93 protein-coding genes, 2 tRNA genes and 3 pseudogenes (1 of these 98 only partly in view) are annotated in these 115343 nt (G+C 60.5%); 37 read left to right on the top strand and 61 right to left on the bottom strand.

What is annotated here, in order from left to right:
• Positions 1-96 precede the first annotated feature (96 nt).
• A complete protein-coding gene (locus tag QF092_RS17855) occupies positions 97-306 on the top strand; it encodes a hypothetical protein (protein WP_281466089.1) in 210 nt (69 codons plus the stop codon).
• A gap of 232 nt (positions 307-538) precedes the next feature.
• Positions 539-727, top strand: coding sequence for a hypothetical protein (locus QF092_RS17850; protein ID WP_281466087.1), 189 nt, complete (start codon positions 539-541; stop codon positions 725-727).
• A 168-nt stretch (positions 728-895) separates the two neighbouring features.
• Here QF092_RS17850 and QF092_RS17845 read toward each other — a convergent pair whose 3' ends face one another.
• The 7 genes from QF092_RS17845 to QF092_RS17815 all read right to left on the bottom strand — a co-directional run bounded on the left by QF092_RS17845 (position 896) and on the right by QF092_RS17815 (position 8373).
• A complete protein-coding gene (locus tag QF092_RS17845; RefSeq protein ID WP_281466085.1) occupies positions 896-1576 on the bottom strand; it encodes a hypothetical protein in 681 nt (226 codons plus the stop codon).
• 163 nt (positions 1577-1739) lie between these two features.
• The gene (locus QF092_RS17840) at positions 1740-2981 is read right to left on the bottom strand and encodes a ribulose-bisphosphate carboxylase large subunit family protein (RefSeq protein ID WP_337250647.1); all 1242 of its coding nucleotides are present in this window, start codon (positions 2979-2981) and stop codon (positions 1740-1742) included.
• Positions 2982-2992: 11 nt separating this feature from the next.
• Entirely contained in the window at positions 2993-3823 is an 831-nt protein-coding gene (locus tag QF092_RS17835; RefSeq protein WP_281466083.1) for a phosphogluconate dehydrogenase C-terminal domain-containing protein, read from the bottom strand.
• Between the two features lie 333 nt (positions 3824-4156).
• Positions 4157-4918 (bottom strand): sulfite exporter TauE/SafE family protein, encoded by a 762-nt coding sequence (locus tag QF092_RS17830; RefSeq protein WP_281466081.1) that lies wholly within the window; start codon positions 4916-4918, stop codon positions 4157-4159.
• Positions 4912-6279: an MmgE/PrpD family protein gene (locus QF092_RS17825; RefSeq protein WP_281466079.1), complete on the bottom strand. Its 1368-nt coding sequence runs from the start codon at positions 6277-6279 to the stop codon at positions 4912-4914. The genes QF092_RS17830 and QF092_RS17825 overlap by 7 nt, the downstream gene beginning before the upstream one ends.
• Before the next feature lie 16 nt (positions 6280-6295).
• On the bottom strand, positions 6296-7681 hold the full coding sequence (locus QF092_RS17820) for an MmgE/PrpD family protein (protein ID WP_281466077.1): 1386 nt from the start codon (positions 7679-7681) through the stop codon (positions 6296-6298).
• Positions 7678-8373 (bottom strand): FCD domain-containing protein, encoded by a 696-nt coding sequence (locus tag QF092_RS17815; RefSeq protein ID WP_281466076.1) that lies wholly within the window; start codon positions 8371-8373, stop codon positions 7678-7680. Before QF092_RS17815 ends, QF092_RS17820 begins: the two co-directional genes overlap by 4 nt.
• A gap of 113 nt (positions 8374-8486) precedes the next feature.
• On the opposite strand from QF092_RS17815, the gene QF092_RS17810 reads away from it, so the two are divergent.
• Positions 8487-9248: an SDR family NAD(P)-dependent oxidoreductase gene (locus QF092_RS17810; RefSeq protein WP_281466073.1), complete on the top strand. Its 762-nt coding sequence runs from the start codon at positions 8487-8489 to the stop codon at positions 9246-9248.
• Positions 9249-9258: 10 nt separating this feature from the next.
• Here QF092_RS17810 and QF092_RS17805 read toward each other — a convergent pair whose 3' ends face one another.
• Positions 9259-10596, bottom strand: coding sequence for an MmgE/PrpD family protein (locus QF092_RS17805; RefSeq protein WP_281466071.1), 1338 nt, complete (start codon positions 10594-10596; stop codon positions 9259-9261).
• Positions 10597-10808: 212 nt separating this feature from the next.
• Here QF092_RS17805 and QF092_RS17800 point away from each other — a divergent pair, with 212 nt between their 5' ends.
• From QF092_RS17800 to QF092_RS17765, 8 genes are all read left to right on the top strand, one after another.
• A complete protein-coding gene (locus QF092_RS17800) occupies positions 10809-11783 on the top strand; it encodes a Bug family tripartite tricarboxylate transporter substrate binding protein (RefSeq protein ID WP_281466070.1) in 975 nt (324 codons plus the stop codon).
• A 19-nt stretch (positions 11784-11802) separates the two neighbouring features.
• Entirely contained in the window at positions 11803-12342 is a 540-nt protein-coding gene (locus tag QF092_RS17795; RefSeq protein WP_281466067.1) for a tripartite tricarboxylate transporter TctB family protein, read from the top strand.
• 47 nt (positions 12343-12389) lie between these two features.
• Positions 12390-13898 carry a tripartite tricarboxylate transporter permease gene (locus QF092_RS17790; RefSeq protein WP_281466065.1) on the top strand — a complete coding sequence of 503 codons (1509 nt, stop codon included), beginning with the start codon at positions 12390-12392 and terminating at the stop codon, positions 13896-13898.
• Positions 13895-15409, top strand: coding sequence for an MmgE/PrpD family protein (locus tag QF092_RS17785; protein ID WP_281466063.1), 1515 nt, complete (start codon positions 13895-13897; stop codon positions 15407-15409). The genes QF092_RS17790 and QF092_RS17785 overlap by 4 nt, the downstream gene beginning before the upstream one ends.
• Positions 15406-16983 (top strand): rhodanese-like domain-containing protein, encoded by a 1578-nt coding sequence (locus tag QF092_RS17780; protein ID WP_281466061.1) that lies wholly within the window; start codon positions 15406-15408, stop codon positions 16981-16983. Before QF092_RS17785 ends, QF092_RS17780 begins: the two co-directional genes overlap by 4 nt.
• A 2-nt stretch (positions 16984-16985) precedes the next feature.
• Entirely contained in the window at positions 16986-18413 is a 1428-nt protein-coding gene (locus tag QF092_RS17775) for an MmgE/PrpD family protein (protein ID WP_281466058.1), read from the top strand.
• Positions 18414-18536: 123 nt separating this feature from the next.
• Complete coding sequence (locus QF092_RS17770) at positions 18537-18728, top strand: hypothetical protein (protein ID WP_281466056.1); 192 nt, start codon at positions 18537-18539, stop codon at positions 18726-18728.
• Between the two features lie 344 nt (positions 18729-19072).
• Positions 19073-19444, top strand: a complete 372-nt coding sequence (locus QF092_RS17765; protein WP_281466054.1) for a ribosome small subunit-dependent GTPase A — start codon at positions 19073-19075, stop codon at positions 19442-19444.
• A gap of 282 nt (positions 19445-19726) precedes the next feature.
• On the opposite strand, the gene QF092_RS17760 is transcribed toward QF092_RS17765, so the two are convergent.
• The 5 genes from QF092_RS17760 to QF092_RS17740 form a co-directional block, all read right to left on the bottom strand.
• A complete protein-coding gene (locus tag QF092_RS17760; protein WP_281466052.1) occupies positions 19727-21370 on the bottom strand; it encodes an ABC transporter substrate-binding protein in 1644 nt (547 codons plus the stop codon).
• 157 nt (positions 21371-21527) lie between these two features.
• Positions 21528-23567, bottom strand: coding sequence for an oxidoreductase (locus tag QF092_RS17755; RefSeq protein WP_281466050.1), 2040 nt, complete (start codon positions 23565-23567; stop codon positions 21528-21530).
• Positions 23560-25101, bottom strand: coding sequence for a trimethylamine methyltransferase family protein (locus QF092_RS17750; protein ID WP_281466048.1), 1542 nt, complete (start codon positions 25099-25101; stop codon positions 23560-23562). Before QF092_RS17750 ends, QF092_RS17755 begins: the two co-directional genes overlap by 8 nt.
• The gene (locus QF092_RS17745; protein WP_281466046.1) at positions 25101-26384 is read right to left on the bottom strand and encodes a M24 family metallopeptidase; all 1284 of its coding nucleotides are present in this window, start codon (positions 26382-26384) and stop codon (positions 25101-25103) included. Before QF092_RS17745 ends, QF092_RS17750 begins: the two co-directional genes overlap by 1 nt.
• Positions 26385-26494: 110 nt before the next feature.
• Positions 26495-27412: a LysR substrate-binding domain-containing protein gene (locus tag QF092_RS17740; protein ID WP_281466044.1), complete on the bottom strand. Its 918-nt coding sequence runs from the start codon at positions 27410-27412 to the stop codon at positions 26495-26497.
• A gap of 293 nt (positions 27413-27705) precedes the next feature.
• On the opposite strand from QF092_RS17740, the gene QF092_RS17735 reads away from it, so the two are divergent.
• The 3 genes and pseudogenes from QF092_RS17735 to QF092_RS17725 form a co-directional block, all read left to right on the top strand.
• Positions 27706-28278 carry a hypothetical protein gene (locus QF092_RS17735; protein ID WP_281466042.1) on the top strand — a complete coding sequence of 191 codons (573 nt, stop codon included), beginning with the start codon at positions 27706-27708 and terminating at the stop codon, positions 28276-28278.
• 124 nt (positions 28279-28402) lie between these two features.
• Positions 28403-28999 (top strand): hypothetical protein, encoded by a 597-nt coding sequence (locus QF092_RS17730; protein ID WP_281466039.1) that lies wholly within the window; start codon positions 28403-28405, stop codon positions 28997-28999.
• 225 nt (positions 29000-29224) lie between these two features.
• Positions 29225-29788: pseudogene (locus tag QF092_RS17725) on the top strand (DDE-type integrase/transposase/recombinase); the annotation flags it as partial.
• Between the two features lie 88 nt (positions 29789-29876).
• Here QF092_RS17725 and QF092_RS17720 read toward each other — a convergent pair.
• The 6 genes and pseudogenes from QF092_RS17720 to QF092_RS17695 form a co-directional block, all read right to left on the bottom strand.
• Positions 29877-30263 carry a hypothetical protein gene (locus QF092_RS17720; protein ID WP_281466037.1) on the bottom strand — a complete coding sequence of 129 codons (387 nt, stop codon included), beginning with the start codon at positions 30261-30263 and terminating at the stop codon, positions 29877-29879.
• A gap of 17 nt (positions 30264-30280) precedes the next feature.
• A complete protein-coding gene (locus QF092_RS17715; RefSeq protein ID WP_281466035.1) occupies positions 30281-33190 on the bottom strand; it encodes a glycosyltransferase in 2910 nt (969 codons plus the stop codon).
• Between the two features lie 179 nt (positions 33191-33369).
• Positions 33370-34139, bottom strand: a pseudogene (locus tag QF092_RS17710) (IS5 family transposase).
• A gap of 136 nt (positions 34140-34275) precedes the next feature.
• On the bottom strand, positions 34276-36213 hold the full coding sequence (locus QF092_RS17705) for an FkbM family methyltransferase (RefSeq protein ID WP_281466033.1): 1938 nt from the start codon (positions 36211-36213) through the stop codon (positions 34276-34278).
• A gap of 469 nt (positions 36214-36682) precedes the next feature.
• Positions 36683-37452: pseudogene (locus tag QF092_RS17700) on the bottom strand (IS5 family transposase).
• Positions 37453-38125: 673 nt separating this feature from the next.
• A complete protein-coding gene (locus QF092_RS17695; RefSeq protein ID WP_281466031.1) occupies positions 38126-38854 on the bottom strand; it encodes a DUF1194 domain-containing protein in 729 nt (242 codons plus the stop codon).
• A gap of 174 nt (positions 38855-39028) precedes the next feature.
• Between QF092_RS17695 and QF092_RS17690 the strand changes: the two genes are divergently transcribed.
• Together QF092_RS17690 and QF092_RS17685 are read left to right on the top strand one after the other, a co-directional pair.
• Positions 39029-40225 carry a ShlB/FhaC/HecB family hemolysin secretion/activation protein gene (locus QF092_RS17690; RefSeq protein WP_281466029.1) on the top strand — a complete coding sequence of 399 codons (1197 nt, stop codon included), beginning with the start codon at positions 39029-39031 and terminating at the stop codon, positions 40223-40225.
• A gap of 27 nt (positions 40226-40252) precedes the next feature.
• Positions 40253-41875: a winged helix-turn-helix domain-containing protein gene (locus QF092_RS17685; protein ID WP_281466027.1), complete on the top strand. Its 1623-nt coding sequence runs from the start codon at positions 40253-40255 to the stop codon at positions 41873-41875.
• Positions 41876-42827: 952 nt separating this feature from the next.
• On the opposite strand, the gene QF092_RS17680 is transcribed toward QF092_RS17685, so the two are convergent.
• From QF092_RS17680 to QF092_RS17605, 16 genes are all read right to left on the bottom strand, one after another.
• Entirely contained in the window at positions 42828-43547 is a 720-nt protein-coding gene (locus tag QF092_RS17680) for a DUF6538 domain-containing protein (RefSeq protein ID WP_420026549.1), read from the bottom strand.
• Positions 43548-43665: 118 nt separating this feature from the next.
• Positions 43666-43741, bottom strand: a tRNA-Phe gene (locus QF092_RS17675).
• A 195-nt stretch (positions 43742-43936) separates the two neighbouring features.
• Positions 43937-44110, bottom strand: a complete 174-nt coding sequence (locus tag QF092_RS17670) for a DNA gyrase inhibitor YacG (protein WP_281466023.1) — start codon at positions 44108-44110, stop codon at positions 43937-43939.
• Positions 44107-45150, bottom strand: a complete 1044-nt coding sequence (locus tag QF092_RS17665) for a ribonuclease E/G (protein ID WP_281466021.1) — start codon at positions 45148-45150, stop codon at positions 44107-44109. Before QF092_RS17665 ends, QF092_RS17670 begins: the two co-directional genes overlap by 4 nt.
• Positions 45147-45722 (bottom strand): Maf family protein, encoded by a 576-nt coding sequence (locus tag QF092_RS17660; protein WP_281466018.1) that lies wholly within the window; start codon positions 45720-45722, stop codon positions 45147-45149. Before QF092_RS17660 ends, QF092_RS17665 begins: the two co-directional genes overlap by 4 nt.
• A complete protein-coding gene (gene infA / locus QF092_RS17655; RefSeq protein WP_023664579.1) occupies positions 45719-45937 on the bottom strand; it encodes a translation initiation factor IF-1 in 219 nt (72 codons plus the stop codon). Before infA ends, QF092_RS17660 begins: the two co-directional genes overlap by 4 nt.
• Positions 45938-46122: 185 nt before the next feature.
• The gene (locus QF092_RS17650) at positions 46123-46992 is read right to left on the bottom strand and encodes a carbon-nitrogen hydrolase family protein (RefSeq protein ID WP_281466013.1); all 870 of its coding nucleotides are present in this window, start codon (positions 46990-46992) and stop codon (positions 46123-46125) included.
• Positions 46993-47092: 100 nt separating this feature from the next.
• Positions 47093-47350: a glycine zipper 2TM domain-containing protein gene (locus QF092_RS17645; protein WP_281466010.1), complete on the bottom strand. Its 258-nt coding sequence runs from the start codon at positions 47348-47350 to the stop codon at positions 47093-47095.
• Between the two features lie 147 nt (positions 47351-47497).
• Positions 47498-48103: a GNAT family N-acetyltransferase gene (locus QF092_RS17640; RefSeq protein WP_281466008.1), complete on the bottom strand. Its 606-nt coding sequence runs from the start codon at positions 48101-48103 to the stop codon at positions 47498-47500.
• Entirely contained in the window at positions 48100-48510 is a 411-nt protein-coding gene (locus tag QF092_RS17635; RefSeq protein WP_281466006.1) for a ketosteroid isomerase-related protein, read from the bottom strand. Before QF092_RS17635 ends, QF092_RS17640 begins: the two co-directional genes overlap by 4 nt.
• The gene (locus QF092_RS17630) at positions 48507-48911 is read right to left on the bottom strand and encodes an arsenate-mycothiol transferase ArsC (protein ID WP_281466005.1); all 405 of its coding nucleotides are present in this window, start codon (positions 48909-48911) and stop codon (positions 48507-48509) included. Before QF092_RS17630 ends, QF092_RS17635 begins: the two co-directional genes overlap by 4 nt.
• Positions 48912-48976: 65 nt before the next feature.
• Positions 48977-49453: a UPF0262 family protein gene (locus tag QF092_RS17625; RefSeq protein WP_281466003.1), complete on the bottom strand. Its 477-nt coding sequence runs from the start codon at positions 49451-49453 to the stop codon at positions 48977-48979.
• Positions 49450-50760: a histidinol dehydrogenase gene (gene hisD / locus QF092_RS17620; RefSeq protein WP_281466001.1), complete on the bottom strand. Its 1311-nt coding sequence runs from the start codon at positions 50758-50760 to the stop codon at positions 49450-49452. The genes QF092_RS17625 and hisD overlap by 4 nt, the downstream gene beginning before the upstream one ends.
• A gap of 366 nt (positions 50761-51126) precedes the next feature.
• The gene (locus QF092_RS17615; RefSeq protein WP_281465999.1) at positions 51127-51603 is read right to left on the bottom strand and encodes a DUF2948 family protein; all 477 of its coding nucleotides are present in this window, start codon (positions 51601-51603) and stop codon (positions 51127-51129) included.
• 3 nt (positions 51604-51606) lie between these two features.
• Positions 51607-52878: a UDP-N-acetylglucosamine 1-carboxyvinyltransferase gene (murA, locus tag QF092_RS17610; RefSeq protein ID WP_281465997.1), complete on the bottom strand. Its 1272-nt coding sequence runs from the start codon at positions 52876-52878 to the stop codon at positions 51607-51609.
• Between the two features lie 9 nt (positions 52879-52887).
• Positions 52888-53094 carry a hypothetical protein gene (locus QF092_RS17605; RefSeq protein WP_281470128.1) on the bottom strand — a complete coding sequence of 69 codons (207 nt, stop codon included), beginning with the start codon at positions 53092-53094 and terminating at the stop codon, positions 52888-52890.
• A 146-nt stretch (positions 53095-53240) separates the two neighbouring features.
• On the opposite strand from QF092_RS17605, the gene QF092_RS17600 reads away from it, so the two are divergent.
• The 3 genes from QF092_RS17600 (at position 53241) to QF092_RS17590 (ending at position 56181) form a co-directional block, all read left to right on the top strand.
• Positions 53241-53315: transfer RNA gene (locus QF092_RS17600), tRNA-Thr, on the top strand.
• A 92-nt stretch (positions 53316-53407) separates the two neighbouring features.
• On the top strand, positions 53408-54982 hold the full coding sequence (locus QF092_RS17595) for a tyrosine-type recombinase/integrase (protein ID WP_281465995.1): 1575 nt from the start codon (positions 53408-53410) through the stop codon (positions 54980-54982).
• Between the two features lie 824 nt (positions 54983-55806).
• Positions 55807-56181: an XRE family transcriptional regulator gene (locus QF092_RS17590; protein ID WP_281465994.1), complete on the top strand. Its 375-nt coding sequence runs from the start codon at positions 55807-55809 to the stop codon at positions 56179-56181.
• A gap of 1296 nt (positions 56182-57477) precedes the next feature.
• Here QF092_RS17590 and QF092_RS17585 read toward each other — a convergent pair.
• The 9 genes from QF092_RS17585 to QF092_RS17545 form a co-directional block, all read right to left on the bottom strand.
• Positions 57478-58254 carry an SDR family NAD(P)-dependent oxidoreductase gene (locus QF092_RS17585; protein ID WP_281465992.1) on the bottom strand — a complete coding sequence of 259 codons (777 nt, stop codon included), beginning with the start codon at positions 58252-58254 and terminating at the stop codon, positions 57478-57480.
• Positions 58255-58288: 34 nt separating this feature from the next.
• A complete protein-coding gene (locus QF092_RS17580; RefSeq protein WP_281465991.1) occupies positions 58289-60325 on the bottom strand; it encodes an oxidoreductase in 2037 nt (678 codons plus the stop codon).
• A 4-nt stretch (positions 60326-60329) separates the two neighbouring features.
• Positions 60330-61568, bottom strand: a complete 1239-nt coding sequence (locus tag QF092_RS17575; RefSeq protein WP_281465989.1) for a Tm-1-like ATP-binding domain-containing protein — start codon at positions 61566-61568, stop codon at positions 60330-60332.
• A 21-nt stretch (positions 61569-61589) separates the two neighbouring features.
• Positions 61590-64076: an FAD-dependent oxidoreductase gene (locus QF092_RS17570; protein WP_281465987.1), complete on the bottom strand. Its 2487-nt coding sequence runs from the start codon at positions 64074-64076 to the stop codon at positions 61590-61592.
• Positions 64073-65029 (bottom strand): phosphotransferase enzyme family protein, encoded by a 957-nt coding sequence (locus QF092_RS17565; protein ID WP_281465985.1) that lies wholly within the window; start codon positions 65027-65029, stop codon positions 64073-64075. The genes QF092_RS17570 and QF092_RS17565 overlap by 4 nt, the downstream gene beginning before the upstream one ends.
• Complete coding sequence (locus QF092_RS17560) at positions 65022-66320, bottom strand: aspartate aminotransferase family protein (RefSeq protein WP_281465983.1); 1299 nt, start codon at positions 66318-66320, stop codon at positions 65022-65024. The genes QF092_RS17565 and QF092_RS17560 overlap by 8 nt, the downstream gene beginning before the upstream one ends.
• A 40-nt stretch (positions 66321-66360) precedes the next feature.
• Entirely contained in the window at positions 66361-67845 is a 1485-nt protein-coding gene (locus QF092_RS17555) for a tripartite tricarboxylate transporter permease (protein ID WP_281465981.1), read from the bottom strand.
• Complete coding sequence (locus QF092_RS17550; protein WP_281465979.1) at positions 67842-68423, bottom strand: tripartite tricarboxylate transporter TctB family protein; 582 nt, start codon at positions 68421-68423, stop codon at positions 67842-67844. The genes QF092_RS17555 and QF092_RS17550 overlap by 4 nt, the downstream gene beginning before the upstream one ends.
• Positions 68424-68505: 82 nt before the next feature.
• On the bottom strand, positions 68506-69441 hold the full coding sequence (locus QF092_RS17545) for a tripartite tricarboxylate transporter substrate binding protein (RefSeq protein ID WP_281465977.1): 936 nt from the start codon (positions 69439-69441) through the stop codon (positions 68506-68508).
• Here QF092_RS17545 and QF092_RS17540 point away from each other — a divergent pair.
• Positions 69416-70333, top strand: a complete 918-nt coding sequence (locus QF092_RS17540; protein ID WP_281465976.1) for an IclR family transcriptional regulator — start codon at positions 69416-69418, stop codon at positions 70331-70333. The genes QF092_RS17545 and QF092_RS17540 overlap by 26 nt on opposite strands.
• Before the next feature lie 224 nt (positions 70334-70557).
• Here the strand turns inward: QF092_RS17540 and QF092_RS17535 are convergent, their stop codons facing one another.
• The 8 genes from QF092_RS17535 to QF092_RS17500 all read right to left on the bottom strand — a co-directional run bounded on the left by QF092_RS17535 (position 70558) and on the right by QF092_RS17500 (position 78840).
• A complete protein-coding gene (locus tag QF092_RS17535; protein ID WP_281465974.1) occupies positions 70558-71670 on the bottom strand; it encodes a Gfo/Idh/MocA family protein in 1113 nt (370 codons plus the stop codon).
• Positions 71661-72731: a sugar phosphate isomerase/epimerase family protein gene (locus tag QF092_RS17530; RefSeq protein WP_281465972.1), complete on the bottom strand. Its 1071-nt coding sequence runs from the start codon at positions 72729-72731 to the stop codon at positions 71661-71663. Before QF092_RS17530 ends, QF092_RS17535 begins: the two co-directional genes overlap by 10 nt.
• A complete protein-coding gene (locus QF092_RS17525; RefSeq protein ID WP_281465970.1) occupies positions 72728-73027 on the bottom strand; it encodes a putative quinol monooxygenase in 300 nt (99 codons plus the stop codon). The genes QF092_RS17530 and QF092_RS17525 overlap by 4 nt, the downstream gene beginning before the upstream one ends.
• A gap of 2 nt (positions 73028-73029) precedes the next feature.
• Positions 73030-73986, bottom strand: coding sequence for an ABC transporter permease (locus QF092_RS17520; protein WP_281465968.1), 957 nt, complete (start codon positions 73984-73986; stop codon positions 73030-73032).
• Positions 73979-75550, bottom strand: coding sequence for a sugar ABC transporter ATP-binding protein (locus tag QF092_RS17515; RefSeq protein WP_281465966.1), 1572 nt, complete (start codon positions 75548-75550; stop codon positions 73979-73981). The genes QF092_RS17520 and QF092_RS17515 overlap by 8 nt, the downstream gene beginning before the upstream one ends.
• Positions 75547-76713, bottom strand: a complete 1167-nt coding sequence (locus QF092_RS17510) for a levoglucosan dehydrogenase (RefSeq protein ID WP_281465964.1) — start codon at positions 76711-76713, stop codon at positions 75547-75549. Before QF092_RS17510 ends, QF092_RS17515 begins: the two co-directional genes overlap by 4 nt.
• Before the next feature lie 128 nt (positions 76714-76841).
• Positions 76842-77942: a substrate-binding domain-containing protein gene (locus QF092_RS17505; protein ID WP_281465962.1), complete on the bottom strand. Its 1101-nt coding sequence runs from the start codon at positions 77940-77942 to the stop codon at positions 76842-76844.
• Positions 77943-78018: 76 nt separating this feature from the next.
• The gene (locus QF092_RS17500; protein WP_281465960.1) at positions 78019-78840 is read right to left on the bottom strand and encodes a sugar phosphate isomerase/epimerase family protein; all 822 of its coding nucleotides are present in this window, start codon (positions 78838-78840) and stop codon (positions 78019-78021) included.
• Positions 78841-79007: 167 nt separating this feature from the next.
• On the opposite strand from QF092_RS17500, the gene QF092_RS17495 reads away from it, so the two are divergent.
• Together QF092_RS17495 and QF092_RS17490 are read left to right on the top strand one after the other, a co-directional pair.
• Positions 79008-80432, top strand: a complete 1425-nt coding sequence (locus QF092_RS17495; protein ID WP_281465958.1) for an ROK family protein — start codon at positions 79008-79010, stop codon at positions 80430-80432.
• Positions 80429-81439: a substrate-binding domain-containing protein gene (locus QF092_RS17490; RefSeq protein WP_281465956.1), complete on the top strand. Its 1011-nt coding sequence runs from the start codon at positions 80429-80431 to the stop codon at positions 81437-81439. The genes QF092_RS17495 and QF092_RS17490 overlap by 4 nt, the downstream gene beginning before the upstream one ends.
• A gap of 155 nt (positions 81440-81594) precedes the next feature.
• Here QF092_RS17490 and QF092_RS17485 read toward each other — a convergent pair whose 3' ends face one another.
• The 3 genes from QF092_RS17485 to QF092_RS17475 form a co-directional block, all read right to left on the bottom strand.
• Positions 81595-84228, bottom strand: a complete 2634-nt coding sequence (locus tag QF092_RS17485) for an AAA family ATPase (RefSeq protein ID WP_281465954.1) — start codon at positions 84226-84228, stop codon at positions 81595-81597.
• Positions 84225-85343, bottom strand: coding sequence for a metallophosphoesterase family protein (locus QF092_RS17480; protein WP_281465952.1), 1119 nt, complete (start codon positions 85341-85343; stop codon positions 84225-84227). The genes QF092_RS17485 and QF092_RS17480 overlap by 4 nt, the downstream gene beginning before the upstream one ends.
• Before the next feature lie 73 nt (positions 85344-85416).
• The gene (locus QF092_RS17475; RefSeq protein ID WP_281465951.1) at positions 85417-86226 is read right to left on the bottom strand and encodes a hypothetical protein; all 810 of its coding nucleotides are present in this window, start codon (positions 86224-86226) and stop codon (positions 85417-85419) included.
• Between the two features lie 18 nt (positions 86227-86244).
• Between QF092_RS17475 and QF092_RS17470 the strand changes: the two genes are divergently transcribed.
• The 6 genes from QF092_RS17470 to QF092_RS17445 all read left to right on the top strand — a co-directional run bounded on the left by QF092_RS17470 (position 86245) and on the right by QF092_RS17445 (position 98402).
• The gene (locus QF092_RS17470) at positions 86245-87240 is read left to right on the top strand and encodes a helix-turn-helix transcriptional regulator (protein ID WP_281465949.1); all 996 of its coding nucleotides are present in this window, start codon (positions 86245-86247) and stop codon (positions 87238-87240) included.
• A gap of 774 nt (positions 87241-88014) precedes the next feature.
• Positions 88015-90891, top strand: coding sequence for an AAA domain-containing protein (locus QF092_RS17465; RefSeq protein ID WP_281465947.1), 2877 nt, complete (start codon positions 88015-88017; stop codon positions 90889-90891).
• Positions 90863-92458, top strand: coding sequence for a coiled-coil domain-containing protein (locus tag QF092_RS17460; RefSeq protein WP_281465945.1), 1596 nt, complete (start codon positions 90863-90865; stop codon positions 92456-92458). Before QF092_RS17465 ends, QF092_RS17460 begins: the two co-directional genes overlap by 29 nt.
• 55 nt (positions 92459-92513) lie before the next feature.
• Entirely contained in the window at positions 92514-94529 is a 2016-nt protein-coding gene (locus tag QF092_RS17455) for an McrB family protein (protein WP_281465943.1), read from the top strand.
• Positions 94526-96022 (top strand): hypothetical protein, encoded by a 1497-nt coding sequence (locus tag QF092_RS17450; protein WP_281465941.1) that lies wholly within the window; start codon positions 94526-94528, stop codon positions 96020-96022. The genes QF092_RS17455 and QF092_RS17450 overlap by 4 nt, the downstream gene beginning before the upstream one ends.
• Before the next feature lie 271 nt (positions 96023-96293).
• The gene (locus tag QF092_RS17445) at positions 96294-98402 is read left to right on the top strand and encodes a hypothetical protein (RefSeq protein ID WP_281465939.1); all 2109 of its coding nucleotides are present in this window, start codon (positions 96294-96296) and stop codon (positions 98400-98402) included.
• A gap of 65 nt (positions 98403-98467) precedes the next feature.
• On the opposite strand, the gene QF092_RS17440 is transcribed toward QF092_RS17445, so the two are convergent.
• Entirely contained in the window at positions 98468-100276 is a 1809-nt protein-coding gene (locus QF092_RS17440) for a PDDEXK-like family protein (RefSeq protein ID WP_281465937.1), read from the bottom strand.
• A gap of 885 nt (positions 100277-101161) precedes the next feature.
• On the opposite strand from QF092_RS17440, the gene QF092_RS17435 reads away from it, so the two are divergent.
• Positions 101162-102049, top strand: a complete 888-nt coding sequence (locus QF092_RS17435; protein ID WP_281465935.1) for a metallophosphoesterase — start codon at positions 101162-101164, stop codon at positions 102047-102049.
• 42 nt (positions 102050-102091) lie between these two features.
• Here the strand turns inward: QF092_RS17435 and QF092_RS17430 are convergent, their stop codons facing one another.
• On the bottom strand, positions 102092-102925 hold the full coding sequence (locus QF092_RS17430) for a protein NO VEIN domain-containing protein (protein ID WP_281465933.1): 834 nt from the start codon (positions 102923-102925) through the stop codon (positions 102092-102094).
• 155 nt (positions 102926-103080) lie between these two features.
• Between QF092_RS17430 and QF092_RS20000 the strand changes: the two genes are divergently transcribed.
• The 6 genes from QF092_RS20000 (at position 103081) to QF092_RS17405 (ending at position 109455) form a co-directional block, all read left to right on the top strand.
• Positions 103081-103533, top strand: a complete 453-nt coding sequence (locus QF092_RS20000; RefSeq protein WP_420026480.1) for a helix-turn-helix domain-containing protein — start codon at positions 103081-103083, stop codon at positions 103531-103533.
• A gap of 2 nt (positions 103534-103535) precedes the next feature.
• Positions 103536-104840, top strand: coding sequence for a HipA domain-containing protein (locus QF092_RS17425; protein ID WP_281465931.1), 1305 nt, complete (start codon positions 103536-103538; stop codon positions 104838-104840).
• A gap of 225 nt (positions 104841-105065) precedes the next feature.
• A complete protein-coding gene (locus tag QF092_RS17420) occupies positions 105066-106016 on the top strand; it encodes a hypothetical protein (protein ID WP_281465929.1) in 951 nt (316 codons plus the stop codon).
• Positions 106017-106209: 193 nt separating this feature from the next.
• The gene (locus QF092_RS17415) at positions 106210-106698 is read left to right on the top strand and encodes a hypothetical protein (protein ID WP_281465927.1); all 489 of its coding nucleotides are present in this window, start codon (positions 106210-106212) and stop codon (positions 106696-106698) included.
• A gap of 321 nt (positions 106699-107019) precedes the next feature.
• The gene (locus QF092_RS17410; RefSeq protein WP_281465925.1) at positions 107020-107535 is read left to right on the top strand and encodes a hypothetical protein; all 516 of its coding nucleotides are present in this window, start codon (positions 107020-107022) and stop codon (positions 107533-107535) included.
• 213 nt (positions 107536-107748) lie between these two features.
• A complete protein-coding gene (locus tag QF092_RS17405) occupies positions 107749-109455 on the top strand; it encodes a DUF927 domain-containing protein (RefSeq protein ID WP_281465923.1) in 1707 nt (568 codons plus the stop codon).
• A gap of 95 nt (positions 109456-109550) precedes the next feature.
• Here QF092_RS17405 and QF092_RS17400 read toward each other — a convergent pair whose 3' ends face one another.
• Positions 109551-109793, bottom strand: coding sequence for a helix-turn-helix domain-containing protein (locus tag QF092_RS17400; protein ID WP_281465921.1), 243 nt, complete (start codon positions 109791-109793; stop codon positions 109551-109553).
• 301 nt (positions 109794-110094) lie between these two features.
• Here QF092_RS17400 and QF092_RS17395 point away from each other — a divergent pair, with 301 nt between their 5' ends.
• Both QF092_RS17395 and QF092_RS17390 read left to right on the top strand, forming a co-directional pair.
• Positions 110095-111864 (top strand): DUF262 domain-containing protein, encoded by a 1770-nt coding sequence (locus QF092_RS17395; RefSeq protein ID WP_281465919.1) that lies wholly within the window; start codon positions 110095-110097, stop codon positions 111862-111864.
• A gap of 68 nt (positions 111865-111932) precedes the next feature.
• A complete protein-coding gene (locus QF092_RS17390) occupies positions 111933-112271 on the top strand; it encodes a hypothetical protein (RefSeq protein ID WP_281465918.1) in 339 nt (112 codons plus the stop codon).
• Positions 112272-112535: 264 nt separating this feature from the next.
• Here the strand turns inward: QF092_RS17390 and QF092_RS17385 are convergent, their stop codons facing one another.
• The 3 genes in view from QF092_RS17385 to QF092_RS17375 are tightly spaced (at most 59 nt apart) and all read right to left on the bottom strand, a layout consistent with a single transcriptional unit that may run on beyond the window.
• Positions 112536-113474, bottom strand: coding sequence for a GIY-YIG nuclease family protein (locus tag QF092_RS17385; RefSeq protein ID WP_281465916.1), 939 nt, complete (start codon positions 113472-113474; stop codon positions 112536-112538).
• A 59-nt stretch (positions 113475-113533) separates the two neighbouring features.
• Entirely contained in the window at positions 113534-114286 is a 753-nt protein-coding gene (locus tag QF092_RS17380) for a hypothetical protein (protein ID WP_281465914.1), read from the bottom strand.
• Between the two features lie 22 nt (positions 114287-114308).
• A protein-coding gene (locus QF092_RS17375) for a restriction endonuclease subunit S (protein ID WP_281465912.1) crosses the window boundary here: on the bottom strand, positions 114309-115343 show its 3' portion. It continues 693 nt past the right edge of the window; only the last 1035 of its 1728 coding nucleotides appear in the window; its start codon lies off the right edge, out of view — the gene reads right to left on this strand; the stop codon is at positions 114309-114311.

Here is a 115343-nt window from a genome sequence, read left to right as displayed (position 1 = left end):
CTGGCCTTTGCCAGGCAGATCGGTCGGCACCGCCTGACAGACGGCACGACAATTTTTTCAACTTCGTTCAGATCGTGGACCATCATGCCGCACAACATGACGCCACCCCTCGCCTTGCCCGACCCGCCCGATGCCTGCCCCGCAGCCATCGACTTCACCGCAGATCGCGCGCGCCGCAGTCCAAGCTTACCGAAGCCACGCCCGGCCACCCGCAAGGCCCCGCCCGTCGAAGACCTTGCCCTAATGCTTGTGGTGGTCGGTTTCGTCATCTGGTCAATCGCCTTCGCCTATCGCATGGCAGGCTGATCGCCCCTTTCCTACCGGTTGTTTCCCTCCCAGTCGGCGGGGCCCCTTCTCGGCCCTCAATGACCCCAAACTGACCCGGCAACGCCCAGCGTCGCCGGGTTTTTTTAATTTTTCCAAATCCTTAGAGCCGACCTATCCTAAAGGATAAAAAATTTTGCGGATCGCCTCTCTCAGCCCTAAAACAACCCCGGATTGCAGCCGTTCTGGTCTTTGACAAGACAGAGGAGGTGCTATGTCCATCCCGCACATCAACCCCGCCCTTCCCATCCGCGCCCCGCGCACCACCCTGCGTCGCATCGACATCGATGATGAGGTGATCTCGCCGCGCCACCTCCAGCAGATCGAAAATGCAACCGTGGTCATGGCCACCGCGCTCATGAGCAGCGTCGTCTTCTACGCCGTCCTGCAATACATGACCTGATCACGCGCGCCCCGCGCCCAGCCTTGGCCATAGCCAAAGCAGCACCGCAAACCTTCGGGTGACCTTCGTGGTCCGGCATGAAAAGATGCCGGACCAGAAAAAGAAAAGGGCGCCAACCCATGCTCGGCCGCGCCCCCTCGTCCGCTCGTCCGCTCTAGGAACGGCCCGTCAGGCCCGCGCCCGCCGCCGCCCGAACCATCCCGCCACCACCATGGCCCCCATCAGCAAAACACCAGAGGCAGGAACGGGAACCGGCGTCGGAGGGGGGGCAGAGGCCCAGCGGAGATTGTCCATCCCAAACGCTTCAGTCCGTGGAAAACCTCGGAATGTGATCTCGGTGAACGCCGTGTCGGAAACAAACCCGAAAAACCGCGCCGTGCGGCCCTCCTCGGTGTTGGCTGTTCGGCCTAACCACTCGGATACTACGCCATCGACCAGCAACTCAGAACGCAATGTGCCACGGAATCCGTTGTTCACACCAGCGAACATCGCACCAAAGGCTCTAACTGCAGAGTTGAACGTAATCGTGAAAGTATTGCCACCGAGCAAACCCACATAAAGGTGCTCTCCGTCTAGGCCGTCCGAATTGAAAAGGCCGCCCGTGCGTACCACGTTGTAGCCAAGCCCGAGTGGACTGTTCAGGGATGTCGTAAATCCATCAAAACTGCGGGGCGTTGCCCCCCCAAGCGATGCACCTTTTGCCAGCTCGCCATCAAAGTTTTCTGATTGTTGCACCAACATCAAAGATGCCACTTCCGCATCAAACAGAGCTTCATCCGTAAACGTCGCCGCCGAAGCGCCCGACGCCAGCACAGCGCTGACAAGAATTGCCGCAAGGAAAGACTTCATGGTGGTGCACCGTGGCAAAGAGGGGGGAACCGGCAGCACTCGCAAACCCGCCCCGTACCTTCAGGCACAGACCGTCACCCAACGACGATTGACCCCATACTTTCGGCAAGTCAATCCCCGCAGGACCTAGGTCCAATGCCTTTCCGCACTCCGCCGCCCAGTTTCAACCATAGGTTCGCAGCGCCGCTGCCAGCGCCGCGCTGTCCCGCGCCGCCTGTTCCAAGGAAAGCCCCGCCATCGCCGCCTCCCACGCATCGCGCAGCGATTGCACCCCAGCCGCCGGTCCATCCCGATGGGCCATGATTCCCCCGCCCGCGGCAAAGATCAGGTCCGTCCGCTGCAAGGCCGCCCAAGTGCCAAAAGCCTGCAGCGCGGTCTGCCCTGACGCAAAGACAGGCATCGCGATGCCCGGATGCGGTTCGGCCAACGGCTGCAACAGGGATTGCGCCGAGGCGATCACGCTCTCATCTGTTTCGCAGAACTTGTTCGCAAGCCCGTTCACATGCATGTGGTCCGCCCCGGCAAGCCGCCACAGCTTGGACCACGCTGCATAGTCGAAACCAAGGCCGGGATGCCGCGACAGATACCCCCATCCGTTCCGGTGCAGATGGATCGGCAAGGACGCATGCCGCCGCAGCGCCAAAAGCCCCGTCAGCCCCACGGAATTCGCGCTGGCCATCACGCAAGTCCCGCCTTCGCGCAGCACCAGATCATGCCGCGCGCGCATCTCATCCACTTCGCCGGTTAGGTTGAAGGCATACATCACCTTCTTCCCGGTCCGCTCGGCATGATCGCGGATCACGGCCATCACTGCCCGCACGCGATCTTCAAAGGGGCAGACCGCGCCATCCGCCTGCAATTCGTCATCCTTGATGAAATCGATCCCCGCAGAACACAGCATATCGACCATCGCCGCCGTCTCTGCCGCCGACAACCCGATAGACGGTTTGATGATCGTCCCGATCAAGGGCCGCCCCACCACGCCTGACAGCGCCCGCGTCCCGTCAATCCCAAAGGCCGGTCGCGGGCAGCCCGCCACAAACTCGGCCGGAAAACGCAGATCAGTCAGCCGCAACCCCGCCACGGCATTCAACTCGAACAGATTGCCCGCCACGGTGGCAAGGATATTGGGCAGGCTGATGCCCGTATTGGCCACCGGCCAAGACAGCACCAACCGCGCCCGCCGCAACGGCCCCTCTGCCGCCCCCGGCAGCGATGGCCCCGGGCAAGGCCCCAGATCCTCCAACGCCTCCACCCGTGCGGCGGATCGTGCCTTCAGCTCCTCCGTCTCGCCCGGAACGGGGCGAAAGGTGCCCGAAGATTGCTCCCCCGCGATCACCGCCGCCGCCTTTTCCAAAGGCCAAGCCGTTTCCAGCAGATACTCCGCCTCGAACCGCGCCATCATGCCCCCAAGGTTCAGGTGATGCGCTCGATACTGGCCTTGATCTCGTCCCAGTCAAAGACCCGCTTCCAATCGTCCTTCATTAGAACCGGAATCCCGAACTGGATCGCCTTGTTGCAGGCGTCGGAAAAGACCCCCACCCGCTCTTCAAAGATCACCGCGCCAAGGATGTTCATATGCCCCAGCAGGAAATCCCGCGCGCAATCATGGCTAACGCCAGACCGCCGCACGCATTCATCCATCGCCTCACGCAGGATCGTCATAAGTGAGGCCGCCACCGTCTCGGAAAGCCCCGGTTCCAGCATGGCCATCTGCGCCACCGTCACCTCATGGCTGCGCATGACCGGGGCATAGATCGCCCGCGCAATCGCCTCACCCACCGCGTAGTGGTCGCGCGGCCCCTGCATCAGAGCGCAAACGATGGCCTGCTTGGCCGCGATCCCCCCGAAATGATCGGCCTTCGCCTCCGGCGTCACCTCGTCATTGTAGATCGGCGGATGGCAGGGATGGGTGACGAAATAGGTGATATCGGCCCGCTCTGGCAGATGCCCCGCATAAGGTGCCGCCGCATCAAGGATCACGACGATGGTGCCGGGACGTAGCTTCGGCACCACCTCTGCCGCGACGCGCCCGATATGCGTATCGGGCACCGCAAGGATCACCGCATCCGCATCCGCCACCGCCGCATCGGCGGGCAAACAGTCCGCCCCCCACGCCTCCTTCACCCGCTTCTGGCCTTCGGGGCTGACCTCCACATAGGCGACCTGATACTCAGTCTTCACCAGATTGGCAGACAGCCGCATGCCCATCTTTCCCCCGGCACCAAACAGGGCAAGCTTTGTCATTGAAGTGATCCTTTTCCAAACTGGTATGATCTCATAATAAGATCACCGCATCTGTCAAGCAAGCGCCCCCAAGGGCCACACGTCACCCGACGGCCCGCACCCTCCCGATCTAGCCTGTCGAACGCACCGCCCCTGCCCCCAGAACCGTAACCCTTGGCCCCTCACAGATTTCCTTGCCAAGATGCGCTGGGACTGTGCCCTAGTGATACAGCCCTCGGCGGGAACGGCTGCCCCCCTTCGCCCCCTCCTCCACCGGAACGTCGGCACCGACGGGTCCGACAACGATTGGACCGCGCGCCGATCGACCAAGGCGCTGCCGGATGATACGATCAATCAGATAAAGCCCAAAACCATGCCAAATCCCCCGACCAAGATCAGGCCCTCAATCAGCGCCGTATGAAGTCGCAGGCTGGTGCGGCGCACGATCCAAGCCGCGCAGGCCGTGCCGGGAATGGTGCAACATCCAAGAATAAGCGCCAGAATGAAATGCGCCATGGACAGCGCATCTAGCGCGCCGAAGACGACGGCCTTGAAAAGGTTCGTCACCACCGCGATCGCCGCATCCGTGGCCAGCAGCGCAGGCCCTGCAAAGCCAATCCCCATCAGCATCGGAACGATAAGCATCCCGGCCCCAACGATCAGCGATGCAAGAAAACCATAGGTCGCACCTATCCCATAGACGGCGATGGGGCCGGGCGTGATCTGCGCCCGATCGATCCAGCGGCGGATGGGAACCGACGCGATCAACACAAGACCTAGGATTGTCTGGATGATCTGTGAGTCGAGCCGCACGTAAAGCTCTGCCCCAATCCATGACATCGGCATTGCGACGGCGGACACTTTCAACACCGTGGGCAGATGCAGAGCGTGACGGTAGAACCAAACACGGCTGCCATTGTTCACAAGCATAAGCACCGAAATCATCGGGATCAGCGCCTTCGGCCCTACAATGGGCGCGATAAAGAGCGTGACAAGCAGCCCCGCACCATAACCCGACAGGCCGCCAAGCATGCCGGCAAAAAAGCACACGGCCATCCCGGCAAGGGCGACCATGGGCGGGATCTGGCCGGCAAGGAGCTGGGCCTCGGTTAGCACCTCAGCGCGTCCGTCGCGAAGGGGGCTTTTCCTTCCATCAGGGCATCTGACCACTGCGCCAACCTGTCGGCGGAGGCTGGGTCGCGGCCTGCGAAAACAAGGTTCGCCCGCGCCTTAATAAGTAATTCCTCGCGCGTCAGCGGCGCACGTGCGCCACCACGTAGGCAGGGAACACGCGACTCCGCCACCGATCCATCGGAAAGTTCGGCACGGATATGGCCGGTATAGTTTGCAGGATATTCGTTCTCCGGGTCGATGCGGAAATGCACCTTGGCCGCCAGGTCCAACGCCCGTGGATCGCGCACCGACGCCTCGGTGAACTGCGCCAGCCCCGCATCCCCCCAAATCCAGCCCGCCGCAAGGCAATAAGGCCCTGAAAACTTGGCCGCATAGGGCGTGGGCGGGTTGCGCTTTATGTCCAATGGTTCCCACAGGCGATGGACCGTGCCTTCGCCCACATCACAGGTGATGCGGACCACCTGTTCGGGTCGAATGCCACGGCGGGCAAGGTCGATGGCGCAATCGACATAAGGCTGGGTCATTGTCCCGCAGGCAAAGGGCTTGAAGGCCAAGCGTGCGGCTTCCCACCGGGTGCCAAGGTCATCCACCAATGGCGCAAACTCCGTCGCGCGGGGGGTCGAAAAGGCGTAGAAAAAGCCATGCGAACCTTCAAAGACCGTCTTCGGCCCGGTAAACCCCGCAGCACCCAGCGCGGCGGCGCGCAATCCCGCCTGTGCCGCCCATCCGGCATGCAGCCGCTTGGTAGAACTGCCATCCGCCAGATATTCGATGATGCCCGACGCGGTTGACCCCGCCACCCCCAGCGCGTTGCGTATTCCAATGCGGTCCAGCCGCAGCGCAGTCGCCACGGCAGCCGCAGCCGACATTGCGCCCAACACGGCAGTCGGGTGGAAACCTGCCTTATGGACCGCCTTATCGGCGACAAGACCAAGTCGGCACATCACCTCGATCCCGGCGATGATCCCACGGGCCACATCGGTGCTGCCAAGACCATAACGTTCCGCGGCCGCCAAAAGAGCGGGGACTATCACCACACCCGTATGCACGGGGCAGCCTTCGAAGGTGTTGTCGTAATCTTCGCCATGGCCGCAGGTCCCGTTGATCACGGCTGCGGCTTCTGGACTGCGGCCTTCGGCAAGGCCCCAGACCGTGGCGGTGCCCGGATCGGGAAAGGCCGCACGCACGGCTTGCCCGTAATCTGTTTCAAGCGCGGCCACGCTAAGACAGACAGTATCCAAGATCGTATCGGCAGCCGCCCTCCGGGCGTTGTCGGGTACTTGATCAAGCTCCAGCCCCGCCAACCAGTCGGCAAGACATTCAGAAACGGTTTTCTCTGTCATGGGTGTTCCCAAAGGTTCAGATGGCAAAGGCCGCTAGGCCGGAAAGATCGGGCTGGCGCGAAAGATCCGCCGCCCAGTCAATGAGTTGGGCAGCCCGATCCTCCGGCCAGCCACCGTGGCGGCAATTGGCAATGGCCTTGGCGCGGATGTCCCCTTCGCTCAGCGGTTCGCGCACACCGCCGCGCATGTGCGGCTGATCCAGCGCGATCCGGCGGCCATTTGTGGTTTCCACCCGAATATGGCCGGAATAATTGCGGGGATATTCGTTTTCCGGGTCGATCACGTAGCTGATCTTCGACGCAAGTTGCAGCACCTTGGGATCGGCGGCGCGGGCATCCGTGAATTGCGACAGACCGGCGTCGCCATCGAAGAACCCGACCGCCATGCAGAACGGCATAGAGAATTTCGCCGCATAGCCCGATGGCGGATTATGTTTCGCTGCCAGCGGTTCCCACAGGCGATGCACCAGACCCTCGCCTGTGGGACAGGTGATAGCGCTGATCTCGTCTGCCGTGATACCTGTCGCCGCAAGGCGGATCATGCAGTCGATATAGGGATGGATCATCGTCCCGCAGGCATATGGCTTAAAGGCGATGCGCTCCGCGTACCAATCGGCCCCCAAGCGGTGCGTCAGATGGGTAAAGTCCGGCGTGGCCGTCGGCGCGAAGGCATGAAAGAAACCATGCGGCCCGTCCAAAACCGTGCGCGGGGCAAAGAACTCGGTCCGCGCGAGTATCGCCGCACGAAGGCCCGATTGCGCTGCCCAGCCGGGATGCAGCCGTTTGGTCCAAGCCCCTTCGGACAGATATTCAAGGATGCCCGACGCCATGCTGCCCGCAAGTCCGAAGGCCCTTGCCTGCTGGCGCGCATCAAGGCCCAAGGTCACGCCCGCCGCTGCCGCCGCGCCCAGCGCACCGATCACTCCGACGGGGTGAAACCCCGCCTTGTGGATTGCTCCGGGGGCGATGTGGTTCAGACGGCAAACCGTTTCCAAACCTGCCACCACGCCAAGAAACGCCCGCTCGCCCGACAAGCCACAGCGCTGCGCCGCGGCCAGTGCCGCCGGGATTGTCATCGCGCCGACGCGGATCGGCGCACCTTCAAGCGTGTCGTCGAAATCTTCGCCATGAATGGCGATACCATTCGCCACCGCAGCCCCCGCAGCATCCAGCCCACGCGCATGCCCCAAGGCCGTGCAAGGCCCCTCACTGTCCCAACCTGAAACGATCTGCGCCATATAGGGCTCGTTGCGCGCAGCGATGCAAAGACCAGCGGCATCGATAAGATCGAGGCTTGCCACCTGCCGCAGTTGTTCCGGAAGCACCGACAGGCGCAGCCCGGAAAGCCAGTCGGAATAGATTTCGGCCAAGGCCCGTCCGGGCGGAGGCAGATTTGCCGTCATGTCCGCCCCTGCTGCGGATCGCCCGAGGCAAGGATGCGCGCCTTACCCGCTTGCACATGCGCAAAGCCCGCCTCAAAGGCGCCATGCGGATCGCGCGCGTCCAGCGCCGCCATGATTGCACGATGTTCGATGTTGGAACTCTCGAAACCACCGCCATGAACAAGGCCACGCGCCCGGAACAGTTGCAGCCGGGAAACGAGGCCGAAATAGGTTTCGGCAAGGATCCGATTGTCGGTGCCCGTGACGATGGCAGTGTGGAACGCGATATTCAGCGGGAAATAGGCATCCAGATCGCGCTTTTTGCCAGCCACGTCCATCTGCGCGATCAGCGCGTGCAATTCGCTGGCCTGATCCGATGTGATGCGTTCCGCCAAAAGGCGGCAGGCCGTTCCGAAAATGCCCGCGCGCACATCGTAGATCGCAACCGCATCATGGCGCGAAATGCGCTGAACAAAGACGCCGCGATTGGGAATCATCTCAACCAAACCGCGCGCATGAAGGGCCTGAAAGGCCTCTCGCACCGGGCCACGACTGACGCCAAGCTGGTCTGCCAAGGTCTTTTCGTTCAGCTTCTCGCCGGGCGCATAGGCACCGGACAGGATGATCTTCTCGATCTCGCCCTGCACAACCTTACTCAAAGACGAGGTGCGGAGAACGTCGAGTGCCTCCGAAGGTTCCAGCAAACCGCGCATGACCATACCTGTTCCTTCCTTTCGGATCACCACATTGCATATTGTCAACAATTGGCAAAGATGCGCAAGTGCAACCTGACGCGTCGGACACGCAGTAGGCGGGGAGGATCAAGATGTTGAACAGGACCGACATGCCCTTGCAGGGCAAGGTAGCCATGGTCACGGGCGCCTCGCGCAGGATCGGGCGCGCGGTTGCGCTGGGTCTCGCGCAGGCGGGCGCGGATGTCGTGGTGCATGCGCGCCAGTCGCGCGAAGAGGTCGAGGCCGTCGCCGCCGAGATCCGCGCCATGGGGCGCCGGGCAGAAGTGGCGCTTGGCGACGTGACTGTCGAGCGCGACGTTCTGGGGCTCTTCGATGCGGCGAAGACGGCCTTTGGCGGGGTGGATATCCTTGTCAACAACGCGGCAATCCGGGGCGAGAAACCCTTCATCGACATGACACTTGAGGAATGGCGGGCGACGAATTCCGTCATTCTCGACGGCGCCTTTCTTTGCAGCCGCGAAGCGCTGCGCAGCATGGTGGAACGGGGCGGTGGCACCATCATCAATCTGGGCGGTGTCTCAGCGCATGTCGGCGCAAAGAAGCGTGCGCATGTGGCGACAGGCAAAGCCGGGCTGGTGGGTCTGACAAAATCCATTGCAGTGGAATTTGCCGACCGCAACATCACCGCGAACTGCGTCGCACCCGGCAAGATCGGTGGCAAACGATCCGCCACGGCGGGGGAATCACCGGCCATGGGCGTGGGCGGTCCAATCGTCGGACGCGAGGGCGAAATTGCCGAGGCAGCCTTCGTCATCCTCTCCCTCTGCATGCCGGAGGCACGCTTCATGACCGGTCAGACCGTGCATGTAAGCGGCGGGATGTTCATGCCCTGACAGGCATGGCTTAACGCTGCGCGGACAGCAAACCGCGCAGCGCGCGCACATCCGGGATCGCCTCGATCGCAAGGATGGCGCGGATAAGCGCGTCGGTCCTCTCCGCCCCAAGATCGGCACTGATCAGGTCCGTGGCCTTGGCCACCACCTGATCGCGCGACATCGGGTTTGCAGGCGTTCCAAGGACTGCGCGGGTATGATGGCGCAGGGTGCGGCCACCCCTTGTGTCAATCTCGATGATGGCCTGACGAGGCGGGCGCGCCTCCGTCAACTCCTTGCTTGGAATGGCCTTTATCCGCTCGCGAAGCGCCAGAACAGCAGGCTCCCCCATTCGCGCGCGGTCATGCGCAGCCGCGAAGCCAAGGCCGCCGTCAATCAGACAGATCGCCAGAAGGTGCTGAAGACACACATCGGGCATGTCGCGGTCATCAACGATATGCAGCCGGTCATCCGGCATGATGGCCCGAAGTTCGGCCACATCCTGCGGGCCGATGCCATGCGTCTCGATCAAGGCCATAAGCGAATCGAGCGCCGCCTGTATGGGCGAACCGACGCACCATTTCTTGATCGCCGCCCCCATGATCTCAAACCGTTGCCCCAACCCGTCGCAAAGCGCGGCGGGGTTCGGCTGTTCCCCGAAGGCTGACAGAAAAGACGGGTTGCCGGTCATGACGCCTTCAACCGCTGTCCAGCCGGATTGCACCATCAGCGCCGCCATCGTGCCATTGCGCGCCCCGATCCCGCCGAAATCGAAGGCCTTCTCGATATGGTCAGCGTCACGGCGCCAATAGGGCACACCAGATGTCTGCTGCACCGCATAAGACAGCGCATGCATCGCGCCGCGCCTGTCCAAACCCGCCAATGCGGCAGCGGCCGCCGTCGCGCCGAAGGTGCCGCCGATGCTATGGGTAGAGAACCGGGCCGTATCGGCCGACCGCACCCCCATGCCCATCACCGCCCGCGCCCCGATATCATAGCCCAGCACGATCGCGCGCAAGAGATCCGTCCCGCTGCGCCCCCCTGCCTCGGCCATGGCAAGCGCGGCGGGGACGATGGCGCAGCCGGGATGAAAGCGCCCGCCGACATGGCTGTCATCGGTTTCATCGGCATGCGCGGCCATCGCATTGGCCAGCGCCGCCGTGACCACGCCGGTCACCTGACCGGTGGCAATGACAACCGCCTCCGGCGGCCCGCCAAGGCGTGGAACCAGTCGCGCCGCAGCAAGCCCCGCGGGCAGATGCGCCCCCGAAAGGATCGCGGCCAGCGTATCAAGAAGATGCAGCCGTGCCTTCTCCTCCACCTCGGGCGGCAAGGGGCGCGACAGCGCCGTGGCGATGTGGTCAGCCATGGTTTCAGTCGGAGAGCAAGACATCATCGCCTCTTTTGCAGATCGCAGATTGTCTACGATTGACATTTTGATAGTTCGATGCAGGATGAAGCGCAACAGTCGCCCAACCGGACGCGACCGCATCCCCGAAAAGGGCGGCAGGCGCGAATGAGCCCACAGGGGCCGTATCAGGGGCCGGATCAGGGGCGCTGTGCCATGGGAGGAGAGAAAAGATGCGTTTTGAATTTGGGCGAATCGCGGGTGCCGCGATCCTGTCCGCCGGGCTGGCATTCGGCGTGGCAGGACAGGTGGCCGCACAGGACTACCCGCATGATACGGTGACGCTGGTCACCCATTCCTCGGCAGGGGGCGGCACCGACGTCTTCCTGCGCGAGATGGTCGGGTTCCTTGGCAAGGCGATGGGCGCGAATTTCGTGGTCGAAAACGTGACCGGTGGTTCGGGCGCGAATGCGATGGCGAAACTTGCCACGTCGCCTGCGGATGGGTCGATCTTCTATGGAACGACACCCACCTACATCAACACCTCGCTGCTTTCGAACCCGGAATATGACTTCACCGACATGGAAGGTGTGGTGAACGTATTCATGGACCCGCAGATCGTCTTTGTAAAAGCCGACAGCCCATTCCAGTCGCTCACCGATCTGATCGAAGCGGCGAAGGCCGATCCGACGGCTGTGCCCTTTGGCGTCACGACCCCCGGTTCGCTTGATCGTCAGGTGATGGAGCAGTTCAAGCAGATCACCGGCGTCACTTCGCCCGTCATCACCCATGACGGCGGTGGGGAACTTCTGATCTCCGTTCTCAACGGCACCGTTGCTGTCGCGATCGGCGAGATTCAGGAACTTGGCCCGCAGATTGAGGCGGGCGAGATCAGGCTGCTTGCGTCTTACACCGAAGAGCGGCTCGGCAACCTGCCCGACCTGCCCACGGCGCGTGAACAGGGTATCGATCTCGTGGTGACCAAGTTCCGCGGCATCGCCGGTCCGAAGGGCATCCCGCAGGACATCAAGGATCTCTGGGCTGTCGGTATCGCCAAGGTCCTCGAAGATCCGGATTTCAAGGCATGGTATGAGGCGCAAAGCCTTGTGCCGACGCTGATGCCCGCCGCAGAATACGAACCCTTCCTGAATGCCTTCGCCGAACAGCAAAAGGCCTTCCTGATTCAGTACGGCATCCTGAAGCAGTGACCTTGGGAGGTTTGAAGTGATGCAATCGTCGGCGCCCCGTTTCCGTATCCCGCGCGATGTCTGGATCGGCCTTGCGGCCTTTGCCCTTGGCGCATGGTACTGGCGGGCCGCCGGCGATATTCCGATCAGCCCCCTGGATGGCGTGGTGAACGCCACCGTATTTCCACACATGCTCGGCATCGCCATGATGCTTTTCAGCGTGCTTCTCGTCCTGCGCGCCCTGCTGGTCGAAGTGATGTATCTACGCGCCGCCCGACGGGCGACCGCAGCGGCAGCGGATCGTCCCCCACAGGACGGCCAAGTGTTCACCCCGCGCCAGCATCTAAAAGCGGCAGGCATCGTCGCCATCGGCATCGCCTACCTCGTGATCCTACCGACCCTTGGCTATATCCCCAGCGTGATCCTGCTGATGCTCGCCGTTTCCGTCTACATCGGGGCGCGTGCCGGGGCCTACACAGCGGGTGTGGCGGTGGTGATCGCCGTGATCTTCTATCTTCTGTTCGTGCAGCTTCTTGGCATACCGCTGCCTGCCGGCTTCTGGCCGGGGCTGTTCGGCTAGACGACGTCTGGCCGCTTCTTCCCCCTTATTGACGAGGTCTGCACGACATGGACGGCATTTCCACCGCCTTCAACATCCTTACCGCCACACCCGCGATCTTCGCGGCAATCGGTGGCGTCGCCTGGGGCATCGTCGGTGGGGCGCTTCCGGGCATCTCGCCCTCGATCGCGCTGGCCCTCTTGCTTCCCTTCACCTATGGCATGGACCCTGTCACGGCCATCGTCCTCTTGGGGGCAACCTATGTGGGCGCGGAATACGGCGGCTCAATCCCTGCGATCCTTATCAACACGCCCGGTACAAACGCAGCCGCCGCAACGGTGGTTGACGGCTACTACATGCACCGCGAAGGGCGCGGGGGTGAGGCGTTGGGGATTTCCCTGCAATCAGGCGTCATCGGCGGCTTGATTGGCCTGATCTTCCTGATCGTCTTCACCGAACCGCTTTCGCGCGTGGCATTGGCCTTCAACTTCCCGGCCTATTTCGCCCTCGGCATCCTCGGCCTTTCGGTCATCGTGTCCTTGTCCAACGGCTCGCTGATCAAGGGGCTGATGGCGGCAACCCTCGGCCTGATGATCGCCACCATAGGCACCGATCCGCTGTCAGGCGTCACCCGCTTCACCTTCGGCGAACCCGAACTGCTGACTGGGATCGAATATGTCATCGTGATGGTCGGCGTCTTCGCCATGTCCGAACTGATGATGACCGCGAACACGCCCGACTGGGGCAAAACCGGAAACGTGCAGACCAAGATCAAGCTGCCTTCATTTGCCAAATGGCGCAAACTCTGGAAAGCGCAGGGGATCGGTAGCGGTGTCGGCATCTTTGAGGGCGTGATGCCGGGCGCGGGCGGGTCCATCGCGGCCTTCATGTCCTATAACGAAGCCAAACGCTGGTCCTCCGAGCCAGAGAAATTCGGCAAAGGGTCCGAGGAAGGCATTGCCGCCCCCGAAGCCGCAAACAACGCGGTCGCCTGCACGGCGCTGGTCCCGGTTCTTAGCTTCGGGATTCCCGGTTCGAATTCGGCAGCGATCCTGATGGGCGGGATGCTGATCCATGGGCTGACGCCGGGGCCCATGCTGTTTCAGAAAGAACCGGATTTCGTCTATGGCCTCTTCGGCGGGCTGGCCGTGGCCAATATCTCGCAGCTTCTTCTGGGGATCGTGATGATGACCCCGGCCTTGTGGCTAGTGAATCGGCCAAAGCCCTATCTGATGGCCGCGATCTTCGCGTTGGTCTTTTCGGGGATCTATTCGATCCACAACTCCACCTACGACCTCTACCTCGTGCTGCTGTTTGGGGTCATCGGCTATCTGCTGCGGGTCTTCGGTTTTCCGTTCCTGCCGCTCGTGCTTGGACTAGTGCTTGGCTATCTGATCGAGGCGAATTATCGGCGGTCCTTGGAACTGACGGTCGGGGATCACCGGATCTTCTGGGAAACGCCCATCTCGCTTTGGCTGCTCATCCTTGCCGCACTGTTTGTCACAGGATCGGCGGTGCGTGACATTCTTCTGGCGCGAAAGGCAGCAAAGGCGGTGGCAGAAGGGCCGCAAGCATGAGCCTTGTCTTCCCCGTTGCAGTTTGCCGCCCCGATGCCCGCCCCGCGCCCGAAGCGCAGCTGGCATGGAAACTGGCAGAACTGGCAGCGGCGGACGATAGGCCCATTGATCCGGCGGCAGCAGAACTTGCAGCCCTGCGGTTGATCGACAACGCAGCGGTCGCCATCGCCGCACTGAACCGCCCGCCGGTCGTCGCGGCCCGCGGCCAGGCGATCTGCCATCCGCGCGCCGGTGGCGCGCGCGTGATCGGCCTTGCCCCCGAACAGCGCGCGGATTGTGGCTGGGCGGCCATGGCGAATGCGACAGCCGTGCGCGAACTCGATTTTCACGACAGCTATTTCGCGCTGGACAGCAGCCATCCGGCGGATTGCATCATGCCGCTTCTGGCAGTGGCACAACAAACGAGGCTCGACGGCGCAGCGCTGGTCCGCGGCATCCTGACCTCATACGAGGTGCAGACAGCACTTGTCCGTGCCCTGCCCCTGCAACATCACCGCATCGACCATGTGGCGCATCTCGGCCCTGCGATTGCGGCGGGGCTTGGTTCCATGTTGGCCCTGCCCGTCCCGGTGATCTATGAAGCGGTCAATCTTGCCGCGCATCTGTCGCTCTCGACCCGGCAGGTGCGCAAGGGACGCATTTCGTCGTGGAAGGCCGCCGCACCCGGCCATATCGGCAAAACCGCCATCGAATCCGTGGATCGCGCAATGCGCGGCGAAACCGCACCCTCGCCCATCTATGAAGGTGACTACGGGATCTTGGCCGTTCTCCTTAAGGGAATGGGGGGCGAAGTGACGCTGCCCGCCCCCCAAGACCCGTGCCGGGCGATCCTCGACACGCTGCCCAAGGCGCATTCGGCAGGATATCACGGGCAGGCCATCATCGACCTTGCCTTCCGACTGCGCGACCGCCTCCCGGATCTGTCACAGGTGGACCGGATCACGCTGCATACAAAACGGATGACCCATATGGTGATGGGCTCCGGCTCTGGCGATCCTGACAAATGGGACCCCGCCGCCTCGCGCGAGACGCTCGACCATTCCGCCCCTTTCCAATTCGCGCGTGCTTTGGTGGACGGCCACTGGCACCACGATCACAGCTACGACCCGGCCCGCATCGCCGCCCCCGAATTCGTCGCCTTGTGGCGCAAGGTCGAAACCGTCGAAGACCCGGAATGGAACCAGCGTTTCGATACCGCCGCGCCACTCGACAAGGCGCATGGGGCGCGGGCGGTGGTTCGGCTTCTCAACGGCGACGTGCGAGAGGATGAATTGGCGGTGGCCGATTCCCATCCGCGCGGCGCAGCCCCTTGGGACCAGCAGGATTATATCGGCAAGTTCAACACCCTGACCGCCCCTTTCGTCTCGCAAGCACAAAGTTCGGCTTTTCTCGAACAGGCCAAGACACTCGCCACGCTTTCGGCCAAACAGCTTTTCGCCTTCGGCATCGTCGCAGACCTTGTGCCTTTGCAAGACAGCCCGGCGGGCTTGTTCGAACGGGGGATGCGGTGACATCGGCCCCCCATAGCAGCATAACGCCCAACGACGTGATGGATCGGCTGCGGGCAGGATCGCCCGAATGGGCCTTCATCGATCTGCGCGAGGCGGGCGAAGCCGCCGAAGGCCACCCCTTCGGCTCTGTTAACATCCCCTTCGGCCGCCTTGAACTGGACCTTCCCGTCATGCTGCCAAGGCGGGACGTCTCCGTCGTGCTGTTTGATGCAGGCGACGGCGTTGCCGAACGGGCTGCGCGGCACATGGCCAAGGCAGGCTGGCGCAACATCATGACAGTTGCCAATGGGGCGGTAGGCTGGGCGGCACAGGGCCTTCCCCTGTTCAAAGGGGAACACAGCTTTTCCAAGGCTTTCGGTGAATGGGTCCAGCATGAATATGCCGTGCCCGAAATCGGCCCGGATGATCTCTTCCAGCGGATGCAATCCGGCACGGCACCCTTGCTCATCGATGGCCGCCCCCTGTCAGAGCATCGCACCTTCACTCTGCCGCATTCGGTAAACTGCCCGAATGCCGAACTTGCGCTGCGCCTATCAGACGATCCGGGCCAGCCGATCGTCGTGCATTGCGCGGGACGGACAAGGTCGATCATCGGGGCGCAAACGCTGCGCGATTTTGGGCTGGCTGGGCAGGTGATGGCCCTGCGCGACGGCACGCAAGGCTGGGAACTCACTGGCCGCCAGCGTGAAATGGGCGCAAACCGCTCTCTCCCCCTGCCCGAGGGCCCCAACCGAGAGAGGGCCCGCGCCCGCGCACGTCACCTTATGGCTGGGTTCGGGCTGCCAACGGCACGGGCGGCAGATGTGCGCGAATGGGCCGCCGACGGGAACCGGACCACATATTTCTTCGATCCCCGGCCCGAAGACGAGGGGACAGCGCCTGCTGGATTCCGCCGCGCACCGGGCACCACGCTGATCCAGCAGACTGATCGTTTCATCGCGGTCAAAGGGGCAAGGGTGGCGCTGTGGGACCCTCTTCTGGTGCGGGCGGCTTTTGCCGCGCTGTGGCTGAACCGGATGGGCATCGAAGCGTATGTGATGACCGAGGATCCCCCCGCGCTCCCCACCGTGGCTCCCCTACAACTTCCGGACCTCCCGCCAACGATCACGACCCTTCCACCCGATGCGCTCCTCCTCGACCTGCGCTCGGCCGTGGCATTCCGCTCGGCGCATCCACGTGGCGCGCAACGTGCGCTCCGCGCGCGGATCGACCGGATACCGCTTTCGCACGCATCGCCCGTGGGATTGATCCCGGGCGACCCTCAAATGGCGCGACTGGTCGCCGGCGATCTGGCCCAAGCGGGTCATCCTGCCATGGGCTGCCTTCCCGACGATCCCGCCACATGGCAGGCCGCAGGGCTGACCATCGTGACGGATACCCCGGACGACCCCGCGCGCGACATCGACACCGTGCGCTTCTGCGCCGGTCGCCACCGCGGCAATCTGGATGATGCACGCGCCTATCTGGACTGGGAGACAGGTCTGCTCGATCGCCTTGCGGCATCTGGCTTGACCTTCTGGCCGACAACCAAAACCACCGATTTCACCCACAAACGCAAGACCGCAGGAGCCTGACAATGGCCGTCACAAATAACGATTTCGCCCGCATTCCCGAAGGGATGACGATCACCGAAGATGCGGCGCGGTTCATCGAGTCTGTGGCCTTTGAAAGTATCCCCGATGACGCCCTGCATATCGGGCGGCGCTGCATGCTGGATGCCGCAGGTCTTTATGCGGCAGGCAGCGAGGAACATTCCGTCCATATCCTGATCGAGGATGCGCGCGAGATGGGCGGGCGTGCCGATGCCCGCCTCTTGGGCGGCGCGGGCATGAAGGTTCCGGTCGGCATCGCGGCGCGCGTCCTTGGCACTGCAGGCCATGCGCATGATTGGGACGACACGCAGGTGTCGGTTGATCCGGCCCATGTCTATGGCCTTCTGACCCATCCCACCATCCCACCGCTCACCGCAGCACTCTGCATCGGCCAGATGATGGGGGGCGTCGATGGCCGCAAGGTGATGACGGCCTTCCAAACCGGGGTCGAGGTGGAAAGCAAGATTTCGGAATGGATGCTGCCCCAGCATTACCTCAGTGGAAAGCACTCTTCCGGCACCGTCGGCACCTTTGGCTCTTTCGCGGCGGCGGCATGGTTGCTTGGCCTGCGGGGCGCGGAACTGCGGCAAGGGTTCGGCATCGCGGCAAGCCTTGCCGCAGGTATCCGCTGCAACTTCGGGACAATGACAAAACCCCTGCATGTCGGCAGGGCCAGCGAGAACGGCGTCACCGCGGCCCTCTTGGCCAAGCGGGGCTTCGGGGCCGATCCGGCGGCCTTGGATGGTCCTTGGGGCTTCCTCGCCGTCATGGGCGGCGGGGTCAGCGCCGAAAAGATGGCGCAGGGCTTTGGCAAGACATGGTCAATCACCAATCCCGGCGTGTCGATCAAACCCTATCCCTGCGGTATCCTGACCCATCCGACGATGGACCTGATGCTGCGCCTTGTGACCGAGGCAGATGTGAAACCCGAAGAGATCGACCAGATCATCATCCATGCCGGGACCAACATCCTGAAGCCGATCCGCTATCCCATCGCTTCCAACCATCTGGAGGCGAAATTCTCGCTGCCCGCCGAAGTGTCCATGATCGCGCTGGTCCGGCAGGCGGGCAAACGCGAATTCTCGGACGAATTCGTAGGCTCCGACGCCATGCAGGCCATGCAGCGCCGTGTCCGGACCGAGTTTGACCCCGCAATCGAGGCGATGGGCTTTGACAAGGTGCGTTCGCGCATAACCATCCGCCGCAAGAACGGGACCGAAGTGTCCGGATGGGCCGACGAACGCTATCGCGGCGGCCCCGACAACCCGATGACCGATGCCGAGGTGGAGGCAAAGCTCCGCTCCTGCTGCGATGGCGTGATCGACGGGGCAGGTCAGGATCGGCTGATCGAAGCGATCTGGTCCATCACGAAGGACGAGGATGGCACGCGGATGGTATCGCTGCTGCCCTGATCTTCCCCTGCCAAGCGAAGCGCGCGCTGCATTGCAGCTATGCAGCCTTCGCACTTGCAGAAAAATGCGGCGAAGCCTAACAGAACCTTGTCCCACCGACAGGGTTCTGCACGGGTTTCCAATATGAACATTCTCCGCCAGATTGCCGACATCCTTGCCTTCCGCGCTCGCGCCTCGGCCCTTTCTCATCAGATCGAGCTTGGCGCTTTGACCGACACCGAACGCGACGCGGCACTCTCGGCCCTCCTGCTTTCCCCCGTCGTGAAGGCCGCAGAACCGGCGCACCGCCTGACCGCCACTCCCGTCGCCGCCTGACCCCAGCACGTCAGCCGCCCCCACGCGCCGACACGCTCATCCGCATCCCAGACGACAAGACCACCAAGGTCGACGATCTGCTGTCATGGCGCTGAATCGGGTAGCACCCCGAAACTGGCCAGAAGATCGGACTTGTGCAGGCCCTGCCCGCTCGGCCGCCTTCTTCACCGAATGCGGGAAGTCACCCCCATCGCCAAGGCGAACAAGGCCAAGGCGCCGAAGGTCGGCTCCCTTGGCCTTCAGCCCATGTCGGCGACCTCCTTCACCCCGACGCCATGCGCAGGACGGAAGGGCCACACGACTGTTTCCCACCATACGGAGCAAGTGCTTCCCCTGCCGGCCCGATGGAAACCCACCGCGCGCAAGCGGTGCAGCCCGTTCTTGAGACGCCTCTTCGCGCCAAGTCCCGCGAGGAGGTCCATGTATGGTTCCTCGACGAGATTTCCGTCGGCTCCATCACCGACCGCGCCAGCATGGTCGCGCTGGCCGCCCGCTGCCGCTTCACCGATTGCCGACACGAGACAGAGCCCGGCTGCGCTGTCCGGTCCGCCTTCGGAAACGACAGCCTCGCCCCTGCGCGGCTCGACCGCTGGCACAAACTCCAGGCCGAGAACGCCTTCAACTCCGCCAGCCTCGTGGAACGCTGCGAAAAGGATCGTACCTTCGGCAAGTTGGTGCAGAGCGCAATCCAAGCGAAATCAGACCGACGCCGATAGGCCCTGAAGCAACGGGCGGAAAACGGTCTTCATCGCAGTCACCGCGAACGGGAAACATTTGTTCATCCCCAAAGCCGTTTTTCGGAAACAGCATTCCACTTGATGCTCTGGCGGAAGGGGCATTCGTTGCCAGAACAATCGCCCGGAACGTCTAGGTATCGCAGCTGTTCCCGTTGCGATAGAAACGGATCATTCTCACCAGAGGCTGGTCGTCGCCCAAAAAAGAACGGCCCGCTGAACGCGCAGCGGGCCAGGTACTGGGAGCAAACGGTCAGTCTTCGGTCACGCCTCGATCCAGACCCGATCCATGAACTGCCGGAAGGATTGATGCGCGCCGTAGCCCTTCACCTTTGGCAGATATGACCGGTAGACCGACCGCCAGTAAGGCTGCAGGATCACCCCTTGGTCGACCATGATCTGCTGGAGTTTTGCCATTACCTCAGACCGTTTCCCGGCATCAGCTATGGAGGTTGCCTGATCCAGCAGAGTGTCGAATTCGGCGTTCGAGAAAGCTGTCTCGCTCCATGGGCCGCCGGATTTGTAGGCCAGCATGTAGACCTGCACGCCAAGCGGACGGCCAGCCCATTCCGAGGCCGAGAAGGGATACTTGTCCCAATCGTTCCAGAAGGTCGCGCCGGGCAGCATGGTGCGCTTTACCTTCAATCCGGCGGTGCGCATCTGCTCGGCGATGGCGTCACAAGAGGCGGCCTGCCATTCCTCTTCCTGACTGATAAGATCGAACTCGTGTTCGGTCTGCCCCGCCTCGGCCATTAAGGCTGCGGCCTGTGACGGGTCGGGGACGGCGGGGCCGATATCGGCAAAATCTTCGTGCATCGGGCCGACATGGTGATTGGCCGCAACAAGACCCGCATTGCCATAGCCGAGTTCAAGGACCTTCTGATTGTCGACCGCGAGAAGAAGTGCGCGGCGGACGCGCACATCGTCATAGGGCGCGTTCTTCTGATTCAGGCGCACGACCAAGGTCTGTGCCGTGGCAATGCCTTCATTCACCGTGCCCGCCCCCTCCATCAGATCAAGGAAATCGGGCGTTGTCTGGTAGTTCGCATCCACTTCGCCGGCTGAGAAAGCCGCGATCATCGCGGTGGAATCCGTGCCGTAATCCGTCCAGACCACGCCATCGAGATGGACCTCCCCCCCCCACCATGCGCTTTCGCGGCGCTTCACCTCGGCCCGGACGCCGGTTTCGAAGGCGACCAGTTCAAACGGCCCGGTGCCGATGGCCAGCGCCTTCATCGGATCGTCGCTGCCGTCATAGCTGGGGTGAAGGATCACGGCGGGATAGTCGGAGAGATTGGCAATTAGCGCGATGTCAGGTTGGCGCAGATTCAGGCGGATGGTGTGGTCATCCACCTTTTCGATGGCATTGGGAAGCAAGGCCTTGCCATCGGCATCCATCAGTGCAGCGAGGCGGGCGACAAAGGAATTCCCTTCGACGGAACTGTCGGCCCAGCGAGTAAGGTTGAAGATCACATCATCGGCGGTGAATGGATCGCCATTGGACCATGTCACGCCTTGGCGGATGTTGAATGTGTAGGTCTTGGCGTCATCGCTTGCCTCCCAGCTTTGCAGCAATTGGGGCTGGAACGTGAAGTCGCTGTCCCAGCGCACGAGATATTCGTTGCAGCAGGCGGCGATGTTTGCGGGTTCCGTCCATTCGAACAGGCGCGGGTCGCGGAAGGCCTTGACCAGCATTGCGACACGCAGCGTCCCGCCCTTAACTGGCGTTTCCTGCGCCGCGACAGGTGTCGGCAGGCCGCCAAGTGCACAGGCTCCAGCGGCGCTGACGCCCCACGCTGCCATGGTGGCAAAGAATTCGCGCCGGTTTAGGCGACCTTCGCGGAAATCCCGCGCTGTGCCCTCGGCAAGGGGGTGGATGGATCGCTCGGTGAGCATGGTGTCGGACATTGGCAACTCCCTGAAGGATGCGCGCGGCGCATCTGTTGCGAAGATGGCGGCATTTTGGCTCTTCCAGTTTCAGGGTGGGGTCAGGAAAACCCATGCTGCAACCGCACAAATCCTGATTCAGGGCAAGTAAAAGTGACCCCGGCCCCGGCGTAGAGGATCAGAGGTCCTTGCAAAGGCGTAGGGAATCGAGAAGGGCGGCATGGATATCGCGCCCAGCTAAGGCATCTCCCACGCGATAGAGCCTAAGACCGGGCGTTGTGGCTGGCTGGGCGGTGGCGGAGAGGGTCGCCGCCAGATCGGTGACGCCTTGGTTCATGGAAAGGGGTTTGATCGCATCGAATAGCGCGGGAAAGGGTTCCGTGCCCAGTTCGGCGATGACGATGTCGACCTCGCGCTCGTCACCCGGGCCGCCATATTCGTGGGCAAGTCTTGCGGTCAAGCGGTTGCCCTTTCGCAAAACAGCACTGATGGCGGTGACTGGGGTCAGGCGCACGCCTGCGCGGGCAAGGTTGCCAAGGTAGATTGGATAAGATGACCCGCCCAGATCGCGTCCGACAAGCCGGTCCGGTGTGCAGATTTCCACGGTGCAACCGCGGCGGACAAGTTCCTCGGCCAGCGAGACAGCCTGATGGCCACCCACCTCGTCATGGATAAGAATGGCGCGACCCGCCTCGGGCAGGGTGGTCAACGCATCCCAAGTGGACAGGATCAAATCGGCACCGGGAATCTGAAGCGATTTCGGGAGTCCACCGGTTGCATCGATGACGATGTCAGGGGTTTCGGCCAGCACATTTTCCTTGTCGGCCCATGTGTCGAACTGCACCCGCACGCCAAGATGCCCGATCTCGGCCGCAAGCCAATCCGCCACGCCGCCGATATCGCGCCGCCATCCCGCCCTTTCGGCAAGCCGGACTTGCCCGCCCAGCCGCCCCGATGCCTCAATCAGCACAACGTCATGCCCGCGCAGGGCCAGTACGCGCGCGGCCTCCATCCCCGCTGGGCCACCACCTGCGACCACGGCCTTCAGGCGCTGCGGGGCTGGGACGATCGCATGGGGCAGCCATGTCTCACGCCCCGTCGCGGCATTGTGCAGACAGACGGCATCCTTCCCGGCATAGACCCGGTCGATGCAATAGGCGGCGCCGACACAGGGGCGGATGCGGTCTTCCTGTCCCGCCAGCGCCTTCTGCACGATGGCAGGGTCCGCGATATGCCCGCGCGTCAGGCCGATCAGATCGACCGCCCCGCTTTCCACCGCATGCGCCGCTGTGCCCAGATCTGTGACCCGCGTAGCATGCAGCACCGGCATCGCGATCCCGTCGCGAAAAGCCTTGGCCATCCGCATCCAAGGCGCAAGCGGCAGGGCCATTCCGGGGATAACCTGCGCGATGGAGGCATTGGTGGCCCCTCCAGGCCCGATCAGGTTTACCAGATCAATCAAGCCTTCGTCGCGGGCGGCGCGGGCCACGGCAAGGCATTCCGCGGCATCGGGGCCGCCTTCGCTGCTTTCATCGGGGCTCAGGCGCAGGGACAGGATGAAATCCTGCGGCACCTCAAGGCGGATGCCGCGCAGGATTTCCATGAGGAACCGCATGCGGTTTTCCAGCGTTCCGCCCCACTGATCCTGCCGGTGGTTCGCGGCTGGTGATAGGAACTGACCGGGCAGATGCGAAGTGACAAACACCTCGCAGCCATCTAGCCCGCCTTCGGCACAGCGCCGCGCGGCGGCGATGTAATCGGCGATCACGCGGGCGATATCCTCTTCCTCCATCGCGCGGGGCATGGCGTGGTGGGCGGGGTCGCGGATTGCGGACGGTGCGATGGGGGCGATCCAGTCGCCTGCATCCCATGCGGTGCGACGCCCCATATGGCTAATCTGGCACATCAGCGCCGTGCCATGGGCATGGATGCGGGCGGCAAAGGCCTGAAAATAAGGGATGACACGGTCGGTCGATACGTCGATTTGCCCATAGATCGACGTGACATCCCCCGACACGATGGAAGACCCGCCGAACATTGTAAGCCCGATGCCGCCCCGGGCCTTGGCTTCATGATAGGCCTGATAGCGGGGGCCGGGCAGGCCGTTTTCGGCATAGCCCGGGGCATGTGCGGTGCTTGCGATGCGGTTCTTGAGGACCCGCCCGCGCAAGGCCAGCGGCTGGAACAATGGCCGCAGCCCAGCGCGGACTTCAGGCATCCAAAGCGCCTCCTTCGGCCTTTCGCTGGGCGACGAAATCGGCCACAGCCTCGGCGCGTGCAGGGTCGAGCGGGGGTGGCACATAGTCGGCAATCAACGCTGTCATGGTTTCATGAGCCCGCGCCAGCGCCTCGCGCGAACCGGCAGCGGTCCATGCCCCGAAGTTTGACCAGTCTGACAGAAGCGGCACGTAGAAGGCGCTGGTATAGCGGTCCATCGTATGCGCCGCGCCGAAGAAGTGCCCGCCCGGCCCCACTTCGCGGATCGCGTCCAGACCCAGCGTGGCGTCATCCACGACGACGGGTGACAGCGCGGCATTGATCCCTTGCAGGATTTCGGCGTCGATAATTAACTTTTCCGGGCTGGCCGAGAGGCCTCCTTCCAGCCATCCGGCGGCATGCATCACGATATCCGCCTGACCAAGCTTTGCCCCCCAGAGGGCAAAAGTCGTCTCGTAGATCGACTGGGCATCCGGCGCGTTGGACGCATTTCCGCCGGAGGATCGGTAGGGCAGGCCGTAGAACCGGGCGAGCTGACCGGAAATCAGTGCGGCCTTGAAATACTCTGGTGTGCCCATAGCGGGCGCGCCTGTTCGCATATCGACATTGGAGGTATAGGCCCCATAGATCACCGGCGCGCCCGGACGCACCATCTGAGCAAAGACGATACCCGCGAGTGTTTCGGCATTCTGCTGCGCAATTGCGCCGGCAAGCGTTATCGGCGCCATCGCTCCGGCAAGTGTGAACGGAGTAAAGCAGACGCATTGGTTGGCGCGCGCCATTTCGATCAAACCGTCAAGCATCGGTGCATCATAGCGCAGCGGAGACGAGGAATTGACGACGGTATAGCATTGCGGGCCTTGGTGCAGATCGTCCTCGGTGAGACCTCGTGCCAGCCGGATCAGGTGCAGGGCATCGCGGATGCGCGTCGCGCCAAGGCAGTAGGGATGAAAGACCTTGTCAGTCATCGTCAGGAAATCGGCGATGCAATCGAGGTGGCGGGTGGCGGCTGGCAGGTCCTGCGGTTCGACCGGATAGCCGCCGAAGAAACTGATGACGTTAAGGCTGTGGCCCAAACGGAGAAAGCGGCGGAAATCCTCTTGCGTGCCGGGACGGCGGCCACCGTCCAAATCATTCACCTGCGGGGCGGAAGAAACGCAGGCCCAATGGGTGAACCCTCGCCCGATGGCAAGATCACGCCCGGGGCGGCCACCGCGAAGGGTGAAACTGGCAGGAGCCTTGGCGACAAGGTCCATCACCAGCCCGCGGTCAAAGCGAAGCCGTTCCGGTTCCGGTCCCGGCTTGGCTCCAGCGGCCACGGCGATGGCACGGGCCTGTGGCGACAGGAAATCCATCCCGATTTCTTCCAGAATGCTCAGCGAGGCGTGATGGATCCGCTCCAGCGCCCCGTCATCGACCAGCGCCAAAGGGGCGGTGGCATGGCGCGGGCTGCCCCATTCGGCCTGCGGCAGACGGGCAGCGGCGCTTCGGGCTGCGGATTGTGCCTCGCGCCCGCGACGACGTGGGCTTTCCATCACATCTCCCATGGGAAACTGTCCAACCGTTCCGGCCCATCCGCGGTAATCAGCACCTGCGTCTCCAGCTTGATGCTTTCGGTTCCCGGTGCCGCGATCAGGCTTTCCACACAGACGACCATGTTTTCGTGGAAGCGCCCTTCGCGCGTGCCGAAACTGCCATCCACATCCACATGCAACGGCACCACAGGCCATTCATCCACCAGCCCGACACCATGGATCGCCAGCGAATAGCGGTATGGCTGGTTCACCTCAGGGATTTTCCAACTTTTCTCGTTGAATTCGGCAAAGCTCATATCGGCGCGCAGAATCTCTGTGTTCTGCTGAATCTGGTCTAACGCCAAGCGGTACAGCCCCCGCTGCACCGGAGTCATCGGCACATGACCGCAAGTCCAAGACCGGCTGAGATCGGCGCAATAGCCGTAGGGACCGATCATGTCGGTGTCAAAGCTGATCATCTCGCCTTCCGCGATCACACGATCCGATGCTTCCTGATACCACGGATTGGTGCGTGGACCGGACGAGAGCAACCGCGCCTCGAACCACTCGCCGCCTGAGCGGATGTTCTCATGGTGCAGTTCGGCCCAAATCTCGTTTTCGGTCGCGCCGGGAACGGATGCCGCATACATCCGCCACATCCCGCTTTCCGCGACGCGTATCGTCCATTTCATCAACTCGATCTCGTCGGGCGATTTCACGCTACGGGCCTTTTCGGCCAGTTCCTGCCCGTCGATCACTTCGATCCCCAGCGCCTCCAGTGCGCGCAGACCCAGCGGATCAAGCTTGTCTGCCGCGATGCGGCGGTTGCCACCGCCGTGTTGGCGGATCAGGTCGGCAATCTCGGCGGCCCAACGCGCGGCCCTTGCACCCACCTCGCTGTCAGAGATCATGTAGAGCCAAGTCGTCGCGGGGATGACCATATCCACCCCCGCGCCGTTCTTCACCATATGTTCGGCGCCCTTGTATTCATGCATGATCGCCGGGCCCTCGCCGAACAACAGCGCGTAGCGCGTCGCCTCGCGCGAAGACCATATCTGCATGTTGGTGTAATCGAACGCGTAGCGAATGTTGATCGGCGAATACATCAGGATCGCGGCGCAATCATGGGCCACCACCTGATCCCGCATCCGCTGCAACCGATAGGCCCTTGCACGGTCCAAAGTGGATTGCGGGATCGGCGATTTCAGCGGGCGGCCGAAGGCGTCGATGTTGAAGAAAGACCGCTTTAGCCCATCACTCAGTTCCGGGATCACGTCGCCTGTCTGTGGCAGATGATCGTCCATGCGGCCCTCCCCTGATCCCACCCGATCTTGCCGCAGGGTAGGAATGGCCATGCTTGGCCTCAACGACAGAAAAACTGCCTCAGGATCAGAAAAACTGTGGCCCACTCCGCTTAGGCTTCAAGGCGCGCCGCCACATCGCGCAGAGCCGCGACCAAAACTGCAAGACGCTTCTTCCGGCGCGCCGATCGGGGCATGACGATGCAATAGGCGCTGGGCATCGGCAGGCGTCCGGCGAAGGGGGTGATCAGACGCCCTTCCCGTATCGGCTGCGAGGCGAGTGACATCTGACCCAACGCGACCCCCATCCCTGCCAGCGCCATATCGACGGCCAAAGCTGGCATATTCACCGCAGGACCGACCCCGGCTCGGGGCTGGCGCGACAGGCCGATATGGGCGAACCAGTCCGACCAAGTTGGATATGCCCAGAAGCTTGGGCTCCACCATGTTTGGATCAGGCATTCATCGGGAAGCGTTTCGGGCATCAGATTGGCCAGTCCGAAGCGATGCGCATAGTCGGGCGAACAGATCGGAGTCAGGCGATCGACGAACAAGGGCCGTGAATCGTGATGCGGATAAAGGTGGTCGCCATAAGTGATGCGCAGATCGACGCTGCGATCCTCGAAATCCACCGGGTCCGGCTCGGCGCGGAATTCGATCCATGTTTCGGGAATGCGGGCCGATATTTCGGCCAGATGCTGCGCGAGCCAGCGGTGGGCCAGCGAGTTGATGCAGCTTATCACGATTCGCGAACGTGCTTCGCGCGCCTCGACGTGATCGGTGGTGGATTCCAACGTCGCGAGCGCCGCAGTGCAATCGGCGAAGATGGCCGCGCCGATTTCGGTCAATTCCACGCCGCTTGGCAGGCGGTGGAACAGTGCGGCTTCATAGAAATCCTCAAGCTTGCGGATTTGCAGACTGACGGCTGCCGCTGTCACGCCCAGTTCCTGCGCCGCCGTGACAAATCCGCCATGGCGGGCGCTGGCCTCGAAGGCGCGGATGGCGTTCAGGGGGGGCAATCGTCTGGGCATAGCGAGAGATAGACGCGTGGCGGAGGCGCGTGCAACAGCTTTGCTTCGCCGCAACGCGCCCATGTTGCGCCCAAGACTGCGGAAGCCGCCAACCTGCTGGCGGAGTTGGAGCAAGCGGCGGGGCGGATCACCGGGATCGTGACGTTGGTCGACGACGTCAGCTCTTCGCATTTGCAAGATAGCGAGTGCGGATAAGCGGCCCAAGGGTTCGCGACTGGTTCTGTCGCTGGCGCAAGGCTTGTTTTCGCCCCTCCCTTTGCCGACTGTTTCGGCTTCGAGGGACAATAAAGGCTATGGTGCGCGACACCGTCGCCTCCGATGGCCTCTGGTCCGCTGCACGAGGCCTTGCCCGCCGAGATGCCGAATACAAACAGCGTCTTATGGCCGCCGACGAGCCGCGCCACGGCGGCGCTGACGGCCGAGGCAACCTCTCCGAACAGCGCTTGGCCGAATTCAAGACCTTCGTCCTGGAGGCCTGCATCAACCAGGTCCGCTTCATGGAAACCCTGATGCAACCGCAACGCCTGCGCGACCGGATCATGACCTGGTGCAAAGCCGAGATGGCCAAGGGCACGCTGTCCAAGGGCGCAGATATCGTCATGCGCGAAGCGCTGATGTCGGGCGAGGTCGCACGCGGCTCACTGCCCGACCTTCTTGGCGTCAGCGACCGTAAAGCGCGAAAGGTCACGGCGGAGCTGTTGGCGCTGCGGGCGTTGAAATCGAACACCCAGCGCGCGCCCTTAAGGCTCAGCTTTCCGGCGAGGCTGGCGGGCAACTTAATGCCGGGGTTGTTGCCCCAGGACTCTTCAGAGACGCCTGAAGTCCAAGCTTATGTTCCGACTTCCATAGCCAAGACCACAAGATAACTGCTCTCAACTACTTCCTCAAAATTCGCACAGCACTTAACCTGCCGGAACACGCCAGTCATTGCACCACGGCTTAGAATGTGCATCCTTATGTGGGTAAACAGTAAACGGGTTGGTCTTCACCATGCGCAGCGAAATTCCCAAACGCCCACAACTTACACTTCCCGAACCGGCAGCTTCACTAGTAAGAGAAGAATATTCAAAGGCGCGAACCATCCTCGAATATGGATCCGGAGGTTCCACTATAGAAGCCGCTCAGTCCCCAGGCACCACAGTCTTCTCTGTTGAAAGCGATGCGAGTTGGGTTGGAATGATGAAAGAGTGGTTCTCATTCAGTCCACCCAAAGGTACAGTTCATCTTCATCACGTTGACATTGGACCGACAAAGGAATGGGGATACCCAATCAACGATGCAAAGTGGCGAGCTTTTATTGATTACCCGTTTTCTGTGTGGACGCGGCCTGACTTTCAACACCCAGATGTCATCTTAATAGACGGTCGCTTTCGCGTTGGCTGTTTTCTAGCTGTAGCAAACAAAATACAAAAAAAAACGCGCATTTTGTTTGATGACTACGCCGATCGTCCACGATATCACTCTGTTGAAGCTCTTTGCAAGCCAACTCTATTGAGAGGTCGGCTTGCAGTTTTCGATTTGAAACCTGAATCACTTGCCTTCGACGACTTGAACAGCATTGTGAAACTTCTTCATCAAATCGACTGAAGACCTGATCTCACCCCAGCAAACTGGACCGTTTGAAGCTGGAGTTTTCCGCTACGCTTTCCTGGCTGGACGAGGAGCGAAATCGGATAAAGGCGAACAAATCTTCGGACGCGCAAAAGGCGTTCAATATCAAGCTGGGCGAAGACGGAACGTCGGTTGTGGAGATCTTCCGGAGTTGAAGCGATAAGAGATTGATCCAGTGGAACAATCGTAGCGCAAAACGGGATCTACTGCGAGCTGGAGTTGAACCTGCGCATCAAGCCTCGGCGACGTCTCTAGCGAGAGAAGTCCGAGGAACTGGCCGTGCCGGATGCCCCGAATCTGGTCTGGTCGATGGATTTCATGGCTGACCGGCCGGCAGATGACGGTAATTCCGGCTGCTGAATGTACAGGACACTTCAACCGTGAAGGCCCGGCATCGAGGTTGATTTCTCGATGCCTGCCAAGCAGGTCGTTCGATCCCTGAACCAGATCATCCAATGGCGCGGCGGGCCTCTGACGATCAGAGCCGACAATGGCCCGGAATCCGTCAGTGCAACACTGAGGAACTGGGCCGAGAAACAGGGCATGGCCCTGACCTAAATCCTGCTCGGCAAGCCGCAAAAGAACGCCTATGTCGAGCGATTCAACCGAACGGTCCGGCACGAATGGCTGGACCTCTACATCTATGAAACGATCGGGGAGGTGCAGCAGATCGCCACCGAATGGATGTGGACCGACAACAACGGACGCCCCAACATGGGCATCGGCGGTGTTACATCCGCCATGAAGCTGAAAATGGCCACGTGAGTTCCACGGTCGCGCCCCGCTAAAACGGCGAAGATTAGCCCCCAGTTATGCGTCATATCAGTCGACATACAGCAAACAGGGGCAAACCCTATTCGACCGATATATCAACGGCTTCTATGGCATGAATGCGAACTGATACACGCCGAGCTAGGCGATCTACGCCCAAATCATAGAGGAGTTGCCAAAAAGAAGTCCCAATCCATACTGTTGCGTCAGCAGCTAGCGTCCGCGGCGGAACTAAAATCGAGACGATGGAACCTTCTTGCGCATGCTCCTGCTCGGCGCGACCATAAACTAAATACTTAACGAGTCCACTAGTAGGCCCAACTCTCGCTCCAATATTCCTATCAGGAACCCAGATTTTAATCTCCAGATTCTGATCGGACGGAGTGAATAGTGAAATAAGCGCCGTACGGTCAAGCCACAGGTCTTCGTAAATCCCCGCCGACCGATCAAAATCAATATATTTTTTCAACGTCGCCCCCAAGATCTTTACCCTACAAAACCCACAATTTCCCTCAATCTCTTGAAAAACTCCTCGTCTGAAAATTGTCTCGCGAAGGCACTGACCCTTGCCCCGAGGGAAGCACGCTCTTGTGGAGACATACGAGAAACTGCCAAGACCGCTTCAACTGCCTCATCGATGCTACGGTAACAGAACCCAATACCACACCGGCGAACAATTTCTGCTGGACCACCTCCATCAAAAACAACTGGAATAAGACCCCACATCATCCCTTCAACGACCGCAATACCAAAATGCTCTTGGCGCTCCGGAGCCCCTATGAGATCACCTCCAAAACCACAAGCGTGAAAATAAACATCAGAACTCGCCAGCAAAGCCTCAAGATCTCCGCGTGATGCATTAACGCTGAACTTAACAGGCAACGCCAGGTCTTCTGAACTGGAAACAAGGCGATTAAAATAGTCAAAACGTCTCTGATCAGCATGAAGCCCACCAACGAGGTTCAAATGAATATCAGAAGATGTCCGCAGAGCCTCCCTTAGAACAGTGATGGCGATATCCTGACGCTTCGCGTGACCATCAGGATCAAATCTGCCAATATTGATAAGAGACAAAAGCTGCGCCTCTGGGGTTTCGCGCCGAACTATGCTTGTAGTCCTAACCGGCGCGTACGTGACATATATCGGAACATCACAATTCAAACCTTCATAACAACGGCTGAGATGAGATTTAGTAAATTCACTGTTTACGATAACTGCATCGACATTTTTGAGTCGGTTTGCTTGCCAGCGATCCTCATGGTGACCCGGAAATGGAAACTGACAGTGGTAAATATTGCGCTTTCCAAACATAACTATCGGAGGAATTGCTTGATTTCCAACTGCAATCATCAAGTCACATTCTTGAGCACGCAGTTCTTCAATCTGAGCAACGTCGATTATCATGTCATCAGAAAGATCAAGTCCAAGATCCGAAAGAGCAAAACAAAGACGAGTGCGGCTGCATGGTGTAGAAGTGGCGACGATGACGTTGTAGCTTTCAGCAAGAGCTACAGCAACGGCCAGCGTATAACGCTCGCCGCCTCCTATGCCGATATTATATGGCGTATAGATCACTGCAAGGGGGCGGCTTGCGTCACGAGCACGCCCAACTTGCCTAAACATGTCGCGCGGACGATAATCTGGCGCCCGATAGAGCCACCGATGTCGAAACTTCTCTCGATTTCGGCTGATTTGAGGCAAGAAGTCGTCACCCAAGAATTCGCGAGTGCTGGCATTCTCAAAATGAATAACATACTCTCCTGGAAGATAATCGATCCTGCCGCCCGAACTTACTATACGTTTACAAAGATCTGCATCTTCAAAATACAACGGCTCAAAAACGCTGTCGTATCCACCCACATCGTCCAATACGCTGCGGCGAACACAGAAACATGCCGACGATATATACTGCGTTGATTGAGCTGAGCCTCCGGAAGCAAATTTGCGCTGCAACTCGAAGGAGCTATACTTGTGTAACTGTATCTGTTGCCCACAGTCAGAGATTATCCCACCAGCCTCCTGCACGCGCAGATCCGGAAAAAGAAATGTACAACCCACTGCGACTGCGCCTGGCTGTCGGTCGAGGTGATCCACTAGTGATCGTATAGTTGTCGGGCCTACATAGGCATCGTTGTTTAGGAAGAGAACTTTATCACCCCTAGAGCGATCAACAAGAATATTGTTTCCCTCCCCGAAGAACAGGTTTTTAGGAGATCTTATTATGGATATGTTTCGATATTTCCTCGTCAGCAAGCAGAGCAACTCATAGTCCTTTGGTCCGCTTCCGTTATCAAGTACCAGGATCTCTGTATTCTCTGGAGCATTGCGCGCTGCGGCTATAGCAGACAGTGCAGTGTGCGTTGGCTTATTGTAGTTGAGTATACAAATTGAAAGACTGGGATTACTACAAACAGGCGTACTGCCTGTCATCGCCACATGAAGCGCATCAATCACGTCTCGACCGGAAACATTGCTCGACGCGCAATGATCAATACTGCGATCCAAGAAAGAGTAGACCAGCGCAGAGGGCACAACCTCCGGGTGAGGAGCCACAATATCACCGACTTGCATAATAAACTTAGCAAGCGGATGGAGGTTTTTCACGCGCTCTGCACTACGCAAAGAAAATTCATGATTAAATTTGAGTGGATCAAAAAATGGGCTGCAATAAGGCCCATATTGACCAAAGTCTGCCAGCATATTTAACCAGTATAGTCGGCGCTTCTGTGACTGCCTAGATTCGTCTCGGAACTGCGCAGTGAACCATGGCACGTTGAACACATGAGGCAAACCCCCGGACCTCTCCCCCTCAAGCAAGTAGTCAAGAATTTCGTTTTCATGCTTAATAATAGAGGCAGTTTCTCGATAGTATTTTGGCATGAAGTGACAAAAGAAATCCCCGACAAAAGAATAGCTTGCGTCGTGCAGCATGTCGACCCAAACGGCAAGGGATTGGACCCGAGACAACCTATAGTCAATTTCAGTAAAGAGTGGGTGAAAGTCCACCCACTCATTATTTGCTATTCGCTCACTTGCAAAAGCAAGGGCGTCAGAAACTGGAACTCCAGCTCGGCTCGAGCAAAATTCGGGATCAAAAAGTACTGATGTCTTATTTAGCAGAAGTGCCAGATCTTTCTCATCTGCATGGCCCCCGGCATCGACACTTATATCTGCAAAAAAGGGATGCGGTTTGAGATTAAGTGCTCTGCCATGCTCAATGTAATGCCTCGCTGCACTCTCTGGCTGGACCCTCGCCATCCTCTGATAATACACATTCTTAACAAAGAACTCATTAACTGCATCCATGATCGGACCACTCGCCACACGACAAACATCTAAGAAAAAATAGGTGGCGCAGAAACGCTTTCTTTGCAAGTTTTTTTTGACCCGTCGCATTCTCCTTTAAGTTGCGTTCGAGCTATAGTCTTTCTGGACGATTTTTCAGCAAAGTATTTTGGCTGTGTGAAATCCGAAGCGAACGACACCGAGGAAGGAGGTCGCAACATGACGGGAGAACTGATACCAGACGACAATTTTGCATGAAGCAGATCTTTAGGCTCCAGACTCATGGATCTTCAAAGCCAGAACATGACGGTTGCTGCGAGGGCTGCGGTGGATAGGAAGGTCTTGGCGCATCTGTCATAGCGTGTTGCGACCCTTCGCCAGTCTTTCAGCCGACCGAACATGATCTCGATGCGGTTGCGGCGGCGATAGCGCCGCTTGTCATAGCGGACAGCTTTGCCGCGCGACTTCCGGCCGGGGATGCAGGGGCGTAACCCCTTGTCTTTCAACGCATCTCGGAACCCGTCGGCGTCGCAACCCCGGTCCGCGATCATACATTCGGCAGCAGGCAGACTGCCCAACAGGGCCGCAGCTCCGGTATAGTCGCTGACATGCCCTGCGGTCATGAAGAACTACAGGGGACGTCCTTTTGCGTCGGTGACGGCATGCAACTTGGTGTTCAGTCCGCCCTTCGTTCTGCCAATCAGACGCCCGCGCTGATCGCCTGGCCCCCCTTTTTCGTCCGCAGGCTCGAAGCCGTGCGGTGCGCCTTGAGATACGTCGCATCGATCATGATGGTCTTCTGCTCGGCGCCCTCGGAAGCCAGTCCCTCCATCATCTCGGCGAAAACCCCCATGTCGCCCCACCGCTTCCAACGATTGTAGAGCGTCTTTGGCGGCCCATACTCGCGCCGGGCAACGCACCACCGCAAGCCATTACGATTGAGGAAGATTTTGCCACTCAGTACCCTCTGGCCATCGACCCGCGGCTTGCCATGGCTCTTCGGAAAGAAGGGTTTCAGCCGATCCATTTGCTCTTCAGTCAGCCAGAAAAGGTTGCTCATCATTACCCCCGTCAGTCCGGGAGCTTGAATCACGCAGGCTGACCGGCCTCAACCCGATTAATGGGTCATGACCCTAGACCAAGCCACAGAGGCGAACTCAATGAATACTGACCGCAGACAAACTCTCCAAAAACCTTCAAAGGTCAACAAGCCTTCCATTTACAAAAATTGGATAAAATCGACGCAGCACTGGATAGCCGTCATTGGACGGCTCGTAGGTTAAACCGTGAATATCGAATAGAAAAAAGTTGCGAGCTGATAGGTACTCAAATATTTCCACATAAGAATTGTGAAACTTATTGTAAAGGTTAGCACTGGCTTCACACTGGATAAAGCCAACTTCCGAAAGCATTGCTGCGCCGCCGCGCAAGACTGCAAGATCGTGGCCTCCGGTATCAATCTTCAGAACATCGATTTTTGCAATACCGTTTTTCTTGCAAAACCCTTCAAGCGTGTCTGCTTGCACCTCCTGAGCCTCTCCACTGCGGCTTGGATCGACTGCTTGATTTACGGCTTGATTTTCCGTTGAGTGGCCCATTTTCGAAAATCTCATAGAGCCCACACGATCGCTTAATGCGATGTTATGCGGGATGACCGCTCCAGAAGCTGGCCGAGCCTCCTCTCGAATTCGCTCGCAGAGCAAACCGAAGCGTTCCGGAAGTGGTTCGAAGGCATGAATGCGCGCAGTTTGAAAAGCTTTATGGTAAGGAATGCAGGATTGTCCAGTATTAGCACCCACATCGAATACTGTCTCCACCGGAAACTGTGGCACTTTTGAGAGAATTTCTCGGAATGGGCTGGGTATTTTCTCAAGCCCCCGCAGGTTGCGCAGGCGCAGGTTAGCTTCAACGTGTCTTGGCCGGTCGGCTGCAAACGCCCTCCAATGACGTAGCGCCTCGTCATTTTTACCAGCTAGATCAAGGCCGCGAGCAAACAGGATATGATACCATCCTTTAGGTCCCGATTTTTCACAGACTGGGATCATTTTTATCGCATCTTCCCAGCGATTCTCGGAAATTAACTGCCGAACCAACTCTTTTAGATAATAGGGATCACCATAGGCATCAATGCGATCCGGCTCTGATTTCAAGCCAGCTTCAAGAGCAATAATTCGTTCTGTCTGCTTCGCTTCGCGGGCCACCATTGTCGCTCTCCCGTCAGTTAATTCACGGAACATTGCGAAAATTCTCTTTTCAATCTCCAAGTCAGCAGCCTCATCAAAGTGCTGCATGTAATTTCTCCCGTTCTCAGAGATTTGACGACAATCTTCATCATGGTCTCGACACCAGTCCAAAACCTCTGGAAGATTGGAGAAGTCTCTGTTTACTGGAACATAGTGAACATATGGCTCTAGCAGTGATTCCATCAGCCAGCTATCAATTGTTGGTTTGGGCATGATCGGAATACTGTTGGATGCAAGAATCCATTTAAGGTTCGTTGCGACATCGTTCCCTTCAACACTTATGATATACTTGTGACGGAGTTGTTCCGAAATGGTGACTTTACCCTTAACAAATGAAGGATCAAACTTAAGACCCTGGGCCTCCCCAACTGAGAATCCGACGTTCAATTCATCGAAAAATTTTTCCACCAAGCGCAATCGAGGATTTGAATCTTCTCGGTCGTATCCAGTCGGCGCACCTCTCCATATAACCTGCGGAAGTTTTTCTTGCCAAGGCTGATCTTCGCGCAATGCATTGATGAAGTTCCAGTGACGCGCCCTGTTTAAACGTAATAGAATTCCATTTCGAGTTCCGACTCGCCTTGTTTTAGTAAAAACTGGCACTTCAAGGTTAGGCTGCCGATCACCAAAGAGCACTAATACCGGAAGATTGATCGCACTATTAAGCTCTAAAAATCTGTCCATATCCTGCCGGTAAGACCCACCCAATCCGGTCTGCGCAGCGTAGCGCCGATAAGTATAAAGCATTTCCCTATCAATTTGATATTTTTTGCAAGGGGCGCCGTCGAGTAGTCGAGTGTAACTTTCAAGATCAAAGTTTGCGTAGGTTCCGAAGTAAAACTCGGCTCGTACCTGAGGGGAAATTAGGTTTCCAGAAGCTATCGCTGCCATGTTGCTCAACTACCCCTATTTAAACATATTCACACTTATTAAACTCTGAGCGGTTATTGTGGCCCTCTGAGTCCGCTTGCATAGATGATCTGCAAAGGCCCAAGACACTCCTGTCAGCATTGGAATGTTGCTACAATAGGTTACGCTTTCCGTCAACCGATCTGAATGCATGCTGCGCGTCTGGCTCATTGGCTTTGCGAACGTCTGCCCATGAATTGAGGAAAAGTCAGTTTGCTTTTTTTGTCGGGCAGGCGGGGCGGTTTCACTTGCAATTCTGGGGATGAAGGATCGCGCGCTGAATTAACTCCGGTAGCCCCAATGAAAATCTGTGCAGGCCCTCGCGAACATCTTTCAGCGGCAAGAGCGCGGGGAAATCAAAGATGACTTGAGAGGTTGAGGGCGAAGGTATGCGAGTACGAAGGCCGGGGAAGAAAATTGGGGCCGACCTGGGCTCCAGACTCATTGATCTTCAAAGCGAGAACATGACGGTTGCTGCGAGGGCTGCGGCGGATAGGAAGGTCTTGGCGCATCTGTCATAGCGTGTTGCGACCCTTCGCCAGTCTTTCAGCCGACCGAACATGATCTCGATGCGGTTGCGGCGGCGATAGCGCCGCTTGTCATAGCGGACAGCTTTGCCGCGCGACTTCCGGCCGGGGATGCAGGGGCGTAACCCCTTGTCTTTCAACGCATCTCGGAACCAGTCGGCGTCGTAACCCCGGTCCGCGATCATGCATTCGGCAGCAGGCAGACTGCCCAACAGGGCCGCAGCTCCGGTATAGTCGCTGACATGCCCTGTGGTCATGAAGAACTACAGGGGACGTCCTTTTGCGTCGGTGACGGCATGCAACTTGGTGTTCAGTCCGCCCTTCGTTCTGCCAATCAGACGCCCGCGCCGATCGCCTAGCCCCCCTTTTTCCTCCGCAGGCTCGAAGCCGTGCGGTGCGCCTTGAGATACGTCGCATCGATCATGATGGTCTTCTGCTCGGCGCCCACGGAAGCCAGTCCCTCCATCATCTCGGCGAAAACCCCCATGTCGCCCCACCGCTTCCAACGATTGTAGAGCGTCTTTGGCGGCCCATACTCGCGCCGGGCAACGCACCACCGCAAGCCATTACGATTGAGGAAGATTTTGCCACTCAGTACCCTCTGGCCATCGACCCGCGGCTTGCCATGGCTCTTCGGAAAGAAGGGTTTCAGCCGATCCATTTGCTCTTCAGTCAGCCAGAAAAGGTTGCTCATCATTACCCCCGTCAGTCCGGGAGCTTGAATCACGCAGGCTGACCGGCCTCAACCCGATTAATGGGTCATGACCCTAAGAGAATTGGAAGCGGTCGTTACGGAGGCACAGACCTTCCCACAACCTACGGGTAACTCCTGACGGTTGGGTACGGGTCAGTTTCGACACGCCCATCTCAAGATTAGTCGTCCATGCTGTTCGCACAATTCTGTACGGCGACGTCGGCGATGGGCACGAAGCCGACGTTTGCAGGCGCGGCAGAGACGGTTCTGGCGCACTGAACAGATGCGGTGTTCACGGCCGCAAGCGGTGTTCGACATTGGTGCGGAGCTTCTTCGCGTCGGGCTGCTGATCACCGGGCAGATGATGTTTGCTGTGACGGCGGGGCTGCTACCAGCGGTGGAAAAGCATGGGCGTGCTCGGGCTGGGCCAAGCCGTCTGTAGCAGTGGCCTGACGCATGGCCCGACCGTTGGCGTACGCAGGTCCGCGGCAGCCGTGTTCCCGCGCTGCTGACCGCGCTTTTCGGGCTGGTATTTGCGATGATCCAAGACGATCGCGGTCTCACTCTCCCCACGTCGGCTACGCTGATCGACTACCATGCACTGTGGATCAAGGCCGGCCAACAAGGATTAGGCGGACGCGGAAACGGGCCCTGCAAGCCACTACCAGGCCAGTCAGCCGCCGACGGATCGACCCTTAGGCGCATCCGCTGCCGACAGAAGTTCCCGCGCCAGCTTGCGGGCCAGAGCCTCGGAGTAGGCGTCCGGGTTGTCAGCCTCCATGACGAAGGCATCATGGCCGGTTATCACGTGGCGGCGGAAATAGTCGGCCAGCCCCCCGTCATCGGTCGTAATAGCAAGGGCATTGATCGTCACGCCCATGTCCATGGCCCGCTGGCGCGCAAAGGCCAGCGGTATGCCACGGGAGATGCGGCCCAGAAGCGTGGCACGGCCGTTGCCGGACAAGTCGATCACCGCGCGGTGGGCGCAGCGGTCAGATCGTTCGATAAGGTCCAGCGCGATGGTCAAGCCGGTGCCGATGTCGGTGTTACCCGAAACCATCCGGGGCGTCGCCATCAACCTGTGGGCGAAGCGTTGCGCGTCCTCGGCGGTGTTGACCCGCACCCAGTCGACAACCTGGCTGGAATAGGCTGAATCCCCCCAGAACACCGCCGCCAGATCGACCGTGCCCACCGTTGAAAGTGCGGCCAGTACGTCTGGATCAAATAATGCCAGATAATGCCCCGATGTTTGCAGCCGGAAATCAGCACTCGTGATGCTGCCCGACGCGTCAATTGCGAAGACAACCGCGATGTCAGCGCAATCAACCGGAGTGGCTTCCGCCTTCAGGGTAACAAGTGGCGTTAGTGCTATCAGAAAAGGGCCAAGAATTCGGAAAACCATGTTGCCTCCGGGGAATACCGGACCCGACCCCCTGCTTCCAGCAAACGAAAGAGTGGCATATCGAGCACAGGATCAGGGCTATGGCGCCAATGTTGCAAAAGTATTTGTCAGATACATAATTTTCCAAAAACGTGACACTTGCCTTGAATAGTCCCCTGCGTGAAGTGGTGCCTGATGGTTTCAGTGAAGGTCGCATTACGTCTTGTCATTGTTGCCACGATGCTTGTTGTTCGGGCGGGTCCCGGCATTGCGCAAACCTTCTTTGGAGATCTGGGTGAGGGGGTTACCGTCGGCGTTGACCAGGGATCTACGTCGCTTTTGCCTGAGGTGGATACAACCACCAGCTTCTTGACCTTCGACACTTATGGCAGTTCTGCGGTAGGCCGCGATATCTGGTCGGCCAGCTTGGCTCTGCCCGATTTCTTTGCGGACGGAGACCAGTTGGACATGGTCTTTGTGCCCGGTGGCCTAGGCGGTGACAGAGGTGCCGAACTTCTGGCCTTGGGGCTGGGCTACGTCAGTCCTTTGGGAAGTGGCGGTCTGGAATGGATGCTGCGTGGCGACCACGGCAACCTGTTGCCTGGCGGTGCCGTCAGCCGCGCCGTCGATCTGCGCTTGTCCAGCACAAACCTGTCCCTGGGCTTGCGGCAGACGTGGCGGCCGGCCGAAGACAAGACACTGCGCGCCACGATTGAGTTCAAATCTCGTAATACCCGGGGCACCACCTTGGGCAGGAGCGTGCTGGACGAGGAGCTGCAGGTGATCCAGGCCAGCTTCCGTCGAGAGACCGGGGTGCCGTTCGGCTTCCGCACGCGGATGGGGGTCAGCTTGGCGCACGGGCTAAGCACCTTGCCTGCCGGTGTTCAGGTAAATCCCTTCGCATCGCTGCCCGGTGCATCTTCAGAGTTCCTGCGGTTTTCGGCAGGGGCAGAAATGTCACTTCCTGTTTCGCCGCGTTGGGTCATCAACGCAGGGCTGGCCGCGCAATGGGCCGATACCTCCCTGCCACTTTCCGAGCGCTGCGGCTATGCGACGAACGCCTTCAGCCGCGGATTCGACCAGACGGTAGTGAATGGCGACCGTTGCGTCGCGGGACGGTTAGAGGCTGCGCGCTACCTTTTCGTCCCGACGTCAGATAATCCGGATCAGGCGCTGGTTCAGGGTTTCGCAGGGCTCGACGGCGGAATTGTCCACAACTTGGCCAATCCGGTCCTGCCGGCCTTCACCGACGACTGGAGCAGCATCAGTCTTGGCGTCAGGTTCTTGCGTGGCGGGACGGTCGGCGAGGTTGCGGTGTCGAAGGTCCTGAATGACTTCGCCGGGCAAGATCCAACCCCACGGTTCTGGTTGCGTTTCGGACTAAAGATGTAGGTTGCGACGAACGAGAAAGTGACGGTCATGGCAGAGGAGGCAACTGGACAGACGTGGGTGCGGTATGGGCAGATGTTGTTCAGCCCTGATTTCACCTCTGCTCGACGCGACGATGGGATCGAGATCACCTTCACCCGGAGCGAGCGCCGTGTGCTGGCCACACTCATCGGCCGCCCGGGTCGGGTTTTCAGCCGGGACATGCTGCTGGACGCGATCACCGAGATCGGCTCCGACAGCAGCGACCGCAGCATCGACTTCCTGATCAATCGCCTGCGCCGCAAGCTGGGCGATAATGCCCGATCCCCCCAGATGATTGGCGCGCGCTATGGCGAAGGCTACCTGTGGCTGTTGAAGCCAGTCGGATCGCGGCCCGCCGCCGCCGGGGCGCATGTGGTGGTGGGCCCGGTGCGCGGGACCGGCGCCCTCGACCCTGACCTGCAGGCCGCGGCCACACAATTTGCTGACCGCTTCGTGGCCCAGCTCGCGCCGAACTTTGGCCCCTCGCGCCGCGTTGTGCTTGATCCCGACTGCCCACACAGGTCTGCTTTTGGGGCCGACGCCCCGGTGATCGGGGTCGACCTGACCTTTCTGACAAGGGCCGGGGGGCTCGACTGCGTCTTTCGCGCGACCGAGTTCCGCACCGGACGCACCCTGAGCATCCGTCGCGAGGCTATTGCTGGTGCGCAAGTCGCCGAGAACGGCGCGCAGGCCCAAGCAGAGGCGCTCGCCGCACGCATCGCAACGGAGATATGGGCCGGGCTGGCAGTCGGTACTGTCCAGACCGAACCGCTGCAGGTGGCGATGCAGAACGCCTCGCTCGCTATCGCTGATGGGCCACATGGCTGGGCCGAAAGCCATCGGCGTCTCCAGGCTCTTGCCGCCGAGCGCCCGGACGACCACGCCATCCGGATCATGCTGGCCAACAACATCCGCACGAAATACATCCAGCACGGGCTGGAGATCTTCGCTGCGGGCGAGGATTCGACGGCAGCGGACGAGGCCGGGATCGAGGCTCTGGTCACAGGAAGCCTGCCCTTCGTGCAGGACGATCCGGCGCTTCTGGCCTCTGCCGGTGACCTTCTGTTCTTCATCGGCGGCGGCTATCGGCGGATGGCGGTCGAGCTTCTGGAAGACCTCAACCGCTCAACTGTGGCGCTGCCCAGCACGCTGATGACGCTGGGCGCGATGCGCTATTACGTGGGCGAGGTCGAGGCAGGGCTTCAGGCGCTGGACCTTGCGCAGTCAATGGCCGAGCCGAATTCCGAATTCGAGATCTACGTCATCTGCCTCAAGTGTCAGGCGCTGATGGCGATCAATGACCGCGAGCGGCTGGACGAAGTGCTGGCGCTCCTCTACCAGCGACGGCCTGCGATCCGATTCCTCTACGACATCCTCTATGGCCGTCCAGACGCGCTGTCGCCCGACGCGCAGGGGGCGTTGGCAATGATGACCGTGGAACAGGCCCGCGGCATCTTGATCTTTGCCGACTACCTCTGCGCACGACACTTCACCATCGCAGAGCACCGCGAGAACTCGCTGAAGATCCCGCGCGCGGTCCTGACCGCCCGGTTCGGCCCCGAGGTCTTGCCGCCCCCGATGCGCTGGTCGCAGGCCGAGGCTGCGCTGGAGGAGACCCCGCAGACTTACTGACAAAGGCTATGCAACACATCGCCGACCAACGGCCAAGCGCCGAAACTCACACCCTCGCGCCATGGACCAACGGGCCCTGAACTGGCCGAGCTTCCCGCTGATGGTCAAACAATCCTGCTACATTTCCAGTGCAGTCTCAACTCAAGACGGAAGCCTACTTCGCGTTCCTTAGCGACCAAAGCAAGTCGTGGGCTCTGTCGATGTTGCATCAGTGGCAGGCCAAAGCCCTGGCACTCAAGGGGGGATAACAGAGATGAAACATACAATTGGTCTGATGTATCTGCTGGATCCATTCAACCGCACAAGTACGCAGCACACCCACAAGAATCCACGCACAATCGACCAATTGGCAGGCCGTCCAGAACCGCATCGAGTTTCGGGCGTTGATCACCACCCGGATTTTCTGGCGCGTGCCGCGGCCAAATTGATGAGGCAGAAGCGCCCGTAGGGCCTTGATGAAGCTTTTGCCCGGCCCGCGAAAGCGTTGCCGCATCTACTGGCCGACATCGGGATAAAGGCTGATCATTTCGGCTTCGACCTGAGGTGGTACCGATGATGCAGACGCCCCCTAGCGGCCTTGATGTGACAAGGTGGTTTTGTGTGATCCTGCATTGACAAGCGTCTATGAGGAGTGAGCGCAATCGGAGTGGATTTCAGCTTTTTCCGGCCCGAAGACGACCGCAGCATCGCTGGCGACGAAGACACACAGACCTCTGCGCGCCGCGCCGAAATCAAACACTCCTGCAACAATCTCTGTGCAGCGTCCGACCGTCAATCTACGCGAATGGATCGCCTCGTGCCCCTTGATCCGGTTGAAGCCCGCAGAGGGCGAATAGCACTCTCGGCGCTGTTCCTGCTTAACGGGGCCATCCTCGGGTCTTGGGCCGGGGTGGCCCGGTCAGGAAAGAAATAGGCCAGCCGCATGACCTTGATCGTCAGCCTCATGAACATCCTACATGATGTCGCCCCACAGCCGATGCGCCAAATCAAGGGGCCGCTCAGGATCACGCGCTACCGGCTGCATGAGGTGGTCGCAGCCGCGGCGGGCTGGACTGACACGCATCTCTACGGGCTCCGCGCTGGTGGTGCAGGGTGGGACGCGCTCCTCTACCCCGGCGTTTCTGTCGTAGTAAACCTTTCCGAAGGGGTTGCTGACGTCGATCCCGATCTCACTGGCTGCGAAGTTGATCACCGACCGGACCGTGCCGAAGATGCGGGTGATGCTGCTGCCCGTGAGGCCACGCCTCAGCGGATCGTCGCGGAAGGCGTTCGCATCCGCCTTGGTGTAGGCTGTGATGTCCTTGTCGCCGCCCACGTCGATGACATAGCCGCACGATCTCTTAGCGGACCGCTGGAAGGTGATGGGGCGACCCTCGCCCTTCAGGCGCCAGTAGATGCTCACCGCCTCCGACAGCTTGACACTGGCCGCTAAAGACACCGCAGGGGGCATCGGCAGGGCGGAAGGGGCTACACCGATGTTCCCAGCCATACGGAGCATGTGCTTTCCCAGCAGGTCGCTGTCGTTGATCCTGAGGTGATACCAATACTCGTCGAGCTTCTGAGCAGCCCTGACAGCACGGGAAGCGGCCACTGATGCCGACCGTGTTCGCAGGGAGTAGGAGATTTTCGATGAGGTGTAATGGTGCCGAAGGTCGTTCGGAACGCGTCTGATGAACTAGTAGACCCCGTCTTTCACAAATGAGTGGGCTGCAGCTTTGTTCTCCGCCATGTTCTACGCTCGCCTTATCCAAGGACAGAGCTGAGGTTATTCAATGGCTTGGCGGAAAAGGTGGTGCCCAGAGCCGGAATCGAACCAGCGACACGCGGATTTTCAATCCGCTGCTCTACCAACTGAGCTATCTGGGCACCGTTACCAAAAGGCGCGGCCTTTCGGGTGGGCGGGTGATACGTCAGGCGGGCGGGGCTGTCCAGAGGGTTTTGCCAAGAATTTCATCCCGATCGACACGGTCTGATCCCCCTTGCGCGCGGCGGGGTATGGCATCATGCGATACCCTCTCCTCCAGACCCCGCCAGAGCCCCGGCGCACAGGCCAGGTCCACCCTATTGCGGCCGCTCCGGCCGCTCTTCGCCCGGTTTGTCGTCGTCCTCATCTTCGGCCACCGGGATGGCGTAGCCTCCCGTCAACCAACGCCCCAGATCGACATCGGCGCAGCGGCGGCAACAGAAGGGGCGGTAGGCTTCCACCACCTCTTTTCCGCAGATCGGGCAGCTCATGCCCCCCCCTCCAGCAGCGCCGCCAAGGGCAGGCGGTCCCGCTTGCGCGTCATCTCGTAAAGCCCCAGCCCCGTCCATCCGGCAAGGTTGGCCTCGCCCTCGCCCCGGAAGGCCGCCTTCAGCACTTGGTCCAGCGTGCCCCGGTCCTTCTTGGCCATCGGCGCGAAATCCACCACCACCTGCCCGCCAAGCCCCCGCAGACGCAACTGCCGCGGCAAGTCGCGCGCGGCGGCCACATTGACCTTCATCGCCGCGGCAGGCGAAGTGTCCGGCCCGGTATTCACATCCACCGCCACCAAGGCGCGGGTCGGCTCTACCATCATATGCCCGCCGCCGGGCAGCGCCACGCGGGGGGATCGCAGCGCATCGATCATCTCCCACAGGCCCATGGCCTCGAACCCGCCCTCGATCACCTCATCCGGCGCGGGTTCCGCCCAGTCGCGCCACGCCGCCTCATGCGCATCCGGCCCATCGACCAAAAGCTCCGGCCCGCCCGACAGATCGGCCACCACCGCCGCCGCCAGATCGCGCATCGCGGCGATATCCGCGGCCACATCCTCGGTCTCGGCCCCTTCGCAGGCCGACCGCAAGATCAACCCGTGATCCGCCGCAGCCCCCGCCATTCCCGCCTCGGCCAGCGCCTGCAACTCCGCCCGCACCTCTTCATCCCGGATGCGGCGCGAGATGTTCAGGCCCGGCGCCCCCGGCGTCACAATCGCCCAGCGCGACCGGAACAAAAGCCGCGCCGTCACGGGAACGGCCTTCCCGGCCTCGGCCTGACCCGTTACCTGCACGATGATCCGCTGCCCCGGCGCGATGCCCGACACCTGCCGCAAAAAGCCCGAAAGCCCCCCCGGCAGCTTCACGAACATCCCCCCCTGCCCCTTCACGGGCCGATCCGCCACCGCGCGATAGATCGCACCGGGCAGGGGCGCATCGCCCACGGGATCGATCAGCAGATCCTCCAGCCGCCCATCCACGATCAGGGCCGCCGCGCGGCGCCCATCCACCTCGTCCAGACAGACCACACGCCCCTTCATCCCTGCCTCCAGACCGGCCAACCCGCCGCCGACAGCAGTGCCGCCGTCTCGGCCAAGGGAAGCCCCACGATGCCGGTGAAACTGCCGGAAATCCACGGGATGAAGGCCCCCGCCGCGCCCTGGATGGCATAGGCCCCGGCCTTGCCCTCCCATTCGCCGCCCGCCAGATAGGCGTTCAACTCGGCATCCGACAGCCGCTTCATCTTCACCGCGCTGACGCTTTCGCGTGACCAGACCCGGTCACCCCGCCGCACGGCCACGGCGGTGATCACCTCATGCCGCCGCCCGCCCAAGGCCGTCAGGAATGCCGCAGCCTCGCCCGCATCACGCGGCTTGCCAAGGATGCGGCGCCCCAAGGCCACCGTCGTATCGGCACAGAGCACGATGTCATCCGGCCCCGCCGCCACCGCCGCCGCCTTCTCGCGCGCCAAACGCGCCGCATAGGGGCGTGGCAATTCACCCTTTCGGGGGTCTTCGTCGATATCGGGCGGCAGGATCGCATCCGGCACAATGCCCAATTGCGCCAGAAGTTCCTTCCGGCGCGGGCTTCCCGATCCGAGGATCAGCTTCACTTGAAGCGATAGTTGATGCGGCCCTTCGACAGATCGTAGGGCGTCATCTCCACCTGCACCTTGTCGCCTGCCAGAACGCGGATGCGGTTCTTGCGCATCTTGCCTGCCATCGTCGCGATCAGTTCATGGCCGTTGTCCAGCTCGACCCTGAATGTCGCGTTCGGCAGGAGTTCCTTCACGACACCGGGGAATTCGAGGATGTCTTCCTTGGCCATGGTCACTCCAAATAGGGTTAGGGCGCAGCGGCATCCGCCCTGCGCTTAGCGCCGCCTAATGCGCCTGTCAGGGCGGATTTTCAAGGGAAAAGTAAATAAGCCCCCCTCCTGCGACGGCAGGGCGCAAGGCAGCCGGGGATTTGAGTATTTGGGCCAAGATGAAGGGGCAAGGGCAGCACCCCCTGTCAAGCCTTCAGAATGCGCGCCGCCTGTTCGTCCCAATGCAGGTGGTTCAGAACGCCGCCCTCGCGCCGCACGGCATGGATGGCGGCAAGCTCCACCTCTGCGACAGCCCAGCCTGCCTCATTCAGCCCCGTCTCGGCCAGAATGCCGGTTTCCGGGAACCCCCGGTCGGGCGGCCCATAGATCGCGCCGCGCCCCACATTCTCATCCACCGCCGGGCACCACGGGGCCAGCCCCACTGTGGGCGCCTGCACGGTGACGCATTGGTTTTCCAGGGCCCGCGCCATGGCCCCCACCCGAACGCGGGTAAACCCCGCCAGCGTATCGGTGCAGGACGGCACCAGAAGAACCTCTGCCCCCGCCTCCACCAGCCGCCGTGCGAGCAGGGGGAATTCGCTGTCATAGCAGATCAGCACCCCGATCCGCCCAAGCGGCGTGTCAAACACCGGCAAGCCCGCGCCGGGGTCCACAAACCAGATCTCGCGCTCAAACCGCGTCATGATCTGCTTGTCCTGATGCCCGACAATGCCCCCCGGCCCATAAAGCGTGGCGCGGTTCACAGGCCGCGCCCCCGCCGTCAGGAAGACGGGCCCCGACGCCCCAAGGATATGCACCCCATGCGCCGCCGCCAACCGCAGATGCAGGCCGTCCACCGCCCCGCGATGCGACGCCACCTCATGCAGCGCGCGCTCCAGATCGGCGGCCACCTCTGCCCCGCCCAGCGAGGCAAGCTCCATCGCCCCATATTCGGGAAAGACCAAAAGATCGGCCCCCTGCCCCACGGCATCCTCGACCCAAGCCGTGACCTTGGCCTCATAGGCCGCAAAATCGGGCAGGAAATCCAAAGGATAGGCAGCGGCCGCAATCTTCATCTTCGCTCTCCAAGGCATGGCCACCAGATAAGCAGCGCAAGCCAAGGGCGGCAAGGGCGCGCGCCAAAGGCAGATCGGCACGCGCCCCCATCAGCGCATCTCAGCAGCGCGCGATATAGCGCCGCCCATAGCCATCCTGATAGACACAATCCCCGGGGCTGTTCGCCCGGCCAAGCAGATGGCCCGCCACGCCGCCCACCGCCGCGCCGATGATCGCGCCTTCGACGCGGTCATTGTCGCTCGACACCGCAGCACCCAGCAAGGCACCCGTCGCGGCCCCGCCCAGCGTGGCCTGATCCGCAGGCACGCAGGCCGCGGTGCCAAGCCCGATGATCGCAAGGAATATGGTCTTTTTCATAGCAGCTTCTCCGAGGTTGTTGTCGCGAAGCACGCTCCGCGCAGGGGCAAACCATCGGAAGTTGGGCCATGATATCCAATATCAACGCCCCGCCACGCCCCAAACCCCGGCCAGTTCCAGCCGACCCTTCGGCAAGCTTCCGCCGCCTCAGATTTCCCGCATCCAGAATTGCAGGGGTTTCACCGTTTCCCCCTCCTGCCCCAGATCCTTCCACGAAAACTCCGCCACCGCGCCGGGAAGGGGCGCATAGCCCCGCCCCTGCCAGAAGGCGTCATTCGTGCGATAGCTGGCAGGCCGCAGCGGATGATCCGCAGGCCGCATCACGGAACAAAAGGCCACATGCGTCCGCCCCAAGGCCCGCGCGTGATCCTCGCGCAGGTCAAAGAACCGATGCCCGATCCCCTTGCCGCGATATTCCGGCAGCAGAACCGATTCCGCCCCGTAAAGGATGCGCTCCAACGGCACGCCGCGGCCCTGCATGGGGGCGGCAAACTCCCCCGCATGATCCTCCATCGGGGTGGATGTGGAGGCCCCCACCAGCACATCGCCAAAGAACGCCCCCACCAGCAGCGCGCCGGGGCTGTCGCGATAGGTGCTCAGATATTCCCGCTCGTAATCCAGCGACCCGTCGTACAGATAAGGCCAATCCCGGAACACCGCGATCCGCAGCCGCGCCACATCGTCCAGCGCCGACTCCAGCGCCGCCCCGCGCAGCGCCCGAACGGAAATCCCCTCGGGCAAGGCGCGCGTCATGCGGAAACCTGCGCGATCCAGTCATTCAGGTTGTAGAAGGTCGTCACCCGCGCGATCTTGCCATCGCGCAACTCAAAGAACCCGCCCGCAGGCAGGATATAGCGCTGCCCCTTCGCCTCGGGCAGGCCCGGATCGGTTTGCAGATATTCGCCATGCACCACGAATTCCGCCGCCCCCCGCGCGCCATCATCCGACGCGAAGATGACCATATCCTTCAACTCTTCCCGATAGCTCACGCCCATATGCGAACAGAACTCGGCGAATTTCGCGCGCCCCCGCCGGATGCCGCCCTCATTCACCCGATGCTCCACATCCTCGGCCACGCAATCGAGCATCCCTGCCGCATCGCCTGCATTGAAGGCCGCGTAATAGCGCCCGATCAGGGCCATCGCCTCTGCTCTCGTCATCTTGCATCCTCTTCCAAAGGCGGCCCGAACCGCGCCAGCATCCTGTCCCTGATCTGGTCCCGCGCCTGACGATAGGCCGAAAGCTTCGCGTCCCGGCTTTCGCCAAGCCCCGTGGGATCAAGGATCGGCCAATATTCTACGTCCAGATGGTAATAGCGGGTGAGTTCAAGCGCCGTTCTCTGGCTCGCGGGCGACAGGGCGACGATCAGATCGAATTGCGACAGATCATCCCCCCATTCCTGCATCTCCTCAAAGGACCGCGACCGATGGCGGCTCAACTCGATCCCCAATTCCTTGCAGACCGCGATGGAAAAGCCGTCCACCTCCATGTCGTTTTTCACGCCCGCCGACTGCACATAGGCCTTCTGGCCATACATCTTCTTCATCAGCCCCTCCGCCATCGGCGACCGGACCGCGTTATGGTCACAACAGAACAAGATCGAGGTCGGAAAGGCCTGCCCCAAGATCAACCCCAATGCAGGACGCAGATCAGCGTGAACAAACGCCGCGCCGTGTCCGTGTCGACAAGGGCCTTGCCCTCCAGCCGCTCTTGCAGCACCCGCGCCCCCTCGTTGTGGATACCGCGCCGCGCCATGTCGATCGCCTCGATCTGGCTCGGCGGCAAGCGCTTCACCGCCTCGAAATAGGACTCACAAATCTGGAAGTAATCCTTCACCACCTGCCGGAACGGCCCCAGCGAAAGGTGGAACTCCCCCACCTTCTCGCCCGCCTCCGACCCGATGTCAAAGACCAGCCGCCCCTCGCGGATCGCCAGACCCAGCCGATAGGGCCCCGGCACCACCACCCGCCCCTCACGTGCAGGCAGCGCGAAGGAATTCTCCTCCAACAGGTCAAAGATCGCGACCCGCCGCTCCTGCTCGATCTCCGGCGTCGGCCGCGCCAAGCCCTTCTCGTCGATCTCGATATGGCAGATGCGGTTCATGCGCGCCCCCCATTCAACCGATCCAGCCGCGCCCGCACGCTTAAGCCATGCGCCTGCAAGCTCTCGCTGATCGCCAACCGCTCTGCGCTCGGCCCAATGGCCGCCAGAGCCTCCGGCGTCATCCGCGCCATCGTCGTCCGCTTCATGAAGTCCAGCACGTTCAGCCCCGAAGAAAACCGCGCCGACCGCGCCGTGGGCAGCACATGGTTCGGCCCCCCCACGTAATCGCCAATCGCCTCCGGTGTCCACGCCCCAAGGAAGATGGCCCCCGCATGCGGGATTTTGGCGGCAAGCGCCTCGGGGTCTGCCACCATGATCTCCAGATGCTCCGCCGCAATCCGGTTGGCCAGTTCCGCCGCCTCATCCAGATCGCGCACCACGATCACCGCACCATTGTCGCGCCAGCTTGCCCCCGCAATGGCCCGCCGTTCCAGCATCTCCAGCCGCGCCTCAACCGCGCCCGCCACCGCCATGCCAAAAGCCGGATCGGTGGTGATCAGGATGGCCTGCGCGCTTTCGTCATGCTCGGCCTGTGACAGCAGGTCCAACGCGATCCAGTCGGGGTCATTCTCGGCATCCGCAATCACCAGAACCTCGGACGGCCCCGCGATCATGTCGATCCCCACGCGCCCAAAGACCCGCCGTTTCGCCGCCGCCACATAGGCATTGCCGGGTCCGGTGATCTTGTCCACCGGCGCAATGGTCGCCGTCCCATAGGCCAGCGCCGCCACCGCCTGCGCGCCCCCGACCCGGTAAATCGCATCCACCCCCGCGATCCGCGCCGCCAAAAGGACCAACGGATTCACCACGCCTCCCGGCGTTGGGCAGGTCACAACCAACCGCGCCACCCCCGCCACCTTGGCCGGAATGGCATTCATCAGAACCGAGGAAGGATAGGACGCCAGCCCCCCGGGCACATAAAGCCCCGCCGCCGAAACCGGCGTCCAGCGCCAGCCCAAGGTCGCCCCCGCCGCATCGGTCCAACTGGCATCCTCTGGCCGCTGGCGTTCGTGATAGGCGCGGATGCGGTCTGCCGCCAATTCCAGCGCCGCCCGATCCTCGACCGACACCTTGGCAATCTCGGCCTCGATCTCCTCTTCGGAAAAGGCCAGCCGGTCGGCCGTCAATTCCATCCGGTCAAAGCGCGCGGTCAGATCGATCAGCGCCTGATCCCCCCGCGCCCGCACATCGGCGATGATCGCGGCCACTGCCTGATCCACATCCTCTGCCTCTTCGCGCTTCATCGACAGAAGCTGCACGAAATCCGCCTCGAAACCGGCATCGCGGGTGGAAAGGAAAAAGGTCATGGGCCAAGCCTCCGCAGGGTCCGCCCCATCTAGCGCGCGAGAAGGGGGCGCTCAAGGCAAGGATTGGGCCGATGGTGGGCTGGAACCCTGCCCTACCCCCGCGATCACCGCCCGTAGGATGGGGTTCCAGCGCTCCACCACCCCGGCAATCCCATAACTCCACACTATTACCACCCGCCAAACCCAATCTTGCGCCCCAAACTCCCTCACCCCCAACATCCGGCAAAGCCTGTGCGCCCACGCACGGTTAACCAACCCACACCCGCCTCGCCTCTCCAAATTTGTATGAACACTTTGCGGCACAAAAGGCGGCACAAAACAGGGCACAGCCCCTGCCGCCTTATTCCTGCAATTTCAATAAGTTGGTTAATCCCGATGCGCGGGTTTCTTCCGGCTCGGCGCGATATAGGGCTTCGTGACGTCATGCAGCGTCACTTCCAGCGCCTCAACCTCCACCCGCACCGCCCCATCGCCCGCCAGAACAAGGGTCACCGCCCCCGTCCCCTCCGGCCCCGGCTCCCAGGTCAAGGACAACAGTGAAAACACCGTCTCAGGGTCACCCCGGTCGATCCCCTGCGACCGCACCGCGCCCGCATCTTCAATCACCAATAGGGCCCGGACCCGTTCATAAGGCCGCTTCGCAGCCTCTGCCGCGACCTCGTCCTCCCAACGAAAGCGATTGATAAGGCAGGCAAATCTCCGCTTTGACCGCTCCCATTTCAAATCCGCCCCGGTCAGCACGGCATCCTGGACAAGGGCCGAGATCACCTCCAGATCACCCGCATCCCGGGCCACAAGGTTCAGGGGGCCGATCTCTCCATCCTCGAACCGCGCATCCACCATGGGTCAGTTCCCCTTGATCCGTTCGATCTGCGCCCCGCAGGCCCGCAGCTTGTCCTCAACCCGCTCATAGCCGCGATCAAGGTGATAGACGCGATTGACCAAGGTCTCGCCTTCCGCCGCAAGGCCCGCAAGGATCAGACTCACACTCGCCCGCAGGTCTGTTGCCATCACCGGGGCCCCCCGCAACCGCTCCACCCCCGTCACCGTGGCAGTGCCGCCATGCACGTCGATCCGCGCGCCCATCCGCATCAGTTCCGGCGCATGCATGAACCTGTTTTCAAAGATTTTTTCTTCCAAAACCGACACGCCATCGGCGGTGCAAAGCAGCGCCATCATCTGCGCCTGAAGGTCGGTCGGAAAGCCGGGGAAAGGCTCCGTCGTCACGTTCACGGCCCGCACGCGCCCGGTCTTGCGGGCGACCTTCAGACCCCGCTCCGTCTCGGTCACGGAAATGCCCGCCTCATCCAGTTTCTCGGCGAATGCGCCTACCAGATTGATACGTCCGCCCAGACATTCCACTTCGCCGCCACAGATCGCCGGGACCAGCATATAGGTGCCCAATTCGATCCGGTCGGTCACAACAGGATGCGTCGCGCCATGCAGACGGTCCACCCCCTGCACTGTGATGGTCGCTGTCCCCTCACCCTCGATCTCGGCCCCCATCTTCCTAAGGCATTGGGCCAAATCAACAATTTCCGGCTCCCGCGCGGCGTTCTTCAGGACCGTCGTCCCCTTGGCCAAGGTCGCCGCCATAAGGGCGTTCTCGGTCGCCCCTACGGAAACGAAGGGAAACTCGATCACCGCCCCCTTCAGCCGCCCGCCGGGTGCCTTGGCATGAACATAGCCATCCCGCAGGTCCAGCTCCGCCCCCATCGCCTCCAGTGCCTTCAGATGCAGGTCCACAGGCCGCGCCCCGATGGCGCAACCGCCCGGCAGCGACACCACAGCATGCCCGTCCCGCGCCAGCATCGGCCCAAGGACGAGTATGCTCGCCCGCATCTTCCGCACGATGTCGTAGTCAGCCCGGTGATTGTCGATGTCATGCGACGACATCGCCAGAACCAGCCCATCCTGCAAGGATGCCACCTCCGCGCCCAGCGACTGCAACAGCTGGGTCATGGTGCGGATATCCGAAAGCCGCGGCGCATTGGTCAGCGTCAGCGGCTCCTCGGTCAGCAGCGTGGCCGGCATCAGAGTCAGACAGGCGTTCTTCGCCCCCGCGATCGGGATCGCCCCGCTCAGCGCCCCATTGCCCTTGACCAATATCGAATCCATCTGCCCGCCTCACTCATCCTCGTGGGTCATGCCTGTGGCATCCCCAGCATCTTGTGTCCCTGCACCAGCATCGCCCTGCCCAGCCCGCGCTTTTGCCTGCGCCTTGCGTCGCGCCATATTGGCCTTCAGCGCGGCCTTCCGCCGTTCGTCCCGCGTCATCTCCGACGCCGAACGCCCCGCCTTTCCCGCCTGCGCTTCCGTGGATATGGGTTTCATGCCCGCTTCCTATACGAAGCCGTGGCAACGGTCCAGCCAGCCCCCTTTTCTCTGGGCGGCAACCGCCATGTTTGCTCTTGCACCCGCCCCTGATCGCGGCTATTCACCCGCCACGCCGCGCGGGAGCCCCCGCGCAAGGCCCCGGCGCTGCAGTAGCTCAGTGGTAGAGCACTCCCTTGGTAAGGGAGAGGTCGAGAGTTCAATCCTCTCTTGCAGCACCATCTATCCCCTTGATGTCAAATAAATCCTTGCACAACAGGCACTTTGCCCATTTGATCGTTACAAAAGTCGTTACAAAATTGGGCGCACCAGCGTGGCACGCAAAGTAAAGTATCTGTGTGATCGAGACGGTCGGTTCTTCGCCAGAATTGTCATCCCCAAGCCGCTGCGGCCCTATCTTGAGAACAAGACCGAGCTCCGAAAACCGCTTGGCGCTGACTATCGGGAAGCGACGCGCAAGATCCATTCAGCGATTGCTGAAATGCAGTTTTCTCTTAGGCAGGCAGAGATCAAAGCCGCAGACGCGGGCAGAACCGTAACGACGTCAGCGCCCTATGCCTTGTCGATCGAGCAAATGGCCCTTCGTCATTACAAAAGACGCCTAGAGCAAGATACCGAAGCCCGCCACTCATCAAGCCTTTACGCATCTATGGGTGTGGACGACAGTTTCGCCCAAGAGCTGAAGCACGCCTTCACGGGAAAGGCGTCAAACCAGCAGCTCCTTGACCTGGCCGGACTGTCGATCGACTTTTTCCGAAGCCGTGGTAACACCGCAGTCGAGTATGGCACTCCTGAGTGGCGACAGCTCGCAATTGCACTCTGCGCAGCAGAGTATGAGGTGCTTTCGCGCATCGCAGAGCGCGATGAAGGGGACTTCGCAGGGGAACCCAGTCACCCAGCGCTTACAAGGGCCGAACCCATCGCTGCCGAGCGACCGCCGGTATCCCTCACTGGCCTCTTCGATGATTACATAGCATCGCGGAAGCTTCTTGGCGCTGGTGAGGAAAGTGAACGCCGCTGGAAACCAGTCTTTGATAATCTGCGGAAATTTCTGAAGCACGACGATGCAACTCGCCTGACCAAGCAGGATCTGCTGGCATGGCGAGACAACATCCTGAAGAACCGTTCGCCGAAGACAGTCCGCGATGTTTGGCTGGCCTCGCTTCGTGCTGTCTTGAACTGGGCAGTGCGCGAAGATCGCCTTCCCACGAATGTGGCCGCCGATGTGCATCAGGATGTTCAGAAGCGGCGATATGTGCGAGAGCGCGGGTTTACCGAAGAAGAAGCCACGCGGATTTTGGCCGCAAGCTTCGCCTATCAGAAGGGCGAGAAGGAGTCTGTCAAGACAGCTGCGGCAAAGCGATGGGTTCCGTTCCTGGCGGCTTTCACCGGTGCACGCGTTACCGAACTTACCCAACTCCGCAAAGAGGACGTTCACGAAAAGAACGGGCGTCGCTTCATTCGTATCACCCCCGATGCTGGAAGTGTGAAAACCGGGCAGTATAGGGACGTTCCGCTACACCCACAGGTCAGAGAACTCGGCTTCGATGCTTTCGTTGATGGATCAGCATCGGGTCCGCTCTTCTTTGATGCCTCGTCGGCCAAGGGAAGCCTTTCAGGGGCTCGCACTGTTTCAGGACGCCTGAGTGAGTGGGTGCGCGGGCTAGGCGTTGTTCCAGACGGGGTTCAGCCGAACCATGCGTGGCGACATCGATTTAAGACGCTTGGCCGCGAGTTGGGATACTCTGATCGGGTTGTAGATGCCATTTGCGGTCACGCAGGACGGACGGCAGGGGATCAGTATGGAGATGTAACCCTGGAGGCGAAGGAACGCGTGATCTATGCGCTGAAGCATTACGAGCTTGATCCGACATCATCTTTCGATTGATGAAGCGCCTTCTGCAAAGGTCCCACTGGTCAAATTTATGCCACGAGCGTGGCGTTACATCGCTTGATGGGACAAGTTGTCAAATTCAAACGACGCAACCGCAGCGTCCAAATTCCAACTCGGAAGCGATTGCGCCACATCCCTTTCAATGTTCTCCTCCCCATCTTCATTGGAGTTGGCCTACTTCTGAACTTTGCTGATCAAGGATTCAACACGAGGCCATCGACAGAAGAGGCACAAGGTCCGCGTGTGCTGCGAGGCGGAGATGCCCTAAATGGTGGCCGACAGGGCCTCAGCGGACCCAGAAGTTCACAGGACATATCTCCGCGCGCAACCACAGGGGCGTCAACCCTCATCGACAAAGTAACGAGGGTCAGAGACGGAGACACGATCGTGGTTGGATTGATACCGATCCGGATCGCCAATCTTGATTGTGCAGAAAGCGGAACGCCATCAGGAGAGACCGCCACGCGTCGTGCGAAGCAGCTGGTTTCAGGAGCCACCCTGACTTGTTTTCTTGAAGGACGACGATCATACGATCGCGAAGTCGGTGTCTGCTCCCTACCAGACGGCCGGGATTTCGGTGAAACCATGATCGCAGCCGGCATGTGCGCACGTTGGTGAGAATGAACCAAAGCATCGAGCAAATTCTCCTCCAGTGCTATAGAACAAAGAAGAAATATCGTCCGTTGCAACTCTTGATGCGCCACTGAGCCCCCACGAACGACCCATGCACCCGCTCGCTATTCTTGAAGCATCGCACAACGACGTGCGCGATCTTTCAAGGAATGCACATGACTACCACTCCCTTCGCCGCTACACGCTTGGCCAAGTTCGTCGCGAAACGCATCGAGGAACTGCACAGCAAAACGCAGGCTGATATCGCCCGCGAGGCTGGCTTCAAGAACGCCAACTTCATCACAATGATCAAGACAGGCAGCGCAAAGCTTCCCCTCGATCGGGTTCAGGATTTTGCGAAAGCGCTCGACACGGACCCCCGGTCTCTGATGCACTTGGCGATCGAGCAGACCTATGGCCCGAAGATGCTTGCTGTGCTTGTCGAGTTGCTGGGTGAACCGCTGACAGAGAACGAGCGGGCATGGATAGACCTTGTGCGCACCGCCTCGAACGGGACTGACCCGTTCCCGTCAACGACGGCCCGGAAGGCCCTCCATGTGCTTCTGGACGACCGCGCTTGATTGCGCCGAATGCCTTCGTCAGCAGCTTGGGGATTGCTGTCTGAATAATGACCCGTAGGGACCGCAAGCGGAAGATCGGCGCCGGATTGCAGATCACTCCCGGTTTACAGGTGGTTGACACTTGGTTGACACTTGGTTGACAGATCGGTTGACACTTTCCCGAAAACATCCCGAAAGTGTCAACCAAAACCCCCCTTTTCGGTTGACACTCTTGACCGCTGTCAACCGCGATTTGTCAATAAAATAAGGGTTTCTTGCGGATCTGACTTGAAGATACAGGCGCCGCCGAAAAAGTGCTGTTTTGTCAACCAAAGCTGCGGCGAAAAAGCATTTTTAGAGCACCATTTCCGACCCGATATGATCAGAAGCAACTGCGCACAGAATTGCGAAATCTTCACAGCAACAGAAATGCGGACTTCGCGGCTGGGTCAATCCCGAACCGGCGAGCCATGGCAAGCTGGACATCGATCCCACACCCTTACCATCAAGGCCCGTCTGTCGGGTTGAACATGCAATTCCGAACCTGACAGCGCACCACCGACACGAACATGGACTTTTCGAGTGCACTGGATAGTCACGAGGGAACTATCCTAAAGCTTGTTTCAGAAGCGGTCCTCCTATGGATGGCACCTGTCTTCTGCTGGGACCAGTGAGCGAGAAATACAGTTCAGTGTCCGAAATCTGAGAAGGTTGATCGTGCGGATCGGGTAGAAGGCCCAGAGTGAAGTTCGCCAAAGTTGTTTTTGGCAAAGAGAGGCATTCCGCCGGATACCTTGGAAAACGAAAAGCGCGGCGCGGTGAAGCAGATCGCCTACTCCTTGGTGGCCGTCTCCTCCTACATCGCCGCCGAAGACGTCCAACCTTTAGGTTTGCACACCCTCTCGATGACTGAGGGAACCTTAGGGGGGCGAATAGGTTTGCACACCCCTCACCCCCCGCCCCTGTTGATCCCCTTAAACGCCTGGTCGCGGAGACTGACAAGGACCTCGACGAAATGACCAAGAACTCGCTCTTTTGGCTCTTTTGATTGAAGTGAGCTGCCGGGTCGAAGTTCATTGACCAGCCGGGCGTCACTTGCATGTGCTATATGCTCTCAGGCTTCGCGGGGTGGCGGCTGGTGAGCTTTGCAGGCTTGGGTGCTTTCGAGGTGCGGGCGGCGCGAAGAGCGCGCCAGTGAGCGGCTTTTGGAATCTCTATAAAGAGCCATACTCGCGAATTTCGCCGACGGTGGTGGCGAAGATGCTGCTTGAGCGAATAGGCAGGTTCGGGCGGAAAGCTGACACTCCGGTGATTTGGTTAGTCATTATTGAAAGCGAGCATTCCCGCATCGACAAGACCGCCTCCCCCGTCGACTTCGACATTCGCCCCGGTCATGAACGACGCCGCTGGAGACAGCAGGAAGCGGACCACAGCCGCGATTTCGTCAGGCTGGGCTGCCCGTTTCTGTGGGATGTTCTGGGTTACCCGAGCATAGCCTTGCTCCGGCGATCCACAAAGCGCGATCATTTCCATATCGCCCATTTCCGTCTGGACCCAACCCGGAGAAACTGCGTTGGCACGGACACCGGCGGCGGCCATCTCGAAGGCAAGGGACTGGATCAGCCGTATCATGCCGGCCTTGGAAACGCCGTAGGCCGATAGCCCGAAACCAGTGTGGCGTGCCGCTGCGGAAGCAATGCCGACGATTGCACCTTTCCGCTTGGCCAGGTGGGGAAGTGCGGCTTGTGAGGTCAGAAAGGGCGAGGTGAGGTTGACCATGATCTGCCGCTGCCAGCTATCGAGTGGCAGGTCGGTGACGGGGGCAGGTTCGACAATGCCTGCGTTCAGCACCAATGCATCAAGCCGACCGAAGTGATCGACCGTCTGCCGGACAATATCGACCGACGGTCCGGGTTCCGATAAGTCGGCCTGAAGCGCTATGCCGCCCGTTTCATCGGCTATGGCTTGCAGAGGCTCGATCCGGCGACCGCAGACGACCACCCTGTAATCCCTGGCAAGATTGCGGGCGATGGATGCACCGATCCCGCTGCCCCCACCTGTCACCAGCGCGACCGGAAGGTCAGTCTGTGGCATGGCGAAAGTCCTCTCTCCCTTGAGCTCGTTCACGTCACACGAAAAGCATTGGTCTTTCCCGTTTGAAGATCCGATCAACAGCTTCGCCGCCGAGGATTTCCCGCGCATGTCGATGGCCCGAAAAGACCGCACCTTGCAGGGTGCCGGGGCATTCGGCGTCACCTATCAGGCGGTATGCAACGCCAAGTTGATCGAGCGCGTCGGGCAAGGTTGGGTCGGGCATACGCGTCCCGACCATGATCAGGTGACAAGCCCGGATGTCTGGCAGGTCCTCGCCGGTATCGCTGCGGGCCAGGGACAGGCGGTCGCCGTGCCAGGCTTTGGCCGTCGCGTTGGGGGTCATCTGGACGCCCGCTGCGTGCAGTTCGGCTATCATCCGCGGCTGTTCCAAGGTGTGCCCCATCCAGGGAGCGATGGCGGGTTGGGGCGAGACGAGATGCACGCCATGTCCCCGCGCGGCAAGATCGGCGGCCAAGGCATTGGCCATGTAGTAGTGGTCGTCGTCATAGATCACAACGGGGCCTGCCAAAGCTGCGCCGTGCAACAGGTCATCCGGTGTCAGCGCCTGTGCAGCCATTCCCGGAACTTCGGACAGCCGCGTCCGCCCCACCCCGTCCCTGCGCCAAGTCGCGCCGATGGCCAGAAGCACATGATCCGCCCCAAATTCCGCAATCGTCCCGGCGGTCATCGTGCTGCCAGCATAAAGGTTGACATTCGCCATGCGCTGTAACTGAAACAACCGGTAATCCCTGACCCGCGCCCACGACGACAGACCCTTGATCTGAGCCTCCAGTCGGCTGCGACCGCCGAAGTCGCTGTCCTTTTCGGCCACGGTCACCTGATGCCCAGCGCGGGCGAGGACCAGCGCAGCCTCCAATCCCGCGGGACCAGAACCGACAATCAGGACGGAGCCGGGGGTGGTAGCCGGGGGGACACGTTCCGGGTGCCAACCCCTGCGCCATTCTTCCGAAATTGTCGGGTTCTGCGTGCAGCGCAGCTCGACACCGATGGTTTCGACCGCGACACAGATGTTGCAGCCGATGCATTCGCGGATGTCTTCGATCCGGCCTTCGGCGATCTTTCTTGGCAGGAAGGGGTCGGCAATCGAGGGGCGCGCAGCACCAATCAGGTCAAGAACTCCCCGTCTGATCTGGCTGACCATTGCGTCGGGTGAAGTGAAGCGGCCCACGCCCAGCACCGGCTTACCGGTCACATGCCTGACGAAGGCAGTGAATTCTTCCTGAAACCCTTCGTCATCATAGCGCGCCGTGCCGCTGTCACGGCTCCAGCTGGAGACGTTCACATCCCATAGGTCAGGAATATCGGCCAAAGCCTCAATCACCGCGCGGCCTTCGCCATCGTGGAGGATGCGTTTGGGGCCAGACAGTTCGTGCACGGCAAAGCGGACAGCGACGGCCATATCGTTGCCCGCTTCCTCTTTCGTTTCCTCCAGCACCTCGCGAAACAGCCTTAGCCGGTTTTCAAAGCTGCCACCGTATTCGTCGCTGCGGCTGTTATAGGCGGGCGACAGGAAGTGCCACAGGATCGAGGCATCGTGTGAGGCATAGACATAAGCGATGTCATAACCGGCGTGCTTGGCCCTGCGGGTGGCCCCACGGAACATCTGGCGGAGGGCGCGAATATCGGCCTTGTCCATCGCCTTGGCCATCAGGGGCATGTCGGGCTTTAGGATCGGCAGGACGGATGGGCCCATCGCCGGGTAGCCATTTGAAATCCCGCGCGAGCGGATGCCGGTATGCCCAAGCTCGATGGATGCCAAGGCGCCATGGGCGTGGATGCGGGCGACCGACCGGGCATGGGCCGTGACGTCGCCTTCATCCCACAGGCGTTCATAGGGCAGGCCCGACAAATCCGAGGTGGGATCAATCTCGCTGAGTTGCATGGCGACGATACCCCAGCCACCTTCAGCCCGTGTTTCGCGGATGCCGATGGCACCGTTGGGCATCAGATAACTGTGCCCGACGGCATGGGGCATCGAGACAAGGCGGTTCGGCGCGGTGACCGGTCCGATCTTCAGAGGTTCGAACAGGGGGGCATAGCGCGGGTCCATAAGGCTAGTCCCGGGTCATCCTGATCGTTCCGTCCACCATCCAGTCGTCGATGATTTCCAGAACGCGGGCGGCGAAGGCAACGTCGTTAATGTGGCAATCGACGACCGACAGCTGAATGGGGTCTGTCATTTCTTCGCGGTAGGCTTCGACCATCTCCGCCAGGGCCGCAGGATCATGGGCAGGCATGCCTTCGGTATCCCAGGCATGGACGCCCTGCGTCGGCAGGACGAAATGCACCGGGCCTTTCGACGGCTTCAGCCTTCGTGCCACCTCTCGGGCAAGATCACGCCGCTCGGCGCCGGTCAGCGAGGCTGATGCGATAAGTCGGTTATGGGCATGATAAGGCCGGTTGCGAAAACGCTCGGGCACAGGGGCCCAGGTCGGGAAGTCGATCATGTCGCCGAAGCCGGGGGCGGCGATAATCGGCGTGCCATGGCGGGCGGCGGCGGTCATCCGGTTTGCACCTGCATTGACGACCGAGCCAACCATGATGTTGCCGATTTCGGCCACGGCGAGTTCCAGCACCGCGGCGAAGTAGCCTTGTTCAGTCAGGCTTTCCATCGCCATGCCGCCCATCCCGGTGCCGTGAAAGACCGCGACAGAGAACCCACGGTCGACCAGCGGCTGTCGCAGGTGGACCATGTATTTCAGCGCCGATGACCCAAAGCTCATCATGCCGATCACCGGTTGCCCCGGCTTTGGTGGCACAACGGCCAGCGCCGCCCCATAAACCGCCCCGGCGGCCTGGCTGAGGGTGGCCATACAGATGTCGTTCAGTCCGTAAAGACCGCCTGCCCAAAGGATCATCTGGATGTCGGCGGAAAGCCGATCCGGCGGGATCAAGGGCGAGAAGGCGATGGTCGAGACAACGTATTTCGGCACGCCGACCGGCAGCGCACGGGCGCAGTCAAGTGCAAGATCGGTGCCCATGGTGCCACCGAGTGCGATCATGCCATGGATACGGCCTTGGGCGTAAAGCTGCGCAGTCAGGCCGGCGGCCCCCGCTGCCATGATCTGCATGGCGTGGTTTTCGTCGCCTGCGTCAATGGCGTCCTGAATGGTCTTGCCAACCGCTGCCGCAACTTCGTGTTTGGAAATCGCCACCGGACGCGAAGGATCGCCGAGGACGCTGACATCCATTTCTATCACCGCACCGCCCAAGTTGCGGATTGTCTCGGCGACGAAGTTCAACTCCGGGTCCTTGGTGTCATAGGTCCCGATGATAAGAATAGTCTTCTGCATGACGCCTCCCCGGATCGTGCCCTAGCCTCGCATTATCCTGCCTTCCGGATCGTGGAACGGCGCAAGCTGCACCCGCAGGGCATGCTGTTCCCCGGCGATCTGGACGGTAAAGCCGCCTTCCTCGATCCAGGCCTTGCTGACTCCTTCGTCGCGGTGCAGCGAAGCCAGCCCGACCATGGCCGAAAGCCGCCAACCCCAGCCACCTGAGGTGACATGGCCGACGATTTTGCCATCGCGCCAAATCGGTTCATTATGCATCAGGTATGGACCGGCCTCCGCTGTTGCGCCCTCAACAAGGATGGCAACGGTGCGATGGTGAGTGGCAGCCCCCTGTTCGGCCTTCTGTTTGGCCAAGGCAGCCTTCCCTATGAAATCGGGCTTGTCCAATTTGACCGCAAAGCCAAGGCCGGTCTCATAGGGTGTGTCCTCTTCCCCGATGTCGTGCCCGAAGTGGCGGAAAGCCTTTTCCAGACGGCAAGCGCCAAGCGCGAACATGCCGGCGAGGCGCAGACCATGGGGTTTGCCGGCCTGCATCATCGCCTCATAGACATGTGCCGAAAACTCGGTCGACATCAGAAGTTCATATCCCAACTCGCCGAGGAAGGACCGCCGGATCGCCCAGACCCGGGCATGGCCAAGATCAATCTCGCGCGCTGCGCCAAAAGGGAAGGCTGTGTTTGACAGGTCATCGCCTGACAGCGCCTGCAAGATCGCCCGCGACTTCGGGCCGTGAATGGTCAAAAGCCCATAGGCCGAGGTGGCATCGAAAATCTCGAACTGCCAGTCAGGTCTTGCATGGGCTCGGATAAGGGCTTGGTCGCGGATCTGGCTGGGATGACCTGTAACGACAAGGAACTGCCGGGGCGCAAGGCGGGTGACGGTGACATCGGCCTCGATCCCGCCCTTGTCGTTCAGGAACTGCGTATAGACTGATGTGCCGACCGCCACGTCCATCTCGGCCCCCGAGACATGGTTCAGCGCGTGAACGGCATCAGGGCCCTGCACGATAATTTTGCCATACATGGACTGATCGATCAGCACGGCTGCCTCGGACGCGGCCTTGGCCTCAGAGGCCACAAAGGGGGACCAATCCTGCCAACCAAGGCTGGGACGGTCCGACCAGCCTTTCCCCGAAGGATCGAAATACATCGGGATTTCCCAGCCGATGCGTTCCGCCATAACGGCGCCTTCCGCCACAAGCCGGTCATGCAGCGGCACCCTTCGGATTCCCCGGGCCGACGTGATCTGCCGCCCTGGCCATTGCAGGCCGTAGTGGAAGCCGATGGATTCTTCGGCCCGTTCTGCATTGTAGGCACGGTTTTGTTGGAAGGGATGCGCACGCGATGCCAGCATCGCCCCCACGGCACGCACCGGCATGCCGTCCGTCATCCACGCCGCCATGGTAAGGCCGAAGCCGCCCCCGTTCAGGATGCCGTTCGAGTTCATTCCAGCGGCGATGAAAAGACCGGGCATCTCCGGGGCGGGGCCGAGGTAGGGGCGACCATCGGGGGTAAAGCTTTCGGGGCCATTGAAGAAGGTATGGATGCCCGTGGTTTCAAGGAAGGGAAAGCGTGCAAAGGCGCGTTCCAACATGGGTTCAACATGTTCCATGTCGAAAGGCAGTTCGTCGAACTCAAAGCTTTCCGGGATACCGTCCCGGCCCCAGGCCTTTCCCTTGGCCTCGAACCCGCCGATCAGAAGTTTTCCAGCGTCTTCTTTCGTGTAGAGCCGTTCTTCGGCCACGATCAGCCCGGGAATGCTGCGCGACAGACCGTCAAGCGGTTCAGTCACAATGTAGAAATGCTCGGTCGCGTGCAGGGGCACCGTCACGCCATGTGCCGCGGCGAAGCGCGAAGTCCACATTCCCCCGGCCAGCAGAACCTTTTCGGTGGCAATAACGCCGCGATCGGTTTCCACGCCGCAGACACGACCGTCGCGCGTCAGGATTCGGGTGGCCGCCGTGCGTTCCAGCACTTGCGCACCGCGCGCCCTTGCGCCCTTGGCCATGGCCTGCGTCACGTCCAGCGGATTCACCTGGCCGTTCGAGGGCACGAAGAAGCCGCCCAGAACATCATCGATCCGGACATGCGGATATTTTTCCAGCACTTCAGCCGGGGTCAGAAGATGGCTTTCGATCCCCATCCTGCCCGCATGATCGTGGTTGCGGCGCAATTGTTCCAACCGGAGCTCGCCAAGTGCCACGTGCAAGGTTCCGTTCTGCTTGTAGCCGGTGGCCTGCCCCGTCTCGATTTCCAGTTCGCGGAAAAGCCGGGTTGTGTAGCGCGACAGCTCGGTCTGCCCGGCGCTTTCGCGCAGTTGTCCAACGATGCCCGCCGCATGCCATGTGGTGCCCGAGGCGATGGTTTTACGTTCCAGAAGGACAGCCGACGTCACCCCTTTCTTCGCCAGATGATACAATGTCGAGACGCCAATGATCCCGCCACCGATGACAACGACATCTGCCGATGAGGGCACGGGCGGCAGTTGGGAGGATGCGGTTTCGGTCATGCGGGTCGTCCTTGACTGTGATCGAGAAGGGCCAAAGCACGGGCTTCGGCCTCGGCGATGAAACGGGTGCAGCGGGCAGGCGCGCCGGGTTCGTTCAGGCGTGAGATGACCCAGCCGACATAGGTCATGGCGCGCAAAGATCGGAACAGTGGCATGGCTGACAGGTCTATCGGACGCCTGTCCTGATAGCCCTGCAGGAAGCGCGCGCTGGCGTGGCCGGACGGATCGTGCCGGTCAAGCCGATTGGCGGCGGTTGCCAGATCGAACAGGCGGAAGCCGAAGCCGCCATCGTCAAAGTCGATCAGGAAAACCCCGTCTTGCGAGACCAGCACATTCTCGGGCACGGCATCGGCATGGATCAGACCGTAATCAAGAGTGGGGCCAAGCGCGGTGAGGTCCCGCAATGCCCGGTCGCGAAAAGCGGAAAAAAGGGCCACCTGCGATACAGTGAGATGCGGGTTTTCCCAGAACCGGCCCCAGAGAGGGTTGGGGCCAACAAGACCCGCCGCATCCCAATGCGGGCGGCTGAAACCCGCGGGCCTTTGCCACTGGTCGGAAAGGGTGTGCAAATCGGCAAGCGTCTTGCCGATCTGGCTGGCGCTGTCTTCAGGCGTGACCGTTTCGGCCCAATGGCCACCAGACATCAGCGGCTGGCCATCGAGAAAGGTCAGAATGTCGGCCAGACGCCCATTCACCTCGATGCAGCGATTGCCTGTAAGGGTTGGGATCGGCTGCGGCACGCGCACACCCTGCCGGGACAGTTCGGCCATCCAGTCCAGTTCCGAGGCAAGTTCGGCCTGGCTGCGATAACCCTCCCGATGCAGCCGGAGGACCAGCGGGCCATCAGTCGTGTCAACCCGGTAGACTTGGTTCTCACGCGCGGCGATCAGGGTGGCCGGGCAGTCTTGGAGTCCCCAAAATGCCAATGCCGATTGCACGTCCGGGTCAGGCATCGGGGGCACCCAGCTCGCCAAGCACCTCGTCCAGAAGGCCCAGCAGCAAGTCCGCATTCGCGGCGGTGAAGGGCATCGGCGGGCGAATCTTGAGCGTGTTGTAATGGATGCCCAGCCGGTTCAACAGGACGCCCCGCCGCCGCATTTCGTTGGCGACACGGGCGACATAGGCCGGTGCGGCGGCCTTGGTCGCGCGGTCGGTCACAATCTCGGCCCCGAAGAACAGGCCATAGCCGCGCACATCACCGATCCATTCGTATTTCTCGGCCAGTCTGGACAGACCGGCCTTGGCATAGGCGCCCACCACCCGCGCGTTTTCCTGAAGACCCTCTGCTTCGATGACATCAAGCACTGCGGCGGCGGCGGCACATGACACGGGGTTGCCACCGAAAGTGTTGAAATAGCGAAAGGATTTACGAAAACGCTCCATGATGTCAGGACGGGTGACAACGGCTGCGACGGGGTGGCCGTTGCCCATCGGCTTGCCCATTGTCACGACATCGGGCTGCGCCCCGATGCGTTGATGGCCCCAGAACCGCTGGCCATTTCGGCCAAAGCCGGGCTGCACCTCATCGGCGATGAAGATGCCGCCTGCCGCCCGCACTTCGGCAAGGGCAGGCTCCAGCCAGCCGGGCTCCAACATCGGGAAGCCTTCGTTCAAGAAGGCGGGGCAAAGCAGAATGCCCGCAAAGCCATGGCCAGACGCTTGCAGATCGTCGATTGCTGCCCGAACCGCTGCAGCAAAGGCCTGCGCATGGGCCTGTCCACCCTCGCCGCCCAAGGGGCGATAGCTGTCAGGCGCAGGGACATGGCGGACATGCGACCCATCGCCTGTTGCCGGTATGTTGGTGCGCGACAACTGCGAAACCGCGGTCGTATTGCCATGGTATGTGTGATCAGTCGCGATGATGCCTCGCTTGCCCGTGACGGCCTCGGCCATGCGCAGGGCGATGTCATTCGCCTCGGACCCGGTGCAGACCATGATCGCGGTGGACAAGTCATCCTCGAAGGTCGCGGTCAGGCGTTCGACGTAGTCGAGGATACCCTCATGCAGATAGCGCGTATGGGTGTTCAGAGTGGACGCCTGTCTGCAAATCGCCTCGACCACATGGGGGTGGCAATGGCCGACATGGGGCACGTTGTTATAGCAGTCGAGATATTTGTTCCCGTCAGCATCCCAGACCCAGACGCCTTCGCCCCGCACCAGATGGACCGGCTCGTCATAAAAGGTCGAGACATTGGGCCCAAGCAGCCGGGCACGGCGGTCTAGCAGTTCGGCGGTGGTGGCCAAGGTCGGTTACTCCAGCAAGACGAAGGAAGGGAGAGAGGGCTTACCCGGCTTTCGCGTGGCGTATATGGTTCCACGAGAAGACCAAGACGGCAGTAATGGCCAAAGCAAGGAAAGTCGCCGCAATCGGACGGGTGAGGAAGATCGTCGGATCGCCCGCCGAAATGCTGAGCGCCTGCTTCATGCGGCCTTCAAGCATCGGCCCCAGAACCAGCCCCACGACCATAGGAAAGGCGGGGATGCCGTTCTTGAGCATGAAGCGCCCGACCACCGCAAAGACCAGCGTGAACAGCGCATCCGACACGCGGAAATTCTGCGTATAGGTCCCGATGAAACCGAGGATCATGATGGATGCGCCGATGATCCGTGGGGTAATCGAGGAAAGCTTCACAACGTATTTCGTGAAGGCCAGCAGCAGGATCATCACGAAGATGTTCAGAAGGAACAGCGAAATATAAAGGCCCGAGATGAAGTCCGGATGCTCGGCGAACAACTGGGGACCAGGGATGATGTTGTGGATCATGAACACCGCCAGCAGCATCGCCATAAGCGGATCGGCTGGGATGCCCAAGGACAGGAGCGGCACAAGCACGGTAGAGGTGCAGGCATTGATCGACACCTCGGAGGCGACGAGTCCCTCGGGTGAACCCTTGCCGAACTCTTCCGGTTTCTTCGAAAAGCGCCGCGCAAGGGAATAGGACAGGAACTGTGCGCCGAACTCGCCCACGCCGGGTAAAAGGCCCATGACAAGGCCGATCAGGCTGGAACGTATGACGGTGGCGCGATACCTGAATACCTCGAACAATCCTGTGAAGCGTCCGACGCTGCTCATATCCTTCGGAACCTTTGGCGGGGACTTGGTTTCCAAAAGCACGAAAGCCTGGCTGATCGCGAACAGGCCGATCACCATGGGCACCATCGGAATGCCCCCTGTCAGCCAATCCTGACTGAAGGTGTAGCGCAGGGTGTGATGCGGGCTTTCAAAGCCGACCGTGCCAAGGAATGCGCCGATGGCAAAGGTCAAGATGGCGCCTTGGATGTTCTGGTGATGCGCCAGGATGACCGAAATGGTCGCCAAGAGCATGACCATAGCAAATTCGGGCGGGCCAAACTTCTCGGCCACCTTCGCCATGAAGGGCGCGAGGAAAACCAAGGCCATGACCGATAGGATACCGCCCACGAAGGATGAGGAATAGGCCAGCGAAAGCGCCCGCATTGGCTGCCCCTTCTGACCAAGCGGATAGCCGTCATAGGTGGTCAGCACGTTCACAGGCGTTCCGGGCACCCTGATCAGGATCGCGGGAATGGCCCCGCCATACCATGCGCCCCCATAGCAGCCCAGAAGCAGGATGATGCCGGGCAAGGGTTCCATCGTCAGAGAGAAGGGGAGCGCAATGGCCATGGCCCCGGCGGGTTCCATCCCGGGCACGGCACCAACGAGGATTCCGGCCATGGCACCGAGCATGAGCGCGGCAATCACTTGCCATTGGGCGACTTCCTGAAAACCGAGGAGGACGGCGTCGATCACAGGTATTCTCCCAGGGAATTGCCGACCCAGTCGGGGAAAAGTTGCATAACGGGCGGAAGCGGGAACCAGATCCCAAGGCCAACCCGAAAGGCCAGAACGATGGCGGCGACAACGGCTAGGCCGATCATGATCCAGCGTGGGCCGCGCAGGCCGGAAACATAGAGAAGCGCCTGCATGAAGATCACCGAAGCGATGGTGAATCCAAGCACCGACACGCCCCCGATATAAATAAGAAATCCAACGGCATAGATGAGGGCCCGGCACATACCTTCAAAGGCAAGATTGGCCTTCGCCGTGAAACCCGGCCTCCGGCGTTCGCGCAGATAGGCCCGCAAGGGGCCAAACCCGCCAATCAGCCCGACGACAAGCGTGATGAAGGGCCACGACCAGGGCTCTTGCACCCAACCCAGATCGCGCTTACCCGGCACGGTCGCCAAGGGCAGAACGACAAGCGCCAACAGAGCAAAGGCCCAAAACAGGGCCATCGCCAGATGCGAGGCTTCGGGAATGACCTCATCCTCGAAAGCATCGGTGTCGGCATCGGCTATCGTTGCGATATGGTTGACGTGATCCGGCATGTGCGTCCCCTTGGGGTGCAGGAAGCTGGGCACGGCCCTTTCGGGCCGCGCGATGTTCGCTCAACGCGCGCTTGGGCGCGGATTATTTCGGCATTTTCGCGAAGAGTTCCTTCACAGCTTCGAAGTCCGCGTCGATCCGCGCCTGCGCCTCGGCCCCCGGCTGCCAGTAGATTTCGGCTCCAGTCGTTTCGGCAATCTGTTTGGCCTGATCAGACTGCATGGCCCGCTCGATGATCCCGGCAAGCTTATCCTTCACATCTTGCGGCGTGCCCTTCGGCACAAAGATACCCGACCAAAGCGTGAAAGTGGGGCCGCTGATCTGATCACGCAGAAGCGGCGCATCGGGGAAGACCGACAGCGGTTCTTCGGTGTAGGCGGCGATGGCCTTGATGTCGTCCTTGCAAGCCAGGACAAGGGCGACAGTGGTGTTGATGACATCTGCATCACCATTCCCAAGCGTCGTGCAGTCGGTCACTTCATAGCCAGTCTCGGTGCTGAACTCGAAGCCCAGCTGACGTGCAGCCTCGAATGTCTGCTGGGCCGGGATCGTCTCGAAACCGAAATGGCCAAAGCTGACTGGGTTCTCCTTGGCATAGGCTGCAAGCTCGGCCAAGTTGTTGTAGGGGGCATCCTTGCGCGCGGCCAACATGAAGGGGAAGTTCATGTTCAGACCGATGACCTCCATATCCTCCTTGGTATAGGGGGCGATCCCGAGGATCAGATAGCTTGTCGGGATGTCGATAAGGAAGCTGCCGATCGTGTAGCCATCGGCAGGAGACGACAAGACAGAGGCCGCCCCCTCCAGCCCATACCCGCCGGGGCGGTTCACGACCTTTGCCGGAACGCCAGTCTCCTTTGTGAATTCCTCTGCGATCACGCGCAGCAACTGGTCATCAACGTCACCCGGCGGCCAGGGCTCGATGATCGATACCGGGCGCTCCGGGTATTCTGCCTGTGCAAGGCCGGCGGCGCCGAACGATGCCAGCAAGGCAATGGCTGTTCCGACGATCTTCTTCATTGGGTTCCTCCGTGTTGTTTCATTATTATCAACTCTATTTACTTTATTGTTACTCTGCGATAAACTTGAGTCAAGAAATCATTCCGACGACGGATTCCCCATGAACACGGCCCAGCCCAAGCGCGCCCAGTCGATGAAAACGATCGACAAGGCCATGACTTTGTTGAATCTTTTCACGACCGAAACCCCAGAGTTCCGGTTGGTGGACATCGCGCGGGCCGCCGGTCTGGACAAGGTTACTGCCATGCGCCTGCTGAACTCGCTCGTTGCGGGGGGGCTTCTGGAACAGCATCCCGAAACGCGAAAGTATCGTTTGGGCACGGCGATTCTGCGCCTTGCGCGTATCAGGGAAACCGCATTCCCGATGATCTCGACCTTGCAGCCGATCGTGGATCGCCTTTCCGAGGAAACAGGTGAATCCGGTCACGCCTCATTGGCATCAGAGGTTGGCCTGACGACGATTGCCCTGTGCGAGCCGAACCGGTCGACGCGCGTCTGGATCGACCCGACCCAAGTCTTACCATTCCATGCCACCGCATCCGGGATCGTCTATCTTGCGCATTTGCCGAAATCCGAGGCGGAGGCTTTGTTGGCTCGCAGCTCTGACAAGCGCTACACAGCCGAAACCGCGACCCGGGAGCAGTTGATCCAGCGGATGGACGATGCGCGACGGCTTGGCTACGCAAAATCCATCGGCGGGTTTGAAGTCGATACCGCGGGCTTTGCCGCGCCGGTCTTCGATTGGCATGGAAAGGTGATCGCCACGATGGGTTTGGCTTGCGTCAGAAGCCGCCTCGACGACGCAAACCACGATCACCTGATCCGCGCGGTCGTCCATGCAGCCCATGCCGCGACAAAAGCCTTTGGCGGCAAGAGTCCAGATGCCCCGTAGGTCGCAATCCCGGGGGGCTGCGTCTTTCCCCTGTAAGAGTTCGAGGCAGTTATAAGTGCACCGGTCAATTTGCTCGAACGGTTTTGAAAACCAGCACAGCAGAGTTCGCGACAGGCAGCTATGGGCCGCGAGCGACCCCGACGTCGAAACGGGCGGAAGGCGGACGATCGGGTGAGCGGTGAGCGGTGAGACCATCTGTTCAGATATGCCTACCGCCCCATCTGTCAGGCCGCGATCCACATTCCGCCTGCCTCATATGATTGGACACACGCGCTGATGAAGCGCATTCCCGCAAGCCCGTCCTCGGCAGACGCCAGCGCTTGTGTCGATGCCGACCCCTTCCCTTCGATCAGGTCCGCGGCATCGGCGTAAAGCGTTGCAAATGCCTCCAGATAACCTTCGGGATGGCCGGACGGGATTCGGGCAGGCGTCTTCGTCAGGCCGTCACCGCGGCGCAGCAGGCGGGTCGTGCCGCCAAGCTGGGTGAATTCGAGCAGATCGGGATTTTCCTGATCCCAGGCCAGCCCGCCCCGTTCCCCGGCAATGCGGAACCGCAGCGCGTTCTTGGTGCCGGGGGCGATCTGACTTGCCCAGATCATGCCTTTAGCGCCCCCGTCGAAACGCAGAAGCACTGCCGCGTTGTCATCCAGCCGCCGTCCCGGCTCGAAGGCGGTGAGATCGGCAAGAACGGCCCGCAACCCAAGCCCTGTGACGAAGGTCGCAAGGTTGAAGGCATGTGTCCCGATATCGGCGATGCAGCCGCCCTCGCCCGACATGCCGGGATCGGTGCGCCAAACGGCCTGTTTCTGCCCGCTCTGTTCCACGGGTCCGGCCAGCCAATCCTGCAGGTATTCGACCTGCACGTGACGCACCGCCCCGATCGCGCCTTCGGCGATCATCCGGCGCGCCTCGCGCACCATCGGATAGCCTGTATAGGTCTGGGTCAGCACGAACGGCACGGATGTTTCGGTCGCCAGCGCGGCCAGTTCCTCGGCCTCGGGAAGCGTAGCAGTCATCGGCTTGTCGCAGATCACCGCAATTCCGGCGCGCAGGAAGGCTGTCGCCACCTTCGCGTGAAGGTGGTTCGGCGTGACGATCGCCACCGCATCGATCCCGTCGGGACGGGATGCCTCGGCCAATGCCATCTGTGCGAAATCGGAATAGCTGCGGTCGGGCGCAATGCCGAGGTCCTCCGCCGAAGCCGCAGCCCTTGCCGGGTCAGAGGACAGCGCCCCCGCAACCAACTCCCACCGCCCGTCCAGCCGTGCGGCCATGCGGTGGACCCCGCCGATGAAGGCCCCTTGGCCTCCGCCAACCATGCCCAGTTTCAGTGCCATGACCGGATCCCCAGCATTGCGTCCAGCACGGCCTGATCGGCTCGTCCGCCTGCGAAATCGTCGAAGGCATGCCCTGTAACCTCGATAAGGTGGCGCGCGATGAACGGAGCGCCCTCGGCTGCGCCCTGCGCGGGGGATTTCAGGAAGCACTCCCATTCCATCACCGCCCAGCCGCGATAGCCATATTGGGTCAGGCGCGTGAAGACGGCCGGAAAATCCACCTGCCCGTCGCCAAGGCTGCGGAAACGCCCCGCCCGTTCCGCCCAGGGCGAATAGCCGGAATAGACACCCTGCCGACCATCGGGGCGGAACTCGGCGTCCTTGACGTGGAACGCCGAGATACGGTCGTGATAGATGTCGATGAAGGCCAGATAATCCATCGCCTGCAACAGGAAGTGCGACGGGTCGTAGTTGATCCTCGCGCGGGGGTGTTCCGCCACTGCGGACAGGAACCTCTCCCAGCTTGCGCCGTCGAACACATCCTCTCCGGGGTGCAGTTCGAAGCCGATATCGACACCCGCATCGTCATAGGCATCAAGGATGGGGGCCCAGCGGCGGGCAAGTTCGGCGAATGCCGTCTCGACCAGTCCGGCGGGGCGCTGCGGCCACGGATAGAGATAGGGGAAGGCCAGCGATCCGGTGAAGCTGACCGTTCCCGAAAGCCCCAGACGCCGCGCCGCCGTTGCGGCCTTGGTCACCTGATCGACCGCCCATGCCTGCCGTGCGGCGGGATTGCCCCGCACCGTTTCGGGCGCGAAGGCGTCAAAGGCCGCGTCATAGGCGGGATTCACCGCGACCAACTGGCCTTGCAGGTGGGTGGACAGTTCCGTGATGGCGACGCCCGCTTCGGCGCAGATGCCCAGCACCTCGTCAGCATAGGTCTGACTTTCGGCACAGAGGTCCAGATCGAACAACCGCCGATCGCAGGACGGGATCTGCACGCCCTTGTAGCCCAACCCTGCCGCCCAGGCCGTGATTGAGGGCAGGCTGTCGAAGGGTGCATCATTCCCCGCGAATTGCGCCAGAAAGATGCCCGGACCCTTGATCGCACTGCCCGTCATGCCGACCGCTCCGACAGCATGGTCAGGGGCCGGATCTCCACCGGACAGGCCAGCAGACGGTCAAGCTGCGAAAACAGCGGTTGCAGATGCGGCATCGCCAGATGCGCGTCCAGCGCCGCGCGGTCGGCCCAGTTCTCGTAGAAGACGAAGACGCAAGGATCGGCAGCATCGACGTGGAAGTCGTAGTTGATGCAACCCGCCTCGGACCGCGTTGGCGCAACTTGTGCCATCAGGAGGGAGGCAAGTTCCTTGCGCGTTTCTGGGCGCGCAGTGACGGTTCCGATGATCGTATACATGGTCAGCCCCGCTTCTGGCTAAGAGCAACGGCAAGGATGATGATCGCGCCCTTGGCGATCAGCTGCTGGCTGAACTCCAGTCCCATCAGGATCAGTCCATTGTTGATCATCCCGATCATCAACGCGCCGACGATGGTCCCGATGACCGTGCCCTTGCCGCCAAAGAGGCTTGTCCCGCCAAGGACGGCAGCGGCGATGACCGAAAGCTCATCCCCTTCGCCAAGCTGGAAGCGCCCAGATTGCAGACGGCCTGCATAAAGCATCCCAGCCAAAGCAGCGGCGCAGGAGGACAGGACCAGCACTTTGAACTTGATGCTGCGCGTATCGATGCCGGAATAGCGCGCGGCCATTTCGCCCCCGCCCGTCGCCAGCACCTTGCGACCAAAGCCCGAACGGCGCAGCACGATATGTCCGACGCCCGCGATCACGGCCATCCAGAACATCAGAACGGGGATTGGGCCGACCGCACCTCCCCCGAAGACCCAGGAATACCCGGGCGACAAGATCGGAACGGCAGCCGTATCGGAAATCCACATGGCCACGCCCTTGGCGATACCCATCATCGCAAGTGTCGTCAGAAAGGAGGGTATGCCGATCCGCGTCGTAAGCCAGCCGTTGAACATCCCAACGGCAAGCCCCGTCGCCAAACCGGCAAGAACGCCGCCAACAGGTCCGGCGATGGCGATCGCCATGGCAACCGTCACCGTGGTCAGCCCCGCCACCGCGCCCACCGACAGGTCGATCTCGCCCGCCGAAAGCACGAAGGTCATGGCCACCGCCATCACCGCGATCATCGCGGTCTGCCGCACGATGTTCAGCAGGTTGTTCGGATTCAGGAACCCCTTGTCGTTCAGCGTCAGTGCAAAGACGATGAAGATCACTACGAAGCCGATATAGATGATGTTCTGCCGCCAATTGGCGAAGAATGCCCCGGCCGGGGCGGTTGCTGCCTTAGCCATGGCTGGCCTCCTTGATGGTCAGGGCTTTCTGGATTTCCACCTGAAGGCGGCGCTCGGCCGCTTGCAGGGCATGTTCGGGGTCGTGCTCGTCCGGGTCGTCCAGATCGGCGCGATCCAGCATCTGATGCGCACGGCCATCCGCCATAACGAGGATGCGGTCGCAGGCCGTCAGCAGTTCCGACAGTTCCGAGGAAATGACGATCACCCCCTTGCCTGCCTGGGCCAGTTCCCGCACCAGACGGATGATTTCGGCCTTGGACCCGATATCGATCCCTGCCGTCGGTTCATCGAGGATCAGGATCTCGGGTTCAGTAGCGAGCCATTTTCCGATCACCACCTTCTGCTGGTTTCCCCCCGACAACGTGGACACCGCATGGTCGCGGCTTGCCGTCTTGATCGACAGCCGGGCGATCATGTCCTCGGCGATGTCGCGCACGCGGGAACGGTCCACGAACCCCTTCGGCGCGATGCGCCCGATCACCGACATCACCATGTTTTCGGCAACGCTATGGGCGGGGATGATGCCCTGCGTCGCCCGCGCCTCAGGCACCAGCGCGATTCCGTGAGCCACAGCGTCGGCGGGGCGGCGGATCACCGCTTTCGCGCCCTTGATGCGGATCTCGCCCGAAACGGCGGGTTCGATACCTGCAATGACGCGGGCCAAGGCGGACCGACCAGAACCGAGCAAGCCCGCAAGTCCCAGCACTTCCCCCCGATGCAGCGCGAAGCTGACGTTTTCGGGTTTGTGCGGCCCGGTCACGTTCGCAAGGTCCAGCAGAACCTCGCCCCGCGACACGTCCCCCCGGGCCACATCCGCCAGCCCTTTGGATTTCTTCCCGACGATATGTTCGATCATCACGTCGATGGGCAGATCGGCCAGCGGAGCCGTGATGACATGCCGACCATCCCGCAGGATCGTCGCGCGGTCAGCGATGCGGGCAATTTCGTCCATGCGGTGGCTGACATAGATGATCGCCACGCCCTTTGCCTTCAACTGCCGCAGAAAGACGAACAGCCGTTCCACATCCGACACCGAAAGCGCGGTCGAGGGTTCGTCGAGGATCAGGACCCGCGCATCCTGACTGATCGCCTTGGCAATCTCGGTCAGTTGCTTCTGCCCCGCCCCCAGATCACCGACGAGTGTGGTCGGATCGACCTCGACCTGCAGCATGTCGAAAATCGCCTGCGCCCGGCGGACAGAGTCCGCATCATCAATCATCCCGCGCGCATCCCGCGCCTCGCGCGTCAGGAATATGTTCTGCGCCACGGTCAGCGTCGGGATCAGCGACATTTCCTGAAAGTTCATGGCGATGCCTGCCGCCCGCGCCGCTTCGGGCGAGTGGGCGGCAAGTTTCTGGCCACCAACCTCGATCTCGCCCTCCTCCGGCACGTGAACGCCGTTCAGGACCTTCAGGATGGTGGACTTCCCCGCCCCGTTGCCGCCAAGCAGGGCGTGGACTTCACCGGCAAAGACCTCGAAATCCACACCGTCCAGCGCGCGGATGCCGCCGAAGGATTTGGAAATCCCCGTCATCCGCACGGCAACCGGGGCGGGGGAGGTCATTCCACCCGCTCCCACTTGCCGGTTTCACCCGACCGCAGCAGGGCATCGGCCACCAGTTCCGTCAGCAGACCATCCTCGAAATTCGGGCTGGGTTGCTTGCCGCTGGCAATCGCGGTGAACAGGTCGAAGCATTCGACGATCTTCGTTTCCGAATAGCCGATGCCCAGACCGGGGATCGGCCATAGACCGCCGCCATAGGGATGCGCGGGGCCAGTATAGACCGTGCGGAACCCGCGCGCGTCGGCCGGATCGTCGGCGAACATCACCTGCAATTCGTCGCGGCGTTCGTAGTTGAAGTGGATTGAGCCTTTCGTCCCGTGGATCTCCAGCGTGATAAAGTTGTTCCGACCCCATGCATTGCGCGTGGCCTCCAGGCTGCCGATGGCCCCGTTGCCGAAGCGCAGCATCGACACCACCTCGTCATCCACATCGACCGGCGCACGTTCGGCATCGGCGGATTTCTCCGACGCGCCCAACTTGTCCACGCCACCCTGCTGGATGGGGCGCGTCGTGACATAGGTCTTGGTCATGGCGATCACTTCGGCAATAGGGCCGACAAGGTAATGTGCGAGGTCCACGACATGTGTCCCGATATCCCCCACCGTGCCCGACCCCGCGATCTTCTTCTGAAAGCGCCAGGACAGCGGCCCGTTCTCATCCGCCGACCAGTCCTGAAGGTAGGTGCCACGGAAGTTCAGGATGCGTCCGATGCGGCCTTCCTCGATATATTTCTTGGCCAGCGCCACGGCGGGCGTGCGGCGGTAGTTGAAGGCCACCATGTGGATGATGCCCGCGGCCTTCGCCGCCTCGGTCATCGCGCGGGCCTCTTCGACCGTCCGCGCCAAGGGCTTTTCGCAGATGATGTGCTTGCCCGCCTTCGCCGCCGCAATGGCGATCTCGGCATGGACATTGTTCGGCGTGCAGATATCGACCACATCGATATCGGGCCGCGCCACCACGCTGCGCCAGTCGCTCGACGCCTCGTCGAACCCGAAACGGCGGCGGGCTTCCTCGGCGGCCCCGTCGGTGACATCGACGACGACCTTGCGGTGCGGGATGGCAGGCGCGGGCCAGAAGAACATCGGCATCGAGGCATAGGCCATGGCGTGCGCCTTGCCCATGAACCCGCCGCCGATCATGGCAACGTTCATCACTTTGGTCATCGTCAGTCTCCGGTGCTGTGCGGGACGGGTTGGTGAGAAAGGGCCGGACCTTCACGGGCAGGGAGCAATTCCCCCGTTAAAGGCCCGGCAGGCGCGCGGGGTGATAGGGACACCCCGCGCGGCATCGCTTACTGCATCGAGGCTTTCACGTTTTCGGTCGCCTCGGTCGAATAGACCTGCGTCCACGCGTCGAGCAGGTTGTCTTGCGCCACCGGCAGGGCGGGCAGTGCAACGAAGTCCGGCGCGTCCTTGCCCAGAAGGGCATAGCCGGCCAGCTTCGCCTCGACCACACCGGCGTCATAGGGACGCTGTGCGCCAAGGCCCTTGATGAACCCGCCCTGCGCCATGCTGATGGCAACATTCTCGCCAAGGTCCACGGTCGTGATGATCAGGTCGTCGCGGCCATTGGCCCGCGCCGCCGCCATCACGCCTTCGGCCGGAACGTCCCAGACCGCCCAGATGCCCTTGATGTTCGGGTTGGAGGTCAGCATCGCCCCTGCGGCCTTTTCGGCATCGCCCGAAAAGTCCGGCCCACCGATGCCTTGCTCGGCCACGATGTTGATATTGGGGTAGTCGCTGGCAATCGTCGCCTTGAACGCGTCATAGCGCTGCTTCGTTACGAAGAAATCAGCCGCGTGGAAAACGAGGCCGATATCCCCGCCATCCGGACCAAGTGCCTTGGCCATCAGATGGGCCGCCGCGACGCCGTTGCCATAGTTGTCCGCCGACACGACCGAGACATAGTCGGTGCCCGGAACGAAGCCCGTCGGAACGTTGTCCATGAACACCAGCTTGGTCCCGGCCTCTGCCGCTGCACGATAGGCGGCGGCGGTGGCCGTCGGGTCTGTCGGAATCGACACGATGATGTCTGGCGACTGCGCCATGATGGTTTCCAGATCGCTGACCTGCTTTTCGGGCTTGAAGCCCGCATCGGTCACGGCGATCACCTCGATCCCCATCGCGCCGAACTGCGTCTGCAACCCGTTGATCTGCGCCTGGCTCCAGTCATTGCCGCCGTAATGCATGACGATGGCAGCGGTGGCCCCCATCTCCTTGATCTTGGCCAGTTCCTCATCGCTCAGCACGACATCGGAGGCGGGCGACGGGTCCTCGCCACTCGGTCCTTTCGACAGGACGGTTTCCTGCAACTTGGCAAGCGCCGCGTCCGGATCGGCGAAGGCCGGGGCGGCGATCCCCACAAAAAGCGCAAGCGCGGTCGCCGAGCCCATCAGGCTGCGTCTAGTCAACATATCTTCATCCTCCCAGAGAAGTGTCGGGGCTTCCCCCGTTTGGTGGGCAGGCGGATCAGCCCGCGATTGCCCGGTTCAGGTAGTCCATGCTCAGCCGTGCCCCTTCGGCGGGGTCGGGCCAGGAGTCGAGTTCGGTGCAGACCCAGCCTGCAAAGCCCACATCCCGCATCGCCTGCAGGATCGGCCCTGTCGGCACATCGCCCCGGTCAAGGGGGGTGAAGGCGAAGGGTTCACGCTGGAAGCCCTTGAGGTGGATGTAGGAGATCCGCTTCGCGTGGTCGCGGATCAGTTGCGCCGGGTCGCCCCCAGCGGCGGCCAGATGTGCCGTATCGGGACAGAAATCGATGGCGGTCAGATCGAAGATCTTGGCCACTTCGGCAGGGCCCTCGACGATGGTGGAAAGGTGCGGGTGGTAATGCGCCCGCAGCCCCCGCGCCTCGGCCAGTGCGTTCACGCGATCGAGTGCCGCGCCCAGCTTGTGATAATCCGGCTCCCGTATGCCGTCGAAACGCTTGGCTCCACCGCCGACGACCAGATGCGGCGCACCTAGTTCTGCGGCACGGTCGGCGGCGCGGGTCACGCGGGCCAGTTCCTCGGGCAGGATGTCGTCGAAGATGAAGTTCCCGCCCGCATAGGTGGCGACCAGTTCCAGCCCGTTGTCGGCCAAAAGCTTGCGCATCTCGGCGGCACTGTAGTCCAGCAGGTTGCCATCGAACAGCTCCACCCCCGCATATCCGGCAGCTGCTATGTCGGCACACGCGCAATCCATGTCGCCAAAGGTGCGATAGGCCAGTTGCGTGACCGAGGTGACGCCCACGGCATCCCCGCCAAGGCCGCCCCAGCAATTGGCGTGATAGGCCAGCTTCCACGCTGTCATCGGTGTCCCTCCTCCCACGGAAAGGCTGCTGGGGTTGCCCCCGCCCATCCGGTTTCTGCCAGTCTCCTCTGACCGTGACAGCTTCGTTAAGCACGGATTCGTCATCGGTCAATATTATTTCTGCGCATGATTGCTAACTTCTGCATTTTTGCAGCAAAAGTTTTTTCTTGAACGGCAGAAGTCCCGCCCTTATCCCTTTCGAAACCCATAAGGACGCAGCCTTGCCCCTGAACGGATCTGACCTTTCCGAATCGTCCCGCCCCCGCGGCAAGGGACGACCGCGCACGGTGGAAACCGCTGCGCCTTCGCTGGTCGAACTTCTGAACCTTGTCCGCACGGGTGCCGCAAACACGCGTCAGGAATTGGAACGGCAGAGCGAATTCGGCCGCGCCGTGGTGGCGGATCGGCTGACGATGCTGGGCGATCTGGGACTGGTGGACGAAAGCGAGCTTGGCGCCGCCACGGGGGGGCGCGCCCCGCGTCTGGTGCGCTTTGCCGCGCGACGCGCGGCGATCCTTGTGGCCACGCTCGACCAGACCGCGATCGGTGTGGGTGTGGCTGACCTTTCCGGCAAACTCCTGACCGAACATCACGAAGCCGCCGACCTGACCGCCCCGCCCGCCGAACTGTCCGAACGTCTGACAGCACTTTTCCGCTGGTCGATGGAACGTCATGCGCCACAGGGCAGCATCTGGGGCATCTCCCTCTCCGTCCCCGGTGCCGTGCAGGGCGCGACGGAGGGTGACTTCCTGACCGCCACCCCGCCGGTCCTTCCTGCATGGGAAGGATTCCCGCTGGTCGAAACGCTGTCCCGCGATTTCGGCGTGCCGGTCTGGATGCGGTCGAGCGTCGAGACCATGACGATGGGCGAATTGCACGCAGGCGCGGGCATAGGCGCGCGCAGCATGCTGTTCCTGAAGGTAGGCCGCCGCATCGGAGCGGGCATCGTATGCGACGGCCAGCTCTACCGTGGCGCGCATGGTGCGGCAGGTCTGATCGGATCCCTTCCCGTCAACTCGGGCGGACGGAGCGGCCCCCTCGACACCCTCGCAGGATCGGACATGATCCAGCGCGAGGGTCTTTCCGCTGCGCAGGACGGGCGCAGTCCCATGCTGGCCGACATCCAGCGCCGCGGGGGAGAGATCACGGCCATCGAAGTCTCGCAGGCCGCGCAGATCGGCGATCCTGCTTCGGTTGCGATCCTGACGGAGTCGGGCCACCTGATCGGTCAGGTTGTGGCGACGCTGGCCAATGCGCTGAACCCGGAACTGATTGTGCTGTCGGGCTCCATCGTGCAGACGAATGACATCCTCCTCGCAGCCCTGCGCGAGGCGGTCTATGGCTCTTCGCATCCCTTCGTCACGCGCGACCTGCGGATCATACGTTCGCAGATGGGCAGTTCGGCTGGCTTGGTCGGTGCGGCCCGCGTGGCATCGGAACAGCTTTTCGCGCCGGCGTTCTTGAAGGAATGGGTAATGCAGGGCAGCCCACTCGCCCATCCTGCCTTCACCGCCCTGAAGGATCGGTTTTCGCAAACCGCATCGCCCCCTCCGCCGCCAAGGGCGCGGACCGGACAGGAGCTTCCGAGATGACGATATCCGGCCTCGGCCCGCACGGTGAACGCGCCGCCCCGCCCGAACGGGTCAGCCTGCTGCCAGACGACCGCACCGCTGCCAAGTCTGCCGGGTGGCGCGTTGCTGTGGTTCTGCACACTTTGGAGAGCGACTGGGCCAAGCAGCAACTGGCCGGCATGATGGGCATCTTCGGTGATTGTGGCGCGGCAGTGATCGATGTTGTCGACTGCGCCTTTTCCCCCGAGATGCAGGTGGCCGAACTCGACCGGCTGATCTCTCAACGCCCCGACGCGATCCTTTCGCTGCCCGTGGCGAATGAACAGGTTGCCGCCGCGCATCGTCGCGTCTCCGAGGCGGGCATAACGCTGGTCCTGTTGGACAACGCGCCGACCGGCCTTTTGCCGGGCAAGGACTACACGGCGCTGGTGTCGTCGGACAATTTCGGTCTGGGCAAGATCGCGGCCGCCGGACTTTCTCCCCACATCCCCGACGGTGCGAAAGTTGGCGTCCTCGGCTTCGCCGCCGACTTCTTCGCCACGAACGAGCGCGAGATCGCCTTCAACAAGTGGCTTCAGGTAAACCGCCCCGACATCCTACCGCGCATCCACCGCTTCGCGCGGATCGAGGACGCCGCCACAGCCGCCGATGATCTTCTGTCAGCAAACCCCGATCTGGCGGGGCTATTCGTCGTCTGGGACACGCCAGCCCTTGCCGCCGCGACCCGCCTTGCAGAACGCGGCGCAACGATGGCCATGGCAACCGTGGACCTTGGAGAGGCCGCTGCCATCGCCCTCGCACAAGGCGACTCTTTCTGCTGCATCGCCGCCCAACAACCTTTCCTGCAAGGGATCGCAGCCGCGCAGACCGTGATCCTGTGCCTTCTGGGTCGCCCGGTTCCCGCCTGGATCGCCCTGCCCGGCATTGGTGTCACGCGGGACAACGTCGTGGAAAGCTTCCAGACAATCTGGCGGCAACCGGCCCCGCGCGAAGTGCTTCGCATGATGGGCCTGTCACGCGGCAAATGAAGGCCGGCACGGATGCGATGCGACAGGTTCAGCAGCGGATTTGAATCCGCCAAAGTTCCGTAACGACCGGACATCGACATATCGCCGCGATCGTCCGCTTCGGGCCGCTTTGGATTTTTATGCGCGCTCAAACGACTACATGCTAAAGCCTTGGTTCAGCAAGCCTCCACCGCAACAACCCCCTTGTTCCCGCCCAGCGCCGAAAAGGCCCTCTGCCGACAGGTCAGAACGAGGATCTGCTGATCCTTTGCCGTCCGATGCAGCGCGTCGAACATGGCTTCGATCCTGTCATCATCGGAATGGACCAGCGCGTCGTCGAGGATCACCGGCACCGGCCTGCCCGACGCCGCGAAGAGCCGTGCGAAGGCAAGTCGGGTCAGGATTGCCACCTGCTCGCGCGTGCCTCCGGACAGTATCGCCAGCGGTTCTTCCTGTCCGTTTCGCGTCAGCGTCGCCGGCAACAGGCTTCCGTCATCGATGGTCAGGTGCGCGCCGGGTGACAGGATCGACAAGAGCGGCTGCAACTCACGCAGGACAGGACCGAAATAGGCGTCGCGTGCCTTCGTCCTTGCGTCCTCCAGCGCGCGCTTGAGGCGGGTCAGCGCCCTGACTTCCGCCTCATAGCGCGCTGCGCGGGCCTCGATCTCTGCGCGGGCGCCCGCCAACACGGCCAGACGCTCTTCGATCCCTTCCTCTGCCAAGGCCGAGATGGTTGCGTTCAGGCTGGCCAACTCCTCCCGGGCGCTGGCCTCTTCGCGCGCAGCCTGATCGACAGCCCCCCTTGCCCTCGCGACGCGCGCCTCGACAGTGGCAAGGTCGGGCGCATCGGCCCGCAGAGAGTGCAGCGCCTGCTCTGCTGTCCCACAAGCCGCTATCAATGGGGGAAGGCGTTCGCGCAGGGCCGCGACCTTCGCCTCCAACGCGCCCGCATCCCCTGCCTCGGTCTGAACGGCTTCAAGCAACCGCACGGCCGCGGTGCGACCGGCCTCCGAGGCCGCCCGTGCTTCGCCAGCCTCGATGGCCAGCCGTTGCGCGATCCGGGCAGCCGCGTTCGCAGCCGCCTCGTCCCTTTCTGCCTCCGCGACCTGCTCCTGCAGGATCGGGTGGTCTTCCGCGTCTTCCGATGCGCCTTCGGCTTCGGCTAGGGCGCTCGCCACGGCGGATCGAAGGGGATCAAGCCCATCCGGGGCCAATTCGGCCAGCAGCGCCACCGCCTGCCTGATTTCGGCATCGAGCCGTTGCGCCTCGCTCCAACTTGAACGGGCTTCTGCAACGGACGCGGCCTGCAAATCGCGCAAAAGGTCGGTCAGGGATTTCTCGGCCTGTTTAACGGCCTCCAATCCGTCTGCCGTGCGGCCCGATCCCGGATCGATCCGCAAGGCGCCAAAACCGGGCAGCACGAGATCGGTCACCTTCAGAACGGGCTGCGGCCCGGCCGGCAGAGGTTGGCCTTCGACCGTGGCCTGTGCTGCGCCCTCCGGTCGCGCCTCGATGGTGATGGCCTGCGTTTCGGCTCGCGCGCGGGCCAGGTCCAGCCGCGCCTGCGCCGCCTCGGCCGCCTCGATCTGCTTGGCCGTCACATGAAGACGGGCCCGCTCCATGCGGCCCCTGTCCAGCGCCGCCTGGACCTCGGATGCGCGGTCGAGACGGCGCTTCGTCTCTGTTGCCCGAACCTGCGCGAGTTTCGCAGCATGCGCCCGGCTCGCCCGAGCCAGACGCTCCCGCAGCCCGCCAGTCCGGGCTGCTGCGGCTTCGGCAACCTCTGACGCCGCCCTTTCCTTCGCCACGAGGTCATCAGCACGGCTTCTGGACGCTTGGGCCGCTTCATCCGCACGACAAAGTTGTTCCTCGGCCTGCTTCAGACGCGCGGCCAGAGCCTCCGTCGCGCCAATATCCTGTTGCACGCGTTCGGCATCAAGGCGCGCCAGCCGGAGGGCCGTTTCGGCCTTCTGCACCTCGCCCTGATGCGCGAGGGCCGCCGCCAGCGCAGATTCTGCCTCGGCCTTTGCCTGCTTGCGTGCGGCCGCCTCCGCCGGATCGGACAGACGGGTCAGCAGCCGCTGGACTTCGCCCCGACGTGCCAGATCGCCCGAAAGCTTCTCCGCCCGAGGTCGAAGCAGAGCTTCCTCTTCAGCCAGCGCTGTCGCCTCCTCAATGACGCGCGCCCACTCTCCGCCCGCCTTTGCACGGCCCGTATTCGTGGCCAGCCGAGAAAGCGACTCGGATACCCTGTCCAGCACGGCATCCATCCGGCGCCCGCCTGTCATCATGTCGATTTCGCCCGCGACCGAAGAAAGTAGGTCGCGTCGGGCAACAAGACCGCTTTCCCGCGCGCGCCTTTCCTCTGCCGTGTTTCCTTCCGGTTCCAGTCCCAGCAGACCCTGACGAACCCACAGAAGGCCGGATGGTCCAGCCAATCCACCGCCCATCAGGCGGTCGATCCATGCCTCTGCTTCATCCGCCTGCACGATCAACCGCCCTGCGGAGTCCATGACCTGCGCCTGCGGCTTGGCAAGCCAGCGTTTGGCGATCCGGAACCGACCTTCCGGCAAGTCCACCTCAACCACGACTTCTGGGCTACCGCCGGCATGAGGCTGAAGTGCCTTTATCGCGGCGTTTCTGCTGTTGTGCCGCTCGAAGAACAGCGCATGGAGCGCATCGAAGAACGTCGACTTGCCGAATTCGTTCGGTTCGGACAGCACCGTGATCCCGTCGCCAATCCCGTTCAGTCTTGCGCGCTGTCCGGCAAACCGGCGGACATTGGTCAATTCGATCGAACGCAGCCTCATGCCCGGATCCCTTGAGTCAGTGCGTAAAGCATGGACAGCGCAGCCGACGCCGTGTTCCGGTCGGATTGCGGCAAGGTTGCATCTTCCGCCTCGGCCATGAGCGCCTCGGCCGCCTGACGCAGCGCCCCGGCTCGGTCGATCTGGTCCAAATCTTCGGGGATCGCCTCGACGGCCAATCCCGAAAGATCGGCCGAAAACCACCCGAAGTCGGGCGCACGACCATTCAGCTCCGCCTCGAGTGCTGCGCGCGCCGCAAGCGGCAGGCGTCCGGTCACCGTGACCCGGACAAGGTGATCGCGCGCCCTTGTGGAGGGCAGAGCGGAAACCAGTCGCGCCGCTGCATCGTCACCGGGCAGCAGGTCCAGCGAGGCGCGCTTCCAGCGAAAATGGCCGACCTCGACGGGAACGACCTGCGGCGGTCCTCCGGCCAGCCTCACGAGGAGTGCCGATCCCGGGACATCGTGCTTGAACCCATCTGGTTCGGGTGTTCCGGAATACCATGTCGCGGCGCCGACGGACATCTGTCCGTGCCAGTCTCCCAAGGCGAGGTAGTCCAGACCCGACCGCGCCGCCCGGTCCGGCGGAATGATCCCGAGCGTGCCTTCCTCGCCCGAAAAATCGGTGATCGCGCCATGCGCAAGCCCGATGCGGCGCGAGCCATCCGGTGTCGGCGCCGAAAGGGCCTCGGTCAGATCGCGCCCCGGTCGGCGCTGCGTGCAGGGCGCGGGTAAAAGCCAGTGGCCTTTGACCAGTTCGAACGGCTCGGCCGAAGTTATCGCCCGCAGGTTCGGTGGCGCATCCAGCGCGATCCGACGCCACAGTTCCGATGCCGCCAGACTGTCATGATTTCCCGGCAGCAGCACCCATGTAAGATCGCTTTCCTCCCCCATGGCGCGCAAAGCCTGCCTTAGCGTCTCCGGCGCAGGGGTTTCGGCGTCAAAGGTGTCGCCAGCCAGCAAAACGAGATTGGCTCCTCCGGCCCGTGCAGCCGCCGCCAGCCGCCCGATCGCCCCGTGGCGCGCTTCACGAAGACGATTGCGGATACCCTCCGGATAGCCGCCGAAGGCGCGGCCCAGATGAAGGTCAGAGGAATGGAGAAATGAGAGAACCGTCATTGATCTATACCTTTCGGCGCCTCTGCGCCCGTGTTTACCGTCGCCGCGACGCTTGTCTGCGGCAACCCCAATCTCACGCGATTCGGCAGGTCGGATCATCCTTCCAGCGCAGCCACACAGTCGGCCGCATCTGGGATGGCGAAAGGAAGGTGCGGGCAGAAAAGATCGGCACTCTTCCAGAGGTGTTGAAGAGGTTCCAATCAGCCTCCAACGCAAGTTCGTCATGCCCACCCGCCCAGAGGCCGGGTGTCTCGGCAGAATAGAACTCATCCCCATCCTCAATTATCCTTGCGTTGCGATCCCAGCCACGAAAGATCGCGCGCGCTTCGTCATCCACTTGCGGAAGAAGGGGACGGTCAAGCGGCAGATCCGACCGTTCCACCAGCCGTTCCAAGGCGTGCCCGCAGAAATTGACCGCGCTCAGTCGAAACGCGAGGGTCGATCCGATCATGCCGACCTCGCTGCGCAGATAGATCAGCCCGGTCTCGTGGAAGAGGTGCTCCCCCTCGACCTGCGCTATGACCTCCCGACGCGCACGCGTCACGAAGGTCAATGCCTTGCCATCCTTCGTCAAAGCCACGCGGCAGACGCCAGGCCGGTCCTTGATCCGCGCGGCCAGCCGCTCCAGTCCCTTCCGGTTGGGCCGAAGCCCCGCTGCCATCTGGAAAAGCAAGGGCATATCAGGTGTAGCCTTCTCAGAATCGGAAAGCGCCTGCCGGGCAAGTCCGCGCTTCAAGGACAGGCGCAAACTGGGCGAGGCGGCGAAGGTGGCGTGGTTCATATGCATCTCGGACCTCCGGTCTTGCGTCTTGCGCGGGGTGAACGTGGTAAAGGAATCGTCAACATCCGCAGATTGCGCGATAAGGGTGGCAAATCCTGTCACGTGGTTCGGAGTGCCCGCATGTCGTTCCAAAAGGCCGCAGATCTTCTTCGCCTCGCCGAAATGGCGACCGCCCGCTATTCGGGCGTCAACCTGACCGATATCGAGGAAACTTTCTCAGTCGACCGCCGCACGGCGCAGCGTATGACGAAGGCGCTGGAAGAGATGTTCCCCCACTGCACCACGCAGGTCGATGACGAGAGGCGCAAGTTCTGGAAGCTGCGCGCAGATGACGCGCGCCTGATGCTGGCTCAGGGTATCCGCGACAGCGAACTCGCCGCGATAGAACTGTCGATCCGGCGCGCTGAACGCGACGGAGCCGTGACCGAGGTGCGCGCCTTGTCCGGCCTGCGCGACCGACTTCTCGCCGCCATGCCCGGCCCCCATGCCCGCCGGGCCGAAGCCGATGCCGAAGCAGTGCTAGAGGCGCACGGCTTCGCCTCGCGCCCCGGCCCGCAGGTTCGGGTGACGGCGGATCTCATGGGGGTGATCGGCGCAGCCCTCAAAGGGCCGTTCGCGATGACCGTCGTCTATGCGGGCGGCCGCGATCCGGACCGCGAAAGGCGGCTGGAACCGCACGGCCTCTTGCTCGGCACACGCCGATACCTCGTCGCCCGTGAGGCAGGCGGTGACGGACGGCTACAGCATTACCGCCTCGACCGCATCCGTTCCGCGCGGCTTGAACCCGACAGCTTTTCCCGCGATCCGGACTTCGATCTCACGACGCACGCTTCGCGTGCTTTCGGCAGCTTCCACGCCGATAATGAATATGGCGAGGTCGTCTGGCGCTTCCGCCCCGCCGCCGCCGCCACCGCACAAGAATTCCTGTTCCATCCGACGCAGCAGATGAACGTGGAAGAGGACGGCAGCCTCACCGTCCGTTTTTCAGCCTCAGGCCACCTCGAAATGGCATGGCATCTCTACATGTGGGGTGACGCGGTAGAGGTCATTGCCCCCGATGCTTTGCGCATAATGGTCGAGAACCACCGCCGTGGTGACTTTCCGGCAATGCCCTAGACTTGACACTTGATCCCGAACGGAAAGTGCTGAGAGGTGCCTGTTTGTCCCAATTGCTGTGACTTGGAACTATAGGTCGGCGTCAACAACCTTACGAACGCCGTCGATAGTGACAAGATTTGTCACTCTTCGCGGTTAGTTTTCTCGTCATTGATGATTCAGTCCTGCGAAACGAAGTTTCGTTGCAACGGTCAAAGCTTGGCCACTGTCAGAAAACGAAAGGTGTCGGATTTGCTCGAACTGAAAGCTGCGGCGCAACACCTTGACCCACTCTGCCGGAGTAACCAATACTATCAGTCGAAGGATTTTTCTGCCGAGCGGTTTGGAAAGTTAACCTTGGAAAACAATAACTCAGACATACAAGCAACTCGGAATGCCGCTCGGATCAGCTCCAATCTTACCTTAGCTGACAACAGCACTTCTCCCGTGCAACGCTGATGGTCCCGGCGACGCCCCAAGTTAGTCGAAATACGAAGAGTATAGTGGATGTCAGTCGTTCAAAGGACCGTTGAGGCATTTCCCCGAGGCAGGACGACAGAAGAGATCGTCGTTCTTCTGGATGCCGCGTTCGATGATGCGAAGCGCAGAGCAATCCTCGCGGAGCTTCAAACCCTCGCACAATCGGGCGTGATCCGACTTGAGCGAAATGGACGCTGGAAACCTGCCTCGCCGCCAAGGCCAACCGAGATCCAAACGAATACTGGGTCAGCGCCTACGACAGCAGGCGCGGATGGGGAACTTCTTTTTGCGGTGCCGGGGCGGATCACCCAAGAGATGATGGCCGACGAAGTCGAAGCCGTAGAAGGTGAGACAGGTCCAACGGCCGATCCGCATGCGCTCCTGCGTTACTGGCGTTCGGCGCTCCGATCGGACCCGCGCGGCGCGATCAGTCAGGCACCAGATCGCCACGGCTCACAGTGGGTTCTCGCCACCGGATCTGGACAGCTAAAGCCGGAGGAAGGGTCCCGCTGTGTTCTGACCTTTGACCTCGACTCACTTCCTTCAGATTTTCGGCAGGCATTGCTGAGACGCGAAGCGAATGAAATGACGCTGGCTGTCGGATGGCCCATCATGGTGGGCCGAAAGTCAGGAGTGCCGGTGATCTGGCCGGTCGGCCTGCTTGCTGCCGAATGGTCCCGTGCGGATCGCACGCTGCGCGTTGCCATCGAAGCCGATGATGTCTTGGTGAACCCGGACTGGCTGGACGGCGCAGCAAGAACGGCTGGTTGGCAGAAATCTGAACTTGCCGAAGTCTTTGCGGCAACAGATGGCGTCGGGCTGCGAACAGACGATTTCCTCAACCGTCTACGCGAGGCAGCAGCAAGGCACATACGCGGTCGTGTGACCGGACAGCAGATGGTGTCCCAGATCGATCTCTCGGCTACAGGTATCTACGACGTTGCAGCACTCTTGCTGCCAACAGAGTCGACCTTCACCGCTGGCGCCGTCCGTGATCTGGACACGATTGGAACTTGGCCGGCTGAGAGGCTCGCGCGAACCGCCCTTGGTCCGGTGCTCGGTCTTGCCTCAACCTCAACGCCTTCGATGCCGCACGACATCAACGTGGGTGCCCTAAACGGCGAACAGATCGAAGCGGTTCGGCATGCTTGCTCAGCGCCCCTGACTGTTGTGACCGGTCCGCCAGGAACAGGAAAAAGCCAAGCAATCGTTTCAATGGCGGCTTCGGTTCTTCTGCATGGCGGAACCGTCCTTGTCGCGTCGAAGAACCACCAGGCGCTGGACGCTGTCGAAGACAGGTTGGGCGGCTTAGCGCCCGAACTTCCTTTTCTTGTGCGCACCCTCGATCCAGAACGCGAGATCGATAAGTCTGTCGAACAGGTTCTGAACGACATGCTTAACGAGACAGGGCTGCGCAACCGTCCTGTCGACACCGAACTATCCGCGCAAATAGCAGTTCTTTCTGCTGATCGTCGGCGGTCTATGGAGGTCATTCGTCGAAGGGCAGCCTTTGAATGCGACATTGCCGATCTCGTCGAAAGGATCGCGGCTCGCGAGCGTTTTGCAGCGGCGGACACCCGACCGATCGAAGCGGTTGAGCCAACGCCCAGTCTGCTTTTCCGTTTGTGGCAAGCAATTACATCGTTGTTCCGAAAGACCGCTGTTTCTGCACCGCTGGTTCCGCGCACTGCCCTGCCGGAGGGCGCGCCTCTATCTGCGTTAAAGGCACGACTTCAAGAACTGCGTAAAGAGCGAGACGCCCTTCCTAGGGAGGGTGACCCGGTCGAGTTGACCGCGCAGATCATGGACCTCGTGACGAGTGTCCTTCCGGCAGTCCTGACAGGACGCGTAGTTCTGCGCGAAGACGAGCGCCAGGAACTTGACGCTGCCCGGGCGGATCATCAGTTCCATGGCGATCGTGCGCTTCCCTCCGGTCTTGTCCGTGCTGTGCTTCAGCATAGACCATTATGGCTTGCTTCCGTTCTTGGCACGCCGAAGCGTATTCCGCTGGACGAAGGCTTGTTCGATCTCGTTATCTTCGACGAGGCCAGCCAGTGTGACATCGCCTCGGCTCTGCCTCTTTTTGCGCGAGCAAAGCGCGCGGTGGTGGTCGGCGATGACCGACAGCTCAGCTTCATTCCGCAATTGGGACAAGCGCAGGACCGAAACCTGATGAAGGCGCAGGGCCTTCCGTCTGTTGGCATGGGTCGATTTGCGCAAAGCCGCCAGTCACTCTTCGACTTCGCCAAGCGCGTGCCCGGTGTCCCGCGCGTCCTGCTTCGGCATCAGTATCGCTCCGCCGGTCCCATCGTCGATTACATCAGCGAGACCTTTTATGGCGGTCAGCTGACCACCTCATACGATCCAAAGACCATCCGTCCGCCAAACGGCCAGAAGCCTGGGATTGCTTGGACCCACGTTTCCGGTCCTATCGTGGCACAGCAGGGCAACGTGAATCCTGCGGAGGCTGACGCAATTGCCACCCATGTCCGAACACTCCTGTTGGATCAGGGGTATGAGGGCAGCATCGGTGTCATTTCGCCGTTCCGTCCGCAGGTGCATGCGATCGAGACAGCGATAAGGTCGAGGGTGCCGGCCCAGAAGCTTGAAGGCGCTGAATTCCGGGTGGCCACGGTCGACGGGTTCCAAGGCCAAGAGCGGGACGTAATCCTCTTTTCGCCCTGCCTTTCGGCGACCAGCGCACTTTCTGCGGTGACCTTCGTCCAGAAGGATCTTCGGCGGCTCAACGTTGCGATCTCTCGTGCCAAGGCAGTGGCACATGTGTTCGGCGATCTGGACTATGCGCGCTCGGCCAAGGTGCGCGCCTTGGCACGTCTGGCAGCAGTTGCAACAGATCCCCGCCGCACAGGTGCCGAGGGCGTCTTTGACAGCGAATGGGAGCGGCGCGTTTTCCATGCCCTGCGGGAGCGGGGCTTCGATCCTCAACCTCAATACGAAATCGCCGGTCGCCGTCTCGATTTTGCACTCTTTGGAAAGACGGGCGTGAAGCTTGATCTAGAGGTCGACGGGCGCCACTGGCACCAAGACACCGAAGGGCGTCGCAAGATGTCCGATCACTGGCGCGATCATCAATTGAGATCCCTTGGCTGGCGGGTGCGCCGCTTCTGGGTGGACGAATTAGCTAAGAACATGGAGGGCTGCCTTGAGCTCGTCGAACGAGACCTTTCGTAGATCGCGCGTCTTTAGCTACGTCGCCGGTGGACTTGCCGCATTCGGATTGGCAGGCATAGGCGTGCTGGTCTTTCAGGTGAACGACTTGAGCGAACGCTATGGGCAGATCGAGCGCGACATTGATTATTTCGAGACGCAGCGCACGAGTTTGTTGACGGCTCGGCAAGAGATCCAAAGTGCGATCGCTCTGGCGCAAGCAGAGCTGGCAGCCGAGAATAGTCGCCTCGCGCAAGCCAAAGCGGATGCCGATGCCGCCGCTGTGGCAAGAACGGCCGCAATTGCCGCCCGAGACGCTGCACAAGCCGATTTGGCCGCACTGGAGGAAAGAGAGAAGGCGGCGCTAGAAACCATTACAACTGCCGAAAGCGAACGTGAACGGGTAAGCGAACTGACGGCCCTGAAGGAAAAGCTGGCCCAAGAGGTAGCGACGCTTGACCGCGAGAAATCGGATCTTGAACAGTCCACATCTGAATTGCGAACTACAAACACAACTCTTGCTGGCGCGGTCTCAACCCTGCGCGATCAGCGGGAACAGATCTCTACTGAAGTGCAGCGATTGCAGGCAGAGACGGAACGGCTATCCCAAATTGAAGCTCGGGTCCGTGCACTCACCACCGAAGAGGCCAACATCACAAAAGCCATTTCGGATGCGCGCGCAGAGGAACAGCGTGCATCATTGGACGCCGATGCTGCACGTGCGCGGCTTGAAGATTTGCAGGCACAGATCAACGAAGCAACGACCGCCCGGGACGAAGCTGCGCGTGAACGCGGCCTTGCCGAAGGGCAACTGGCGACACTAACGGCACGAGTAGACGCCTTTACGAAGCAGCAGGCCGATCTCCAGAGTCAATCGGATGCCGCGGCGGAACTCTTGCGTCAGTCTGAACAAGGACGGCAATCCGCGGATGCGGCGAGAGCCGAGGCCGAAACTGCGCTCAGCGCGGCGCGTCAGGCTCTTCAACAGACACAGCAGGAACTCATCACTGCACAAGCCAACCGGAACAATGCGCAGGCCCAACTTGCGCAAATTCAGGCAGAGACTCAAAGCGGCCAAGCGGTTCTCGCGCAGTTAGCGCAGGCACGAACTGAACTCGCCAGCCTGACTGGCCAACGAGATGCCCTGGCAGCAGAAGTGAATGAACGGCAAAGTGCCAAGAGTGCTTTGGACACGCAAATCGCAACGGCGGGCACCGAACTACAGCGAGCCCAGGAGCGTCTTGCAGCTCTGGCATCGCGAGCAGGGGCGGCAGAAGCGGCCGAAACGGAGGCAGCGTCTCGTCTGGAAGCCATCGAGAACTCCATCCAGCAAGCTGACGCTAGACGTTCTACAGCACAAGCAGCGCTTCAAGAGCAAAGGCAAGCACTTGCCTTGGCCGCTGCCGAGCGGGAGCGGCTGATAGTGGAAGTCCAAGGTCTGGAAGAAGAGATCAATCGGCTTCGAGCTTTGCGGCAGGAACTACTAACCACTCAGCCATCTGATGGAGGTGTTGATGAAGCCATGAGCGGCCCTGCGGGTGCAAATCCTGAGACAGAAGTCGGGGCACCATCAGAGGAACCGCAACCATGAGCGGTCAGCATTCGTTTCTCGTTTCCCTCCAAACAATGATCCAAGGAGCTGACCCGTGCTAACCGGAAGCCCACTTCTTGTCCTGATCGTCGGCGGCTCTCTCGCCTTTTTGGCTGTTGTCCAATTCTGGCTTGCGACGCGGCATGATCACGCTGTTTCGATCCAAGGCCCGCTTGAAGAAGAGCGCGCGATCTTTGCGCGAATTGCCGAGAAGCGCGCCACTTTGGCAGACATCGAAAATGACCTTCAGAAGCGAAGGGAGGCGCTCGCTGTTGTCGCCGACGTCCAGGCCGAAGTCGACGCGTTGACCCGCAAGCGCGACGAGTTGCTTGATGAATGGAACCAGATGGAGGACCGGCGTGCCGAAGTTCTGGCTTTGCGCCGTGAACTCGAAGAGGCGCAGCTTGCAAAGCTGACCTTCGACGCGGAAATGGCGACGGCGAAGGCCGACTTCGAAGAAATCCGTGATAGGCTCGCTCGCGCAGAGCGGCTGCTAGAACGTGTCGCCGAACTCCAGCAGCAGCACGACGAGATTTCCAAGCGGATTGAAGAGCTGAAGCCGGAGCTTCTTAAGCTGGAAGACGCGCAGGCCCGTGTTGATCGGCTGGAGAAGCAGGCCGATGCTCTTCATGCTGCTGCCGCGCAAATGGAAGGCACCCTTAATGCACGTCAGGCGCAACTCGCAGAGGTCGAACAAGCGTTGCGGTCCGGCCGCGAGGCGGTTGAAAAGGTTCGCGAAGACCTAACCCGCGCTGAGGCTGATAGAGCCGCCGCTGAAATCGAGCGTAAATCGCTGCAAGCCGCAGTCGATCGACTGAAGGATGCGCGCACCGCTTTGGAAGCCCGCAATGCTCTACTGGAACGCAAAACCGCTGCTGCATCAGGAGGTGGCACAGAGGAAGACGATCCCCTGCGCGAACTCAAGGTGCAGCCGCAAGTAGTTTCGGTGCTACGCGATTGGAACACCTCTGCAATCATCGACGAGAACGAGGCCCTTCACCGTGTGCGTCTGAACTTCGATGCAACTGGTCTTTCCTATCCGGACCGGACGCTGCGCGCCTTCCATACGGCGATGAAGGTCAACGAAAGCACTCAGATGGCGGTTCTGGCCGGGATATCTGGCACAGGAAAGAGCCAACTTCCCCGACAGTATGCGGCCGGCATGGGCATCGGCTTCCTTCAGGTGCCTGTCCAACCGCGTTGGGACAGCCCGCAAGACCTCATGGGTTTCTACAACTATGTGGAAGGTCGTTTCCGGCCCACCGACATGGCACGCGCGCTTTGGTCGATGGACGAGTTGAACAATCCCGACGGTGCGCTGCGGGATCGGATGCTCATGATCCTTCTTGATGAGATGAACCTTGCACGCGTGGAATACTACTTCTCGGACTTCCTGAGCCGTCTCGAAAGTCGCCCGGCACCGTCCGATGTCGGGGAACCGGCTCGGCGGAAGGATGCTGAGATCGAGTTGGAAATCCCTACGCCGGACGGAAAGGTTCCCCGACTCTTCCCGGGCTATAATCTCCTCTTCGCAGGAACGATGAATGAGGATGAAAGCACCCAGTCGCTCTCCGATAAGGTTGTCGACCGAGCGAACGTGATACGTTTCGCTGCCCCGCGACAGATCATCAGCGGTGGCTCGCGAGGGAAGCCGCCAGCAACCGAAGCGCTCAAGCGCAGCACTTGGGAGAAATGGGCAAAACCCCGGCGCAGCGACAGCGAACGCGATACCGCCCAAAGGAAGATCGAAGAGATGGTCGACATCATGAAAGCGTTTGGCCGTCCCTTCGGTCACCGTCTCGGTCGCGCCATGCTCTCTTATGTCGATCGCTATCCCTTGACAGAAGGCGTTCCAAACATCGTCAACCACGCCCTCGCCGATCAGGTCGAGATGCGGCTTCTGCCGAAGCTGCGTGGGATCGAGGTCGAAGCGCGTTACCAGGAAATCGAGAAGCTTCGCTCCTTCGTCACAGCTCTGGGTGACGATGCACTGGCCGACGCCATCAAGACATCCTCCGAAGCGGCCGAGGCCACTGGGCAATTCGTCTGGCTAGGGGTGTCTCGCGGATGAAGCGACTGGTGCGGCCATGGTCAGGGCGCGAGATTGGCGAGGGCATACCCTACGGGCCCGCCGCTTGTCTGCTAAGCGAAAGCTCAAAAGAGCTACCGCGCGGTATCGAACATGCCGAACTGATGACGGGTGCCTTCAGGGGTGAGACGCGCAAGCTGCTTCTGCACCCCTATCCAAAACGTGGCCATGCCCTGAATCCTCCGCGCGAGGATTTCCCTATCCGCCCGCCACTCAACCGGGAACCAACAACCCCGGAGGAGGTGTTTGCGTCCGATACGCTGCGTCGGATGAACGAGGTTCTGGCGCGCATCCAGGAACTTGAAGATGCCCTGGATGACCCGGTCAATCTTTGGCCCCGTCTACGTCATGCTTGGAAAGACGCCGAGGACGAGGCCGATCCGAGAATGGCCGAGATCGTGAAGCAAGCGCGCGAAATCGGCCAAGTGCTCAAGGAACTGGAACACCGAATTCGTCGAGTTTTGCGACGGACTCGGGAGTTGACGCCCCTTGATCGTGTTCAAGAGATGGACCGCGCGTCAATGCTCTGGCTTAGCAAACAGCCAGGGCGGACCATAGCCGAACGGGCAGGACCCGCGCAGCGGATTCTTTCAACCGTGCGATACGAGAACTTCGACACCCTAGAGAACAGGGTCTTTCACGCCTACGTCCGGTTGGCCGGTCTTGTTGCACGAGAGTGGCAGCGAGAGCATCGCCGGGCGCAGGGGAGTGACCGTTTCCGCATTGTGGATGGGTTCCGTCTGCGATGCCGGATGATCGCCCGTGATCTGGATGAGCTCGGTGTGGGCATCGCTGAACCCGGCATCACGCCAAACTACGTCCTAATGCAGGACAAGAGTTATCGCGAAATGCGCTTGGCGTGGGAACGACTCCTCCGCAGGGAAAGAATCCTCGACGATCTTTGGGCTTGGCAGGCCCAGACATGGACGGATTTCGCGGTTCTTTCCATTGTTCTCGCCATCGACGAGCTAGAGGAAGCTCGCTTGATTGCCCAATCACCGATCGTCTGGAGACAAGAGGCAGTCACTGGCCGTTGGTTCGATCAAGACCGCCCGCTTGCTGTGTTCTGGTTGGAGAAGACCGGCCGTATTGTCGAAGTGCAGTCGAGACCTGAACAGCCTGGCAGCTTGCTCACCCTTGCACGCGCTCATGTCTCCTTGCGCGTTACCGACCCCACTCGGATCGATCTGCCGCGGCGCGTCGCAGTATGGACACCCCACGCGATGGAGCGGATCGACATGCAGGATGCCGCAGACGGTGCCGCGCTGACGCTCGCGGAAATCGCACAGATTGCTTCGAACGAGGTGATGCGCGATGGCCTGATCCTGGCGCCGGCGCAAGAAGAACCTGATCGCGCGACTGCTTCACGTGGGCGCGCCAGGGTGGATGCCATCGCGTTGGACGCTTCGGGCCCGAGTCTCGCGAAGGGGATGGAAGCCCTTCGTGATTTCATCCGTCGCGACATCTGGCGGTGATCGCATGCGGAATAGAAAGCTTTGCGGTTACGACGTGAATGGCTGGCGCGACGGTGTCGCGAAGAACTGGGTCGCTCGTCCAGGTGATGAAGAAGATATCGGCCCCACAAAGATCGTCGAAGGGGCGACGCTTCCTGAAGTTGTTCGCGCTAGTGATGGGAAATCTGGTCGCTGGATCGGTGGGGCACAGGCAGATCTTGCCCCGCATGGGCGTGGCGGTGGATGGGGCCAGGTTGGTGCCTCAGACCGTCGTCGGACTGTTCGATCACTGATGGAGGATCCGAACAGCTCTTCGGAACAATTGGCTGCGGCTTTCACCGGTCTTGCTCAAGGTGCCAGCCATTCGGTCGTCGCCATAGAAGATACAGAACAAACCACCGAAACGATGCAGGAGCGCTTGTTTGCTGCGCTTGAGCGCGCACGATCCGGCAAGGCGCTACTTGTGTGGAGGTCGGTTCTGTCCGTTCTCTCTGCATTGGAATCTGACGCCTTACGCTCAGCTGCTCGGGACGGAGCCACTGTCGGGATTATCGCACATGTCGGTTTGGGCTTCTCAGTGCAGACGCTCCGGATCAGGAACGAAGTGCGAGGAGGAGAAAACCATCTTGCACCCGAACGACGCCAGACTGGCAGACTCGTCCGATCCGACTTCGGATATGAGGGCTTGGTTCGGGCGGCCACCAGCCAAGTCATCGCTCTGGCTCCCGCTGGTCAGTCGGAGCATTATCAATCGGCGCGCTCCATCGGGCACCTTGCATTCGGACTTGCTACACGACCGGAGCCTTTGCGGCGCGCGAACGGCGACTGGGATATTCTAAGTCCACCCGCCAACCTTGATCTGCCCACGTCGAACGCCGACTGGCCGTTGGATATGCTCGAGACCTGCGACATCGTCCTTTTCGAGAGTCTTGCCGAAGGTCGTGTTCGTAACGGGGTGGTCCGCCATCTTGAGGCGTCCTTGAACATACCTCTAACCGCGCTGCCAGCCTCGGCGGTTGCAGAGGGGGCGTTGACCGCTGCCAAGAGATACGCAGCAGGCCAGACCGTCTATTTCGATTTCCTTCCGCGCATCGCAACAATAGTCGACGGAAAGGACGGCGCCGTTAACTATGATCTCATCGATGAAGCGGAAACGCTTCCTGCGGGTAGCTTGTATCGCAGTCCCAAACCGGCCCGATTTGCTCTCATGGCCGGGCAGGATAGTTTTCAGGTGTATCTTCGGAAGGAGACCCACAAGGAACCGCGTCGCGCTCTTGTCGAAGTGGGCGCACCTGCAAAAACGGTGGCAGATATCGACCTATGGGTCGAACAGATGCCTGCTGCTGGGCGCGCTCGCATCCTGATGCAAGCGCCAAGCCTCGCTCGTCAGTTCACAGTTGATTGGGATACGGCCGAAATTCTCGATCGGAGCTGGGACGAAGTTCTGGCCGAACTTGCAGATCGGCCACCAACCTATCCTGAACGCCTTGTTCTCCCCTGCGGGATGCACGCATGGCACGACAATCCTAAGGGGCCCGGTCTCTTTACGCTGCTTGAGGAGAATGCAGGAGCGACACGCCCCGATTGGGACGCTCTAGCTGCTAAGCTCTCACAAAAACCCTTTGGGCAGTATTGCATATCAAGTGACGGCGAAGTCCCTGAAGAGGTTCCAACCGCCGCTTTGGAACAGTTGAACGAACTTACTGATCGCGCCGTGTCGCTCCTGCGTCGCATGACCCAGAGAGCGACTTCAGCAGATACAGCACCGCTTCGTTTTCTGACATGGCAGTTCCGCCGTTGTCCGCAGGATGTAGCGTCGATGCTAATTGATGCATGGGCTGCAAGATCACGCGGTGCTTCTCATGCATTCGCGACCTCCGCAATGGCGTGGGTTCTCATCCGGCAGGGTCTTGGACGGATCATCAACGATCCTGACCATGAGGAACGAGCGATAAAGCTTCTTATGGAGATCCCGGTTCGCGACTGGAAATGGCGAGAAGAAACGGCTGCCGCTGCTTTTCTTCTGTCGCGTTCTGACGATTGCCCAAAACTGCTTGATCGCGAGACAGTGGAAGCTCTTGGACAGCGCGCAATCTGGGAATTTCAGGAGAACCTCGGAACCGAATACACAAAGTTTCAATACGCGCCCTTCCTTCTGGTCGGGCTCCTTCGTTGGCGCCTAAAGACACCTCGCGCACTTGTTCAGGGCCGCGACGGTCTCGCAGACGATATGTCAAAGGTCGTCGAGCGAGTGCAGCAGGATCTAGGAGACCGTGGCTGGCGGTCCGAAAAGATGGCACGTATCGCGGAAAAGTGGGTGCCGATCCTTACGAAGACGCTTGACGAACTGCGTGGGGAAGGAGGCCATCCAGACCTTCTGGCCGCGATCTATGATGCATAATTGGCTTGTAACTTCTAACAGGGCAACTCCTGCGACAGACTATGCGTGTTGCGCCTACAGGCGACTTATCTCTTTGCGTATCCCTTGAAGCGCTCCCAGAGGTCTTGTGCCGTCGTCTCGACGCCTTTTGCCAAGCCCGGCTTTTCCGCCATGGTCTGAAGAAGTCGGGTTTTGGCTTGAGAAACTGTCCGGTCCAGTAGTCGAAAATGTTCTACTTTGACCAAGAGCTCGGGAATATCTTGCGCAGACTGCGGCTCATTTAGGTCCTCAAGGCATTCAACAGAAAATACAGCATCATCGAATGCGCGCGAGTCTAGCAGGGTGAATAAGTCCGACGGCAAGCGGGTTCGGGCCTCTTTGAAAGATGCTGTCCGCTTGCACAAAGCCTGCACTCGGCGTTCGAGGGCAAACTTGGTTGCCTTATGGAGCGTCCCGGCTTGTCGCAAAAGGTCTTCGTGCCATTCTCTCATCAAGACGCGTTCCATCTCGGATTTGGCCTTACTGACACCCAACAGGGCAAGAACTCCCGCCACTGGTGCTAGGACTATAGCCCCCGCAGGTCCGAGTAGTATTAGGCCGACAAAGCTTCCTGCAACCTTGCCACCGGCCGTCAACGCGCCACGCACCATCAGATCAACGACAAGCCAGGCAGGTAGCTCTTCAACTGGAATTTCACCCCGCCAAACGCTATAAACTCCTTTCCCAGCGCCAATGAGAACCGCGAAGAAAGGGACATCAGCGCTGGCCAAGCCGCCTGCGCCATCCAACGAGCGGTCCATTATGCCTTGAACGGCATCTAGATCGAAGCCCGCGAAGGTGCTCACCAAGTCCCGAAATTCTGGGGCGAGGCTACCGATGTGAGCGACCAAATCACTGTTCGCTATCACGGGTATGTCGGGATACTTCGCAAAATGCTCCTTTAGAAGAGCGATGTCTGTGCCGCATTTCACTTGCACCTGGCATCCGTCAATCAGCAAATCGTATCCTGGCATGTTGCTTGTTTGCGGGATCTCTACTGCGCTGCCGGCCCCTACAAAGTGAGCTGCGACCATCTGTTCCGCCGTATATCCGCGGAGGTTTGTCTTTGCCCCATCCGATAGGAAGCTCCCGATATGACAAGCAAAGGCAATTGGGCCATCGATGTCGAGACTACGAGAGAAATCCGCCGCAGCGAGAACTTGGGGATTGATCGCTGCTGCATTGTAGACGAAGTCCGCGAAGGTGAGGCCCGCCACCAATGGAACATCCACTTCAATGGTTTTCTGGACCGGATGGATCTTTGTGGACCAAACTGTCGAGATCCCTCCTACGGCGGGAGGTAGGCCACGACCAAAACGCGACTTCAACCTTGCTATTCTGGTTCGAACGAGGACGGCCTCCTTTTTTGAGAGATGCGCTAACGCGATCGGGTCTTGATCCACGAGTCTACGGAATGCCGTAACCAAGGACGCCACACCTTCTGCTTCCTGCCCGACGCCAGTTATGGCGAGCATCGCTGCGATCCGGGCAGAAGCAAGCTTTTGAACGCCTTTGGCTTGACGTGCCACACCCCAGTAGCCAAGTGCCGCAAGGCCCGCGACGAGTGTGAGGGGGTTAACAAATACCGCCAGAAAAGAGACGGCCGAAGACCCACCTACAAAGGGGATAAATGCCGACGCCTGTGCCGCGAGGATATACGGCGCAAACCCTGACAACTGGACTAGGGTTGCGAAGGCAGCCCATCCACCTCCAGCCGCAGCCGCCCTCATCGCAGTTTCCTGCCCCGCTTCCAATCCTTTCGCTACACGCGGATCAAGCAATCCGGCTTCTTTGGCCCCTCTAAGCGCCTCGATCAGCGAAAATGCTTCCTTCGCAACGACATCGGGGAAGCTCAAGATTGGCGGTTTTGAAAGTAAGGAAGCAGGATGCTTTAGAGCCCGCCCGACTCCTCGGCCAACCTTTTCAAAAGGCCCGACGGTCTTATCCGGTTGGTCTGCGCTAACTGGCACCAGTGTGGCAGAAAGCGCTTCAGCGGCGCGAAATGCTACCGCGGATGAACCTTCGCGCACTTTGCGTGTCGAAAGAGGAAGAAGACACGGGGTTTCTAACGCTGACGTGATCTCAATCCACAGCCGATGTCTCAAGGCGTCGTCCGAGACAGAGCTGTTCCGGAGAGCTTCGGCCCGTGCCTTCAAGCGGGCTGCCATACTTGGAATGTTGCGGTTTACGCTCTTGCGAACCGTATCTACGGCACCACGTGCAACCTCGATAGCACTCGTGACCTCGAGAAGAGCGATGAGGCCACATAGATCCGTGCGCTCAATGAGACCAAGGCCCGCTGCAATTGCGCTTGGGGAAACCGGTGGGATCGCTTCAGCGTTTATCAGATGCAAAAGGGCCTCAAGAACTTGGTTTTTAAGAATGCTTCAGACAAAATGACAGCATGTGAGGGCGACGGACGCAAGCCAGCATCAGGATGCAATGTCAGCGACTGATCGCAGAATGCTATTTGGGACGTCGAAGGACTGCTGCGGAGCTCTCCAGCTTGTATCAAAGTGACATTCCGGACTGACCATTTCGTTCTTTGAGCAGACAGGCGTTGAGACCTGCTTAAGGTTCGGCGCGGATGGAGCAACCTTGCACGTTGCCAACGTTTGTTTGTTCGAAGGCATCGAGAATATGTGACGCGACATCGCGCAGCCACGTCCGAGTGAAACCGTTACAAGCCGTTCATGGGGCCAAAATGAAAGCAAACAAAATGTGAGGATCACGCAGAAACCATGAAAAGAGTAACCATCATCCCTGACATCCATGCCGATGCAAATCGACTGCGGCGCAGTTTGGCCGCAACAGATCCATCGGGGATGGTCGCCTTTCTCGGTGACTTCATCGATGCAGGCGAAGGCGTTACCGAGCCGGCTGATGAACAGGTTCTGAAAGAGGTGCGTGCGCTGGTAGAAGCAGGTCGCGCTGTTGCTGTGATGGGAAACCACGAACTCAACGCGATCTTGTTCCACCGAACTGATGGAAAAGGCACGTCGTTGCGCTCAAGGAACCCCAAGAACGCCAAACAACACCGAAGTTTCTGCGACGCTTTTGGCGTGGGGACAGACGCAGCCCTCGAATGGACCGAATGGTTTCTCCAGCTGCCACTGTGGCTGGACAATGGGGATTATCGTCTGGTTCATGCGTGCTGGAGCAGGTCTGCCATCGAAGTCGTTTCCGCTCGGCGGCCTGATGGCATGCTCCGGCAAGAAGATCTGATTGAGGTATCCGAAAAACGCTCGGCTTTTGCGCAGGCTGTCAATCTTCTTCTGACTGGCCCAGAAGCGCGCTTACCCGACGGCTTCAGCTTTCACGACAAAGGGGGACACCTGCGTCATCACGCCCGGATTGCATGGTGGCGTTCGGGCCAAACGAACTGGCGGAACGCTGCTCTGTCAGTCGCCAATCCCAAAGAACTGCCGGATTGTGAGATATCGACCCTCGAAGGCGTCGAATTCTATTCCCTTCATGAGTCTCCAGTTTTCGTGGGCCACTACAAGATGATTGGCCGACCGACCATCGAAACGTTCAACGCTGCGTGTCTCGATTATCCGGATACACCCTGTGTTTACCGGTGGAGTGGCGAGGCTCGTCTGATTCAGGGTTCGCTTTTGATGGTCTGAACTACGCCTTATGCCCCTTTGGAGCCCGGTCGCGTCTTCCGTTCACCCAAAGCTGGCCTGATAGGTCGTGGCCATCAGTGTGACATGTGCTTCAAGCGGTGGAAAAAGCTCGAACGCCTTCGGTTCGGTCGAGAATTCATAGAGCCGGAACAAACACCATTCTGACCGGCGCTCTTCAGCGACTTCGAGTTCGTTCCGCGTGATATGGAAAGGCGTCCGTTCCCAGCCGTTTGTGGTCTTCACCTCAATCAGCCTAGGCCGACCGTCAGGCCCAAAACTCTCGATGTCGTAGCCCAGGCAGTCTCCCTTTTCTTCGGACGCCCAGCAGACCTTTCTTGCAAGGTCATCACGCCCATAGGAGCGTAGAGTCGCTCTCTCATGAGCAAAGACCAGTTCTTCACCCGCACGACCCAACGCGCGATTCCGTGCATCCCTTCCGGCCACATCGAACTTCCTCGCGACACGGAGCATCTTTTCCATGTCTTGCGGTGGTGGACGGTTCGCCAAAGTCGGCGGCGGACCAACGTAAACCCCTGGCGCATCTTGCAGCTGCGTGTCGCTGGGGACCGCACGTTTCTCCGTCCAGTCCTCATGCCTGTCCATCCAGCGCACTACCGCATCTGCAAGGGACAGCTGGAAGTTGGTCGCTGGCGCATAGCCTTTGAGCCAAGAGTGCCCAAGCGCCTGAAGCGCCCCGCTGACATTCTGCAATTTGTATTCGATCGACTTCGCGGATCTGCGCTCCAGCACCTGTGCCAGTGCCCTGTGCCGTTCAGCCTTCACGAAGGAACGACGGAGAACATGATCATCGAACATCGCAAAGTAGCCCGCGACGAGAGTGTCGTTCTCAAGGTCGGTCCAGTCTGATGTCGACATGAAGCCAGGCTATGCAACGGTGCGGAACTTGTCATCAGCGTAGACTGCGGGAACAAGAAAGCCGATTGCATCGAGGGACAGCTATCCAACTGTGTCCTTAAATTCAGTTTTCCAAAACCACTTGAGCCGTGCTGGCTCTTTCGACGCGATGAGGAATGGCTCGATGTCCCGACGGGAACGGGTCGCATGGGGAAGTCGAAGTCTTAGGAAAAGGCAGACACATTGATGGGGATGCCTTCTGGTCCCGCCAGTCGGGGGCGCCTCTAACCTCCCATTTCTACGATCGCATAAACAGTGTTGGAATCGCGTCATGCTGCACCAAAATTTATACGATCGTTGACAAAGCGCGAACATACGAGGTAAGTCGATGGAAATTCAACGATCGCAGAAATGCCATGCGGAAAGCAATTCAATCTAGTGCAGATCTTGGCGCAGCGATCCGAGAGCGACGCAAGGATCTTGGTCTACTGCAAGCGGAACTTGCAATGCAGAGCGGTATAACTTCGGCGACACTCAGCGCGATCGAGAACGGAAAAGAGACCGCGCGCATCGGACTTGTTCTTCAAATCTGTCGCGATCTTGGCCTTCGACTTGAGGTAAAGGCGTAGCCATGGCGCGGCTTGACCTCGATGTCTTCTTCGAAGGGACTCATATCCCCATTGGCGAACTGTCTCGTCTCGACGACGGAAGTTGCACGTTTCGTTACCTGACCGATACGCTTCCCCACCCACTTTCAATGTCTCTGCCAATCCGCGATGAGCCCTTCAACGATCTTCAAACCCGCAGCTTCTTCTCGAATCTCTTGTTCGAAAACGCACAGCGGGAGCAGGTCATGCAGCGTCACGGCATTGAATTCGGCGATGTGGTCGGCCTGCTGGCCTACCTCGGAGCTGATTGTCCCGGCTCGATATCTTGCGTCCCAAAAGGAAATGGGCCGGCAAAGCTCCCAGGTGACCTTCAACACGACTACGACGCGCTGGACGACAGCCAGTTGAAGCAGATCATGACGTCTCTGCGCGACTTTCGCAGAGTTCCCGACGAGACGGGCGACCCATCTCCCCTCGCCGGCGTCCAAGGCAAAATAGCCCTGGCTCGGCTGCCTGACGGACGATTTGCACTTCCCAAACCGGGACTTAATGTGCCGACGACCCATATCCTGAAGGTGCCTCGTCCAGGTGAAATGACCACAGTGGAGCAGGAACATCTGCTGATGCAGATGATGGCGGACCTGCAACCACACCCTGTCGCCGAGACCTCTGTATTGGGCGAGGGTGACCTACGCGGTCTTCTGGTCACCAGATTTGACAGAAGGGTCGAAGGAAACTTCGTGCGTCGCATCCATCAGGAGGATTTCGCGCAAGCCCTGGGTTTCGGCCCGCAGCTGAAATACGAAAGGAATGGAACCTCAGGGCGCTGCTTCAACGCGATCGCCATACGTTCTGTCATGGAAGGGACTATGGTCCCTGGACGTTCGAGGCAGGCATTTGTCGAAGTGACGATTGCAAACCTTCTTCTTGGTAATACCGACAACCACGCGAAAAACCACGCGCTGCTCTACACAGCTCAGCGACCAGACTTCGCTCCGGTCTACGATGTTGCTCCAGTCCTCATTGACGACCAGGTGTTGCATCAGCTGTCTTTCAACATCGGCAACGCAAACATGACCGACGAAATCACTGGGTCCGACATCGCGGAGTTTATCCTCGCGGTCGGCTTTCCACGTGTAACCTCCCCACTGCTCCAACGTCTGCGCTCCCTCGTGGCGTCAGCAGTGCACCGTATCGGGGAAATGCAGGGACCTGTGCAAAAGCGGATCGGTGACGCGATAGCGGAGCAGGCAAAATGGCTCTCGGCGGCGCTGGAAGCTGACATCGAAATCCCGGACCGGGACGCTGTGATCATTAATCGACCGTGAGAATCGGTCATATCGAAGCGATTCGGCATGCGCTTGCACAATGATGCGCGTCTCTGCCGCCAGCCCTAAGCACTTTGGGAGACACGAAAATCAACCTTATCAATAGCTTAAGCTCAAGCATGGCGGTGGTGCAGGCTGAAGATAATTTCGCTATAATAGCAAAATCATTGTTGCCACCTAAAGATGATATGGATATAACAGTCACATCATCAAAGGAGACACCAGATGACGACCGAAAACAACGCGCCCTACACTTGGGAAGAAATCGAGAAGCAGGTCCGGACCGCCGTCCTGCGGCAGCTCAACTCACTTATCTACTTCGGGCCTCAGGACGAAGCGATCGCTCGCGCATTCGCTGGAGTGGACCCCGAATTGTTTGATCCATGGCTGGATAGCGACCGAGCAAGCAACGCAGATCAGACGTTCCCAGTAGAACGCCACGGCATCTACACCGTCTCTCGGCAAGCCTATGCTTACGCTTATCAGACCGATGCTTGGTTCTCCGCGACCGAAGAAACCTACCATCTGGCCTGTGCCCTTCTCGATGGCGCATATGCGTTGGCAGACACTGATGGCGAACTCAGCCCGCTCGCCAAGCTAAACGATCCACCGCTCCGTCGCATGTTGGAAACATTCGTCGCACGCTGGAAGCTGTCGAACGAAGAATATCGCTCCGGCTTGACCGTTCGCGAGTTGGCGCTGCTGTCTAACATGACCGTTCCTGCTGTCCGGACATCGCTGAGCAAGGAAGGGTTCAAGCTGGAAGCGAATTACCGCACGGACGCTGCCAAGGACGAAAACGGTGTCTTGTCGGAAGAGGACGCAGTCGTCTGGCTTTCACGCCGCCGCGGATTTGTTCCGACCCGAACAGATTCGCCACGTGGCTCTTCTGGCTTAACAACGACTGCTGCGGTCCAGCAGTGGCTGGAGACGCTGTCCTTTACTGCTGCGCTGCAACGGATCTTGGCATCGAATGAAACCGACGCTTCGTCTCTGGCCGCCAAGCTGGATCTCGACCCTGTATGGCTGACAAACCTCGCAGCGGGAAAAGCGGTGGCCTTGAATGTCGATGGCCTGCGTCAACTCTCACGTCATCTTGGCGCAGACGAGGCAGTTTTCGTTTCCAAAGCCGTGCACCACCTGATCACAGTCGAAATGCAAGGTGCGGCTGCATAAGCTTGCGAACGAACTCAGGGCAGCTGCTTCAGCGCAAGCTCCCGGCTGCCTGACCCTCCCTTCGTAGATTCAGATTTCCTGCCCCGCAGGAAGACCCTGCCCGAAGCACTCGCGGGACAGGAACAGCGACTGCCGGCCAGCAAAAACTGGTCGACCGTCAGAGTGGCCCTCAATCCAACTGGAAGGAAAAAAGATGAAATACACTATTCGCCGTCGCAAGAAACTCACCCGCACTCCCGCCATTTTAAGGAAGATCCTCCATGCAAGGCGTGCCCACTTCCCCGATCTGAAAGCCGCCGCCGCTGTAATCAAGCTTTTGGATGAATCGGAGCGCGGTCACGAAAAGGCTCATCGGTTCGGCGGCAAGCTCGTTGATTCAGAGTTTCGCAGGGCCAAGACCGACGCACGGGTTCTGGTGGATTTGCATGCACAGGCACATAATCTTATCGCACTTGGAAACGAGCTCCTTAGGGTTTGCGAACTCTGGCGAGGACGTCGGGACATGTCCGAGAAGGTCTGGTTGATTGAAGAACCTTCCAAGCCGATGAAACTCGCCATCGCCGCTGATCTGGGACGAAACTTGGCCGTCCGCAGCGAAAACACGGTTGTGATAGCCCCTATTGAAGACGGCGACCCGGACGAACTCGCGGCCCATCTGATCAAATCTGCCTTTGAGCACTGACGACCACCCGCGCGCGGCCGTCCGAGCTGACAGGTCCTGAACTCGTCAGATGAAAAACATCCAGTATCTGAAGGGCAAACAAGACGTTATTCGACTTAATCAACAAGCACTTAGATGCCAGTTCGGCCGTTCTTGTTTAGTGCACCCATCCACCCACCTGCCTCAGTCCCACACATGCAGTCGCCCTATAGGCGGACACCAACAACCTATGCCGAAAGGAAGCTCACACCCATGCCACACCCTCTCATTTCACGGCGTCACTCCCCTCGCATGCCCCCCTGGTCCAGCTTGGACAGATCAGAGAAGATCAAGGAGGCTATCTTGTTCGCGGGAAAGAACGAGGCTTTCGCCATTACGCTGAAGATGCCCGAAAGAACGCAGAAATTGCTCAAGGCGCAAGAAAAGCCCATCGAAACCATCCGCAAGAGGATGAACGCGATGCTGCGTTCAGTGGATCTTCAGCATCTGCCTTTGGTCCTGACGCTCGAAGCCACTCGGCCCGGTGATGTTCTTCACCTGCACGGTGTCATCATCCCGCGCGGTTGTTCTCTTGAACGGATCCAGACGGCTATGCGTTCTGCGGTTGGCTACATCGAAGGTCATTCCGGTTCGCGACAGTTTTTCGCGAAGGAAATCTCTAACGCCGAAGGCTGGCTAGACTACCTGCTCAAAGATCAGGCGCACACACGCAAACTCCTTAAACTCGCGAATAAGAAGGAACTCTGGTTCGTTTCCCAGAGAATGACGCAGGCGGTGCGCGAGGATTACGAGGCCAAGAGACTGGCACTTCATAACCCTGCGAACTTCGACATGCCTCCAAAATCTAACGTCATCTGATCACACGTGATCAGGGACTTGGGACCTGGCTGCGGCATTTCTTACCGTGCACTCCTTCTGTCCCAATAGCTCGCGTTACTGACTGTCCGACTGGTCCCGCGGGACCGTGGGACCACCACCAGCCACTCACTTCTTGTCACCCCGACCCACGGTCTTCCGGCCGTGATCAACCCCTGCTGCCTGCTTGAGGCGCATTTTCAGAAAGGAACCAAAATGACCAACGAACTCAACTTGCCGCAGGACATCGAACTCCCGCACGGTTTTATGCTCCTTGAACAGGGCCTTTTCGAAGGATCACCTGGCGCGACTGCGGACCCGATCTTCATCTGCTCGCCGATCTGGGTTCAGTGCAAATTTGCTGATCCCACCGGAAAGAAATGGGGGCAGATTGTGTCAGTAAAGGCCGATGATGGCACCGTGCATCAGATACGTGTGGGACGCTCGGAACTCTTCAGTAAGCCGAAGGATGTAGTCAGCCGCCTGCTCGACCATGGGCTTGAACTGGCGCCGGACAAGAATTCCGTCAATCTTCTGATCGACTTCCTGAAAGCTGCCAGACCTTCTGACCACATTGTCCTTGCAGATCATTCGGGTTGGCTCGACCATCACTATTCAAGTTTCATCGCTGGGAAAACGGTTATCGGAGACCTGACCGCCAGCACGTCCTGCAACGATAGCGGCCTCGGCGCATCCGTCGCCGTGAAGGGTAGCGCAGAGGACTGGAAGGTCAATGTAGGGGCACTGTGCAGTGGCAACCCAATGATGCTTCTGGCGGCTTCTCTGGCCTTCTCCGGCCCGCTCCTGAGGCCCTTGGGCCTTCATGGTGGAGGGCTGCATTTCCGTGGTGCTTCTTCGACTGGGAAAACGACCCTGCTCTCTCTTGCAGCCTCCGTCTGGGGGAGCAGGGACCAGGTGAGCCAGTGGCGGGCAACGGCCAATGGTTTGGAGGCGATCGCACCGGCCATGAACGACATGCTTCTGCCGCTCGACGAGATTGCCGAAATCAGTCCGTCTGATTTGCATGCAGCGATCTATATGCTTGCAAACGGCATGGGAAAGACTCGCATGACCAGAGACGGGACAATCGCAGACACCCACAAGTGGCGTCTCGCCATCATTTCGTCTGGCGAAATCAGTGTTCAGGAAAAACTCACCGAAGGACGTCTCGGCGTTCGTGCAGGACACGAGGTTCGTCTCATCGATGTTGTGGCGGACAACCGCCGGTTCGGTGCTTTCGATAAAACGGATGGGGTCCCTGACGCTGCTTCCTTTACGCACCTGATTCAGGCGAACTGCCAGAAATTCCATGGGGCTGTTGGGGTAGAGTTCACCAAGGCACTGGTTGAAACGATCCGCAAGGGAAGTCTGCCCACGATTAGCTCGCTTGCAAACAAGCTCACGCGGACGTGGATGAATTCTTTGCACGCAGTAACTGATGGGCAGGTGGAACGGGTTGCACATGTGTTTGCAGTGATTGCGGTTGCTGGCATGCTTGCCACCAAATGGGGACTGACAGGCTGGAATCCTGCTGAAGTGACATCAGCCGCAAAGGAAGCATTCGTTGACTGGTTCGAGCGCCGCTACACGGATAAGTTTGAAAATGGTGCGGAATTTCTGAAGCACTTGGGCATCTTCTTAGCTGCGAACCAGAATACCTTCGTCGATCTCGACGCGAGTTGCACCGTGCGCGATGATGCACTTGGCTGGTTCGATGCTCAGCGCTTTTACCTCCCGTCCACGACTTGGATGACGATCTTTCCGGGAGTCGATGCCACCGCAGCTGCAAAATCCCTGCTCGACATTGGGGTGCTCATGTCTGACGGCGGCACGAGGTTTACGCGCAAGTCTCCTCGTTCGATTCCGGGCCGGCCGCGGCTCTACACGGTAGTGTCCGAGCGGTTGATTGCACTTACGACATAGGCAAGGCAGCGACACGAGCCGGCTGCCGACACCATGTTCGTCATCGACCAAGATTATGAGCGTCTTGAAGTATCGCCTGTGAACTAAGCAGTGATTTACGATTTCAGGCAGTCTTCGACACGCCGGACAAGATCGCTCATCGGTATTCCCAAACCGACGCACAGTGCCTGAAAAATCGTAAGTGTGGGCTGCCGCGCACCATTCTCAAGGTAGCTGACATGCCGGGTCGAAATGTTCGCTCGTTCCGCAAGGAGCTCCTGCGAAATACCCGCCTCGGCCCGCGCTTCCGTCAGCGCTTTGGCGAAGGCCCGAACCAGATCTGAATTCACGCGCTCCATGCGTGAATTCGGTGCCGGAAGGATTGACAGACGACCACGAACAGTTGTTCGTGGGGGTCGACGAAAGCTTCTGCAGCCTGAAACCTGTCTGCTTAGATTTTGAAAAGGTTAGATAAGTTGCCGCTTATCATGGAAAACAGCACGGATAGGGTCACGGCAAAATGTGCCAGAGCAGGACCCGCTATTTTGCTTGCAAGATACTGACACCCAGTTCGCAACCCCCACTTGAGACGATCTGTGAACCGCCGTAGCCTCGGCGTGGTTTCAGCACGAACGTTCTCACCGCAAGCAGATAGACACCATGGCATACGCTTCCTCGACGATCGGTTCCATTATCGATGACGTCAACCGCACGCACTTCCTCCCCGCAATACAACGCCCCTTTGTGTGGTCGTCGGACCAAATCATTGCGCTCTTCGACTCCCTCCTGAAGGGCTATCCCATCAGCAGCTTCATGTTCTGGTCCGTCGAAGAAGAAACCAAAGCAGAGGTGCGCTGCTACAAGTTCCTTGAAAACTATCGCCCGGATGCACGCAACGAGACCACAAGTGCAGATGGCCGCTCGATCATCCTTGTTCTGGATGGGCAGCAGCGCCTCACATCGCTGCTGATTGGCCTTCGTGGCACGTTCATGGAGAAGGCCAAGGGCGCGCGCGCGACCAATGCGTCGGCCTGGTCAGCCAAGACACTCTTCATCGACCTTCTGAAAAATCCGGACGGGTCTGATGAAGAGGATGAGGCTGAAATGGGCATCACTTACGGCCTCGCATTCCATGATCGCCGACCAATGAACAACGCCCGTCACCACTGGTTCAAGGTCGGATCGATACTGGATTACCAAAGCGATGAACGCCTTGAGGGACTTGTCGCCAAAATCAAATCCGAGCTGCACGACAAGGTGGACGACTACGGTCGGCAGTTGGCAGAGGATAACCTGCGCCAGCTTCATCGTGTTATCTGGCAAGATCAGGCGGTAAACTTCTATACCGAACTTGACCAGTCTCCAGATCGAGTTCTCGACATCTTCGTTCGCGCGAACGATGGGGGCACGAAACTGTCAAAAGCTGATCTGCTGATGTCGATGATCACCTCGAAGTGGTCGTCGGGATCGGCAAGGGAGGATGTCCTTGGCTTCGTCGATTACATTAACCGAAATCTCGGAGCGCCAAACAAAATCACCAAGGACTTCCTGCTGAAGGCCAGTCTGGTCGTCTGTGACTTCGACGTGACCTACAACGTAAAAAACTTCACGAAGGAAGCCATCGCGGAGATTGAGCGAAACTGGGCGGGCATCAAGCGCGCAGTGGAGAATACCTTCCGCCTGATCAACAAGCACGGGATCGTCGCTGACAATCTAGGTTCGCTGAACGCAGTCCTTCCAATCACTTACTACCTCTACAACACGCCAGATTTCGATTTCCGCGGATCGACCGAGTTCGAGCGGATGAACGCGTCGGCTATGCACTACTGGCTTTTGAACAGTCTTTTGGTCGGTGCGTTCTCGGGCAACTCGGACCAGACGATTACGATCACTCGTAATGCAATCCGGGATCACTTGCGCCATGCGCGCGAACGCGACTTTCCGTCCCAGAAGCTCTTCGATTCAGTGGCGAAGGGTGGACGAATCGCACAGGTCGACTCTCACACGATCGATACGATCCTTGACTGGGAATATGGAAAGCCGCGGACGTTCCTTGCGCTTTCGCTCCTATATCACGGGATCGACTGGTCCGGATCGACATGGCATATCGATCACATCATACCGCAGGCAGAAGCGCAGAAAAACGTGCTGCGCGGTCGGAACATCCCCGAATATCGCATCCAAGAGATGCTGGACTCGGTCAACCGTCTTGGAAACCTGCAACTGCTACGGGCGGAGGAGAACGTAGAGAAGGGTGCTCTCCCTTTCCGCTCATGGATCACAGGTCGTCGCCTTGACTTCTATGACCATCACATGATCCCCGAACGGCTTGATAAGTGTGACATCTTGCACTTGCCGGAATTCGTGAAGGAGCGCGAAAAGCTTATACGCAAGCGCTTGATCGAACTTCTTGGTCAGGGGCCACAGTGAGCGAGCGGCGAGAAACCCGGGCGGCGCTAAAGCATGCGTGCCTAGAGGTCCTGGAGGCCGTTTGCGTCATGCATCCGAGCGGACATCAGACGAAACTTGCTTCTCGCTATGTGCTGGTCACCAAAGCGGGTGAGCGCATCGCGCTGATGTTCGAAAAGGGACCCACCTCACCTGCAAATCTATGGATGCACGCGGAACATGCTGCGTCCATCGAACATCTTGGGTTGAGTAGGCGCGACTATCCAGCGGCAGACCTTTACGCCGCAACGGATGAGAAAGGTCGACCAATCTATGGGCGACATGCCGCGCTGCGTCAGATGCGAGAACTGGCGAACTCGGATCTGGTGCGCTTCGAGATCGAAAATGCGGCTCAACTGCGGTCGGTTTTGCGCCAACTCGCGCCGTGATCGCCCCCTTTGATTCGACACGGAAAATCAATCTACCGCAGCGAAATAATCATAGACCCGCACGACGAAGCCATTGAGCAACTTGATAAAGCATTGATCCCCCAACCGATCCCACTTCAACTTCTTCTACAAGGCCTCGCCGAGCATAGTCAGGTCCTGCCACGTGATGGCATCCAATTTCCATTCGATTCAGAATGCCTTATCGCACCTCGCAGGGGGCTTTGCTGACGGTCTAAACGGCGTGTGAGATGGGCATGAAGCTTCCTAGAACCGCGAGACACCGGCCATTCGGCAGAACAGCATCATCGCATCCATATCCGAACCCCAGAAGAATTCTTTGCCAAGGCTTTCAAGACGTCCGTTGCTCTTTGTCTTGAATTCCAGTTCGACAGCCTCGGCCGAAGCGCGATCCGCATACTCCGCCTGCATGTGAACAACCCAACGCCCCTTTGCTACTGGGGGTATCCCTGCGTTCAGCTGAGCAAGACGAGCGCCAACATCGTTGGATACCCCGATTTTGAATGCGAAAGACTTGCTTCCGATAGATGCCGGCTTGCCGATCAACGCGTGTCCATCCCCGTCAAAACGCGCAAGATAAAGGAATGTCGTTCCATCTGTCGTCGTAACCGTCTTTGTCCCAAAGCTTCCCGGAAAGGCACGGGAAGGACGGAATTCTTCAGCAAATGCCTGTTTCGTCAGTCCAGTGGGCGCAGCGGGCGGCGCGCCGAAGACATTCACTTCTGTAACTCGGATTTTGAGAGCCTTGGCGATCTCATCTTCGTCCAGCGCCGCACCCCAGACACCAAGCGCCTGTCCTGCTTCCGGCCGATACGTGCGGAAGGCGACGGTTCGGATCATAAGCTTCTCGTCGCACCGCCAGGCCCGCCGAACCGGAATGGCATAACTCCATTTCTCGGCCCAACCACGGCTCGCCTTACGCTTCAAGCTTTCTTCAGAGGATTTCTCATAGTCTCGGATAGGTGTAGCATCGACCTGAAGAAAGCCGAGCACGTAGGATCGAAGGGTCTTCTCGGTTTCCCTCGATCCAGCACCGTAGATCATCAACAGATCACCGTCCTTGATCGTCTTCAGAATATGGTCGCGCCCACTTTCCTGGGTCCATCCTGCATAACCGTCTTCCTCGGGACCGAACCCATAGAAAGAGCGCATCCACATCGATGTTCCGTCGGGCAATGCAGTCATTCGTGGTCCTTATGTCGTCTGCGAGAATTCAGTTTTCGGGGTAATTCCGGCCCGCTGCATCAGCGTGTCGGGGGCGGGGGTGTCCACCTTGCCATGTATTCTGGTGCGTTTTCCCAGTCTTGGATAAGATGGATCAAGCCGCCTTTGTCTTCCCCCAGTTCCGCATGGCCGAGAACATCGGTGAGCCATCCTGCGTAAGCCCAGTCGAGCCCCTCACCCTTGCGACAGATATCGGGAAAACGCTCCAAGAAAAGGCGCGCCAGATCCCTTGCGGAAGCGTTCGAGGCGTCCTTCCAGCCGAAGTATTCGTTGTCCTGACCCGAAGTGTAGCGGGCGACCATTTCCTCTTCTTCGCGAAGGATCCTGTAGCCGTCTTGGGCCACATTATCGGCAAAGGTGATGACGCCGCGCCAGTAGCAGCCACTCGGCGAAAGCATGGGAAGAATCCTGATGCGCTGGTAGCCCGCCTTGTGCAGTTCGTGGACCATCGAGAGAACACGGACACAGCGACGGTAGAGCGGGTTTTCGGGTGGCGCGGAAGGGAGGCCGTGTGGGCGGGCGTCCGGCCACAGAAGCGGCTTTTCAGACGCGCAAAGATACAGCGTGGCACGCATCAACGTCCGGAAACGGTCTGGCCGGTCGCTGCTCGCGACTTCACCGACCCATGGCCTCATGTAGGTTTCGGCGAACCAGTCACCAATCCCAGAATCCAGGACATCTGGCGCGACGTGCAGGACGCGTTGCTCTGCAAGTGCACCAACCTGAGAGCGCCAATCAAAGACAGAGAAGGCCGGTTTCGTATTGTCGTTCATTCGGTGGTCCATAACTCGGTCATCATGCCGCCTCCTGCGCGCCTGCCAGCGCCTCGCGGAGGGTGGCGTCGAGGAGGCGGGCGCGGGTGGTGGTGGCGTCTTGTAGGGCGCGTTCGAGGCGGTCGCAGAGGGACATAAGTTCGTCGACTTTGGCGACGATGCGCTGTTGTTCGGCGAGGGGGGGGAGAGGCACGATGAAGCGGCGTAGATTAGCGGATGACAAATTCGGTTGCGCTGAACCGTTATCGAAGCGGCGAAGTTGAACTTGCGCGGCGTCGCTGTCCAAGAAGCAAGCAAGATAAGGAACGCATGCCCGTAAGACTGGTCGCAAAATGACCAATGACGAAGCAATTGCCGCGTCGGTTTGATAGTCGAAAACTGCATGCTTGCCGAGAGAACCGCGAAGGCAATAAAGTTGGTCGCCCTGTCGAAGCTTGCCGCCAGCCAAGGACTTGAACTTCTCTACAGTAATGAAATTCATGCCCACTAAGCTGACGCGACCGCCGTCGAGGTGTCCCGCATTAATGAATGGGATTCCCGTCTCGACCAATTGGTCACGAGACGGGTAGTTTGCGCTTCTATCTCCGTTCTCAAAATCCCATAAGGTATCTGCCATCGCCCACGCCCATGGTGTGGGTATTGAGAATAGGCAGTCGGTTGGGGCGATCGGCGAGGTTTCCTTCGGTTTCTTCAACTCGCCCGCCGCGACACGCCCCTTACGAATATCTCCGATCCGCTCCACCAGCACCGACGCAGGCTCATCCCCGGCATCCTGCACCACCAGCTTCCCGCGCACGGCGAGGTTCAGGATGGTTTGGCGGAGGGTTTTGATCTGGTCGGGGCGGGTGGTCAGGGCGGGGAGGGTTTGCAGGGCGAAGCGGGCGGCGGTGGGGGTGTCGCTGTCGGCCTCGGTCAGGCGCGAGAGGGTGGCGGCGGTCAGGCGGGTGCGTGCCTCTTCCCGCGCCGCCCGCGCGGCCTCCAGCCGGTCGAGCAGGGCCATCAGTTCCTCTACCTTCGCCACGATGCGGTGTTGCTCGGCGAGTGGGGGGAGGGGAAG

Source organism: Fuscovulum ytuae, from assembly GCF_029953595.1.
In the GTDB taxonomy this organism is placed as follows: domain Bacteria; phylum Pseudomonadota; class Alphaproteobacteria; order Rhodobacterales; family Rhodobacteraceae; genus Paragemmobacter; species Paragemmobacter ytuae.
Note: the sequence above shows the minus strand (reverse complement) of the source record. Positions and strands in the feature narration are given on the sequence as shown.

What these genes read in the sequence shown, in the direction of transcription:
- QF092_RS17650 (WP_281466013.1), bottom strand. Translation starts at nt 46,992, where the DNA reads ATGAAGATTGCGGCCGCTGCCTATCCTTTGGATTTCCTGCCCGATTTT.
- QF092_RS17380 (WP_281465914.1), bottom strand. Translation starts at nt 114,286, where the DNA reads ATGAACGACAATACGAAACCGGCCTTCTCTGTCTTTGATTGGCGCTCT.
- QF092_RS17750 (WP_281466048.1), bottom strand. Translation starts at nt 25,101, where the DNA reads ATGGAAAGCCCACGTCGTCGCGGGCGCGAGGCACAATCCGCAGCCCGA.
- QF092_RS17640 (WP_281466008.1), bottom strand. Translation starts at nt 48,103, where the DNA reads ATGACGCGCGCCTTGCCCGAGGGGATTTCCGTTCGGGCGCTGCGCGGG.
- QF092_RS17385 (WP_281465916.1), bottom strand. Translation starts at nt 113,474, where the DNA reads ATGACTGCATTGCCCGACGGAACATCGATGTGGATGCGCTCTTTCTAT.
- QF092_RS17635 (WP_281466006.1), bottom strand. Translation starts at nt 48,510, where the DNA reads ATGACGAGAGCAGAGGCGATGGCCCTGATCGGGCGCTATTACGCGGCC.
- QF092_RS17645 (WP_281466010.1), bottom strand. Translation starts at nt 47,350, where the DNA reads ATGAAAAAGACCATATTCCTTGCGATCATCGGGCTTGGCACCGCGGCC.
- QF092_RS17535 (WP_281465974.1), bottom strand. Translation starts at nt 71,670, where the DNA reads ATGGCACTGAAACTGGGCATGGTTGGCGGAGGCCAAGGGGCCTTCATC.
- QF092_RS17575 (WP_281465989.1), bottom strand. Translation starts at nt 61,568, where the DNA reads ATGCAGAAGACTATTCTTATCATCGGGACCTATGACACCAAGGACCCG.
- QF092_RS17625 (WP_281466003.1), bottom strand. Translation starts at nt 49,453, where the DNA reads ATGAACCGCATCTGCCATATCGAGATCGACGAGAAGGGCTTGGCGCGG.
- QF092_RS17415 (WP_281465927.1), top strand. Translation starts at nt 106,210, where the DNA reads ATGAAATACACTATTCGCCGTCGCAAGAAACTCACCCGCACTCCCGCC.
- QF092_RS17715 (WP_281466035.1), bottom strand. Translation starts at nt 33,190, where the DNA reads ATGCGACGGGTCAAAAAAAACTTGCAAAGAAAGCGTTTCTGCGCCACC.
- QF092_RS17480 (WP_281465952.1), bottom strand. Translation starts at nt 85,343, where the DNA reads ATGACGGTTCTCTCATTTCTCCATTCCTCTGACCTTCATCTGGGCCGC.
- QF092_RS17500 (WP_281465960.1), bottom strand. Translation starts at nt 78,840, where the DNA reads ATGACAGCGTGGAAGCTGGCCTATCACGCCAATTGCTGGGGCGGCCTT.
- QF092_RS17795 (WP_281466067.1), top strand. Translation starts at nt 11,803, where the DNA reads ATGCAATCGTCGGCGCCCCGTTTCCGTATCCCGCGCGATGTCTGGATC.
- QF092_RS17430 (WP_281465933.1), bottom strand. Translation starts at nt 102,925, where the DNA reads ATGTCGACATCAGACTGGACCGACCTTGAGAACGACACTCTCGTCGCG.
- QF092_RS17585 (WP_281465992.1), bottom strand. Translation starts at nt 58,254, where the DNA reads ATGCCACAGACTGACCTTCCGGTCGCGCTGGTGACAGGTGGGGGCAGC.
- QF092_RS17770 (WP_281466056.1), top strand. Translation starts at nt 18,537, where the DNA reads ATGAACATTCTCCGCCAGATTGCCGACATCCTTGCCTTCCGCGCTCGC.
- QF092_RS17740 (WP_281466044.1), bottom strand. Translation starts at nt 27,412, where the DNA reads ATGCCCAGACGATTGCCCCCCCTGAACGCCATCCGCGCCTTCGAGGCC.
- QF092_RS17690 (WP_281466029.1), top strand. Translation starts at nt 39,029, where the DNA reads ATGGTTTCAGTGAAGGTCGCATTACGTCTTGTCATTGTTGCCACGATG.
- QF092_RS17850 (WP_281466087.1), top strand. Translation starts at nt 539, where the DNA reads ATGTCCATCCCGCACATCAACCCCGCCCTTCCCATCCGCGCCCCGCGC.
- QF092_RS17450 (WP_281465941.1), top strand. Translation starts at nt 94,526, where the DNA reads ATGAAGCGACTGGTGCGGCCATGGTCAGGGCGCGAGATTGGCGAGGGC.
- hisD (WP_281466001.1), bottom strand. Translation starts at nt 50,760, where the DNA reads ATGACCTTTTTCCTTTCCACCCGCGATGCCGGTTTCGAGGCGGATTTC.
- QF092_RS17570 (WP_281465987.1), bottom strand. Translation starts at nt 64,076, where the DNA reads ATGACCGAAACCGCATCCTCCCAACTGCCGCCCGTGCCCTCATCGGCA.
- infA (WP_023664579.1), bottom strand. Translation starts at nt 45,937, where the DNA reads ATGGCCAAGGAAGACATCCTCGAATTCCCCGGTGTCGTGAAGGAACTC.
- QF092_RS17550 (WP_281465979.1), bottom strand. Translation starts at nt 68,423, where the DNA reads ATGCCGGATCACGTCAACCATATCGCAACGATAGCCGATGCCGACACC.
- QF092_RS17665 (WP_281466021.1), bottom strand. Translation starts at nt 45,150, where the DNA reads ATGAAGGGGCGTGTGGTCTGTCTGGACGAGGTGGATGGGCGCCGCGCG.
- QF092_RS17730 (WP_281466039.1), top strand. Translation starts at nt 28,403, where the DNA reads ATGCGCAGCGAAATTCCCAAACGCCCACAACTTACACTTCCCGAACCG.
- QF092_RS17425 (WP_281465931.1), top strand. Translation starts at nt 103,536, where the DNA reads ATGGCGCGGCTTGACCTCGATGTCTTCTTCGAAGGGACTCATATCCCC.
- QF092_RS17465 (WP_281465947.1), top strand. Translation starts at nt 88,015, where the DNA reads ATGATGGCCGACGAAGTCGAAGCCGTAGAAGGTGAGACAGGTCCAACG.
- QF092_RS17705 (WP_281466033.1), bottom strand. Translation starts at nt 36,213, where the DNA reads ATGGCAGCGATAGCTTCTGGAAACCTAATTTCCCCTCAGGTACGAGCC.
- QF092_RS17420 (WP_281465929.1), top strand. Translation starts at nt 105,066, where the DNA reads ATGACGACCGAAAACAACGCGCCCTACACTTGGGAAGAAATCGAGAAG.
- QF092_RS17820 (WP_281466077.1), bottom strand. Translation starts at nt 7,681, where the DNA reads ATGACGGCAAATCTGCCTCCGCCCGGACGGGCCTTGGCCGAAATCTAT.
- QF092_RS17580 (WP_281465991.1), bottom strand. Translation starts at nt 60,325, where the DNA reads ATGGACCCGCGCTATGCCCCCCTGTTCGAACCTCTGAAGATCGGACCG.
- QF092_RS17520 (WP_281465968.1), bottom strand. Translation starts at nt 73,986, where the DNA reads ATGGCTAAGGCAGCAACCGCCCCGGCCGGGGCATTCTTCGCCAATTGG.
- murA (WP_281465997.1), bottom strand. Translation starts at nt 52,878, where the DNA reads ATGGATTCGATATTGGTCAAGGGCAATGGGGCGCTGAGCGGGGCGATC.
- QF092_RS17470 (WP_281465949.1), top strand. Translation starts at nt 86,245, where the DNA reads ATGTCGTTCCAAAAGGCCGCAGATCTTCTTCGCCTCGCCGAAATGGCG.
- QF092_RS17755 (WP_281466050.1), bottom strand. Translation starts at nt 23,567, where the DNA reads ATGCCTGAAGTCCGCGCTGGGCTGCGGCCATTGTTCCAGCCGCTGGCC.
- QF092_RS17435 (WP_281465935.1), top strand. Translation starts at nt 101,162, where the DNA reads ATGAAAAGAGTAACCATCATCCCTGACATCCATGCCGATGCAAATCGA.
- QF092_RS17395 (WP_281465919.1), top strand. Translation starts at nt 110,095, where the DNA reads ATGGCATACGCTTCCTCGACGATCGGTTCCATTATCGATGACGTCAAC.
- QF092_RS17505 (WP_281465962.1), bottom strand. Translation starts at nt 77,942, where the DNA reads ATGGGCTCGGCGACCGCGCTTGCGCTTTTTGTGGGGATCGCCGCCCCG.
- QF092_RS17855 (WP_281466089.1), top strand. Translation starts at nt 97, where the DNA reads ATGACGCCACCCCTCGCCTTGCCCGACCCGCCCGATGCCTGCCCCGCA.
- QF092_RS17790 (WP_281466065.1), top strand. Translation starts at nt 12,390, where the DNA reads ATGGACGGCATTTCCACCGCCTTCAACATCCTTACCGCCACACCCGCG.
- QF092_RS17840 (WP_337250647.1), bottom strand. Translation starts at nt 2,981, where the DNA reads ATGATGGCGCGGTTCGAGGCGGAGTATCTGCTGGAAACGGCTTGGCCT.
- QF092_RS17760 (WP_281466052.1), bottom strand. Translation starts at nt 21,370, where the DNA reads ATGTCCGACACCATGCTCACCGAGCGATCCATCCACCCCCTTGCCGAG.
- QF092_RS17765 (WP_281466054.1), top strand. Translation starts at nt 19,073, where the DNA reads ATGGAAACCCACCGCGCGCAAGCGGTGCAGCCCGTTCTTGAGACGCCT.
- QF092_RS17540 (WP_281465976.1), top strand. Translation starts at nt 69,416, where the DNA reads ATGGCTGTTCCGACGATCTTCTTCATTGGGTTCCTCCGTGTTGTTTCA.
- QF092_RS17565 (WP_281465985.1), bottom strand. Translation starts at nt 65,029, where the DNA reads ATGCCTGACCCGGACGTGCAATCGGCATTGGCATTTTGGGGACTCCAA.
- QF092_RS17405 (WP_281465923.1), top strand. Translation starts at nt 107,749, where the DNA reads ATGACCAACGAACTCAACTTGCCGCAGGACATCGAACTCCCGCACGGT.
- QF092_RS17810 (WP_281466073.1), top strand. Translation starts at nt 8,487, where the DNA reads ATGTTGAACAGGACCGACATGCCCTTGCAGGGCAAGGTAGCCATGGTC.
- QF092_RS17745 (WP_281466046.1), bottom strand. Translation starts at nt 26,384, where the DNA reads ATGGACGATCATCTGCCACAGACAGGCGACGTGATCCCGGAACTGAGT.
- QF092_RS17545 (WP_281465977.1), bottom strand. Translation starts at nt 69,441, where the DNA reads ATGAAGAAGATCGTCGGAACAGCCATTGCCTTGCTGGCATCGTTCGGC.
- QF092_RS17515 (WP_281465966.1), bottom strand. Translation starts at nt 75,550, where the DNA reads ATGACCTCCCCCGCCCCGGTTGCCGTGCGGATGACGGGGATTTCCAAA.
- QF092_RS17510 (WP_281465964.1), bottom strand. Translation starts at nt 76,713, where the DNA reads ATGACCAAAGTGATGAACGTTGCCATGATCGGCGGCGGGTTCATGGGC.
- QF092_RS17525 (WP_281465970.1), bottom strand. Translation starts at nt 73,027, where the DNA reads ATGTATACGATCATCGGAACCGTCACTGCGCGCCCAGAAACGCGCAAG.
- QF092_RS17605 (WP_281470128.1), bottom strand. Translation starts at nt 53,094, where the DNA reads ATGAAACCCATATCCACGGAAGCGCAGGCGGGAAAGGCGGGGCGTTCG.
- QF092_RS17775 (WP_281466058.1), top strand. Translation starts at nt 16,986, where the DNA reads ATGGCCGTCACAAATAACGATTTCGCCCGCATTCCCGAAGGGATGACG.
- QF092_RS17800 (WP_281466070.1), top strand. Translation starts at nt 10,809, where the DNA reads ATGCGTTTTGAATTTGGGCGAATCGCGGGTGCCGCGATCCTGTCCGCC.
- QF092_RS17615 (WP_281465999.1), bottom strand. Translation starts at nt 51,603, where the DNA reads ATGGTGGATGCGCGGTTCGAGGATGGAGAGATCGGCCCCCTGAACCTT.
- QF092_RS17735 (WP_281466042.1), top strand. Translation starts at nt 27,706, where the DNA reads ATGGTGCGCGACACCGTCGCCTCCGATGGCCTCTGGTCCGCTGCACGA.
- QF092_RS17390 (WP_281465918.1), top strand. Translation starts at nt 111,933, where the DNA reads ATGCATCCGAGCGGACATCAGACGAAACTTGCTTCTCGCTATGTGCTG.
- QF092_RS17825 (WP_281466079.1), bottom strand. Translation starts at nt 6,279, where the DNA reads ATGACAGAGAAAACCGTTTCTGAATGTCTTGCCGACTGGTTGGCGGGG.
- QF092_RS17785 (WP_281466063.1), top strand. Translation starts at nt 13,895, where the DNA reads ATGAGCCTTGTCTTCCCCGTTGCAGTTTGCCGCCCCGATGCCCGCCCC.
- QF092_RS17695 (WP_281466031.1), bottom strand. Translation starts at nt 38,854, where the DNA reads ATGGTTTTCCGAATTCTTGGCCCTTTTCTGATAGCACTAACGCCACTT.
- QF092_RS17805 (WP_281466071.1), bottom strand. Translation starts at nt 10,596, where the DNA reads ATGGCTGACCACATCGCCACGGCGCTGTCGCGCCCCTTGCCGCCCGAG.
- QF092_RS17835 (WP_281466083.1), bottom strand. Translation starts at nt 3,823, where the DNA reads ATGACAAAGCTTGCCCTGTTTGGTGCCGGGGGAAAGATGGGCATGCGG.
- QF092_RS17845 (WP_281466085.1), bottom strand. Translation starts at nt 1,576, where the DNA reads ATGAAGTCTTTCCTTGCGGCAATTCTTGTCAGCGCTGTGCTGGCGTCG.
- QF092_RS17670 (WP_281466023.1), bottom strand. Translation starts at nt 44,110, where the DNA reads ATGAGCTGCCCGATCTGCGGAAAAGAGGTGGTGGAAGCCTACCGCCCC.
- QF092_RS17400 (WP_281465921.1), bottom strand. Translation starts at nt 109,793, where the DNA reads ATGGAGCGCGTGAATTCAGATCTGGTTCGGGCCTTCGCCAAAGCGCTG.
- QF092_RS17485 (WP_281465954.1), bottom strand. Translation starts at nt 84,228, where the DNA reads ATGAGGCTGCGTTCGATCGAATTGACCAATGTCCGCCGGTTTGCCGGA.
- QF092_RS17490 (WP_281465956.1), top strand. Translation starts at nt 80,429, where the DNA reads ATGACGATATCCGGCCTCGGCCCGCACGGTGAACGCGCCGCCCCGCCC.
- QF092_RS17530 (WP_281465972.1), bottom strand. Translation starts at nt 72,731, where the DNA reads ATGACGGGCAGTGCGATCAAGGGTCCGGGCATCTTTCTGGCGCAATTC.
- QF092_RS17815 (WP_281466076.1), bottom strand. Translation starts at nt 8,373, where the DNA reads ATGCGCGGTTTGCTGGAACCTTCGGAGGCACTCGACGTTCTCCGCACC.
- QF092_RS17445 (WP_281465939.1), top strand. Translation starts at nt 96,294, where the DNA reads ATGGAGGATCCGAACAGCTCTTCGGAACAATTGGCTGCGGCTTTCACC.
- QF092_RS20000 (WP_420026480.1), top strand. Translation starts at nt 103,081, where the DNA reads ATGGCTCGATGTCCCGACGGGAACGGGTCGCATGGGGAAGTCGAAGTC.
- QF092_RS17630 (WP_281466005.1), bottom strand. Translation starts at nt 48,911, where the DNA reads ATGGCGGAGGGGCTGATGAAGAAGATGTATGGCCAGAAGGCCTATGTG.
- QF092_RS17685 (WP_281466027.1), top strand. Translation starts at nt 40,253, where the DNA reads ATGGCAGAGGAGGCAACTGGACAGACGTGGGTGCGGTATGGGCAGATG.